This window comes from Sphingomonas gellani, assembly GCF_900110035.1.
Classification (GTDB): domain Bacteria; phylum Pseudomonadota; class Alphaproteobacteria; order Sphingomonadales; family Sphingomonadaceae; genus Sphingomonas; species Sphingomonas gellani.
In genome coordinates this window covers 1-110272 of the sequence record NZ_FOCF01000001.1, presented here as the reverse complement: position 1 = coordinate 110272, position 110272 = coordinate 1, and the positions used below count along the sequence as shown (strand labels likewise).

The window sequence follows — 110272 nt, the reverse complement described above, 5'->3', positions numbered from 1 at the left end:
CGCCGTTCGCGCCGAACTGGACGAAGCCGAAGTTGGTCTGGACCTTCACGTCCCTGTAAAAGGTCAGGCCATCGAGCCGCTTCTGGTCGACATAGCGCAGGAAATTTCCGGCGCTGATCGGTGCATGAACCGTGTCCGCCTCGATAACGATCCGCCCCGCGCTGGTGTCGAGAGCCACACGCGGCAACGGCGAAGGAGGCGGTACCGGCGTCACAGCAGGTTGCGGCGGCACAGCCGGCTGCGGCGCGTCCTGCTGAGCGACCACCGGCGATGCGACGACACCACATGCCAGCATGACTGCCCACATCTTGGTCATGGTGATTCTCTCCTTGGCTGGCCTGTGACCGTCTGCGCCGACCGCGCGCGAACGTGCCGTGAGGACAACGGCGACGGACTCGCCGATGCCAGATCATCGCACCCTCAAGGACCATCATCAAAGGTCCCCACCTGTAAAGACGATGATCCGAAACCGTTCGGCCGCGGTCTCCTGACCTTCTTACATCGTTCGGGCGCACAACCCCACAACGACCATTGGCCCCGCTCCGATCAGCCCAGCGCCTTCTTCAGCAGGTCGTTGACCACCGCCGGGTTCGCCTTGCCGCCCATCGCCTTCATCGTCTGGCCTACGAAGAAGCCGAACAGCGCCTGCTTGCCGCCGCGATACTGGTCCAGCTGGCCGGGGTTCTTAGCCAGCACATCGGCGATCACCGCCTCGATCGCGCCGGTGTCGCTGGTCTGCTTCAGCCCGCGCTCCTCGACGATGGCGGCGGGGCTCTGGCCGGTGTCCAGCATCACCTCGAACACCTGCTTGGCGAGACTGCCCGACAGGGTTCCGTCGGCCACCAGCGACAGCAGTTCCGCCGCCTGAGCCGGCGCAACGGGGCTATCCTCGATCCCCTTGCCCATGCGGTTGAGTGCCCCGAACAGTTCGGACGACACCCAGTTCGCCGCCTGCGCCGGCGCCGCACCTGCTTCGAGCAACGCGTCGAACCAGCGCGCCGTCTCCACCTCGGCGGTCAGAACGCCGGCATTGTACGGGGTGATGCCCATGCCCTCGTACCGCGCGCGCTTCGCATCGGGCAATTCGGGCAGGCTGGCCCGGCAATCCTCCAGGAATGCCTCGTCCAATTCGAGCGGCAGCAGGTCGGGATCGGGAAAGTAGCGATAATCGTGCGCATCCTCCTTGGACCGCATCGAGCGGGTCACGCCCTTGTCCGGATCGAACAAGCGGGTTTCCTGCACAACCCGGCCACCGCCCTCGATCACGTCGACCTGACGATTGGCCTCATGCTCGATCGCCGCCATCACGAAGCGCACGGAATTGACGTTCTTGGTCTCCGTCCGCGTGCCGAGTTCCTCGCCGGCGCGACGCACGCTGACGTTGACGTCGGCACGCATCGACCCTTCCTCCATGTTGCCGTCGCACGACCCGACATAACGGAGAATGGCGCGCAACTTGCGTAGGTAAGCCCCTGCTTCGGCAGGAGAAGCCATGTCCGGCCGCGACACGATTTCCATCAGAGCGACGCCGGACCGGTTCAGGTCGACATAGGAGCGTGTCGGATGCTGGTCGTGCATCAGCTTGCCCGCGTCTTGTTCGACATGGATGCGCTCCACCCCGATCCGCTTGGTCGCATCGGGGTTCTTCTCGTCCGGGCTGATGTCCAGATGCCCCTCGCCCACCAACGGGTGGTAGAGCTGGCTGATCTGATATCCCTGCGGCAGGTCGGCGTAGAAATAGTTCTTGCGATCGAAGCGCGACCAGCGGTTGATCGCGGCGTCGATCGCCATGCCGGTACGCACCGCCTGGCGGATGCATTCGCGGTTCGGCACCGGCAGCATGCCGGGCATCGCGGCGTCGACCAGCGAAACCTGCGTGTTCGGCTCCGCCCCGAACGCGGTCGCCGCGCCGGAGAACAGCTTCGCCTCGCTGGTGACCTGCGCGTGGACTTCCAGGCCGATCACGACCTCCCACTCGCCCGTCGCGCCCTGGATGCGATATTCGCTCATGTCCGTTTCCGATGATGAAGATAGGTGATCGCGGTCAGCAGGACATTGCTGCCGACCAGCGCGACGATCCAGCACCCGGCCAGAACGCGAAGAATGATGACCTCGAACCCCAGGATCGCGCCTTCATGATGCGCCGCGGTAGCGCCCCCGGCCGCCAGCACGGCGAAGATCAGCCCCAGCCGATACTCGCCGCGCAGGATCGCGCTGTTCGCGACGCACAGGCCCAGGATGAACACCGCCACCGCGATGAAGAACCGCGCCAGGGCATGATGATCGAACGGCCGGTTGTCGATCTCCGCCAGCGAGTTGCCCACATAGGCGCTGAGGATCGCGCCGAACGCGATGTTGAGCGCGTTCTGCGCCTCGCGCAGCACCTGGACGTTGCGCGTGCGGAAGCGGCCGTCCCCTACCACCACGCCTCCGGCCGGGCGGTGAAGCCGGCGCGCTCCTCGATGGCCAGACCGGCATCCAGCACGCCCTGCTCGTCCAGCGCGCGACCGATGATCTGCAGCCCGAGCGGCAGCCCCTGCGCGTCCAGCCCGCCCGGCACGCTCATCGCCGGCAGCCCGGCGAGCGACGACGGCACGGTGAACACGTCGTTGAGGTACATGGCGATCGGGTCCGCCGACTTCTCTCCCAACGCGAACGCCGCGGAGGGCGCGGTTGGGGCGAGCAGCAGGTCGCACGCCTCCCACGCCCGGTCGAAGTCGCGCGCGATCAGCGCGCGGACCTTCTGCGCCTGCGTGTAATAGGCGTCGTAGAAGCCGGCCGACAGCACATAGGTGCCGATCATGATCCGCCGCTTCACCTCGTCGCCGAAACCGTCCGCCCGCGTCGCGGCATACATGTCCTGAAGGTTCGCACCATCCGGCAGGTCGCGCAGGCCGTACCGGACGCCGTCATAGCGGGCGAGGTTGGACGACGCCTCCGCCGGCGCAATGATGTAATAGGCCGGCAGCGCATATTTGGTGTGCGGCAGCGACACTTCGACGATCTCCGCCCCGGCGTCGCGCAGCCAGTCGACACCTTGCTGCCACAACGCCTCAATTTCCTGCGGCATGCCGTCGACCCGATATTCCTTGGGAATACCGACCCGCTTCCCCTTCAGATCGCTGGAAAGTTCGCGATCCCAGGCCGGCACATCCAAGTCGAGGGACGTCGCATCCTTCGGGTCGAAGCCGGCCATCGCGCCCAGCATGATCGCACAATCGGTCACGTCGCGCGCCATCGGCCCTGCCTGATCCAGGCTGGACGCGAAGGCGATCGTGCCCCAGCGCGAACACCGGCCATATGTCGGCTTGATGCCGCTGATCCCGGTGAACGCCGCCGGCTGGCGGATCGAGCCGCCCGTGTCGGTTCCTGTCGCGCCGGGGCACAGCCGCGCGGCCACGGCCGAAGACGACCCGCCCGACGAGCCGCCGGGCGCGAGCGGCGCATGGCCGCCGTCGTTCCGGCGCCAGGGCGAGATCACGTTGCCGAAGAAGCTGGTCTCGTTCGACGAGCCCATCGCGAACTGGTCCATGTTGAGCTTCCCCAACATGCCTGCGCCCGCATTCCACAGGTTCTGCGACACGGTGGATTCGTACGGCGGCACGAACCCCTCGAGGATGTGGCTGGACGCAGTGGTCGCGACATCCTTGGTGCAGAACAGGTCCTTCATGCCGATCGGCACACCGGCCAGCGGCCCGAGCGTTTTGCCAGCGGCGCGCGCGGCGTCGGCGGCATCGGCGGCGGCCAGCGCATGCTCCGGCGTTTCCACAAGAAACGCGTTTAACGCCTTAGCCGCGCTGACTTTCTCGTTGAAGGCGGTAGCCACGTCGCGGGCGGAAAAGGTGCCGTCACGCACGCCGTCGCGGATCGCGGCGATGCCCAGGTCGGTCAGTTCGGTCATTCGGGTGTTCCCGCAGCAGCGGGAGCAGATGGTCCCGAATGGCTCTTGTCCTGAATCCCCGCTTGCGCGGGAATGATCGCATAATGCCGGTACGTCATTATTCGATCACCTTCGGCACGGCGAAGAAGCCATGCTCCCCCTGCGGGGCGTTCGTCATCAGCGCGTCGCGGATGCCACCGCCGGTCAGCGGATCGGCGTTCACCACGTCGTCGCGCAGGCGAAGATGGTTGGGGATCACGGCGGTCATCGGCTCGACCCCGCTGGTGTCGACCTCACCCAGTTGCTCAATCCAGCCAAGGATGTTGCCGAGTTCGGGCGCCAGCCGGCCCGCCTCGTCATCGGTGATCGCGATGCGCGCCAGGCTCGCGATCCGCTTCACGGTGTTGGTGTCTACGGACATGGAGATGCGGCTAGCCCGTGCCCGCGCGCCACGCAACCCGGCCGCGCCATCCGGCAGCGCAAGCCGATTGCCTCACGCGGTCGCATGCGGCACGAAGCGCGGCGATGGCCCGCAAATTCCTTTACGTGATCGCCGCCCTGCTGGTCCTGGTGATTGCAGCGGCGATAGCATACCGCCTGTACGGAAATCAGCTGATCCGCCTGTCGCTGGTCCCGCGCGAAGCATTCCGTAACGAGGCGGCGTTGGCCGCGGGACGGTACAAGGACCCGGCGATGTGGCTGGCGCGGCCGGGCCTGCCGAACGACCCCAGCCGCTGGACCCCGGCGGGCGAAGCGCCGGCGACGAAGCCCCAAGCCGCCGTGTTCTTCATACACCCGACGTCCTATATCGGCCGGGATCATTGGAACGCCGTGCTGGACGACGCGGAGACCAACGCGCGGGCCGCGATCTTCCTGCGGGGCCAGGCCAGCGCCTTCAACGCGGTGGGTGAGGTCTGGGCGCCGCGTTATCGTCAGGCGACGTTCGGCGCCTTCCTGACCAGCGCGGCCGACGCGAACCGCGCTCTGGCGCTCGCTTACCGCGACGTGGCGGCGGCGTTCGACGATTTCATCGCGGAGGTCGACCCGAAGCGGCCGATCATCCTGGCCGGACACAGCCAGGGCGCCCTGCACCTCACCCGACTGTTGCGGGAGAAGGTCGCGGGCACGCCGCTCGCGAACCGGGTAGTCGCGGCGTACGTGGTCGGCTGGCCCGTGTCGCGCACCACGGATCTGGCCGCGCTCGGATTGCCCGAATGCGGCGCGGCCGATCAGGCCCGGTGCCTGCTGTCCTGGGAAACCTTTGCGGAGCCCGCCGACCCGTCGCTGATCCTCGACACGTTCGATGCCACCACCGGGTTCGATGGACGCCCGCGCAAGAACACGCCGATGGTGTGCACCAACCCGCTGACCGGCACGCCGGACGCCGCCGCCCCGGCCGGCGCGAACCTGGGCACGCTGTTCCCCGACAAGGACCTGACCACCGCGACGCTGCGGCCCGGACAGGTGGCGGCGCGTTGCGGCGATCGGGGCCTGCTGCTGATCGGCGACGGGCCGGACGTCGGACCCTATGTGCTGCCGGGCAACAATTATCACGTGTACGACTACAGCCTGTTCTGGGCCAATGTCCGCGCCGATGCAGGCCGCCGGCTGAAGGCTTGGGAGGCGCTGCGGTGATCACGCTCGACCGAGCGGCGTTCCGGACCGCACTGCCGGATGGCGGTCGGCTGCTCGGGCTGGACGTCGGCACCAAGACGATCGGGACCGCGCTGTGCGACGCGGGCTGGAGTTTCGCCAGCCCTGCCCTGCTGGTGAAGCGTACGAAGTTCACCGCCGACAAGGCGCGGCTGGCGGAGATGATCGCGGCGCAGCACGTCGTCGGGGTGGTGATCGGCCTGCCGCTCAACCTGGATGGCAGCGAAAGCCCCCGATCGCAGTCGACCCGCGCCTTTGCCCGCAATGCCGCCGACCTGGGCCCGATCCTGTTGTGGGACGAGCGCTGGTCCACGGTCGCCGCCGAACGCGCGCTGATCGCGCAGGACATGAGCCGGGCGAAGCGCGCCGAGCGGATCGACAATCATGCCGCCGCCGTGATCCTGCAGGGCGCGATCGACGCGCTGGTGTCCGCCTGACGCTGGACGGGGGGCCGCCACGCCGTTACCCGGCGATTTCGATGCAACGATCGGATCACCGCCCGTCCACCCTTATCGAGGGTGGCGCCGTCTTCCCGCACCGGCACCTGACCGGGATCGAGGGACTTCAACCACACGAGATCAGCTTTCTGCTCGACGAGGCGGAACATTGGGTGGAGGCGAACCGCACCCATGCCGCGCCCGACAAGCGCATGGCCGGGCTGACGCAGATCAACGCGTTTTTCGAGAATTCGACCCGCACGCTGCTCAGCTTCGAGATCGCGGGAAAGCGGCTGGGCGCCGACGTGGTCAATATGCATGCCGCGCAGTCGAGCGTGAAGAAGGGCGAAACGCTGATCGATACCGCCCAGACGCTGAACGCGATGCGAGCCGACGTGCTGGTCATCCGGCACATGAGTTCGGGCGCGGTGCAGCTGATCGCGGACAAGGTCGCCTGCCCTGTGCTGAACGCCGGTGACGGCTGGCACGAGCATCCGACGCAGGCGCTGCTCGACGCGCTGACCATAAGGCGGCGGCGCGGGTCGGTCGCGGGGCAGCGGGTGGTGATCTGCGGCGACGTGCTGCACAGCCGGGTCGCGCGGTCCAACATCCTGGCGCTGACCGCCTTGGCCGCGGATGTGCGGGTTTGCGCGCCGTCCACGCTGATGCCGCCGGCGATCGAGCGGATGTTCGTCACCCCCTTCACCGATTTCGACCAGGCGATAGAGGGCGCGGACGTGGTGATGATGCTGCGCGTCCAGAACGAGCGGATGGACGGCGGCTACATCCCCTCCAGCCGCGAATATCGCATGCGTTACGGCTTGACCGCGGAACGGCTGGCGCGCGTGCCGAATGCACTGGTGATGCATCCGGGACCGATGAACCGGGGCGTGGAGATCGACTCGGTGGTGGCCGACGGGACGCAATCCGCGATCACCGAACAGGTGGAGATGGGCGTGGCGGTGCGGATGGCATGCATGGACGTGCTGACCCGGCGCGCGCGTGGCGTGGAGGGCTGGGCATGAGCCGGATCGCCTTCATCAACGCCCGGCTGGTCTGCCCGACCGCCGGCGTGTCGCATGGCACGCTGATGGTCGAGGACGGTGTGATCCGCGCATCCGGTGCGGTTGAGGTGCCGGGCGATGCGGTGCAGGTCGACTGCGGGGGCCGGCTGCTTGCACCCGCTCTGGTCGATCTGGGCGTGTTCGCAATCGATCGCGCGGCGTTTCGTGCCGGCGGTATCGCGCGCGTGGCGCTGATGCCGGACACGACCCCGGTGCTGGACGAGCCCGGCATCGTCCAGCGTTCGGCGCTTATCGGCAAGCCGGACCTGTGGATCCATCCCATCTCCGCCGCCACGAGAGGGTTGGCGGGTAAGGAACTGGCGGAAATGGCGATCTGCCGATCCGCCGGTGCGCGCGCGGTCGGCACCGGACGCGGCTGGATCGCCGATTCGTCGGTCATGCGGCGGGTCCTGCTTTACGCGCGCGATCTGGATTGCGCGGTGATCGCGCATGCGGAGGACGGTGGCCTGGCACGCGGCGCCGTCGCGACGTCGGGGGAAACGGCGACCCGGCTCGGCCTGCCCGCGGCACCGGCCTTGGCGGAGGCGCTGGCGGTGGCGCGCGACCTGATGCTGGCGGAGGAAACGGGCGCGCGGCTTCACCTGCGACAGGTGACGACGGCGGCGGCGTTCGACCTGATCCGTGCGGCCAAGCAACGCGGCGTTCGCGTCACCTGCGGCATCACGCCCGCGCACCTGCACCTGTCGGACATCGCGACCAGCGGCTTTCGCACCTTCGCCCATCTGTCGCCGCCACTGCGGGACGAGGCGGACCGTCAGGCCGCGCTAGCGGCGGTGCGGGACGGCACGATCGACGTGATCGCATCGGGTCACGATCCGCATGGTGCGGAGTCGAAGCGGCTGCCCTTCACCGACTCGTCGGCGGGCATGGCCGGGGCGGAGACGCTGTTGGCGCTGTCGCTGGGGCTTGTCCGGGATGAGGTGATCGGGCTGGACCGGCTCTGGTCGCTGCTCGCCGCGAATCCTGCCCGGGTGCTGGGTGTGGACGCGGGAACGCTGGAGTCGGGCATGGCCGCCGATCTGGTCCTGGCGGATGCGGACGCGCCGTGGCGAATCGGCACCGACACGCTGGTCGCGCGCGCCGGCAACACGCCGTTCGACGGCATGCCCGTTCAGGGGCGCGTGCTGCGTCTGTGGAAGGGTGGCCGGGAAATCGGCTGAGCTGTGCCCGCGCGGCCGGCTTAACCGCGCGAGGCGAGTTGGGTCTCTGTCGGCCGCGCCCATTGCGCGACGCGGTCGCCGGCGTTGCCGCGTACGAAGCACACGCCACCGCTTGCCCGATACCGGCGGCACAGCTCGTCCGCGTCGGCACGGTCGAAGCCGCCGACGGACAGGCGATAGAACTGGTCGCCTCGCGCGCGGAACGTCATGGCGCTGGGGCCATGCTGTGCCAGCACGGGCAGGCGCCGGGTCGCGCGGGCCCAGGCGTCGCGGGCGACATCGGCCGATCCGAACGCCCCGATCTGCACCACCCAGGCGCCACCCGTGGTCGCTGCCGGCCGTCGCTCCGCGCCCCGCACCGGCGCGGCGGCAAGGGCGACCTTCGTCGGACCGGCGTCGGACCGGATCAGAGCGGGGGCCAGCGATTGCACGACCTCGCGGCGGGGGCCGAATGCGACACCGGCGACCTCCACGGGCCGCGCGGCGGCGGCCGGCGTGACCGTCGCGACGGGCTGAGGCGGTATGGCCGTCACTGCCGTATCGGCAGCGGCGACCGCCACGGCTGGCGAGACCACGGCGTTCAGCGCCAGCGCAACCGGCTGGCCCGCGTCGCCAATGGCGTGCACGCCCAACAGGCTGGCGACCTGATCCGACGCGTTGCTCGGCTGCGCAAAGGCGGCCCATTGCTCGATACGCTGATCGACCTCGGCCGGGGCCATGTCGGCCGACGCGACCACGCGCGCCGCCGCCCATTGGCCTGCCAGTGCCAGCGCCAGCGCCAGGTTCTGCCGGGCCTTGGGCGATGTCTGCGGCGATCGCACCACATCGGTCAGGATGGTCACGCCGCCGGCAGGGTCACCCGCCAGCGCCAGCGCCAGGCCACGATCGCTCGCGGGCACCGTCGCCTGATTTGCCGTCAGAGTCGCACGCGCGGCAGCCCAGTCGCCCGTCGCGATCTGCGCCAGCGCCAGGTTCAGCGCGACGCGGCCGTTGGCCGGATCAAGCGCCAGCGCGTCCGTCAGCGCGGTGCGAGCGGACACGAAGCGTCCCGCCTCCAGATAGCTCTGGCCGAGCAGCAGGCGATATCCCGCATTGCGCGGCACCAGCGCGACAGCGCTCTCGGCCAGCGGCACCGCCGCCGCTCCGTCATGCCGGGCCAGCGCACGGGTCGCACGCGTCGCATTGTCCGCCGCTGCACGGGCATCGACCGTTGCCGAACGGGTGTTGGCAGAGGCGATGCCGCCCCTCCCCCCTTCGGCGGTGCAGCCGACCACCGATCCGCCCATCACCAGTGCGGACAGGCCACCGACCAGAAGCATGCGGGTCTTCATTGCCAGTTCTTCCTTCCTATCGACCGGCTTTGCGCGCCGGTGGCAATTGCGCCACGAGCAGCTCCACTTCCGGCAGGGTCTTGAGCAGCCCGTCGACCGCGTGCGTGACCAGTTGCTGCGCCGACTTGCCCGCCAGCGCGCTGGCCAGGCGAAGGCGAAGGTGACGCTCGCCATCCAGGCGCAGGGTGAAGGCCGCCTTTCCGGTCTTCTTCGTCTGCTGCGCCGACTCGCGCGCAAGGCGGGCGGCGGTGGCGACCGACACGTTGCGGTCCACGCGGGGCTCTTCAGGTTGGGGCTCTTCGGGTTGCGGCTCCTCGGCCGCCGGCGTCACGACGCCACCCAGCACCTCGCCCAACGCCTCGCGCTGGGTCAGCACGGCGGGCATCGGCACGGGTACGTCGGCGTTCTCGGCTGTGACAGGTGCGGGCGCAGGTGCGGGCGCGATGTGGACGTCGGGCACGGCTGCCCCCTCCCCGCTGCCCATGTCGTTCCAGCCCAGATCCTCCAACCCGCCGCCCACGCCGGCAAGAGAAGCATAACCCTGCGGCCGCATCGCGGGCCGCGCCTGTCCCTTGCGCGCGAGCAGCCCCGACGACAGGGAGGCGCGCGGTTTCGACGCGCCGAACATCAGCCCACCACCCGCCGGCCGAAACCGGCCGCCGACGCGCGCTGTCCGAAGCCTGCGCCGCTGGAGGGAACACTGAACACCGTGCGACGGAAATTCTTTTCCAGCCGATCCGAGATATAGGTCCAGAGCGCCGCGACCTCCGCCGCCGACTTGCCGTTCGGATCGACCTCCATCACCGTGCGCCCGTCGATCATCGACGCGGCGAAATCGACGCGGTGGTGCAGCGTGATCGGCGCCACCGTGCCGTGCTGCGACAGCGCCACCGCCGCTTCGGACGTGATCCGCGCCTTGGGCGTCGCGGCGTTGACCACGAAGATCAGTGGCTTGCCCGCCCGCTCGCAAAGGTCCACCGTCGCGCCCACCGCGCGCAGGTCGTGCGGCGAGGGCCGGGTGGGCACCACGACCAGTTCCGCCACCTGGATTACGCTCTGGATCGCCATGGTGATCGCAGGAGGCGTATCGATCATCGCCAGCTTGAACCCCTGCTGACGCAACACCTCCAGATCGGCGGCGAGGCGCGCGACCGTAGTCTGGGCGAAGGCAGGGAACTCCGCCTCGCGCTCGTTCCACCAGTCGGCCAGGCTGCCCTGCGGATCGATGTCGATCAGCACCACCGGCCCCTGCCCGGCCAATTGCGCCTGCACGGCCAAATGCCCGGACAAGGTCGTCTTGCCCGAACCGCCCTTTTGCGACGCCATTGCGAGAACGCGCATAAGCCCCCTGATCCCGTTAATCACGAAGGCGGATGGCACGCCGGGCGATAAGAAGCCGTTAACGCGCCGCCCGCCTGTCTCGCGGCGGGTCCGCATCGGCGGCGCTGGCCCGCACTCTTTGCCGGGCGCGCGTTTTGCGGCATGATCCGGCGCGACAGGCGGCGGGGCCGGGCAGATCGGGGTGTGGCATGAAGGCGGGATTGATGATGTCGGCACTGACCGGCGTGCTGCTGACGCTGGCAACGGCGGCCGGTGCCGACGTCAAGGCGGGCTGGGACGCCTGGCAACGCGGCGACTATCGTGCCGCGGTCGAGGAATGGCGCGCGCCCGCCGTCGCCGGCGATGCGGACGCCCAGTTCAATCTGGGCCAGGCGTACAAGCTGGGTCGCGGCGTCCCCGTCGATCCGGCCCTGGCGGAAAGCTGGTTCCGCAAGGCCGCGCTTCAGAAGCATCCGCTGGCCGAGGACAATTACGGGCTGGCGCTGTACCAATCGGGTCGCAAGACCGACGCCGTGCCGTGGCTGGAAAAGTCGATCGCCCGTGGTGAGCCGCGCGCGGAACTGGTGCTGGGTACGATGCTGTTCAACGGCGACGGCGTCGCGCGCGACGTGCCCCGTGCTTACGCCCTGATGACGCTGGCGTCGCAGTCCGGGCTGAAGTCGGCATCGGAGACGCTGGCGCAGATGGACGGCTATGTCTCGCCGGCGGACCGACAGAAGGGTACGGCGCTCGTCACCTCCATCGCCGCGCAGCAGCAACCGGCGAAGGTCGCGCCGGACGGCCGCATGCTGGTCGATGCCACACCCGCGCGCCCCTCGACCCCTTCACCGGCACCGGCACCGGCAAAGGCGAGCACGCCTCCCGCCCCAACGCCGAGCCGCACGGCGACACCCACCGTCCAACCGACAAAGGTGGCTGCGGTGAAAGCGGAGTCGACAGCGCCTGCCAAGGCAAAGCCCGTGACCAAGCCAACACCGGCCAAGGAACAGAAGCCCGCCGCCAAGCCCGAACGCCCCGGTCGCTACCGCGTCCAGCTCGGCGCGTTCCGGGACGAGGGTAATGCCCGCGCCTTGTGGGCGCGGGTAGGCAAGCGGATCGGCGGCAGCCCGTCCTATGCCAAGAGCGGCGGCCTGACCCGGCTGGTCGGCGGCGCCTTTGCGAGCGAGGCGGATGCGCAGCGCGCCTGTCGCTCCGCCGGCGTCACCTGCGTGGTGGTTCGCTAGGTCTCGCTCCGCGCCGTGACTGGGTGCGAGGTCACCGCATCCAGTCGTGGCGCGCTATGCCTTGCGCGTAGAGTAGCGCGGACAGGTCGCCATGATCGATGCGAGCGGCCGCCGCCGCCGCGACGATCGGTTTGGCGTGGTAAGCGACGCCCAGTCCGGCATGGCGGATCATGGCCAGGTCGTTGGCCCCGTCGCCCACCGCCAGGCTCTGTTCGGCCGCTATGCCCCGTTCGACCAGCGCGTCGAGCAGGGTCGACTCTTTCGTGTCGGAATCGACGGTCGGCTTCCGGACCTGACCGGTCAGCGCGCCGTCCGCGATCTCCAGCACGTTGGCGATGGCGCGGTCGAAGCCGATCTCCGCCGCCACCGGTTCGGCGAAGCGGGTGAAGCCACCCGACACCAGGATCGTCGCCGCGCCCCGCGCGCGCATCGTCCGCACCAGTTCTCGCGCGCCTGGCATTATGCGCACCCGCTCCGCTAGGCAGCGGTCGATCGCACCCGCGTCCAACCCCTTCAGCAAGGCGACGCGCGCGTCCAACGCGCCGCCGAAATCCAGTTCCCCGCGCATCGCCCGCTCGGTGATTGCGGCGATCTGGGGCTTAAGCCCGGCAAAATCGGCCAGTTCGTCGATGCATTCCACCGTGATCATGGTGGAGTCCATGTCGGCAATGAGCAGACGCTTCTCGCGCGTCGCCGCGGGCTGCACCACCACATCGGTCCGGGCTATCGCGCCTTCCAGCGCCAGCCGGGCAGCCTCGGGGGCAGAGGCGAAGCGCAGATCGCATGCGACGCCCGCCTCTATCCATTCCGTGCCGGACGGGCCGCAACCTGCCTGTGCCAGCCGATCGGTGGCATCAGAAATGTCACCCTCCGCCAGCCGATCCGCTGCTATCAGCGTCGCGATGAACATGGCCGCCCCTTTTCCCTGCCTTGTCGCGGACGCCGCATGAACGGCCCGCTGCCTCGGGTCGCGCTCATCGCAGGGCCGACCGCCAGCGGCAAGTCGGCGCTGGCGTTGATGGTGGCCGAACGGTTCGGCGGCACGATCATCAACGCCGATTCCGCCCAGGTGTACCGCGACCTGCGCATCCTGACCGCGCGCCCTTCGGACGAGGAGGAGGCGCGCGTCCCTCACCGGCTGTTCGGCCATGTCGACGGTGCCGAGCCCGGCTATTCCGCCGCGCGCTGGGCCGAGGAGGCACGCGGAGCGATCGCCGCGACCTTGAGCGAGGGGCGTTTGCCGATCCTGGTCGGCGGCACCGGCATGTACCTGCGCACCCTGCTCGACGGCATCGCTCCGGTGCCGGAGATCGATCCTACGGTCCGCGCTTCGGTGCGCGCCATGCCCGTCTACGCCGCATACGCAGCGTTGCGGAGAGAGGATCCAGACGCAGCAGCGCGCCTGGCCCCCGCCGACAGCCAGCGGATCGCCCGCGCTTTGGAGGTGGTGCGCTCCTCCGGGCGCCCCTTGGCCGCATGGCAGGCGGAGCGTGTTGGGGGGATCGGCGACACGATCGACCTGAGAGCAACCGTGCTGCTGCCGCCACGCGAGTGGCTGATCGCGCGTATCGACAGCCGGTTCGCGGACATGGCGGACGCAGGCAGTGAAGAGGTGGCTACCCTGCTCGCGCGCGACGACATCCCTGTCGATGCCCCGATCCGCCGCGCGATCGGGGTGCCCGAGGTTGCGAACTGGGTGCGCAGCGTCTGGTCGCGCGATGAGGCCGTGGCGGCTGGCGCGCTCGCCACCCGTCGGTACGCGAAACGCCAATATACTTGGCTGAGGCATCAAACGCCGGCGACATGGCTGCGACTGACAGACATCGCCGGCGAGGAGCGTGCGAGCCACCTAGAAACATTATTGCGTTAGTTTGGCTTGACGTATCATTTTCGTGCGAGTAGCCGGGCGCCGCGGTTCAGGTGCCGCTTTGAATGGAGAACATGATCATGGCGGGTCCCGAAACCGCTACGCACGGAGCCGAAATGGGCGGCGCAGAGATTCTGGTGCAGGCCCTGATCGATCTGGGCGTGGAGGTCGTGTTCGGATATCCCGGCGGCGCGGTGCTGCCGATCTATGACGCGCTGTTCCGCCACAATGCGGAGGCCGGCGAAGGTGCCCCGCGCATCCGCCACATCCTGGTTCGCCACGAACAGGCCGCTACCCACGCGGCGGAGGGCTATGCCCGCTCCACCGGCAGGCCCGGCGTGGTGCTGGTCACATCCGGCCCCGGCGCGACCAACGCGGTGACGGGCATCACCGACGCGCTGCTCGATTCCATCCCGATGGTGGTCATAACCGGCCAGGTTCCGACCGGCCTGATCGGCACCGATGCCTTTCAGGAGGCGGACACCGTTGGCATCACGCGCCACTGTTCCAAGCACAATTATCTGGTCAAGGACCCCGCCCGGCTCGCGGAGGTGGTGCATGAGGCGTTCCACATCGCCACGTCGGGTCGTCCTGGCCCGGTGGTGATCGACGTACCGAAGGACGTGCAGGTCGCGACCGCCCGCTACGCACTGCCCGGCCCGATCAGCCACCCGACCTATCGTCCGCAGATCGAGCCCGATCCGGCGCTGATCGAACAGGTCGTGGACATGCTGGCGGCGGCGGAGCGCCCCGTCTTCTACACCGGCGGCGGCATCATCAATGCGGGGCCGGCCGCGTCGGCTGCCTTGCGCGAGCTTGTGGCGCTGACCGGCGCGCCCGTCACCTCGACGCTGATGGGGCTGGGCGCCCTGCCCGCCTCGTCGCCGCACTGGCTCGGCATGCTCGGCATGCACGGCACCTATGAGGCGAACCACGCCATGAACCGCGCCGATCTGGTGATCGCGGTGGGCGCGCGGTTCGACGACCGCGTGACGGGCCGGCTCGACGCGTTCAGCCCGCACAGCCGCAAGGTGCACGTCGACATCGACCGGTCCTCGATCAACAAGACGGTGCGGATCGACTTGGCGGTCGTCGCCGATGCAGGCCGCGCGCTGGAGGCGATGGTCGAGATCTGGAACCGGCGCGGCCATCCCCGCCCCGACCTGTCCGACTGGGACGCGCAGATCGAGGGCTGGCGCGCCAAGCGCTGCCTCGACTTCCCGGAGGACAGCGAGACGGAGATCATGCCACAGCGCGCGATCCGGGCGCTGCACGCCGCGACCCGCGATCGTCAGCCGATCATCACGACCGAGGTTGGCCAGCATCAGATGTGGGCCGCGCAGCACATCGGTTTCGAGGAGCCGAACAAGTGGCTGACCTCCGGCGGGCTCGGCACGATGGGCTATGGCCTGCCCGCCGCGATTGGTGCGCAGCTGGGTGATCCCGATGCGCTGGTGATCGACGTCGCCGGTGAAGCATCGATCCAGATGAACATCCAGGAACTGGCGACAGCGACTCAATACCGGCTGCCGGTCAAGATCTTCATCCTCAACAACGAATATATGGGCATGGTACGGCAGTGGCAGGAGCTGACCTACCAGTCGCGCTACGCCGAGAGCTATTCGGACAGCCTGCCCGACTTCGTTGCCTTGGCAGAAGCCTATGGCTGGAAGGGCATCCGCATCGAGACGCTGGGCGAGCTGGACGACGGCATCCGCGCGATGATCGATCATCCGGGTCCCGTGATGGTCGACTGCCGCGTGTCGAAGCTTGCCAATTGCCTGCCCATGATCCCCAGCGGCGCGGCGCACACGGACATGATCCTGTGGGCCAACGAAGTGTCCGGGGAAATGGACGACGAGGCGCGCGCGCTGGTCTGATCGCGATCACGGCATAGCAAGAACAAGGGAGCCCCCGGCCGGCGTCGGGGTGAAGGCACAGTGCACATCAAGCAGGAAGCGGCCGAGCGGCATACGCTGGCGGTGATCGTCGACAACCAGCCGGGCATCCTCGCCCGGATCGCGGGGCTGTTTACCGCGCGCGGCTACAACATCGAGAGCCTGACCGTGTCGGAGATCACGGAGGACAAGGCGGTCAGCCGCCTGACCATCGTCACCAGCGCGTCGCCGCCGGTGATGGAACAGATCATCGCCCAGCTGGAACGGCTGGTGCCGGTGCACAAGGTCACCGACCTGACCGTGCAGGGCGCGCATGTCGAACGCGAACTGGCGCTGGTCAAGGTCGCGGGAACCGGCGACCACCGCATCGAGGCGCTTCGCCTGGCGGAGGTGTACCGTGCCCGCGTCGTCGACGCGACCACCGCCTCCTTCGTGTTCGAGGTGACGGGCGGCCGCGAAAAGATCGACAGCTTCGTCGAGTTGATGGCGGAGGTCGGGCTGGTCGAGGTGGCGCGTACCGGCATCGTCGCCATCGGCAGAGGCGCGGCCCGAACTTTTCATGCTTCCGCGGACGGCGGGAGCACCGGCCGGGGCCGCCGCCCCTGCCGCAACACTCAAGGGGACCAACGCAATGCGTGTGTATTACGACCGTGACGCCGACCTGAACCTCATCACCGACAAGAAGATCGCGATCGTCGGCTATGGTTCGCAGGGCCACGCCCATGCCCAGAACCTGCGCGATTCCGGGGTGAAGCAGGTCGCGATCGCGCTGCGTGAGGGCTCCGCCTCCGCCGCCAAGGCCAGCGACGCCGGATTCCAGGTGATGACGAATGCGGAGGCGGCGAAGTGGGCCGACATCGTCATGATCCTCGCGCCCGACGAGCATCAGGCCGCGATCTGGGATGCCGACCTGAAAGACAATATCCGCCCCGGCGCCGCGCTCGCCTTTGCGCACGGCCTGAACGTTCATTTCGGCCTGATCGAGCCATCGGCGGAGATCGACGTCATCATGATCGCGCCGAAGGGGCCGGGCCACACCGTGCGGTCCGAATATGTGCGCGGCGGCGGCGTTCCCTGCCTGATCGCGGTGCACCAGGACGCCAGCGGCAACGCCCATGACGTGGCGCTCGCCTATGCCAGCGGAGTCGGCGGCGGCCGGTCGGGCATCATCGAGACCAACTTCCGCGAGGAATGCGAAACCGACCTGTTCGGCGAGCAGGTGGTGCTGTGCGGCGGCCTGACCCACCTGATCCAGGCCGGGTTCGAGACGCTGGTGGAGGCCGGCTACGCCCCCGAAATGGCATATTTCGAGTGCCTGCACGAGACCAAGCTGATCGTCGACCTGTTGTATGAGGGCGGTATCGCCAACATGCGCTATTCGATCAGCAACACCGCCGAATATGGCGACATCACCATCGGCCCGCGCATCATCACCGACGAGACAAAGGCGGAGATGAAGCGGGTGCTGGCCGACATCCAGGGCGGTCGGTTCGTGAAGAACTTCGTGCTCGACAACCGCGCGGGCCAGCCCGAGTTGAAGGCTGCGCGCAAGGCGGCGGCGGCGCACCCGATCGAAAAGACCGGCGAGGAACTGCGCGCGATGATGCCGTGGATCGCGAAGAACAAGCTGGTCGACAAGGCCCGCAACTGAGCCTCATCCGGGCCGGCGCGCGATCGCGCCGGCCCGGAACCGGTTCGTTTCCCGAAACGCGCTTTTCGGGACGGCGTTCGTATGATCTACCCTGTCGGCTTCACCACAGGGGAATCCCATGCGCCTGCTCTTCGCCTCCGCCCTTGCCCTCGCGGCGGTTCCTGCCCTCGCCCAGATCCCGAACAGCCCGGCCCAGCCCGGCGCTGCACAGGCGACCCGCGTTCCCGCCGGCACCTATCAGGTCGATCCGGCCCACACCCAAGTGGCGTGGGAGGTCAACCATATGGGCTTTTCCATCCTTGAAGGGTTGTTCGGCGCGTCCGGTGGTTCCATCACCGTCGATCCGGCCAAGCCGGCAGCGGCAAAGGTCGACGTGACGTTCAACGTGGCGGACCTGTCCGTGACCAGCGGCGCCTTCGCCAACCATCTGAAGTCTGACCAGATCTTCGACGCGGCGAAGTACCCGACGGCGCGCTTCGTTTCGACTTCCGTGACGTCGCGCGGCGGAAACCGGGCGACCATCGCGGGCAACCTGACGATCAAGAACATCACCAAGCCGGTGACGCTGGACGCGACCTTCATCGGTGCGGGCACGAACCCGATGAGCAAGAAGCTGAACTTCGGCTTCACCGCCACCACCACGGTGAAGCGCAGCGATTTCGGCGTCGGCCTGGCTGCGCCGGTCGTGTCGGACGAGGTGAAGCTGCACATCCACGCGGCCTTCACCGCCGCCTGATCGCGTGAATCCCTGCCCGGATCAAACCCAGCGCTTGATCCGGGCAAATCCCTCGAACGTCGCGCGCACATTGGGGTCGACGCGACTGACCAGAGCATCGACATGGTCGAGGAACGCCTCGCCATCCTGCCCTGGCGTGCGGGCCGCCATCGCCCACTCCCCGAACTCACGCCCTTCGACCTCTCGGCGTGACAGGGTGACCAGCGCGCGATGCCCCGGATCGCGACTGATCCGCGCGAATGCGGCGGTCACCATGGCCTCGGGACCTTCCAGTGCCTGGAGGAAGCGTTTGTCATCGGCGTACAACAGGCCGGTGATGCCGTCGCGCCGGTTGTTCCGGCGGGAGACGGCGAGGATCGCGGACACGTCGATCCTGCCGACCGCGGAACTGATATAAACAAGCTGAAGCATCGCAAAATTCCCGTTGTCGCAGTGCGCTAACGGGAAAGCCGTTGACGCCCGGTAAAGTCGATCGCCCCGGCGCGGTATTCGCAGGCTGGACAAAGCGGCGCCCAGCCGGCAAGCCCTCCGCCGCATGACTTTGCTGGTCCCCGCGCTACGACTTATCCGCCCTTAGGCCGGATGGCGGGCGTGCATGCCCGGTTTGGCCTAAGGGGATCCCGATACGCCGCAACCGCCGACCGCCCGTAATCCAGGACAGCCGATCATGCTTCGCGACCCTTCGACCAAGTACCGCCCGTTCCCGACCGTCGACTTGCCCGATCGGCGCTGGCCCTCCCGCACCATCACCCGCGCGCCGCGCTGGCTGTCCACCGACCTGCGCGACGGCAACCAGGCGCTGATCGATCCGATGGATGCGGAAAAGAAGGGGCGGCTCTTCGACCTGCTGGTCCGCGTCGGATTGAAGGAGATCGAGGTCGGCTTTCCAAGCGCCGGCGCGACCGAATTCGACTTCATCAGCGGCCTGGTCAGGAACGGCCGCATCCCGGACGACGTGACGATCCAGGTGCTGACCCAGTCGCGTCGCGACCTGATCGAAACCAGCTTCGCCAGCCTGGAGGGTGCGCGCACCGCGATCGTCCACCTGTACAATGCGGTTTCGCCGGCATGGCGGCGGATCGTGTTCGGCATGACCCGCGACGAGGTGAAGGCGATCGCGACCGACGGCGCCCGGATGCTGCGCGACGAGGCGGCGAAACGACCCGGCACCGATTGGCAATTCGAGTACAGCCCGGAAACCTTTTCCACCGCCGAACTCGATTTCTCCGTGGAGGTCTGCGCGGCGGTGATGGATGTGCTGCGCCCCACGCCCGACAAGCCGCTGATCCTCAACCTGCCCGCCACGGTCGAGGCAGCGACGCCCAACGTCTATGCCGATCAGATCGAATGGTTCTGCCGCAACGTGCCGAACCGCGAGAGCGTGGTGGTATCGCTGCACACCCATAACGATCGCGGCACGGGCGTCGCCGCCGCCGAGCTGGGCATCATGGCCGGCGCCGACCGGGTCGAGGGTTGCCTGCTGGGCAACGGCGAACGCACCGGCAATTGCGACCTCGTGACGGTTGCGCTGAACATGTACACGCAGGGTGTCGATCCGCAGCTGGACCTGTCGGACATCGACGCGTTGGTGAACACCGTCACCTATTGCACCAACCTGCCCGTCCACCCGCGCACGCCCTATGCCGGCGACCTGGTGTTCACCGCCTTCTCGGGCAGCCATCAGGACGCGATCAAGAAGGGCTTTGCCGCGCGCGAGCAGCAGAATGACGAGGCGTGGCAGATTCCCTACCTGCCCATCGACCCGGCCGATCTGGGCCGCAGCTACGAGGCCGTGATCCGCGTAAACTCGCAATCGGGCAAGGGGGGCATCGCGTGGATCCTGGAACAGGATCGCGGGCTGAAGCTGCCCAAGCGGCTCCAGGCCGACTTCAGCCGCCACGTTCAGGCGCTGGCCGATGCGACCAGCCGCGAACTGAACGCCGACGACATCTGGCAGTTGTTCCAGAGCACCTATCTGCCCGGCGAGCACGACCGCTTCTCCTTGCGCGATTATCAGGAAAGTGGCGCGGCGGGCGACCGCCTGTTCGTCGGGCGCGTGTCAGTTGCAGGGGAGGATCGATCGATCAGCGGACGCGGCAACGGCCTGATCTCCGGCGTGATCGCCGCGATGAGCGAAGCGGGCGCGCCGGCGCTCGACGTGGCGGATTATTCCGAACATGCGATCGGGAAGGGGGCGGACGCGCAGGCGGCGACCTATCTGGAATGCCGCCTGGACGATGGCCGGACGGTGTGGGGCGTGGGCATCGACGCCGATATCGCCACGGCTGGCGTGCGCGCGGTGCTGTCGGCGGCGAACCGCGCCTGATGGCGGCGGGCCGGCTGCATGTCTGCGGTCGGCGCGACCCGCTGGTTGGGGAGCATTACCGAATCTAGACGGCCGCCAACCTGCTCGCGAAGGTCGTTGAAGTGACGCGGCTGCCGCTCTCGCGGATCAGCTGGCGTGGCGATTCTGGCCGGGTGCTGTGATCGATCGCTCGCGCAGCCGAGAAGCAGCGAGCGGCGCTATGCGATGTGAGGAGCGGATCCGGCTCGACGTACAGCCTCTGGTCGGACAGGCGCGGGTGTCCGGCCGTTGGCAGCCCGTGTGCATGAGCCGAAGTCAGTTCACCGCGCCGTGTTGTGGCCGGGATACGGCGTGCTGCCGCAGGCGGAAGGCCCGGCCGTGCCACTTCCGCCTCCGCCCCTCGAGGCGCTCAGCCCTCCCAACGCCCCTAGCGTGTCCGAACAACCTCGCATCCGACGGTCGCATCCGGATAAATATTCATCTTCTCCGACCGCACCCGCACCGACCGCACGCGCGGATCGCCGAGGCACAGCGAAGCCACCGCATCGACCAGCGTTTCCTGAAGCGCAAAGCCCTCCCCTGCCGCGATCCGGTGGACGCCTGCCCGAACGAAGTCGTAATCCAGCACCTCCTCGATCCGGTCGCCGGACGGCTGTCGCGAGTAGGACACGGTCATCCAGACCGACAGGCGCACGCGTTGCGGCGCCGCTTCATGCGGATGGATGCCCAACCGCATCGTCACCTCCAGCCCGTCCAGGATCGTGGTGTATTCAGGCATCGCGTCCCTCGAACATGACGTCGCCGTCCCGCTTCATGAAGCGCTGGCCGCAATCCACGAACACCGTCTGCCCGGTGACGCTACGCGCGCCCAGCAGCCAGACCACGGCGTCCGCCACCGCATCCGCACCGACGGGGCGTTGCAGCAGATTCCGGCGACTGACCCGGTCGAACTCGGCCGCGCTCTGGTCGCCGCTCGGCAGGGTCAGGCCGGGAGAGACCGCGTTGACCCGGACGCGGGGCGCGAAGGCCTGCGCCATCAGCGTCGTCGCCCCCTCCAGCGCCGTTTTCGCGAGTGTGTAGGAGAAGAAGTCCGGGTTCGGATTGGCGAGCTTCTGATCCAGGATGTTCACCACTGCGCCGTCAGTGATGGATTGCGCCGCCAAAGCGGAGGCCAGCAGGGTCGGCGCCGTGCAGTTCACGGCAAAGAGCCGCGCGGCAAGCGTCGGATCGATCCGCTCCGGCCGATCGAAGCTGAATTCGGACGCGGAATTGACCAGCGCATCGATGGGTCCACCGGCCAGCGCGACCGCGCGCGCGAACAGTTCCGCTGTCCCTGCAGTATCCGACAGGTCACCGGACACGACGCCGACAGCGCCGACCTCCTTCGCCAGGCTGGCCGCTTCGTCGGCGGACGCGTGGTGGTGGATGATCGTGTGATATCCCGCCGCCGCCAGCTGTCGGACGATCGCCGCCCCGATCCGTTTCGCGCCGCCCGTCACCAGGACGGTGCGGCTCACCCGCCCAGCCCCATCAGGGCGAGCACTTCCTTGCGGCTGCGGTCATCGTCGCGGAACACGCCCATCATCCGGCTGGTCGTCATCGCGACACCCGGCGTGCGCACGCCGCGCGCGGTCATGCACGCGTGGCTCGCCTCGATCACCACCGCGACGCCCAGCGGCTTCAGGTGGTTCCAGATGCAATCCGCGACTTCTGCCGTCAGCCGCTCCTGCACCTGCAATCGCCTGGCGAAACCGTGCAGCACCCGCGCCAGCTTCGATATGCCGACCACATGGTCGCAGGGCAGATAGGCGATATGCGCACGGCCGATGATCGGCGCCATGTGATGTTCGCAGTGCGACTGGAACGGAATGTCCTTCAGCAGCACGATCTCGTCATAGCCGCCGACCTCCTCGAACACCCGTTCGAGATGGCGCGAGGGATCGTCGGCATAGCCGGAGCAATATTCCTTCCACGCCTTCGCCACGCGGCGGGGCGTGTCGATCAGCCCTTCGCGCGTGGGGTCGTCCCCGGCCCAGCGGATCAGGGTGCGGATCGCCTCCGCCACATCGTCCGGCACCTCGGCGCCGGCCGGCGCCGCGATCAGGTCGCCGTCCTCCGGCGATGCCTCAGCCACGGGCGGACGTCCTTGGAAGGGCGCGGTCGATTTGGCGAACGATCATTGCTTCACTTCTCCCCGCCGCCGGATCGAACGGCCGCACCGCCCAAGTCAACAGCGTTCTGCAACCAACGACCGATGCGCCGGGTTTGATGCAGCACCACAATCGGGAGAGCGGACATGGCGGACGTGAAGACAGGCGACAAGGTCACGTGGAAGTCGCACGGCGGCGAGGCGCATGGCACGGTCGAGAAGAAGCAGACCAGCGACACCAAGATCAAGGGCCACACCGTGCGCGCGTCCAAGGACGACCCGCAGTTCATCGTTAAAAGCGACAATGGCGGAAAGGCCGCGCACAAACCGGACGCGCTGAAAAAGGCGTAGGTCTCGGACCGGGAGATCGATCAGCCCCCGGTGACACGCTCCACGGAGCTGTCACCGGTGCCGTTCGCGAGATGTGGTGCCCCTGGCCGGACTCGAACCAGCATGCCTTTCGGCGTTCGATTTTGAGTCGAATGCGTCTACCAATTTCGCCACAGGGGCCTGCGACGCCCGCTCGCTAGCCCAGCACGCACGCCCCTGCAAGCGGTGGATCAGCCAAACACCTCCGTCAGGTTTGCGCCCTTCGGATCCTGGCCAAAGCGATTGGGCCCACGCGTCCCTTCCTGGCAGTAGAATACCAAGAGCGCGATCCACCCCAGGATTGGGATAAAGATCAGCAACAGCCACCATGCGCTGCGGTCCGTATCGTGCAGGCGCCGAAACGCGACCGAGATGCTGGGAATGATGAGGCCGAGCGAGACCAGGCCGGAGATCGGCCCGCTGCTGGTCGCACTGGCGCCGATGCGGCCGGGTTCCGCATAGGTGGCGGCGGAACCGAAGCCGAGCAACACGTCGATGATACCCGCGATGATGCCCAGGATGATCGTGAAAAGGAAATACATCCAATATTCCTTGCGCCGCGAACGACCGCCGAAATGGAAGTATCGTTTGATCGGCAGGATCATCCAGCCCACTGCCTCGCCCCAATCCATCGCACTGCTCCCTGTTCATGCGTGAGGGGTGAACCTGCCGCGACTGGGCGTGGCAGGCAAGCCATGCGCAAGCGTCAGTTGGTCGGCGCACGCCGGCGGTAGCTGAGCGCCTCCGCAACATGCAGTCGGCCAACCTCTTCGGCGCCCGCCAAGTCGGCGATGGTCCGGCTCGTCCGGAGAACACGGGTGTAACCGCGGGCGGTCAACCGCATCGCCGCGGCAGCCTGAGCGAGCAATGCGCGCCCAGCCTCGTCCGGTGTCGCCGTGCGTTCGAGCAACGGACCATCGGCCTCCGCGTTGGTCCGCACCGGTTCATCCCGATACCGCTCCGTCTGGATGGCGCGGGCCGCCGCGACCCGCGCCGCGACCTCCGCCGATCCTTCGGCCGCCGGCGGCAACACCAGATCCGCCGCCGTGACCGCCGCTACATCGACATGCAGGTCGATTCGGTCGAGCAGCGGGCCGGACACCTTTGCCTGGTAGTCGGCCGCGCATTTCGGTGCCCTGGCACAGGCCAGGCTCGCATCGCCCAGATGACCGCACCGGCACGGGTTCATCGCCGCGATCAGCTGAACCCGGTTTGCGCGACACGTAAACTGACCGGCAACGCCATGTATGCGAGGGCCGGGCAATGCCTCAAACTGCGATCATCTATTCACGTTTCTCCAGTGCCGAGCAGAGCAAGGGATACTCCCTAGAACGTCAACAAACGCTAGGTGGGCAGTTCGCTTCGGAGAATGGCTGGACGGTCGAAGCAACGATCAGTGACGAGGGCCGCAGCGCGTTCCACGGCAGCAATCGCTTGGAAGGGTCAGCCCTCCACCAATTTGAGCTAGAAGCGCGTAACCAGCTTCATCGGGGCAAAGTGTTGGTAGTCGAGAATATCGACCGACTGAGCCGCCAGGGAGCCAAGGCCGCCGCGCAGCTAATCTGGGCGCTGAACGAAGCCGGTGTGGATGTGGCGACCTTCCACGACGCGCATATCTACCGGGCCGGCAATGAAGGCGAGATGATCGACCTGTTCAAGGTCATCATCCTAGCGCAGCAGGCACACGACGAGAGCGAGAAGAAGAGCCGCCGTACCAGCGCATCATGGCAAAAGCGGTTCGAGCGAATGGCCGATGGCACCCAGACCGCTCCAATTCCTCACCGGCCACATTGGGTCGATATGCTCGACGGAAAGATGGTGCTGAACGCCAAGCGTACCGCTCTCCTGAACGAAATCTACAACCTCTACATCAATGGCGTTGGCATCCATCGCATCGTGACGCTCCTCAATGCGCGCGATGAACCACGCTGGACCCCTGAGAAGAGTGAGCGCGCCAAGAACGGCTGGTTCTACAGCTACATCTATCGGCTGCTGACCAAGCGTACAGTCCTTGGCGAATATGTGACGATGGACGGCAAAACGGTCTCGGCCGACTTCTACCCCCAAGCGATCAGCGCCAGCAAGTTCAACCAAGCACAAGCCGCGCTGGCAATGCGTAAGGGAAACCAGAAGACCGAGAAGGAGAACTTCAATCGCAATCTGCTACAGGGCATGGTGTTCTGCGAGCAGTGCGGCGGCGGCGCTCATTTCCGGCACCAGATCGACAAGGGGCAGACCTATACCCGTAAGAACGGGGTGGTCGTGACCTACAAGCGCAACGACAACCGGCGTATGCGCTGTGATCGTGCGCGACGAAAGCACCACTGCGATAACGGGACGATCCTCAGCTACGACGTGATAGAAGCCACAGTGCTGAACGAGATGCTGCCGCAACTTGTTGACCGCCAGCTTGAGGACAAGCACCACGCCGCTGCCAGGGAGCGAGTTGCCGAAGCAGAGCGGCAGAAGGATGTCACGCAAGCCAGACTCAACAATCTGATTGAGGCGCTTGAGGAAGGTGGCTCCAAAACCGTGATGGCTCGCATCGCGACCCTGGAGGCGGAAGTCGAGCAGCAGACCGCACTTGTGGAGGAGGCGCAGCGCGCCATTGCCATTCAGCAGTCTCTCCCCTCCTACTATGACGATGCCACGCTGATCGAGTTAGTCAAAGACGAGTTGAACAGCGAGTGGGACGAGGTACGCTCCTATGCGCGCGGCAAGGCCAACATGGCCCTGCGCCGCCTTATCAAGCGCATTCTGATTACCAACACCGGATGTTTCCGCATCGAGCCTGACGATCATTCCTGGTGGCTGTTTGATGCGACGGGCAAGATGCTTGAGGGTCAGACCACCTACCAGCAAGCGACGGAATAAGCCCCTGTGAGGGGCAGACAGGAAGAGCGGGGTGCTGGTCCCCGCTCCTTCTCTCTGACCCTGTACGGGCTTTTGTGGGGATCAGCGGGGCAGTTGGAACGCCTCGCCAGCAACCTCTAGCTTGAAGCAGTTGCGGTGGCGTTCGCAATAGATGCGCGCACCGCGGAAGTCGAAGCAGAAGCAATCCTCTTCATAGTCGGCGCTGTAATCGAGCGTGGTGTCCACAAATTGGGCCAGTGCGTTGAGGTCGATCTGAGCGTGTACCATGTTGGGCAACTCCTTTGTACCCAATCCATCTGTAGCCAGAAGCCTGCCAGTGCGACCATAAAATCACCAGAGTTGAATTCTTCTTCCAGAACCAGAAAACTGGTTGTCCTCCCTACCCTGTGATGTCTTCTGTTCCTGTGGCCCGACAAATAGGAGCGCCACATGAAAGAAGTCACGGACACAATGCGGCTGGAAGCTGCCGCAGCACTCTGGGAGGCAGTGTTTGAACTGCTCAACAATCGCGGTGGGGTAAAGGGCAAGCGCGCCCAGGTACAAGCCGCTCGCGAACGACTGGGCACCAGCCACTTGCGGCTGACGGTGATCGGCTGGGTTGATGCCGCCTGTCAGGACTGGAACGAGGTACGCGAGGACCAGTGGGACAGGTGCTGGGATTGGGACTGGATACCGGAATGGTTGAGCCACAACGTGGTGTGGTCGGATCACAACCCCACGCTTATGCCCAAGCGCATCATTCCGGGGAAGGACGCATGATGAATCTCATTCGTCTGCTCGGCACCGATGCTGCTCAGCAACTCCTTGCCAATTACCGGGAGCAAGAGCCGCTAAAGGGGACGCGCAAGGAGCGTGACTTCCAGCCAGTCTGTAAGCTCTTTTTGCCGTGGACGAGCGGCACATGGCTGCTCTCGGAGATGGACGACGACTACCTGGCGTTCGGGCTGGCCGACCTGGGCATGGGCACGCCAGAATTGGGATACGTCGATCTCAACGAGATTTGGGAGGTGGTCGGACCGGGCGGCTTGCGAGTGGAGCGTGACATTCACTGGGCGGCCACGAAGACCCTGAGCGCCTACGCCACCGAGAGCCGACAACTGGGCTACATCAAAGCGTAACCGAGAAGCCCCGGAGCATCACTCCGGGGCTTCGCCATGTCAGCCGTGTCGCGCAGTAGCGGCCCGTTGACCACGAGCAGCGTTTGCGGCGCTGACCCACTTGGTTCCCTTGCTGTTGGGCACGTAGCCCTCGCCAGGAGCCTCACCATACTTCTCGATGAACTTGGCCATCCAGTCCGCATTGTCGGGCTGCGAACGCGACCCCAGACCGGTGCTGCTACGTGGCGCGCGGGTGGTAGAGCCAGTAGTCACCGGCTTCTTGCCATCGAGTGCGGCCTTGATTTCCTTGTCCAACTCACCGGCTTCGACCGCCGTTTTCAGGTGCTTGAGAAAATCCTGGAAGCGAGAGGCAGGAACGTAGACGGTGGCATCGCCATCGAGCAGCACGGGCTTACCATCTACCTTGGCGCTGTAGCGCACCGCTGGATCAGCCTCCGTACCACCAGCTTTCCAGCTACGTGACGGAGGGGTCTTGCCCTCGCTATGCTGCGATGCCGCTGTTTCGATCTGCTTGACCAGCTTGGCGCGGCCCTTCTTGGGATCGTACTGAGGGGCATCGAAGTTCGTTCCCAGCTTTTTGTCGATCAGGCTCAACCAGCTCATGCTCACCTCCATTTGATGCCGCGCAGTTAGGCAACAGCCCTTACCACTCTGTCAACAAAAAGGCCCCGGAGGTAATGCCGGGGCCGTGGTGTTGGGGGAGATGCCCCTGTTACGAGGGCTGCGCCTCCTTCTTGCCCTTGCGCGTCTCACGCATCTTGGCGGTACGCAGTGCCTTCTTGTCGGCTAGTCCGGTCAACTGGGCATCATATTCACCGGCCTTGATGCGATCGCCGTAGAAGTCGAGTGCTTCGATGAAGTTGGCCTTGGGGACGGTCATCTCCTTGACATCAACGTCGGTGTCCTGGACCTTCGTACGCTCCAACGTAAGCGCCGTGTTGCTGACGCGGATCGTGAACGCCACCCGATCCCCTGCGACCTTGAAGTTGACCTTGCCCTCGGCGGCATCGCCTGCGCCAAACTGCTCCTTCATCTTAGCGATGTTATCCAGGGCGACCTGCTGGACGGTGCGCGCTGCGCCCTGCTTGCTGAACTCCGCAACCTGCGAGGCCGGGATCAGCATCGAGGGGTTGAACTTGGCCATGTCGTAGTCTCCGATCTAGCAGTGCGCCTAGTTGCGCCCTGTTCCAATCGTCTGCTGCCGCATGACGCCAGTTGCGACCACAGATTGCCAGTTTTTCAACGGTTCGTCGCAAAGGCCCCTCTCCCAGAGTCTTTGCTAGAAAGGATGAACCGCTGACCGTACTGCCGTCTACACAAAGCGACCACAGGGACCGACCACATGACGGCTACTATTCTCACTTTCCCAATCCGACCACGCATTCAGCTAGAGTGTGCCGCTGATGCGCTGACCGAAGCCATCACTTTGCCAACTAGGAATGAGCAGTTGGCGCAGTTGTTCAGCGATATAGACGCGCTAACGCAGGGCTATGAGGAACAGCGGCTATATGACTTTCTGGCACGACTGGATGCCTGGGATGCGAGCAGTCATTGACCGTTCACTCCGGCTTCTGCCTGAACCCTCGCATAACCCACCGGAGTACCAAGAACCCCGCTACTAAGAGGCCAGTCAGGACCAGATCTACCAAAAAGAATAGTCCCAAGCCCTTTGCCCACCACGATACAGCCGTCTCGTTCTCATGCTGGTAGACGTTCTTGTACCCGCCGCGTGAGTGGATACAGTCGCCATGAGGATTGTAGTCACCAACAGCCTCGGCATCGCGCGCACATTGATCGTAGATCGACTGATTGATATCACCCCACAGGCGGCTGGCTTTGCTATAGTCCCGGATCGTCATCGCAGGGACGCCAATTAACGTCACCACCAGCCAAAGCCTTATCAACCCCTTCAAAGCCATTACATCCCCCGTGGTATTACGCGCTGTCTGGCATACCGCGCTGTCGGCGACAATGCCCACAGCCATATTCGGTGAATCGGTTGCCGCCCTATTCTACGCTCCGTCTAGCAAGAGCATGGGCTGCTAAGTAGAATGTGCCCACAAGAACGCCTCGTTTTAACATCGCGCCACAGAGCCAGCCAGCCAAAGTCAACTTGCTTATCGGTTATGGCAAGGAGTGGAAGGCGCTCCGCAATCGCCGCATCAATGCTGAACCCCTGTGCCGACACTGCGCGGTCAAGGGACTGGTCACGCCTGCCGTGGAAGTCGATCACATCAAGCCCAGGGCGTTAGGTGGGTTGGATCACTGGGACAACACGCAGAGCCTTTGTAAGCCCTGCCACCAAGACAAGACGCGGCAAGACATTCGGCGCATCAGGCGGGGGTACTAGGCCGCCATGCCGACAACAAAGGTTCGCCACCTCGTCAACATCAGCCGCATCACTCGCCTAACTTATAGCTGGCTGATCCAGCACGCTTGCCCAGCAGTGATCGAGCGGGAGGTCCGCAACCAACTGGCCCCACTCCGTCTACGGTTGCTCGATCATGGTCGCTCCACTTTACGCGACCATCTACGGCGCGATCCCCAGCACCTCCAGAACGTCTACCTGACATGGGATGGTCAGAGTGAAATGGCGGCGGCCACCTACGTCTTTGGCGACAAGACCACTGCCCTGCTGTTCCGGCTCAGCCTGCCCTAAGACGCCCTGTGAGGGGCAACACGGCTCCTCAGCAACCAGGACGCACTCTGGTTGCCCCTGCCCTGAATGAACCCGGTTTGGGCGTCCTGGTCGGTTCAGTTGAGGAGCGGTGACGAGGGGGCGTCATAATCTGCCAGATGCCCGTTCTGTGCCACAACCACCCCCTCAGGAAGGCGCGAATCTGAGATAAAATACCTCCTCATCTCAAGCCTGGCAGCGAACCATCAAACGACGTAAGAAGCTGTTCGTGTTGGGCGATTAGAACGCGAGCGCACAAATCCGACAAAAAAGCTACGTCGACAAATCTGCGCCACGTATCATGGGCGCTCACGTTCAGTGGATGGCGCCCCTTGAGATTGAAGTGAGCCATCGCATCTCGAAACTCCTTCTGTAAGAAATTGTCGAAGACGTCCTTGATTGGCTTACCAACGTAACCCTTAAGCCCGCTAGGCAAGTCCGGATGATCTGGTACAAAAGACTTAACTTTGTTGAGTTCCACCCCAGCACTTCTGGCACGCTTTCTCATCTCTGATCGTAGCGAAAGAAGTAGTCCTTCCATAATCTTGAATAGGCACAAGACCCTATAGTATGGACTGACTGAGTTTTGCGCCTCTCTGTACAAGGCATATACCGGAGCCATTTCTACGTGGAGTGTCTCACCTCCAGCGTTAATCTGCGACGATCGCGGCGGCGACACAAAGTACATCGACTGACGGTCAGTTGCCGGCTCGGCAACCACCACTAGGTCAACAAACAATGGTATTGACGCGAGGTAACTTAATCTGTCCAGAAAGGCCGTTAGCTGAGTTACAAAGAGGTTATGCGCTTCCTGTGACGATTCGGCTAACAAGTCAGCGTTTACTGTCGATAGTTCACCCAGCGAGTTCCGATGAAACTTGAGAAGACCGCCGAAGCCACCAACTTCCAGCCTAGCCACCTCGTTAGATACCGTGAGATAGGACTCCCCGTCGCCGAGTCCGAAGTCCCCCTTTAGGGTCAACTGACCCGGCGACTTAGCCAAGCGGGCTTTCACCTTAAACTCGTGAACCCCTTTCGGGCATTGTTTCGGCTCGGGTGCTTTCCCATGCTCATCTGTGAACAGTGGGACAATTTCAATGATACCGTGAACCCCCGGCGCGCCAAGCTGGTCGAGCGAAATGCTCATGTTGTTATCAGGAGTCTGGCCTAGCTGCCGCGAATTGCCATCACGTTCTTCCATTTAGCCAACGTATCGCCGTCTGTGGCAGGCGCAATAGCTGCGTCGCTAAGTAAAAGCGTAAGGGCAAGCGACGTTGCTTCATGGGGGTCGGTGGTCACGATCCCAGTAACGCCCATCCTGCTCGCTGCCGTGCCCCCGCCCGCGATTTGAAGTGAGAAGGCGCGCCAGCAATGAGTGAACGTCCCGCAACGTAGGCCATGGGTATTCTGGGACCAAGGATGGGAATAACTGATGGGGCGGCGTTTGCCGCCCCATGTCATCTAGCCCGCCGCTCGCCCACTACCGCCGCAACGCGACGGCTCAAACGAACGCGCAAATCGTCGGCGTCCGTCCACGCGATATGGTTGAACTGACGGGTGTCAAAGTGGACAAGGCCAATCTGGTCTTGGCGCACCGTCCAAATTACCGGCATACCGAGGCCCTGAGCGAAGCCCGCTTCATAATACACACCACCGCGCGGTACCCCAACAGCGCCTCCCTCTCCAGGAACAGTACCGCATGTGAAGTCCGCGACGACAAAGCGGGATCGTCTAATCTCCGCGATTATTTCATCATCGATCTTGTTGGCATGTTCCTTTTGATCGATGCGAAATGCCTTGTAGCCCACCTCGGCCAACGCCGGCACGATGCCTTTCTCGTACACCTCGCTCATCTCATCGCCAAACCACATCGCAACGAACACCTGATCCGTCTCCGCGCCGGTCGCATCAAGATCATCCATTCGGCTTAGGCCACGTCCAGTGAGCCGCAAACCATGTTGGTTCTCCATCAGCCCTTCGGAGACGAGAGTGCTGAACAGACCTCTCAATTCCCGCTCTGTCGCAGCCTCCGTCCAGCGCATGATCGCATGTTCGGCCGGATGATTGTCCGTGGAGTTCTCAACCTGGCTAGGCAGTATGTAATCACCGGGCCTGTAGCCAATGGATTGTAGATACCGAAAGAATTGGTCGACTTTTTCCCTAAACCGTTTGGGCTTGGCACTCCAAGCCTCTTCAAGCGCTTGGGGTAGCAACTTCGGAAAAGGTTCGCCGAGGCGGTTTTGTTCGTTGATCCACGATGTCAGATTGGCCTTCTTTTCCGGCGACCAATGCTGGATACTCTCGCGTAATCCGGGAGCGCACATGTACGTGCCGGACCTGTCGCTAAGCACAACCCATCCGCCTTGGACAGAGTTATACACTCGCGCAGGCTGCCCCCAGATCGGGTCCGCCTCATCAAGCTCTTTGTTGATGAGCAGATTCCGCTTCGTCCATTCATCCAAATCGCGCATGCCGTTCCACCTCCCGATCCTCGCATAAGTAGTAGGTGAAGCGAGGACCAAAACCAAAGCAACCCCATGATACTGGCCCTGCCAGTAAGCCCGTGATGCCCGATTACCTGACGGCAGCGGCCAAGGACGTGTGGTTCGAGGAGATCGAACACGTCGTCGCCAATGGCGTCAACAATAGCCACGCCAGCACGTTCGCGCGCTATTGCTCCCTGGAAGCGCAGTGCCGCGCCATCTTTGCCAGCGGTGATGTTCCCCGTGGCGCATACCTCAGCGAGGTCCGCAAGCTGGCTGAACTGCTGGGCATTAGCGGTCTAGCGGCTCGCACCACCACCGGCACGATCGCCAACCCCCTATCGGCAGAAGCTAACCCCTACGGCGCTCTGCCCGACGCCTAACCGTGCGCCAGGGCAAAGGGCATTTCGCCACCGTAGCAGTCCACTACGCGCAGCAGGTCGTCGCTGGCCTGATCCCTGCCTGCTGGCAAATCCGCACCTCCTGCCAACGCTTCCTCGATGACGTGAATGGCGACACCTGGACGCTCAACGCGGCCAAGGTGGAGCGCGTCTGCCAATTCGCGGAGACATTCCCATACTTGGAAGGCCCGCTGGCGGCCAAGAAGCTCAAACTCAAGCTGGAGCCGTGGCAGGTATGGATACTCACGGCGCTATTCGGCCTCGTGGATGCTCAGGGCCATCGCAAGCATCGCGAAGCCTTTATCTTCATCCCCAGGAAGAACGGCAAAAGCACGTTCGCTGCCGTGATCGCCCTCTACATGCTGGTCGCGGATTACGAGCAGCGAGCGCAGGTTTACATCGGCGCAACGGCCCTCAAGCAGGCCGACTATTGCTTCCAGCCTTGTCGAGACATGGCGCAGAAGGCTCCTGCGTTCGTCACCCACTGGGGCGCCAGGGTCACCAAGAAAAAGATCGAGACGCACGACGGCAGCTTCCTCGAACCCATGATCGGCAATCCGCCCGACGGATCGAACCCCCACCTCGCCATCCTGGATGAGGCGCACGAAAACGACAACTTCGCCCGTCAGCGCGAGACGATGCGAACCGGCATGGGAGCCAGAACCCAGCCGCTGCTCATTACGATCACGACGGCAGGGTTCAACGAGGCCGGTGACTGCCGATTGCTCCAGGCGCAGTGCGAGCAGGTGCTATCCGGTGAGTTGACCGATATTCGCCGTTTCAGCGCCATCTACACCATCGACAAAGACGACGACTGGCGGGATTTCGAGGTCTGGAAGAAGGCCAATCCCAACGTGGGCGTCAGCTTCACGGAAGCGCGCCTTCGCGAACTCCACCAAACCGCCCTTGATGTGCCCAGCGAGAAGCCCGGCCTACTGACCAAGCACCTCAACGTCTGGCAGTCCAGCAGCACCGCTTGGGTCAACATGAAGGATTGGGACGCCAATGGCGACGCGATCCCATTCGCAGACGCGGTTGGGCAGAACTATCGCGCCTGGATCGGTGCCGACCTTAGCCGCCTCCTCGATACCACGGCAATCGTGCTGCTCGTGGAGGTGCCCAGCGCCACGGGTGGCGAGCCAACCTACCACCTGTATCCCACGATCATGCTGCCAGAGATGGCCGTCCAGCGATCCCCCAAGAACGCCGTGGCATACCGGGAATGGTCCGCTGGCGAACGTCCGGACCTAATCCTCACACCCAACGACGAAACGGACTTCGCGGCCGTGGAAGCCAAGATCCTGGAGTTGTGCGGCCAGTTTCGTGTCGAGGGCGTAGCCGTTGACCAGTGGCAAGCCGCCAACCTCAGCCAGCGGCTTCGCGAACAGCACGACGTGCCAGTGCTGACCTATCCACAGAACTTCCAGAACATGAGTCCACCAATGGGGCGTTTCGAGAAGCTGATCGCACTGGGTCAACTCAAGCATACTGGCAATCGCATGATGCGCTGGATGGTGGGCAACGTGGTAGCCAAGCATCATGGAGAATTTATCAAGCCCATCAAGCCAGTGCGTCAGGATCACCTCAAGATCGATGGCTTCGTATCGCTGCTAATGGCGCTAGGTCTGGCATCTGTTGCCGCTCCCGCTCCGCAAGAAGTGTGGATCGATATCCTGGACTAGCCTATTTTCCCGTCGCATAGCCCGAGTTGTTCAACATCTGTGATGGCGAAGGCATGTTCCCTGTCTGGATAAAGCTATCCAACATTGCTGCGAGGAGAGGCATAAGTGGCCCTAGGGCGAGCAAGGCGGCGAGAAGGAGGAGCAGCTTGTAACCGATCTCGCCAGCGCGAACGCGCTCCCACTCTCCTTTTAGCTTGATTCGCGCAAGCCTGATTAGCTCGTTCTGTTGGTCGCCCAAGTTGTTGGATGAGGTTCCGAGAACGATGCCTCTGATGTCGTCGATTACGGCAATCGGTAGCGCCCATTCTGGCCCAACCGATCTGAAGGTAATTTTTCGGATCAGCCATCGTACACCTGTCTGAGGCGGCTTTTCACGAAGCTTGATGCGTGCGCTGGCCAGATCGAAGGCGCTCATGCTCCCCACCGAGACTGGCGACGTACCAGCCAACTTCGAGGATTCAGATATTACAACGGCTATGTCGCCACGCTGATCGTCAATCCACTTTTGTCTGAATTCCGAGACTTTGGTTCCGCGCACAACCACTAGAGCGAAGATAGCCATTAAAGTCGCAATCGATGGACCCACCAGTGACGCAAACTGGGCTAGGTTCATTCTTCCGTCCTTGCTAAGTAATGGATGGGCAAACTACTCCAGTATTTCGGGCTTGAACGCAAGAGCGATCAGGTCATTACCACGACAGTTGATCTACTCCGCGCCATGGGCAACGCCCGTGTTGCTGGCGAGGATGTCAGCGTATCGACGGCCATTGAAGTCGGAGCGGTCATCTGCTGCGCTCGTGTCATTGCGGAGGGCCTGGCACAGGTCCCTTGTAAGGTCTTCAAGGAGGACAGCGCGGGTTCGCCCGTTGAAGCCAAAGAGCACCCGCTGTTCTTCCTGCTAAACCGCAAGCCTAACGACTGGCAGACCAGCTTTGAACTACGCGAGCAGATCGGTTTTCACCTCGCACTGACCAACAATGCCTATGTGTTCAAGAACCGGGTTGGTGGCAAGGTAGTAGAGCTTTACGCGCTCCTGCCCAACAGTGTGTCGGTCAAGCAGGCCGATGACTTGTCTGTCAGTTACGACGTGACGTTCCAGGGTGGAAAGACCCTCAACGTCCCTGCTGACGACATCTGGCACATTCGCGGTCCATCTTGGGATGGCGTTCGCGGCATGGATGCGATCCGTCTGGCCAGTAAGGCAATCGGACTTAGCCAAGCCACTGAGCGGTTTGGCACCAGCTTCTTTGAAAACAATGGTCGTCCGGGTGGTCTACTAACCACTCGTCCCGGCACTCAGCCACTGACCAAAGAGCAGCGCGACGAGATCAAGACGCTGTGGGCTGCTCAGCATCAGGGTTCGGGCAACAGCCACAAGACTGTGATGTTGCCGTTCGACTTGGAGTTCACGGCTGTCACGTCCACGGCCAACGAAGCGCAGTGGATCGAGACGCGCAAGTTCCTCATCAAAGAAATCTGCCGTTTTATGCGTGTCCTGCCCATCATGGTCATGGAGGGCGAGGACAGCACCAGCTACAACAGCGTTGAGCAGTTGTTTCTTGCTCACCTCACCCACACACTGATGCCGTGGTACGAGCGGTTTGAGCAGAGCGCCGAAGTGGCGCTTCTTACCCGCGACGAACTGTTGGCTGGCTACAGCATCAAGCTCAACGCCAACGCACTCCTGCGCGCCAGCCACACCGAGCGAGCCACCTACTACCAGACGATGCGAACCATTGGCGCGATTACGGCCAATGAGGTTCGCGCCAAGGAAGACATGTCGCGCAGTCTTGATCCTGCTGCGGACGAACTGGCTCCAGCGGCCAACCTATTCGGCGGAGCCAACAAGGCCCCCAATCCCACCTCCCAGAACAACAACAATAACGAGGTAGCAGAGTGAACCCCATTGAGCAGAAGGCCATCGCGCGCCTGGAATGTAAGATCGACGGCGTAGACGAGGCTGACGGCAAGATGACGTTCAGCGGCTATGGCAGCGTCTTTGGTAACGTGGACAGCTACGGCGATGTCATTGCCGCTGGTGCGTTCGCGGAGAGCCTAGCAGAGCATAAGGCGGCTGGAACGCTGCCACTGATGCTGTTGAACCACGATGCCTGGGATAGCCTCCCCATCGGCGTGTGGACTGGCATGGAAGAGGACAGTCACGGCCTCAAGGTCACTGGTCAGCTTCTCGATACCTCGATGGGTCGGGACACCTACACGGCATTGAAGAGCGGCGCGATCAGCGGACTGAGTATCGGCTTCCGCGCCAAGTCCTTTGACTTACGCGCCACGCAGGATGACCCACTTCGCACCCTAACGGCAGTTGACCTCATTGAGGTCAGTGTCGTCACCCTACCAGCAAACGTCAAGGCCCGCGTCCAGGCGGTCAAGTCCGCAGGTGTGGATATGAGTGTCCGCGATCTGGAACAGCTACTTCGCGATTGTGGACTGTCAAAGAGCGAGAGCATCGCGGTCGCCAGCCAGTTCGAGAGCAAGAAGGAACTGGCGGACAAGAAGGCGGTCAGTGACGCAATTAGCAGCCTGATCGGTAAGATGCGCGCCGCATGATCGCTGTTTGATAAGTAGATTAGCAAACGAGGAACGGAGGGATTCTGGCGTCTCAGTTGCGTGAAAACAACCGAGACAAAGGAGCCCATAATGGCCGATCTCAATGACATTGCCTCGCTGGCCAGCGCCTTCGAGGAGTTCAAGAACACCAACGACAGCCGCATTGCTCAAATTGAAAGCAAGGGCAGCGCAGACGTACTGACCACCGAGAAGCTGGAACGCCTTAACGAAGTGGTTGCCGGTCTTCAGTCCACCGTCACTGACGTTGCGAAGAAGTCCAACCGTCCAGGCGCAACCGTCAACGCTGACGAGGACGCACACGCCAAGGCTTTCAACGGCTTCATGCGTAAGGGCATCGACAGCAACCTGGAGGCACTGGAGCAGAAGGCAATCACCAACACCGGCGGCACCCCAGAGGGCGCTAACGGCGGTTATCTGCTGCCCAAGCAGGTAGAGGCTGGTCTGTTTACCCAGCTTGAGTACCTCAGCCCGATCCGTGCGCTGGCAAGCGTCGTCCAAGTTTCCACCGACGATTACCGCTTCCTCAGCAATCTCCACGGCACCGAGGCTGGCTGGGTTGGTGAGACCGATGCGCGTCCTGAGACCGCAACGCCAACTCTGAGCGAGACCCGCGTCCCAATGGGCGAGATTTACGCCAACCCCGGCGTATCGCAGCGCGCTCTTGATGACCTTTCGGTCAACGTGGAAGCGCTGCTCACCGAGGAAGTGGCTCGTGTTTTCGCTATTAAGGAGAACGCAGCGTTCATCGCAGGCGATGGCGTCAACAAGCCCAAGGGCATTCTTGCCACCGACGGCATCGCACAGGTCAAGACTGGCGTGGCAGCTAACCTGCCCGCAAACGCGGACTTCCTGTTCAGCATGATCTACGGTCTGGCATCGCCTTACCGCCAAAACGCCCGCTTTGCTTGTGCGTCCAGTACCATGGCATCGGTTCGCACCCTCAAGGACAGCACCGGCAACTACCTGTGGCAGCCTTCGCTTGTCGCTGGTCAGCCTTCGACCCTGGCCGGTTACGCAGTGACCGAATTGGGCGAAATGGACGCTGTTGCTGCTGGCAAGCTGCCGATGATCTTCGGTGACTTCAAGCAGGGCTACCTGATCGCTGATCGCATCGGCGTTCGCGTCCTCCGCGATCCATTCACTAAGAAGCCCTTCGTGCTGTTCTACAGCACCAAGCGCCTGGGTGGCATGGTCAAGGACAAGCAGGCCTTCATCACGCTCAAGGTGTCGGCATAAGCTGAACCCCTAGAGAGAGGGGCAGAAATCCGCCCCTCTCTCTACGCTACTCTCGACGTTTCTATCAGTCTTCCTTCGCCGCGTGTTCACGCAGTTCCGCTGCTAGTTTTGACAGGTTTAGCTCGCGGCCATCCTCAGCGTAGAACTCCATCTTCGCACCAGGTTTGTCCATGACAGTATCCTCGTTGCGTCCTTCACGGATCAAGCGATCCATCTCAGTGAAGGCAAGTCGCAGTGTACCTTCCAGGGCTTCCAGGTCGTCGGCAATCTGAGTGACAGGGCGAGCCATAGGGCATCCTCATAAAGCTACAGGCTTGTGCCTGCGTCAAGGTAACGCGCGGTGAGGCTTGTCGCTCCTGGCAATTAGCGCGTTTGACTAAGTAGTGGATGGAAACCATCCCCGTCATTACCGCTGAGGAAGTCAAACTCTGGTGCCGCGTCGAGACTGACGATGAGGATAGCACCTTTGATCTTCTAATCCGCAGCGCCCAGGAACAGGCGGAAGCCTATACCGGCCTGATCCTCATCCCTGAGACATGCCCACAGGGCATCAAAGCGGCCATCGCCGTGTTCGTCGCTGACCTCTATCGCAACCGCGAGGGTCAGACCGTCGGTGAGAAGACCTTTCACCGCCTCCTGAACCCCTATCGCCTGGGTGTGCTGTGATCGACGCAGGGGCGCTCAATCGCCGCCTGACCCTCTACCGCCCCGTCGAGACGGTAAGCGACACCGGCACGACCAAAATAGGCTGGCGCAGCGGTGGAACGGTCTGGGCGGCACAGGAAAGCCTCAATCTGCGAGAGGCCACCCGCGCAGCGGGCATGACCGACGCCATTGAGGCCAAGTTCCGCATCCGATGGCGCCAAGACGTGACGGCCAGCATGGAGGTGGCGTGCGGTGATCGTCGCTACTCCGTCGTCCAGGTGGAAGAACTAGGTAATCGCGAGGGCTTGGCGCTGCTCGTGAGGGCGATCTGATGGCCAGCCGTCAGGACTTCCGCATGGACGGCTTCAAGGAGTTGGAAAAGGCTCTCAAAGAGCTTGGACCACCCGTGGCGACCAAGGCTGGCACAGAGGGCCTGCGTAAAGCTACCAACGTGATGCGGGATGCCGTTAAGGCCAAGGCTCCCAAGGGCGATCAACCCACCAAACGCACTTGGCGCAACAAGGACGGCACTCAGAACAGCGCCGACTATGGACGGCTCAAGCAGAACATCAAGACGCGCAAGGTCCGCAGCCGCAGGCAACACACAGTCAGCTACAAGGTCACAACTGGTAGCGCGTTCTGGGGTCGGTTCAGCGAGTTTGGCACTGAGCATGAACCCGCAAGGCCGTGGTTCAAGCCCGCTATCGATGAAGTGGCGGGTCGTGTCGTCCAGGCACTACAGGATGAACTCAAGAAGGCCATCGACAAAGCGGCCAGAAAGGCCCGCACATGATCGAGGCCAAGCTAACCTCTCTTCTACGTACTGTCTGTCCCAGCGTCTTCCCCGTGAATGCGCCACAGGGCGTGAAAGCGCCATTCGTCATCTACAGCCGCGTCAGCACTACCAGATTGCGCGACTTCGATGGCCCCACTGGCAACGCGATGCCCACGTTCAGGGTGGACGTGTACGCACTGGACTTCGACCTCGCCCGATCACTGGCCAGCAGCATCAGAAAGAAGCTGGATGGCTACAGCGATGACACATTGGATGATTGCCAACTGGTCAACGAGCAGGACTTGAGCGACCTCACCAACAATGTCGCACTCACCCGGATCAACTTGGAGTTCAAGGTCAGCCACAAGGAATAAGTAGATGGCAGTGCCCGTTTGTTGGCCTGCCCCATAAGGAGAAGCCAACAATGGCCACAGGAATCAATACAGCTAAGACCAAGCTGGAAATCAACACCTCGGGAAGCACCTACGTTCAGGTCAAAGGCTTCACCGACTTCAGCGGCATGGGCGGCGGCAGCGCGGCTGTCATCGACACCACGGACTTCGACAGCGATGCCAAGGAAAAGGCAATGGGCCTGCCCGATGAGGGTCAGGTCAGTGTCTCGCTGATCTTCCTCCCCAAGGATGCTGGTCAGGCCGCTATGCGCGCCGCTCGCAATACCCGCGCAGCTACCAAGTTCCGCGTCACCCTTAGCGACGGCACCAAGTACGAGTTCACTGCCTACGTGCTGACCTTTGAGCGTGGCGGCAATCAGGACGAGGTGGTCAAGGCCACCAGCAACCTGGAAGTCACCGGCGCGATGACCGAAACCGTAGCAGCAGGCGTCTAATGGCCCTATTGCTCAGCCGCTCTGCGCTTCTATCGGCTAAGCTGCCCACTCGTGACGTTCCGGTTCCAGAAATGGGACCGGACGCCGAGGTCCGCATCCAGCAGATGAGCGTCAACACCCGCACGGCGTACTTTGAACGCATCTGGGCATACCAGGACGCGGTACGTGACTGGGAGTTTGACCAAGCCCTGCCAGCCGATGAGCGGAAGGGCCTTACCGAACCAGCACCGCTGGATATGGCGATCCTCGCTATCGTCCACAGCATCATTGATGAGAACGGCCAGACCATCTTCACGGAGCAGGACATTCCCATCTTTGGTCAGTGGTCCAAATTGGCAGTCACGCGCATCTATGAAGCGGTCAACGAGATCAACCACTACGACAAGAATCCCAACGCGCTCATCGAGGCCGAAAAAAAAGACTGAGGTCTAATCCTCGAAAGCTGTTCCAATACCGCTTGGCTATGGGTCTGGGTAAGACCCTAGCCGAGTTGGAGAGCATGACAGCCGAAGAGCTTACCGGCTGGTATGCGTTCTATCAGCTAGAACCCTGGGGTTGTCTGGTCGAAGATCATCGCACCGAACTGGGTCTCAACCTCCTCTTCAACATAAACGCCAAGAAGGGCAGCAAAGCCCCGCGCTTTATCGAACGCGATCCACAACGCCACCAGACCATTGATCCCACGCCTGAGGAACTGGACGAAAACATCAAAGACTTCTTCATGGGCAAGACAGTCAGGTTGGAAGCCGATGAGGTGATTGGTGAGGAGGTCGTGGAAGTGGCCACACTGCCCGCGCCAGGGAAGACGCCACGCAAGCCCAGAACACCAAAGAAGGCCAAGCCAACTAAGTAGTTGGCGGCACGTCAACAGGACTCTCCCGCGTCAACATCACGACTCCGGGAGGGTCCATGGCTCAGAAGATCGGCGAACTATACGCCAATATGTCCCTTAACAGCGCCGCTTTTATCAGTGGGCTAGAGCGCGCTACCAAAAGCACAGATCGAGCAAGCCGCGCCATCGAGCAGGGCATGAACCGCGCATCGACGGCGGTCAAAGGCTTCGCCGCCGTGTTCGTTGCGGACAAAGCCATCGATGGTGCGAAGAAGTATCTGGAACTGGCCGACGCCTCCAAGAAGATGGAGGCGCAGACCCGGTTGGCAACTGCCACGTTTGGCAACCAGGGCATCGCAATGCGCGATGTCCGCGATATCGCCAAGGAGACGCGCAGCGGCATCAGCGACATCAGCGACCTCTACGCCAAGTTCATGCCCACCAGCAAGGAACTGGGTCGCAGTCAGGCTGACAATGCCCGCGCCGTCGAGACGTTCAGCAAGGCACTAAAGGTAGGTGGCGCTGACACCAACGCCGTCCAGTCTGCCACGCTCCAGATGGGTCAGGCTCTCAGCAGCACCAACGTCCAGTGGGAAGAACTGGGTCAGATTCTGGATGCCTCTCCCCGACTGGTTCGCGTGTTCACAGACAGCCTTGGTGTCAGTCGCGCAGAACTCAAGAAGATGGCTAGCGAAGGCAAGCTGACGAGCAAGATGCTCTATGACTCGCTCGTTGATACCAAAATGACCTCCCAAGTAGATAGCGAGTTTAAGGAACTGCCCGTTACCTTTGAGCAGTCCAAGACTCTCATGGAGAACAGCCTGATCGACCTCGTTAGCGCATTTGATCGCGGATCGGGCATCAGCAACGGCATCGTGGAGGGCCTGACTGAGGGCAACGACATGATGGAGTCGCTTACTCACGTCGCAGAAGAGGTTGGTGTCGATATCCGCGCCAATTTCGAGGGCCTGAACAACGTATTCAATCCTCTGGGTGACCATGCCGCCAACGTGTTCGATTTCATCCGCAGGGATGCCGCTAACACTCGCCAGACCATTGGCAACCTACTCCGCTTCATCGACAACGCCCACAACCTATATGCCGACGCCGACAATTTCGGCACTCGCATCGAGAATGGCATCAAGCGCGTCATCAATCGCGCCCAGGATCGCGCTGGCGGCAAGAACATGCCCCACTTCCACGAAACGCCACTCATCCAGCAGTGGCACATGGGCGATGATTACGAGGCGGGTTACAACCGCTCCAAGGTCCAGTCCGGTCGTGACAAGCTGATCCGCGCCATCCGCACTCACGGCGGCAAGGACTACAGGAACTTCACCGGCAAGGGTCTGACCGATGCCCAGCTACAGGGCGTGGGCAGTAAGGTACAAGCAGATATCAAGGCCGGTCGCAATATCGAGCGTGGCACTGGCAAGGCTCCGCCCAAGCCCAAGGACGAGAAGGCCGCAAAGTCAGCAGAGCGTGAGCGCAACAAGAAGCAGCGTGAAGCCGAGCGAGCACAGAAGCAGGCTGATCGCGAGGCAGAAGAGCAACGCCGCAACAACGAAGCGTTCAAGGCTGATAAGAACCGCAGTGAACGGGAAGAACTAGACACCAAAGCCGCTCTGGCCACCGTGGGCAAAGAGCGGTTCGACTTTGAGCGTCAGCAGCTTGAGCAGGACCGCAAGAGCCGCATCGACCAGATTGACAAGGACGGCCCACAAGGCAGCAAAAAGTACAGTCAGTCACAGGCCGATGAACTCAAGGCAATTGAGGAGCGCATCACCGCCAATCGCCGCCAGAAGATCACACTGGATGAAGCGGAGTTCAATCAGCAGGAGGCGTTGAAGCTAAAGAACGCCGACCTCTCCAACGCTGAGGAGTTGGCGCAACTTGAGAGCGGCATGGCTCGCACGGCGAAAGATCGTCGTGCTGTTGAGTACCGTTTGCTCGACCTCCGCATGGCGCAAGAAAAGCTGGCACTGGAAGCCATCATCGCCAGCCGTGACAGCACGGAAGCCGAGAAGAAGATCGCGCAAGCACGTCTGGACCTCCTCCCCAAGCTGCGAGCCGGTGAGGCCAAGTCGATTGATCGCCAGAACATGGGGCCGATGGCCGGTTATCTGGATAGCATTCCTCAGGGTGCCGACGAGATCAACGAGGCGTTGGAGAACGTCGAGGTTCAGGGCCTACAGGGTCTACAAAGCGGTTTGCTCGACGCCATCAAGGGCGTTCACAGCCTGGGCGATGCCTTCTCCAGCATGGCCGACACCGTGATCGATGGCCTGCTTCAAATCGCTCTCCAGCAGATGCTCATCAAGCCGCTGGGCAACCTCCTGTTCGGTGGCGGTACGAGCGGCGGCGGTGGCGGGCTGTTTGGCGCGTTGGTCAGCGGCATCACGGGCGCAGTCACCGGCAAGCCCGGTGTCACGGGCAAGGCCAACGGCGGCATGGGTAATCGTGGCCGCTACCTCGTTGGTGAGCATGGACCGGAAGAGGTCGATATTGGCGGTCCCTTCCACGTTACGCCCAACCATAAGCTGGATAGCGTTCGCGGTGGCGGTCAGCCTGCCATGAACGTGACCTTCGGTGCCATCACCAGCAACGATCCAGCGGCAGTCAAAGCCATGGCCACCGCTGCCATTGCGGAGATGATGCCCCTGATTAATCAGAACGCGGCCAATCACACCCTGAGCAAGCTACAGCGGCCGAGGATGTAAGCCACGGATTACAACCCGTCCACGTGTTCCACGGAGGAGGTGGTGGGGAGCCGATACGTCAGGTTCCATTTCCGGCCACCGATCTGAGACTTGAAAACAACAAACAGTTTTTCAGTCTGCCAGACATAGGTATCGTAGTCCTCGGATGCCATCAAGCTATTTCCCGGCTCGGTGATTACGTCTCGAGTAGGCGTTCCGTACTTCTGCTGGAGACTTGCTAGGATTGGAGCCGAGCAGTCGTTCTTGGCCAGTATCCATTTGGGACGCAAAACGACTGCCGACAGGCGGTTTCCGGCAAAGTCTTTTATGACCGAAGCGCGGCAATTTGATAGAAGATCAACTTCCTTCTGGGGCATGATCTCGTCGGCTTGCCCCTTTGTCATGCCGTAGGTCAGCCCCCTCCACAACTCAGGTCCGCCCATGCCGGATTGAGCTTGAAGGAGAATCGCCAGCGCCGCAGTCAACATAGCAGTGGAACCCCCCAAGTCTGTTGAGCAACTGTGCGGGGCGAAACGGTGTGGGTCAAGCTGAAAGCCAACGTACCGTACTGCTAAGTAATGGATGGCAACATATCCGCTATCCTTCCCCACGAAAGCCCCCGCACGCGAAAAGCTACAACTAAACCATCGTCAAGCGGTGATGGAGAGTCCTCACACCTATGCCACACAGGTGGTTCATACCGCGTCGCAGTGGAACCTGGATTTCACGTGGCCTCGGATGAACCTCGCTCAGGCCACTGTCATCCAGGCATGGCTTGATAGTCTGAGGGGACAAGCAGGCACGTTCCGCTACACACCCCGCGCTCGCACCAGAAACGCTCTTACAGGGCGGGTTCTAGCTGCGGCTGCCTACGCCTATGGCAACAACGTCAAGCTATCAGGCTGGGCAGCTAATGCGGCCAGCGGGCTATCTGTGGGGCACTTCTTTCAGCTTGGCGACCAGTTGCTCCGGGTCACGGCTGCGCCGGTCAACGCAGATGCCAATGGTCAGCTTCTTGTGGAGTTTGAACCCATGTTGCGCGCGAACTACGCCAACGGCGCAGCGGTCAACTTCGCCAATCCAAGCGGGCTGTTTCGTCTAACAACGTCGGACACCCCGGCGTTTGATTGCGACACAGACGGCTATCCCACATTTCCTTCCATCATTGCCAAGGAGGCCATCTAATGCGCTCTGGTACAAACGCTGAATTAGTCGCGCTACTTGAAGCGGCGGGTATCACCACGGCACTCATGGCCTCGCTGGAGTTCAAGAGCGAGACAATCAATATCTGGACTGGCTCGCACAGGCTGGAAGTTCAGGGCAGCACCGACAGTGTACTCAACGGCAAGGAGTTTGATCCGCTTGTTCACGGCGTCGTCCTCAACATCGGTGACAACAGCTTTTCGATGAGCGGCAGTGACGCACTGGAAATCAGCTTGGCCATTCCCAGCGCACCCAGCACCGCCATCAGCGCAGCATCGGTCTATCCCGATGAGTATCAGGGTCGCAACGCGACCCTGTGGCGCGCGCTGATGATCGCTCCATCGGTTCCTGGCACACCAGCGACTTGGGCATTCCGTCGCGTTCGTGTTGGCGCGATGGATACCATCAAGATCACCAACGATGGCCTGAGCCACCAATTCACCCTGGCCATTGAAGGTCACGCATCGCTCATCAGCAATGCCACGGGCAGCAACTACCTCGACCAGAGGCGCTTTGATGCCAACGACGCCAGTCAGGACTATACCACAAGCTGTGCCAACGGCGATCCCGCACCCACCAAGCAGAACTTGACCGGATGGGCAGTAGTACAGGCTCGCCTTGACGCAGGCGGCACGATGATTAATGGCGTGAACATCTACTGAGGAGTCACCACGCTTCGCTAAGTAGTGGATGGAAACATCTACACTTGCCCGCGCTCCAGATTGGGAAGAGCGTCTAGCCGTCCTACTTGATCGCAAGTCCGAGGAACCATTCAAGTGGGGTTCCAACGATTGTGCGCTCTTTGCCTGCGACGCCATCAAGGCGATGACTGGCAGCGATCCGGCTGAGGCATTTCGCGGCACCTACAATGATCGCGCTGGTTCGGCAGTTGCTCTTCGCGAGCATGGCGCAGGAACGCTGCTCAAGACGGCTACGGCCTGGCTAGGTCAGAGCAAGCATCCGGCATTCGCCCAGCGCGGCGATATCGTGATGAAGGACCGCAACACACTTGGTGTCTGCGTTGGCCTTCATAGCTGGTTCGTCGGTGAAGAGCATGGGCAGAACGGCCTAGTCGCACTGCCGACCGCCGACTGTAGCAAGGCGTTCACGCTGCCCTTCGCGGCCTCCACTGGTGAGGTGCGCTAATGGCGAAGGTACTCAAAACCGTAGCCGTCATCGCAATCGCCGTCGCGGTTGTAGTCTTCGCCCCGCAGATCGCAGGCGTCCTCGCCAGTGTCGCCGGCCCCCTGGGTGTGACGGTAGCGACGGCGGCAATCTCGTCCGCGCTGATCGGCATGGGTCTGACAATGGCCCTCACAGCCGCCGCCTCGATGTTCCGCAAAGCGCCCAGCATGTCGCAATCGCTGGTGGACAGGCTCAACACCAGCGTCGTTCCCACCGCCGCCCGCAAGATCGTCTTTGGTACGACAGCAGCCGGTCAGGACGTTCGTTTCTTCGAGGGCGACATCGATCTGCCGTCCACCAAGAAGGACGGATACGTCCAGGTCATCGCCCTGGCGTCCCACCGCATCAACGCGCTTCGCAGCTTCTACACCGAAAATGATCTGGTCTGGCAGGACGGTTCGTTCGTCAGCAAGCGCGACGGCTTCGCACCCAACAACCCCTTCCGTGTCGTAACCGAGGGCAAGCCCGGCAATGGCTTCTCCGTTGGTTCGGGTCGCTACTGGAACAGCGCCAGCACCTTCACGGGCTGCGCCTACTACGTGCCGTTCTGGAAGCTGGACGAGAAGGTCTGGGAAAGCGGCGTTCCCCAGCGCCTCACCGCGATCGTCGAGGGCTGTCCGCTCTATGATCCTCGCCGCGACAGCACGCGCGGCGGCAGCGGTTCGCATCGTGCCAGCGATCAGGCCACCTACGTATTCCGCGACGGCTCGGTTGAGCTTGGCCGCAATCCCGCGCTCGCCTTGCTCACATACCTCCTGGGTTGGAGGATCAACGGCAAGCTGGTGTGGGGCATGGGCATCCCCGCTCACCGCATCGACTTCGACAATTTCCGCACCTACGCCAACCTCTGCGAAGAGCGCGTGGCCACGCAGGCTGGCAGCACGGTCCAGCGTTACACCGTGGACGGCATCTTCTCGACCGCGGACAGCCACGAGACGGTCATCAACGGCATCACGGCTACGATGGGTAGCTGTAAGCTGACCGATCGCGGCGGCACCTACTGCCTCGTCGGCGGCTACGACGACACCGCAGGTCCCAAGATCAGCTTCACGGCTGACGACCTCGTTGCCCCTGCCAACGGCAGCAGCCCTTACGTTTGGAACCCCGCTCCCCCATCGCGCGAACGCTACAACATCGTTCGCGGTCGCTACGCCAAGCCCGAAGAACTCTACCAGCTCGCCGATTGGGGCGACCCCATTGAGCAGCCGCCGCTTGCCGATGGCATCCCCCGCACGCTCAGCCTGGACCTGGGCGCGGTATCCAGGGCGGAAACCTGCCAGCGCATCGCCAAGCAATTCCTGCTTCGCGAATACCTCTGCCCCGGCATGTTCAGTGCCACCTTTGGCCCAAAGGCGTTCGCCGTGGAGATCGGCAGTGTCATCACGTTGTCCCTTCCTGCCGAGGGTTGGAACAACAAGCTGTTCCGCGTCATGGAGCAGGCCGAGACGCACGACCTGTTCTTCCAGATGACGCTCCGCGAGGAAGACCCAGCGATCTACGCATGGGATCGCGAGGAGAAGCCGCTACCCGCTTCGATCCGTCCGCAGGGCTATGACGCCAGCACGACGATCAGCCCTTCCGGTCTGACACTGACCAGCGACAGCTACAGTGGTGCCAATGCCGTCAACGTCTCGGAGGTCCACGTCAACTGGACGCCTGAACTCAGCGGTCGCGTCTCGGGCATCCAGATTCAGAGCCGCCCTCAGGGCACCGACGCCTGGACTGAACAAGCTGCGCTCTTTGATCCCAAGCTTGGCATGTTCACTTTCACCTCGAACGCTCCCGGCATCACCGTGGAGGTTCAGGCACGCTTCCGCATGAGCAGCGCCGTCTACTCGCCCTGGGTCATGGCCAGCGTGAAGACTGCCGAGGTCATCACGGTCACCGACTGGAAGAACGTCACCGACACTGATGGCAAGCGCCCGCAGGACAACGCCACTGTTGGTGCCCAGCTTGGCAATAACCTCACCAACGAAAACGGCAACGCGCTTGGCCGCGATGAGGTGCTGAACGCCAGCGGTGCCTACAGCGCCACCGTTACCTACGGCTTCGATGACAACACGGTCCAGGGTTTCACTGGCTACACAGCGAACCTTAGCGTGTCGAATGGGGTTCTGAGTGTTACCGCCACCTCTAACGATCCCATTCTTTCGATTGCGCTTAGTCAGCCCGGTAAAAGCATCTCAGTCATTCGCGCAAGGGTGCGCTCCACCGCCGCCAAGCCCAGTTGGCAAGGACAGGTCTATTACGGCACCTCTAGCCATTCTGACAGTGAGGGTTACACCAAGCGCATTGTCAATCCCGGCTTCGTTCAAAACGAGTGGAGGATTGTTGAGTGGGACATGAACAGCCTGACGGCTGGCGGCACTGACTACATCAACAACACAATCACTCGTCTGCGTTTCGATCTTGGCCAGACGAACGGCGAGACGTGGGAAGTTGACTGGGTTCAGCTAGGCGCGCGTCTCAACGCCACCTACGGCGCTCCAGCGGGTTCCAGCGTGGGAAGCGTGGCCGTCAACGATCTGGTTGCCAAGCTGGGCACCCTCGATGCTTCGGGTTTCACGGATACCACCGCTCCAGCCGTTCCCACAGGCTTGGCCCTGAGCAGCACGCTCAGCGATGCGGGTGTGACGTTCAACGCCGCTTGGAATGCGGTCAGCGCCACCGATCTGGCGGGCTACATCATCGCGATCCGCGAGGGCAGCGGCAACTACGTGGAGTTTACCACTACCTCGGCCAGCTACAGCCGCACGGCTCTGGCCCGCAATACCAACTACACGGCCAAGGTAGCGGCCTTCGACAAAGCAGGTAACCGCAGCGGGTTCAGCGCAGAAGTGGCAATTACCACGGCCAAGGATACGATCGCTCCCGGTCTGGCCACGGCTGTGTCGGCCAAGGACATAACCTATGCCGGTGCGACCATCGAGTTCACTGCTCCCGCTGATAACGACCTAGCTGGTGCGCGCGTCCGCCTGCTCCTGAACGGCACGGTCATCAGCGACAGCAACGTCAACCTAACGGCTAACCGTGTGTCGCGTGTTCAGTTGAGCGGGCTGACCAAAGCGACCGCATACAGTGTCACTGTCTCGACCTATGACACCAGTGGCAACAGTTCGGCAGAAACAGCCGCAATCAGCTTTACGACCGCTGGTGGTATCGTGGTCAGCGACTTCGCACCCAACGTGTCGCCCATCCAGACCGTCACCAGTCTTCCAACTCCGTCGACTTGGACGGGGGGCAGCGTGGTTATGTTCGGCGGTGAACTATACCGCTTGAGCAATGGCGCATGGACCAAGGCAGTTGGTTACAGCGATGTATCCGGTAAGCCTACCAGCCTCAGCGGTATCAACTCCACGGAAGCGGCCAAGCTGAGTGGTATCAAAGAAGGCGCTGGTTCGATTGCTGACACCCGCGATGCCAACGAACTGCCCAGCTACTACTACGCCAAGGGTCGAGGCGAATATCAGGAGTTCAAGTCCTCCAGCTTCGCAGCCTCCGGGTCGTCGGGTTACGGCCACCTCGTCACGGTGGTCCAGTGGGGTGATACCAGCGGCGGTCCAGTCAAGCAGACGCTGACTGACAGCCTCAACAACATCTACGAGCGCTACGCAATCACGATGTCTGGGTGGAGTGCTTGGGGTAAGAACTTCAACTCGTCGTCTAAGCCCAAGCTGGGTGGCGACATTCTGGATAGTGCGGGGGCGACGTTGAAGGATAGCGACGTTCGCAACAACAGCGACGGCAATATCCGCCAACCAGATGGCGGCATCTACCAGACCACTGACAGTTCCAAGACCGGCGCTCTCAAGATCACACTCCCGCAGGGCTTCATCAATACGATGATGAAGTTCACCGTGGACATCTACGAATACCAGCAGGGCCTAAGCTGTACCCTCGACATCGCTGGTTACACCTACAGCACGAACACTTGGTATAACGTGTCGGCCAAAGTCGTCGGCGGTAGCAACGTGGAGTACCCGGTCCGCTTTGGCATGACCACTGACGGCAAAGCGGCTATCTGGATTGGCGAGGCCAACGAAAGCTGGTCCTATCCACAGGTGCGTGTCCGGGACTTTCTGGGTGGTTACAGCGGTTACAGTCGCGCCAATTACGAGAAGGGCTGGAGCATCAGCTTTGATACCGCCGCGCCCACCAACGTCACGCAGACGGTCCTAGACACCTACCCCGCCGCCGATTGGCGCAAGGTCACAGGTACTGGTCGTCCTGCTGATAACGCAGGTACGAGTGTCACCTTCTACGACGCGCAGAGCGGCTTTAAGACGCTTGGCAACAGCATCACCAAGTCGGCATTCAATAATAGTTGGCAGGTCAACATCTGGACCCGTGAGAGCTACACGGGCAGCGCCATCGTTTCCGGCGAGTTCGTCGGAGGAGACACCTTCATCGGTTTGTCCTACAACGGCCAGAACATCGACAGCTATGGCCAACTTGAATACTCCGCCTACCAACGCGGTGACGGACAGGTTGACATCTATGAGAGTGGTGCGCGGATCGCTGGTCCATTTGCGGGCGGTGCTGGCGTCTACTCCATCGCCTACGATGGCGTGAACGTCCGCTACTTGAAAAATGGTGTGGCGTTCTACACCTCGACTTCTCTGCCATTGGCGGGCTGGACGATGTACGCAGGCTTCAATGCCTACGCCGTCGGCAACGGCGTCAAGAATATCCAGTTCCTGCCCTACATGGACAACTCGCTGAGCAACACTGATCCAGCAAAGCAGATCAATCGCAACACCACAACGATTGACGGCGGCAAGCTGACTACCGGAACCGTTGATGCGATCAAGCTGGTTGCCAAGTCAATCGGCACTGCTCAACTGGCAGCGAGTTCAGTAACAGCCAACGAAATCCTCGCGGGCACGATTGGGGCAGCGCAGATTGCTGCTGGTGCCATCGGGGCGACGAAGCTGGCTGTTGGTAACACGGACAACGTGTGCGCTGATCCGTTCTTCCGTGACGTGAAGTATTGGAGGAACATCGGCGTCTATACCGGTGACCTATCCCCTGGCTCTGGTGGCGGTGGTTGGTATCAGGAGTCCACGGACTACCAGCCTGCCATGAACGAGGTTGGCTCTAGCCAGAGTATCTGTTTGTGGAGTGGTTCAACAGCCGCTCCCGGCGCGGCACGCCAGCACGCTTGGACGAATAGGATCAACAGCATCAAGGGTGGCACGAACTACTCCCTGAGCGTCGACTGCTTCAATGCCAGCAACCAAGGCATCAATCTATACGCTCGTTGCTACAACTCAGACGGTGGTATTTCCGGAGACGCCGCACTGGGCTTTCCTGCTCAGTCGGGCCTAACGCGCGGCACCACGTCATTCACCACAGGCCCCAACGTCGTCGGTGTGGAGTTCATCGTCTTCAACAACGCCGATAGCACCTACAATGGCTATGCGCGCGTCTCGGGTCTGCGCTTGCTCCAGCAGGCCGGTGCTACGTCTATCGAGAATGGTGCGGTCACCACGGATAAGCTGACCGCCGAGGCCGTCACCGCTGACAAGATCAAGGGCGGCACGATCACCGGCGACAAGTTCAACACCGCGACCAGCCTTCCCGGCACGATCACCGTAGGCCAGAGCGGTGTCAGCATCGCGACACTGAACGGCAACTTGGACCTCAAGCCTTACGGCACCCTGCGACCAGCGGAGTTCGCGATCACCGGTAGCAGCGTGGCGCGCATCGCGGGTGGAGAAAACTGGAGTTCCGCCTACTACAGTGCGGAAGCCTTCACGGGCGGCGCTTCCATCAGTGGTCGTCTGGTCACTCCAAGGACCACCTTTGGCTTGGGTGTTCCCGGCAGCGCAGGCAGCAACGCGGACGATTGGAATTATGGCGTAGCGTTCCGTGTCCACTGGAGCGGTGACGGTGGCTGGTATGTGGGTGAGGACGGCAGTTGGATCAGCATTGGCAGCAGTCAGGCTGGCGTCAGCTTCTCTGCTAGCACCGTTTGGGCGATCACCTACGATGGCCGCTACGTTCGCTGGTATGCTGATAGCAAGCTGTTCCGCACCACCGCTACCACGGCCAACAGGCCGTTTCAGGCTCGCGTGCTAGCAGGACTTGCTGGCGCGAGGGTCACCAACCTGGACTTCACCAGCTACGCGGACAACAGCCTTAGCCAGACCGATCCGGCAGCGCGCATCAACGAAGCTGCCACCACGATCAATCCCGGTCGCATCCTCATCCAGGGCGGCACGACCCTTGATAGCTGGAGGGACAGCACGGAGATCAAGGGCAGCGCGATCAAGACCGGCTCGATTACCGCCAACAAGCTGACCCTCAACAACCGCATCGACGGCACCATTGGTCTGAATTTCGAGTGGAATCCCACCAACAACTGGATCTACTGGGATCAGGGCTATATCTACTGGTTCGATGACAACAACAACCGCGTCGTCACCTACATCAACCAGGGCAATACCGGCGGCGCAGGCGCTCACCAGTTCTTCTACTGGTTCCCAGGCCAGAACAACATCTCGTTTGGTCAGGTTGACCCCGGCTTGCCAGACCGCGTTCATATCGGTTCCTGGTGGGGCGGTAGTAACCTGAACATCCACTACGGTGGAACGATCATGAACGGCAACAGGATCACGACTGGCACTGTCACCGCCGACAAGATGAACGTGGGGTCGCTGAGTGCGATCAGCGGCAACATCGGAACCGTCACGGCTGGGCTGGTGCGGAGCACTAGTGGCAAAGCCTACTTCGACCTCGACAACGCCCGCATCGTGTTCAACAACGGCTCGGTAATGAAGGTTCAGGGCGTGGGGTTCGGGTCCAGCAACCAGTTCATCGAATGGTTTGGCCCCGTCCAGAATAGCTTCTCCAACTGCTCTGAAAGCAATGCCACTTACTACCTCAAGACCGATGGTTCCGCCTACTTTGGCGGCTCGCTGAGTGCGGGTGTGTTGAAGAACTCCGTTCAGACTACCGCAACGGCAGGCAACGCAAGCGTAACGACCGGGACCTTTGGCAGCAATGGTCGCAGTCGCGTGGTCACAGTTGGTTACAGCTTCAATGGCAACACGCGCATCACTGGCGGCTGTCCTACACCCTATACCCCTTATGCGACAGTTCGCTTGTATCGCGGCACCGATGCCAACGGCACGTTGCTGGCGGAGCAGAGGATCAACGGTAGCAATAGCTGTAGCCCTGGTGCTGGCCAATACGAACCGGGCAGCAACAGCGACAACATCGGCGGCAGCTTTACCTATACCGACAATACAGGTGGTAGTCAGAGTGCCTACTACGTGGTCTTGGTTGACCGCTACATAGGTACGAACATCCAGGGGCAATCGCTGGGTGTAACATCGGTGGAGCAGTGACGCTCCACCGCTAATTAAATGGAGATCATAACAGAAGGGAAACACCTCACATGGCAAAGACCATTGATATCAACGAAGCAGCGACGGTAGTTAAGGAGAGCGAAAAAGCAGCTCTCAAGGCTGTCCAGGATAAAATCTCTCAATTTGACGCCGACTTGGCTGAGATTGAGTCCACGTTGGCAGCGGACCTGCCATTGGATGCCCAGCGCATCATCAACAGCATCCGCAACAATCTGAGCAGCGCACGGTATGAGCTTCCTCAGTTGATGAGTCGATACACGCCAGCAACGACCATCAACTACAATCCGATGCCAACTCCTGTGACGGACAGCACCAATGCTGGATAAGCTGCTCAAGGCGGCGAAGAGCCTCATCAGCAATCCCGTGGTCAAGTCAGCCGTCGCAACCGTCATCGCTGATGCCGTGACGGAGAAGCTGCCCCGGAGGCGCGATGCCTGACACCAGCGCGATCATCGAGCATATGGTGACATCACCATACCCGCCCAGCTTCCAGGGGTCGGGTTGGTGGTACGCCGCCGCGCTGTTCAGCCTCATGCTCATCAGCATGATCGGCGGAGGGACGGTTTTCACGGCGCTTCGAAATCTAGTGCGCCAGCGGCTTTTCAGTATCGATTGGTGGCTCCACCTCGCGTTCACGCTGGCCGGTATTGGTGCCAGCGTTCGATGCGCCGCCGATGCCGCCTACATGATGGCCTGGGGCGAGACATCCACCGAGACACTGGAAATGCTGCTGGCGCTCAAGAACGGCGTCAACAGCGTCATCGCTCTCCCGGTTATCGCCTGGATGACCATCTACACGCTGAAAATCAGCACCCTCAACAAGAACAAGCACCGCGTCCTACGCTTCTGCTCCTCGGCAGGCATCCTTGCTGCGATCAGCGCGATTATCGCGTTCCACAAGGTCTGAGGCCAATGAGCCTCCGCGCGCTACGCAACCTCGCCACCTTCCTCGTCGTGGCCACCGCCAGTAGTGCGGCATACGCGGCAGAAACCGCAGCCAAACCCGAGACTATCGCAGGCAGCGGCATCCCCTGGACCGTAGTGGTGGCGGCGCTGGCATGCCTGCTTGTCCGCATCGTCGTGTTCACGGAAAGCAAGAACAAGCTACTGGTCTACAACATCGCTATCAGCGGCATCGCGGTCCTGGGCAGTGTCGTCTACACGATCGAATACGTCACGGGCCTTGCGGCCGCTTTTGGTGTCGGGCTGAGCATGGGTGCCGGTGCCGTGGGCTTGGTGGAGTTCGCCAAGAGCAAGCTGCTCACGTCGATCAAGGACGGCATTGTAAAGGGGCTGACCGCCAGCACGCCGGATAGGGCCTAACCGGGCCGCGACGACGCACGATCGGTCACGGATAGCCTAGGCTTGCCGACACGGCGAACCTCGACCATGCTGCGAGACATGCCTGACGCACCTGAATTCCCACTCGATCTCAAAAGCATCATCCGCGACTGTATCCTCGCCTTGTTCTGGCGGAAGGCGGATATCATCAAGTTCATGGATCAATCTGGCTGCCAAGCAACTGACCTGTCCATCGTGCGAGCGCCCAATTCTGAGTTAAAGCGGCACGAGATTGTTGCCGAGGTCTTTGACCGGCTGGGAAGGCGTTCGGATCGAGGTTACACCACATTCCAGACGATGCTTAGCCGCCTCAATGAGTGGACGTACTTCGATCCCTACTGGTTCGACCAGCAAGCTAAACTCGATCGCAGTCATGCGGAAGAGAGATTGGCTGAACTCCGCCGTATGCTGGCCGCGCGCAACGCGGCCACTCGCGCACAGCGTCATGCGGCCGACAAGGCATCCAAGGTCCATGAGGCCGCGCAACAGCGTAGCGCCCTGCTCGCTGAGTTTCAGCAATTAGCACTCGGCAAGATCAAACCACAAAAGCGCGGATATGAGTTCGAGAAGCTCTTGAAGAAGCTGTTTGATGAGCAGGGCGTCGCGATGAGCGAAGGCTTTCGCCTAGTCGGTGAGCAGATCGATGGCGCGTTCAAGTTCGAGGGTGAAAACTATATCACTGAGGCCAAGTGGCAGGATGCTTCGATCAGCACTGAGGCTTTATACAAGTTTGCCATGAAGGCCGAAGGCAAGATGTACGGCCGTGGAGTGTTCATTTCGGTTAACTCATACTCCAACGAGGGCATACGCGCGATCGTCACGGGCAAGATGATCCGCACGATCCTGGTGGATGGTGAAGACCTCACCATAGTCATGGAAGGGCGACTGCCGCTGGCCAAGATGCTCGACGCTAAGATACGCGCGGCCCAGCTACGAGGTGATGTCTACGTTCACCCCATCACGCACGCCAACAAGCTGTCGTAGAAGATGGATCAGCTATCCCACCGGGACATCCTAGGGATGATGGAACCCGTGGGCTATCTTACCGCCACGTCTATCGGCTCCCCTCGCACGCCTTGGTTCGCGTTCCATCATGGTCGCCCCAAATGGGCAAGCGAAGACAAGGTGCCTGCCGTTTACGCCTGGGTGGTCAGGGCTGATACTACCAGCCCAGAGATTATCTACCTGGGCAAGGCGGGCAAAGGTCTGGTTGCTCGCTGTCGGCAGCACGAGCAAGGCTTCAAGGGCAAAGACGGCAAAGGCAAATCGAATGGCGACAAGCTGATGGCTTACATGGCCGTCGGCAGGGTGGATGTCTACGCCATGTGGCCGGAACCGGCGCTGTTCAGGGCTATCCCCATCCCCAGCCATTCGGCGGTCGAAGACTGGCTGCTCAGTGCCATTGATCGGCCGCCTGCGCTGAATAGAGAGGCTGCGGCAAAGGCACGAGCTGAGGCGCTTGCGGCCGGCACCCACGTTCCCAAGCGACGCAAGTCCGCCCCCGCCCCGTAGCGCCCCGTACAGGGCCAGAGAGGGTTGCCACATACAGCGAGGCTCCGGAGATGCCTTCGGGGCTTCCTGCGCTTCTACGGGGCTATTGCGAACCGCCAAACGTGAGCTTGAACAGCATAGCTGGAGATTGATCCTCAAGGTACACGTTGAGGATATACCCGTAGGTGACGCAGTGACCTCCGATCAGCCGAGAGGCAAAGCTATCACCTGCCTCCTTCCACTTCCATTGCGCTTCGATGCGAAACGGGTGCCACTGGTTCTTGAGCCACTGATAGCCCCCCTCAGGAAGCCGTGCGAGTAGGTCAGATGCGTACTGCGAAGCGTCGGGATTAGAACTGTACGTGGCGGTGGCGATTAGGTCTGGGATAGTTGGACAAGTGAGCTTCACCAGACCTATTTCGTTAAAAATCTGGGTCCCGATTACGTTACCGTAGGAAGCGGCGTCTCGCCCCAGTTCGATTTTATAGGTCATTGGTTTTCTCCTTCGCGGCATTGTTGGCAGCGCGGGTGGAACGGAGTTTGGCTTTCGCCTCTTCCGACATTGGACCGCGCTTCTTGCCGATCTGCCCCGCTGTGCGCTTCTTCACATGCTCTTCGCTCTGAGGTTTGCCGCGCTTGGCGTCACCAATGCTGGCGCGAGCCGAAGCACCATGCTTGTCACCAACCTGGAACTGGAACATGCGCTTGCTGTCCTCGGCCTTCATGATCTTGGCATCAGCCACCGTCATTGTGCCGCCTAGAATGCGCGCCTCACGGCTGACCCATCCGCAGACTGGTCCGTACAGCTTGTTCTTCATGTAGTAGTCGATGGACTTCTGACCCATCTCTATCTTCTTCGCCATCGTGTTGATGCGCGTCATAGACCAGAGGCTCAGGTACTCGTCGAAGTTCATCGTGACCTTGATGCTGTTCTTCTCGCGCTGGTACTTGATGGTCGAGCAGTACTCGTTCCAGAGCAGTTCCAGCACGGGTTCGGGGATGTTGGTGCGAGTAGCCATTACGCCGCACCTCCAAAGGTCAGCTTGAAGAGCAGGAACTTGTTCAGGTCCATGTTCCAGAACTCCATGCTGTGAAGCACCGCTGGGCTGTTTCGCATGTACTCCACGCTCGTTGCCGCCGATCCAGGGCGCAGCCATTCAAGGCGATCAGAGATGAAGTCGGCATCGTCAGTGCGAACATCGAACGTAAGTCGAAGTACACGCTCCTCTTTGTTGTAGGCGATCCTCATGCCGCACCTCCGAACGCAAGGATGTTCCAAGCAACGAAGCACGTAAAAGACGCAGCTAGAAGCAGACCGCAGATGAGGTTTGCGTGTCGCGTACCGGGTGTGACGGGCTTGCCGATTAGAATGAGGTACTTGTAGGCGGCGAGCGCGATGAGTGCTGCCAACAGCGAACCGCTGATATGGTCGTTCATGTGATGCTCCAATCAAAAAGAAACCCCGAGGGAGCATCACCAACCTCGGGGTTCCCACAGAGACCTCCCATTAGGAGGAGCGCGAAAACTGGTTCAGGACACTTGTGTGATGCTCTGCGTCCGATCTATTTATCAATAAGTGCGAAAAACGGCTTCAAACGCCGCCTACAGAACCACTATGCTGCCTGAGCGAGTGACCTGTCATTATTTATCGGGCCTACCTTGGTAAGACCCATATAGAGTAAGAAGCGCAGCGGCGGCAGCTTACTTCCTCCCCTACCTTGGTAAGAGCCATATCTACGATAGTAGATATGTTTCCCTTCCCAAAGCAGGAGACTAACTAAACTACCACCACTACTCAGACGCTTCACGTTCGCTCGCCCTTCGTGCCTTCAGCACTCCAGGCGGCTCACGCTCGCGTCAGGCAGTTCCAGGGAACTTCGTTCGTCCTGGCCTTTGGCCCAGGAGTAGTCGTCTGCGACAGCCACTCGTCCTGCGGACAGCCAGGCGCTTCGCTTGTTGGGTCATTGGTCTGCGACGCCAGTCGAGGGAAATGGAGCGCACGGCCCACAAGTGTGGTGCGAGGCTCCCCAGGTGCTTAGACACCACTCAGGCACCCAGGGAACCCCGCTCAGGGCCATCCAGGAAGGTAGTGAACCGGACAGCCCTGATCCCGTCATGGCCCTGGTTCACACACCTGTGGGCCGAACCGATCTGTACAAGCCTGAACCGCCCACTCGAACATGGTAATCTGCCTGACTTTGTGCGGCGGCAGATTGGGTGCCCACTGATTAAACGGATAAGGGGCCTCAAGTGGTAGATCACAGGCCCATCGAATGACCGGCGGCACCTCGCCCAGCCAGACCCACTGCTCATCAGGAACCGAGTTCAGGCCCTTAACTCCGCTTTCCCGGTACTCCCACAACATCTCGCGGTGAAACCGGCCCATCCGCAGCACTTCACGTTCCTCCGCACTTAACGGTGGATCGAACGTGCCGCGCGCAGCATCCCTGGCCAGCAAATCCTTCTCTCGTTCGAGCATGTTCCGCAGACGGTTGTTGTGGCTGGCACTCTCCCGCTGGTACATCCGCACCCAGTCCAGGTAGGACGAAACCTCTGCGGGCATTCTCGGTGTCTGAATGGGTGTCAGCGGGTTCTTGGCGATCTCGATCAGCATCCAATCCTTGGTGGACTTTCGCCACTCGTAGGGGAGGCCAGCGTCGATCAACTCCTGCTCGCTGAATAGCAGGAACCTCTCTTCCCGCAGTCGGGCCAGCATCGCGCTGGCCCGAACACAGTTTGGCGTCCACATTATGCCGCATCCGAAGGGACGTTCTGCGCCTTCTTGGCCGCCCAGGCATTAGCCGTGCGCTCCGTCAGGGCATCGACCTTCTCCAGCTTCTCCAGCAGGTCCAGCCCCTTGGGCGTGACCTTGGCCAGCACCAGCACGTAATCGCCAGTCTTGCCCCACTCCTGGCTATTCGCCTCGACCCTGGTCAGCGGTGCGATCGTGGCGGCCAGCGTGTGGTTTTCAGCAATCTCCTCCTTGCTGACCTGAACCGCCTTGGGCTTGGCGTCCTCCAGAATACCCCCGGTGCGCCCCGGATAGTTGAGGATGGCCTGACGCATCCCATCGACGTTCCACTTCTGGTCGAAGAAGATGCCGTAGAAGCGACCCTGACGCTCATTGCGACGACCCGGAACGCTCCAGACGGCCTTGCCCTCCTCCTTTTCCTTCCAGTTACCCAGCTGGAGGCGGGCGATCTGCGCCAGTAGCTTGCGATCCTCACTTTCCGGCTTGAGGCCGATCTTAGTGAGGTTGTCGTACAGCAACGGCTTGTTCTGGAGCCACGCCAGGGCATTACTGTACCCCAGGCTCAACAGAGCAGCGTGGCGTTCCTCGGCGGAATTGTAGGCGTCCGCTTCATCCACCAAGTTCTGGCGGAATTGGTCACGGACTAGCAGAAGACCTGCCTCAAGCATCTCCTGCGTGTAGATGTTGCCATCTTCCATACTTGCGGGCGCCTCGACTGCCGGTGCGATGGTGAGGTCGGCGGCGTTGTTGGCGATTGCTGCGTCGATCATTGTGTAGTCTCCTCATTTCCAGGAAAGCGTCAGTGCGTCCTGGTGAGGATTTGGTAGGCTTGGGTCGTGTAGGAGCGTGATTAGCTAGATGCCAAAACGTAACGAGACACCCTTTTGACCGATTTCAAGCGGCGTTCGACCGTCACGCAAACCGATGATTTTTGGGCCTCGCCAGAGCAGGCTACGTTCGCGCAACTTTGCTTCGCCTATCTGCTCATCAGCCCCAGCTACGACCTCGCGCGCAGGCACCGGCTGGGACTGCTCAGTAATGCCGATATAGCCGCCCTGCCCGCTGACATGGACGTGGTGCTTGGTGTGTACGACACGCTGGGCGATCTAAAGCAGACGAGTTTTGAGCAGTGGTGGCCGGCCCTGGGTATCGCCGCGTTTGGCAACGAGGGCGCAAAACCCATCGTCCATCCCATCGACGCGATATGGCCGACAAAAGCCAATTTGGCGGATGGCTTGGAGAAACGCATGGTGGGCTATCTGGATGGCCGGTTCAGGCAACAAGACCCTCAACCCTGCCTCGTCATTTCGGTGCCGCTGTCGTTGACCAAAGCGGACATAGCTGACCAAATCAAAGAGTTTATTGATGCCGTACCAGAGGGCTTCAAAAGCACCCAGCGCCGGGAACCCGTTTATCCCCTATATGGCCAGAAGCGTGACCTGAGCGGACTGATCCGTTATATAAAATGCGCGATGTGTAGAGCAGACGATCCCAGCCTAAAGCTGTGGGAGATAGGCGTGATCGCAGAACTCAGCAGCACCTACAGTACCAGAATTGCGCTGGGCAAAGGCACACCAGAGGATCAGCAATCTTTAAAGATGCTGGCCAGTCGCGCCCTTAATCGTGCCGCTATGATTGCTGAGAACGCTGCTCGCGGCCTGTTCCCCACCTATGACAAGTGCGAACACGCGATCACGCCTGATTGGAAGGCCATGGGTAACGTGTTCAACGACTTCGAGGGATGGTCGAGCGGGCTGGAGGAGACCGACGATTAGCTTTAATAGAAAAGCACCGCCCCACAAGTGCGGAGCCGACGCCTCTGTTATGACCAGGGATTGAGCAGCCCTTTGCGGGGCACAATCCTCATCTTGCGGTGAGACAGCACAACTCAGTGTTGTCCGGGTAGATCTCTGTACCGAGTTTCCGGCCGTACCGTCATGGCGTTATGCTCCGACCATCCTAGGACGTGAAGGCGGAAGCTGATGAGGCGCGGCGTGATCCTCGTCTTCGCTGTCCAGTCTGCCATGGTCCACACCTTGCCCTCGTGAACGATCCATCCCGGCTTCCAAGTGTCCTGATGCTTGTAGGCATGTCGCCTACCGGTCACTGCTCTTGTCCTTTACGCACTACGATGCCCTCTCCGTTGTTGTTGTTTATGCCAGTAGTTATCTGGCCGCGAGCCCATAACGTAGCAGTTAACTCCTCGAACTATCGGGTAAGTAGTTATGTAGAAAACATAACAACCAGGTGAGGAGAATGACTCTTACGTTCAAGCAAAGGTACAAAGCGGAATACGACGCACTCAAGAATGCGATTGATCGCTGTTATCGTCCCAGCCACCCGCAGTATGACGATTATGGCGGCCGGGGGATTACGGTAGCAGATGAATGGCTAGACCCGCAAACTGGCTTCCAATGCTTCTTCGACCACATAGGTCCAAAGCCAACACCACAGCATACCCTAGATCGCATCGATAATGACAATGGCTACGTTCCGGGTGAACCATCTAACGTCCGCTGGGCCACAAGAAGCGAACAGTCAGCCAACCGCCGTCCACAGCGACTCAAAGGTGACCTCGGCTGGGGCATGGGCAGGTACAGCTATCTGGACAAGCACGGTTATCGTAGAACTCAGTCCAGTCCGCTGATCACACTAGAAGATCGTACCCAGACGCTGATGGCCTGGGCGCAGGAGTTGGGACTGGACACAGCGACACTACGCCAGCGGTTTGAACGCGGATGGTCAGCAGATCGGGCACTCGTAGCAACGCTCTACAATCCGCACGGCAACCCACGCATCAACTAAAACAGAGGGGGACAACCCACATGGAATACCAGGACAACAACAAGCCACTGGACGAGCTATCCACGCTCAAGCTGATGATTGAGACACTGACCAATCGCCAGAACGAGCAGAGCCTGACCATTGCGGCACTCCGCGCAGAAATCGCCGTGGTAGGGCAGGCCATGGACGAGGCCACGCACATGACCAGCGATCAGTATGGCCAGCAGGTCATCGAGCAGATCATGGCCGCACTACCTAGCATCCAGGCAGCGGCGATGAAGAAGGCCAAGGGTGGCCGTCGATGAACGACACCCTCAAGAGGATCAAAATGGCCACCGAGTTGGCCATCGAAGCCATCACCCTTCTCCATTCGGAACTGGAGAAGCAACAGGCTGAAGTTCAGGCGATGCGCGATGAACTGGTAAAGCGGGACAAGGCTCGCATCACCCGTCGCTATCCTTGGATCAAGTGGCGTCCATAATGGATCACGCCACTGACCTCCATAACGTGCTGACCGAGGACGAGCAGCGGCTCGTGCTCCGCGATACCGTCATCCACTTCCTCAGCCTCGACCCCCATCACCCTCTTGCCAGCTTCTTTGGACAGGCACTGGCAGACCTAGACTGAAGTAACCGGCCACAAGAAGCCGGAGAAAGCGATCAACAATGACCATTCCAACTATCCAGATTACCGTTGACACCAAGGATGCCGTCCAAGCCGTCAACGACCTTCATCAGGCCATCGAACGTGTCAATCTAGCGCTTCGCAACCTGAACGTCACCGTCAGTAACCGGATCGACAACTCCGTCGTTGCTCGGGAGAAGTGGAGTGACGGTCCGGTCGTGGCATCGCGCAACACATATGCGACCAGTTCGCATTCTGGGCTGCGCTGAAAAACTCATGGCCGGGATCGCCCCGGCCATGCTTTGGTCACCTCATAACGCGGTTCCAATCGATCTCATATCCTGCCGCCTGTAACTCGCGAGCCAACTCCTGCCGCCAGCCCCCTCCCTCATCGAACTTGGTGTAAGCAACACCCATATAGTCCGAGGGAATTTCCAGGCTTCCACGGACAAGAGCGCAAACCCGCTCCCTGCCAAGCGCGCCGACGAAGTAGCCAAGCTCAAGAATGACGTTCTGGCGCGCCCTAGGATTATCGACCGTCTCGCTCTTTTCACGGCCAACATCATCGGGTGTAAGCAGGACAACAGCGAACCCCACGTTCCCGTTGGCAATCAGCTTTTCAGTTATCGTCATCCCACGATTTGCCTGCTCGTGAAGGATCACCGGCTCCAGGCCAATGTTAGTGATGAAGCGAGCTACCGTTTCGCGCGGGGCTTCATCACGACCATGTACGATAAAGACCCTGTTGAAATCTGACGGCTGGGCACGATTGAGGGCGGTTTTTGAGGCGTGCTGATTAACATAGGCTGCGTAGTCGCGGGCAAAGGGAATTATGACTTGCGAAGTCATCTTCCGAATACCAGCAATCAGCTTGCTGCCACTGTAGTAATAATGGTGCCCAAAGTTCATGAACCAGTCTGGATCACCTGCGCCTCGCTCAATTAGAGCGATAGTTAGGCCCAATTCTTCCTGTTGGTCAGATGGCCAGTTCAGGCTAGCGCTGCCCATCATACTGCCGCCTTGATTCGCGGCCTCCACGAATTTGTCGAAGTCAGCTGTCGAGCGCAGCTTGTCGGTAAACTCTTTTAGATCCTCCGACTCCAGCACTGCCGCTAAGCGCTTCAGCGGGCGCTCGTATGTATTGTAGTCGGCATTCTGAAGATCAAGAACGGCATTGTTCAGGTCAGTGAGAGCGGACTTGATCGTCATTCGCTTTGATCCCCTTCAAGCCGAGCAGCCGCGGCACGTTCCAAAATCGTCTCGCGCCCTTGCTCCTTCACCCCCTCGGCTATCTCGGCAACGAGATCATTGTGGGCATAGGCTGCCACACGCTCATCTACCGCTGCGTTAAGCTGCTGAATGGCCTGTTCGATGCTCGCCGGATCATGCGGGTCGAAGTTCAAGCTAGCGATATCGCCGTCCAACTCCGCCATCGCCTTTTCCAATTCGGACATTTTCTTTGTCAGCGCATCTAGCCCAGTGATTTTTATCATCTGCTTTCTCTCCCCTTATAAGGTGGTTGTTCACGGCTCTAGAATATGCCCCGCAAGCGGAACCATTCAATTACGAACCCTCCAAACCGCTTGCCGAATCGTTCCCCGTATGTTCCACTGCGTACATGAACCATGTCGACCCCCAGCAGATCGCAGCCGCCCTCCTCAACGATTGCGCGGGCTGGGCGCGAGTGGGCCTTACGGCTCCAGTTCAGCGCATTCGCGAACAAGCGGCAGACGAGTTAGCTGCGACGATCTGCCACCGGCTGAACGCATCACCTCCCTTGGACCGGAACCAGCTACCCCTGCCCCTGTGACGTGGGCCACCTGGGCAATCTCAAATGGGATGATCTTGGCCGGTTCACCTCGCGAGGGGCGAATATCTACGCCCGTTGCCTGCGATGCCGACGACGGACCACGCTGGATGCTGCGCGGCTACATCGTTACTTTCTGGCCAAGCGGTGGCGCACCAACACTGAGACGGTGTGGCGGCATCTCTATTGCGTCAAATGCCGCCGCCGACCGGACAAAATCGGACCCTCGCGTGATCCCCACAACGCTCCACCCTTTTTGCCCCCTGATGAGGCGGACTGGAAACGCCTCGTTCGACGATTGCGAGGCTAGGAACCCCAGAAAAGCGAGGGTCAGGCCCCCGGCACTTCAGTTTACGTGCCTTACAGGCTTGACGCGGGCGGGGAACGTGACGTGCGCGTTCGCCCGCGCCACGCTGACCGTGCCGGTTTCGAGCGGCTGGCGCAGCGAGTCGAGCACGGTGCGCCCGAATTCCGGCAGCTCGTCCAGGAACAGCACGCCGAGATGCGCCATGCTCACTTCGCCAGGCTTCACCTTCAACCCCCCACCGGTCAGAGCGGCCATGGAGGCGGAATGGTGCGGGCTGCGAAAAGGCCGCACCCGCGTCAACCGGCCGCCGGCCAGCGTTCCCGCAACCGACTGCACCATCGACACCTCCAGCGCCTCGGTCGCGTCGAGCGGCGGCAGGATGCCGGGAAGACAGCTGGCCATCAGCGACTTGCCGGATCCCGGGGGTCCGCACATCAGCAGATTGTGCCCGCCAGCCGCCGCGATCTCCAGCGCACGTTTGGCCACTTCCTGTCCGCGCACCTGGCGAAGGTCGGGCCCATGACCACCCTCCTCCACGTCGCCGGGTTCGGGCGCGCGGAGCAGTTGCTGCCCTTTCAGATGATTGAGCAAGGACAGCAGGTCGGGCGCGGCGAGCACCTCGACGCCACTCGCCCATGCCGCCTCGGGCCCTTGCGCTGCGGGGCAGATCAGCCCCTTGCCGAGCCCGGCGGCGTGCAGTGCGGCGAGCAGCACGCCCGGCGACGGCGCGATCCGCGCGTCCAGCCCGAGTTCGCCGACGATGACATATTCGGACAAGGCCTCGGCATCGACGACGCCCATCGCGGCCAACAGGCCGAGGGCGATCGGCAGGTCGAAATGCGCGCCCTCCTTGGGCAGGTCGGCGGGACTCATGTTCACGACGATGCGCTTGGGCGGCAGCGCAAGCCCCATTGCCGCGATGGCACCGCGCACCCGCTCGCGGCTCTCCCCCACCGCCTTGTCCGCCAGCCCGACCACGTTGAACGCGGGCAGTCCGGCGATCAGTTGCACCTGCACCTCGACGGTGCGCGCTTCCAATCCCAGATACGCCACCGTGGCTACGATCGCCGTCATTACGCCCCCAGAAAGCGGGACGGCACGCGCTCACCCCGAAACATTCACCCCTGTCAGCCGATGTTCATAGCCGCTTTCCCATGCGAGGGAACCGGCAGCGATACCCGCAACCATCCGGAACAGCACAGGAGTCCATGCCAGCATGGCGGTCCCCCGCCCTCCCCACCCCGCGAAGCGGATCGCGATGCTGTCGCTCGGCATCGTGCTGATCGTCGTGTCGCCGGTCCTAGGCGCGTTGCCGGGGCCGGGCGGCATCTTCGTCTTTGCGGGCGGGTTGATCCTGGTGCTGCGATCGTCGCGCTGGGCCCGGACGCGCTGGGTGCGGATCAAGCGACGCTGGCCACGAATGGGCCATCTGGTCGATCGGGCCATGCGTCGGGGCAGCACGCAGCGACGGCTGGCGCGGGCACGGGAGGAGGCATCGGGCGAATTGACTTGAGCGGGACGCTCGCTTATGCGCCCAGCCATGTTGTGGCCGTCCGCTGGGCGGCCCATTTCGTTTGAACTGAGGTATGGATCATGAAGCGGACCTTTCAGCCGAGCAACCTGGTGCGCGCCCGTCGCCACGGCTTCCGCTCGCGCATGGCGACCGTCGGCGGTCGTGCGGTGATCCGCGCGCGCCGGGCACGCGGCCGCAAGAAGCTGTCGGCGTAATCGGTGCGGGCGCGGATGCGCGCCCGGTGATTCGCACGCTGACCCAGCGGCGGGACTTCCTTGCCGCCAATGCGGGAAAGCGGGCACCGATGCCCGGGTTCGTGCTGCTGGTACGGGAACGGGAGGATGGTGAGGCGACCATGCGGATCGGCTTCACCGTTACCAAGAAGATCGGCAACGCCGTGGTCCGTAACCGGATGAAACGCCGGTTGCGGGCCTTGTCGCGTGAGCTGCTGCCGACCCTCGGCATTGTCGGCGCGGACCATGTGCTGATCGGTCGCGAAGGCGGGATCGAGCGGCCCTATGGCGACCTGCATGCCGAACTGGGTAAGGCGTTGCGCCGGATCGCGGCGGGCCACTCCGCCCCGCCTCGGCCGCCCCGTTCCAAGCCATCCGGATCGCGTGGAAGCGGGTCGGGACGCGGCAAGTGATCGCGCGACTGCTCATCCTGCTGGTGCGCGGCTGGCAACTGGGGCCGTCGGCGGTGATGCCGCCCACCTGCCGTTACCAGCCATCCTGTTCGGCCTATGCAATCACCGCGCTTCGCCGCTATGGCGCGCTGAAGGGTGGCTGGCTGTCGGTGAAGCGTATCGCGCGATGTCATCCCTGGGGCGGGTATGGTCCCGACCCGGTTCCCTGACCGGAACCAGAATGTTTGGGGCAGATAGACTTTGACCGACGACCGTCGCAATTTTGTCGTGTTCGCGGTGATCGCGGCATTGATCCTGTTCGGCTATCCGCTGGTGCAGCAGCGTTTCTTCCCAACGGCGAACCCGCCAGTCACGAAGATCGAGGGCGGCAAGACCAAGGTGGTGAACAACCACGCCGCCGATCCGACCGCCGACACCCCCGGCGCGATCCGCGACCGCAAGGTGGTATTGGGCCAGACCCCGCGGGTCCGTATCGAGACGCCCCGCCTGAAGGGTTCAATCAACCTGAAGGGTGCTCGCATCGACGATCTGGTGCTCGCGCAATATAGCGAGACCATCGCGAAGAACTCCCCGCCGATCCGGCTGTTGTCGCCGGGCGGCGCGCCGGAGGCGTACTTCGCCGGGTTCGGCTGGCAGGACAACGGTTTGAAGCCGCCGGCCAGTGACGCGGTCTGGACCGCCTCCGCCCCCGTGCTGCGGCCCGGACAGCCGGTGCATCTGGACGCGGCCAACGCGCAGGGCCAGCGATTCCGCATCGAGATCGCGGTCGACGACGGCTACATGTTCACCGTGCGCCAGACCGTACTGAACGCCGGCGCGGGTGCGGTACCGGTCGCCGCCAATGCGCTTGTCAGCCGTGTCGGCGTGTCCAAGGACCCGTCGAGCTGGACCATCCACACCGGTCCGATGTCGGTGCATGAAGGCAAGGCCGACTACGACACGAAGTTCAAGGACATCGACGCTGCCGCGCAACGGTTCACTTCGACCGGCGGCTGGCTCGGCTTCACCGACAAATATTGGCTGACGGCGCTTGTGCCGGATCCGGCGCGTCCGTTCGACGGGCAGTTCCATTCGGGCAACGGCGTGGGCACGGACCGGCTGTATCAGGCCGACTACGCCACCCAGCCGCAACTGGTGCAGCCCGGTCAGTCCGTCACGCAAACCAGCCGCTTCTTCGCCGGCGCCAAGGAGGTGAAGACCCTTCAGCGCTACGAGGATCAGGGTGTCACCCGGCTGGACAATGCGATCGACTGGGGCTGGTTCTCCTTCTTCGAGCGGCCGATCTTCACCTATCTCGATTGGCTGTTCCGCATGGTCGGCAATTTCGGCGTGGCGATCATCCTGCTGACCGTGACGATCAAGCTGCTGACCTTCCCCATCGCGCAGCGGCAGTTCGCGTCCATGGCGGCGGTGCGTGCGATCCAGCCGAAGATGAAGGCGATCCAGGAACGCTACAAGGACGACAAGGCGCGCCAGCAGCAGGAGATCATGGCCCTGTACAAGCAGGAGAAGGTCAACCCCGTCGCCGGCTGCCTGCCGACGCTGATTCAGGTTCCGATCTTCTACGCGCTGTACAAGGTGTTGCTGCTGACCATCGAGATGCGGCACCAAGAATTCGTGCTGTGGATCAAGGATTTGTCCGCGCCTGACCCGCTGACTCCGGTCAACCTGTTCGGCTTGCTCGCCTTCACGCCGCCGCACTTCATTGCGATCGGCGTCGTGCCGATCCTGCTCGGCATTTCCATGTTCTTCCAGTTCCGGCTGAACCCGGCACCGATGGACGACGCACAGAAGCAGGTATTCGCACTGATGCCGTGGGTCTTGATGTTCATCATGGCGCCGTTTGCGGTCGGCCTGCAGGTGTACTGGATCACCAACAACTGCCTGACCATCCTGCAGCAGCGCGTCCTGTATGCGCGCCACCCGCAGCTGAAGAACGCGCCCGCCAAGTGAGCGAGGACACGATCTTCGCTCCGGAGCGTATCGAGGCGGCGCGAAAGATCTTCGCGGGGCCGGTGACGTTCCTGAAGTCCGCGCCGGCACTGAAATTCCTGCCCGACGCGGATGTGCCGGAGGTGGCGTTCGCCGGGCGGTCGAATGTCGGCAAGTCGTCGCTGTTGAACGCGTTGACCAACCGTAATGGGCTGGCGCGGACGTCCAACACGCCGGGCCGGACGCAGGAGCTGAACTTCTTCGACGTCGGGGAGCCGGTCGGCTTTCGCCTGGTGGACATGCCCGGCTACGGCTTTGCCAAGGCGCCGAAGGACATGGTCAAGCAGTGGCGCTTTCTGGTCAACGACTTCCTGCGCGGGCGGCAGGCGTTAAAACGCGGGCTGGTCCTGATCGACGCGCGTCACGGCATCAAGGATGTCGACCGCGAGATCCTCGACATGCTCGACAAGGCGGCGGTGGGATACCATCTGGTCCTGACCAAAGCAGACAAGGTCAAGGCGACCGAACTGGCCGACGTGATCGGCCGCACGACGGAGGAAGGGCGCAAACGCCCCGCCGCGCATCCGGAAATCCTCGCCACGTCCTCCGAAGGCGGCATGGGCATCGCGGAACTCCGTGCGGCCGTGCTGGACGCGGTCGTCGCCTGAGCCCATCCGGTTGGGCGGGGACGATCGGGTCGGAGCCATTCGGTAACGAATGATGCGCTATGGGGAGGTACCCCCATCGGATCGTCCACGCTGCATGAACCACGTCACCCTGGCCATCGGTCCGTCACGCACGCGCGACGCGGTCAGCGGCGACGTACCGCCGTCGCGGTACATCCACCATCTGCACCTGTTGCGCGGCATCGCCATCATGCTGGTGGTGGGCGCGCATTGCTGGCCCGACTTCGCATGGAGCGCGACCGGTCACGCCCTTGCGCTCACGATGTTCGACAATGTCACGGTGGTGTTCGTCTTCATCTCCGGGCTGTTGTTCCAGCACCTGTCCGGTCGGTTCCGCTATCGCCGCTACGTCGCGCATCGGTATACCACGGTGATCCTGCCTTATGCGGTGGTGTCGATCCCGGCGATCGTCATGGTGGTCTTCGTTCACCATCGCGGTGACATCTGGCCATGGGTGTACCAGTTGCCCGTGTGGCAGCAGGTCGGGTTCTTCCTGGTTACCGGAAAGCATCTGGCGCCGTTCTGGTTCATTCCGATGCTGGCGCTGTACATCCTGATCTCTCCCGCCTTTGTCGCGATCGACCGACGCAACTGGTATCCCGTGGCGCTGCCGGTCCTGTTCACGCTGGCGGTCCTGCTTGGCCGGGACAGCGTGAACGGCATGGCCAATGTCTTCGGCAAGGCACTGTTCATGGCCCCCGCTTATGTCGCCGGCATGGCCTTCAGCCGGTATCGGCAGGCCTGTGAGGCGTGGTGCGTCGCGCACCGCGGGCTATTGGGTGCAGCCTTCCTGCTGCTGTCCGCACTGATCTTCGCCGGCCACATACCAGGCGACATGGCGCTGCCGCAGAAACTGGCACTCGCCTGCTGGCTGGTCGGCATGCTGGCGGATGCGCGGTTGCCGAACCGGGCCGACCAGGTGTTGGCCGAACTGGCGCGGCTGAGCTTCGCGATCTATTTTGTCCACGGCTATGTGATCGCCAGCATCCGAATGATTGGTCAGCGGGTGGAGGGCACCGCGTCGGACGAGATCTTCACCGGCTCCCTGCCCGGTCTGTTGCTGGAAATCGCGGTGGTGCTCGCGATCTCGGTCGCCATCATCAGGGTCGCGCAGATGCTGTTGGGCCGGTGGAGCCGCTACCTCATCGGTGCGTGATGCGATTGCCCGGTTCGCCCGGCACGTCTAGGCGTCGGGCATGAAGCTCATCATCGGCAACAAGGCCTATTCCTCCTGGTCGCTGCGCGGCTGGCTCGCGTGCAAGCAGTCCGGCCTGCCTTTCGAGGAGGTCGTGGTCCCCCTGTACGACGCCGACTGGGATCGTCGTCGCGAAGGGGCGGAGTTCGCGCCCTCCTCCGGCAAGGTGCCGATCCTGTGGGATGGGGAGGCGGTCGTCTGGGACAGCCTGGCCATCATCGACTATCTGGCGGACAAGGTGGGGCGGGATCGTTTCTGGCCAGCCGACGACGCCGCGCGCGCGATGGCGCGGTCGATGGCGGCGGAAATGCATTCCAGCTTCACCGCCCTGCGTCGCAAGCATGCGATGAACGTGCGTCAGGTCTTCCCCGCCCGCCGTCCCGACGATGATGTCGTGGCCGAACTGGCGCGGATCATGGAATTGTGGGCGCAGGCGCGCGCGCGCTTCGGCGGCGATGGCGATTTCCTGTTCGGGCAGTTCGGCGCGGCCGACATCATGTTCGCACCGGTGGTAACGCGCATCTTCACCTATCAGCTGCCGATCGCCCGCTTCGCCGCGCCCTATCTGGACGCGGTCGTGCAGCACCCGTGGATGCAGGACTGGATCGCCTCCTCCCAGGAAGAGGACTGGGTTATCCAGCAGTACGAACAACCGGTAGGCTAGATCCGGCGGGCGGCGTAATCGACACCGTCCTTGGTCTCGTATCGGCCATCGGCGGTAAAGCGCATGTCGATGTCGGAATATTCGCCGCCCATCTGCCTGCCGCCGCCGACCACCACAAAGACGCACGGCACGCTGCCCCGGTTCTGCAGGTGATGGCCGTTGCCGTCGTTCTTCGGGAACGCCGCACAGTCGCCGGCCCGCAACAGCGTGTCGCCATCGTCATCGACCAGAACCGCCTCGCCGGACAGCATCACCAGGAACTCGTCCTCGCCGGCGTGCCAGTGCCGCTGGGACGACCACGCCCCCGGCTCCAGCGTCACATGGCTGGCGCCAAAGTCGGTCAGGCCGCTGACCGGGCCAAGACGCCGATACCAGCGTCCCTGCACCGGCTCATCGAAGGGCGCCGGGTATCCGGTCCGGTTTGTCGGTGTCAGCGCGTCCAGATCGACCTTGGGCACTTTGCTCTTCTCCCCTTCCCCGCTAGCGCTACGGCACCATGGATGTCGTCGAGCTAACCCGCGCCCTGATCGCCTGCAACAGCGTGACGCCCGCGCGTGGCGCCGTGTTCGACGTGTTGGAGGCGGCACTGGTGCCGCTCGGCTTTTCGATCGACCGCTTCGTCAGCGGGGAGGCGCCGGACGGGCCGGTCGAGAACCTGATCGCCGTGCGCGATCGCGGCGGCACCCACCTCGCCTTTGCCGGACATGTCGATGTGGTGCCGGCGGGCGAGGGCTGGAGCGCGTCGCCATGGGGCGGAACCGTTCGCGACGGCGCGGTGATCGGGCGCGGAGCGGTGGACATGAAGGGGGCGGTCGCCGCCTTCGTCGCCGCCTGCGCCGACGTGCCGGAACATGGTACGCTCAGCCTGCTCATCACCGGCGACGAGGAGGGGCCGGCGACATACGGCACCCCTGCCCTGATCGATCGGATGGCCGCCACCGGCGTACGCCCGAACCTGTGTCTGGTGGGCGAGCCGACCTGTGTGTCGCGGATCGGGGACACCGTGAAGATCGGCCGGCGCGGATCGGTCAACATCTGGGTGGAGGTTGCCGGGCGCCAGGGTCATGTCGCCTATCCTCATCTCGCCGACAATCCCGTGACACGGCTGGTCGCCATCCTGGCGGAGGTGGACGCGCTGGTGCTCGACCGGGGCAATGCATGGTTCCAGCCGTCCAACATCGAGGCGACCGACCTGCACGTCGGCAATCCCGCGCACAACGTCATTCCCGGCCGGGCGAGCGCGCGGCTGTCGATCCGCTTCAACGACGAGCAGCGCGGCGACGATCTGATCGCGCTGATCCGCTCGGTCGCGCATCGCCATGCGCCGGATGCGGTGGTGACCGGCCGCGTATCCGGCGAAGCGTTCCTGACGGAGCCGGGGCGGCTGTCCGCATTGGTGTCCGGGGCCATTCACGACCGCACAGGCATCGTGCCCGAGCTGTCGACCACCGGCGGCACGTCGGACGCTCGCTTCCTGTCCCGGCTGTGCCCGACGGTCGAGTTCGGGTTGGTCAATGCGACCATGCATCAGGTGGACGAGGCGGCGTCGACCGGCGACCTGCGTCTGCTGACCGACATCTATGCCGGGATCGTCAGCCGCGCGCTCGCCTGAGGATGATGTAAAGCGCGCCCTGCCCGCCATGCCGAGGATGCGCGCCCCGGATCGCGGCGATCCGGTCGGCATGTCGCGATGCGCCCAGCCAGTCCGCTACCGCAGCCCTGATCGCGCCACGCGCATGCGGCCGCTCGCTTTCGGGACGCGGCGGACGTCCCGTGACCAACAAGATCACCCGGCACCCGCCCCGGATCGCGCGATCGATGCCGGTGTCGAGCAGGGCATGCGCCGACGCCAGCGTATGGCCGTGCAGGTCAAGCGTCATGTCCGGTTGCACCGTGCCCCGCGTCAGCCGCTTGTCCCACCCGCCGTCCAGCGTCTCGCCGGGCGCGGTGCGCACCTTCTGTAAAGGCTTTGGCGCGACGGGCGCGGGTGCCGGCGCGTCCAGACGAACCTTGCGCTGAAAGGTCGGAGCCGGCCCGATCGGAAGCGGTGCGGCGGCGCGCAACGGGCGCACGGACGCCATGACGCGGCCCCAGAGCTGCGCCTCCTCAGGGCTGAGCAGACGGCTCGTCATCGCGCGGATCGACATTGGGTGGGGCAAGGAGCGGGCGTGGTGCGGGCGGAATCGTCGCCGCCGGCCCGGCAGGCGAATAGCTGTATGGCGCAACCGACCTGCCACCCGTCAGACGGGTGAGCGTACCGCGTGGCAGCAGCAGGAATGCCGTACCCCGTGCCGCCATGCCACCAGCGGTCGCGGTCGCCTCCGGCCCGGCGCCCCAATAGGTGTCGAAACGGTTGGCACCCTTGATCGCGCCGCCGGTATCCTGCGCCACCCACAGGCCGGTCGCGTCCCGCCGATCGGCCGACAGGAAGAACGGCGCGCCGAGCGGTACGAACTTGGGATCGGCCGCCGCGCTGACGCCGCCGCTGACGACATAGCCCATCGCTCCGACCGGCGGCGTGTCCAGCCGGCGGAAGAAGACGAAGCTGCGGTTCTCGCGCATGATCGCCTCACCCTCGGTCGGGTGCGCGTGGATCCATGCGACGATCCCCTGCATGCTGGTCTGGCCGGGACCGAGCAGCCCCCGCGCCTTCATCAATGCGCCGATCCCGGTGTAATCGCGGCCGTTCTGGGTGTCGTATCCAACCCTGATGAAGTCGCCGCCCGGCAGGCGCAGTCGTCCGGAGCCCTGAACCTGAAGGAAGAAGACCGCCGCCGGGTCGGCACCCCATGCAAGCACGGGCGCGGTGGCGGTGATCGCCCCCGTCTCGATCGCGGTACGGTCGTAGTAGGGCACGAACTTGCTGCCCTGCACCCGGCCCCGGATCTTGCGGCCCTTCAGGCTGTCGGAGAATTGTCCGAGATCCACGTCGATCAGATCCGACGGACGCCCGTAGATCGGCACCTCATAGCCCGACCGGCGGTCGGGCGAGGCCGCGATCTCCGGCTCGTAATATCCGGTGGCGAACGCCCGGCCGTCGCCGACCTGGACAGCCTCGAAGTAACGCGCGAAGAAATCCCGTGCTCCGTTACGCCCGACGCTGGCGGCGGCAGAGCAGGCGGCGGACCAATCGGCGCCGCGCGTCAGTCCGCTCGCGTCGGTCCGACGCATCAGGCCGGGGCACGACTGGCGAAACGCGGCACGCGCCGCCTCTGCCTGACGCTCATCGACCAGCAGCGTCGACAGGTCCGGTCCCGCCGTGACTCCGGCGCCGGACGCCATGGCCGCCCCGGACGTGACCACCGATGGCACACCCGCGAGCGGCGTGGCGCCGACAATCGATCCGTTGAAAGCCCGGCCGCTCGGCACGGCATAGCCTGCCGCAGGCGTGCCGGCCGACGGTGGCGGAGTGGACGTGCTGGGCGCGGGATGAACCGGCACGCCGGTCGACGTCGAAGGAGGCGGCGTGACGCCTCCCACGCAGCCGGCTAGCATCGTTCCGGCCGCCAGTGCGACCAACCCCCGCCCCATCACGATGCGCATCAGGCTTCGTCGGTGTCCGACAAGGTCCAGTTCGGATCGGCACTCTTCAAGGTGCGGGAGAACGTCCAGACATCGTGCGTCTCGACCGCGTCCGTCATGGAGCCGGCGATCACCTGACCATCGGCATCGCGCGTGATCGCGACGATATCTGCATCGAACCGCACGGCGATCCAAGCATCGCGCCCGCTGACACCGGCATCGGCGATACGCGCGGACTCGATCGACACCAATCGGTTCTCCAGCGTCTCGCCAGCCTCCCGGCGTGCCGCGATGGCCTGACCGAACGCGTCGCGGACGTCGGGCGTGGCGAGTTCCGTCAGCGTCGCTTCGTCGCCACTCCAGAACGCTTCCAGCGTCATCCGATATGCGGATTGCGCACCGGCAACGAAGCGGGCGACATCGAAGCCCGGCTCACCAGCGATCACCGCGCGCAGGCCGGCCTCCGCCTTCGCATCGATCGGGCGCACCACGTCCTCGCGCGCCTCGGCCTTTGCCTCCACCACGCGCGGGACGGTTACCGCCACAGCGCGATCCTCCACTGGCCGCGCGATCGGCTGTTCATGCCCGGTCCGCTTGCCCAGAACGCTGTAAAGCCGCAGCGCCAGAAAGGCGGTCACCATGGCGAGAAGGACGATATATAACACGAGGCCTCCGATCCGTGGGCCAACATAGGCCTAAGCGGCTTCCACTTCAAATCATCGCGCGGGAAACGGGCACGATCCGCGCCCGTTGTGTCCCGGTCGACCCGCTGCTACGCGGCCGAGCGCCGTTTCCACGCGCCAACGCACCGACGTGGCGCTTCGCTCCTCGATTATTCCACAAGGATGAACGCTTCATGGCCGACGATTTCGATTTTGGCGCTTCCACCGGACAGACGCCGCTGGCGAACGGTGCGGACACCTCCCCGGCGGCGGGCCTGATCTCGCAGTACATCAAGGACCTGTCGTTCGAGAACCCGAACGCACCGGCCGTGTACCAGAACCAGAACGCACCCGCCGTGGACGTGCAGTTCAACATCGGCGGCTCCCAGGTCGGCGACGAGGTGCACGAGCTAATCCTGAAGATCGAGGTGCGCGCCGAGTCCGATGGCAAGGTCGCCTTCATCGTCGACCTGTCCTACGCCGGCCTTTTCGGGTTCCGCAATGTGCCCGCCGACCAGATCCAGCCGTTCCTGCTAACCGAAGGGCCACGCCTGCTCTTCCCGTTCGCCCGCCGGGTGCTGGCCGACGCGGTGCGCGATGGCGGCTTCCCGCCCCTGCTGCTGGAGCCGATCGACTTCAACGCGCTGTACATGCAGTCGCAGGATGCGCAGTCGGGCCAGACCTCCGGCACGATGGGCCAGGCCTGACCGACCGCGGGCGGGACGCGACACGATGAAGCTGGGCAAGGCGCTGGGATCGGTCGGCGGGCTGACGCTCGCCAGCCGCGTGCTGGCGCTTGTCCGCGACTCGCTGCAGGCGACGTTCGTCGGCGCGAGCTTCGCGTCCGACGCCTTCTTCGTGGCGTTCCGCCTGCCCAACATGTTCCGCGCGCTGTTCGCGGAAGGGGCGTTCGCGTCCGCGTTCATCCCGATGTTCAACCGCCACGTCAGCGAGGGCGGAGAGGTGCGCGCCGGCCTCCGCTTCGCCGAACAGGCGCTGGCAGTGCTGTTCCCGGTGCTGCTCGCGCTGACCGGACTGATGCTCGTCGCGGCGTGGCCGATCACACTCGGCCTGTCGGGCGGTTTTCACCGGCAGCAGCCGACGCCCGACCAGTTCGCGTTCGCCGTTGAGCTGTCGCGCTGGACCATTCCCTATTTGATGCTGATCTCGCTGGCGTCGCTGCTCGGCGGAATCCTCAACTCGCTGGACAAATACTGGGTCAACGCCGCGGCACCGATCCTGCTCAACGTGTCCATGGTCACGGCGCTGTTCTTCTTCCACGGCGCCGACGCGTTCCAGACGGCGCGCGTGCAGGCGATCTCCGTCACGGTCGGCGGCGCGCTGCAACTCGCCTGGCTGATGTTCGCCTGTCGCCGGGCGGGCGTCAGCCTGCGCCTTCAGCGTCCGCGCCTGACGCCGGAGGTGCGGCAGCTGATGCGCCTGATCCTGCCGGCCGCCACCGGGGCCGGCGCGTCGCAGATCAACCTGGCGATCTCCACCGCGCTCGCAGGCCGGCTGCTGGGCGAAGGGTCGCTGTCGTTCATCAATTATGCCGACCGGCTGAACCAGTTGCCGCTGGGCCTGATCGGGATCGGTCTCGGCACCATCCTGCTCCCCACCGTATCGCGGCAATTGTCCAGCGGACGCGATGCGGAGGCGATGGACACGCAGAACCGGGGCGTGGAACTGGCCCTGTTCCTGACCCTGCCGGCAACCGTCGCCTTCATCGTCGCGTCGGTGCCGATCATCCGCGGCCTGTTCCAGTTCGGCCATTTCTCCGACGCGGCTACCCATGGCAGCGCGCTGGCCCTTTCGGCATTCTCCATTGGCCTGCCGTCCTATGTGCTGGTCAAGGTGCTGACCCCCGGTTTCTACGCCCGCGCCGACACCCGTACGCCGGTCCGCTACGCCCTAATTTCCGTCGGCATCAACCTGGTTGGCAACCTGATCCTGATCCCGACGGTCGGCCATGTCGGGCCGCCGCTCGCCACCGCGTTGGCGTCCACGATCAATGTCGCCATGCTGTATGCGACATTGCGCAAGCGGGGCCACTTCGCACCCGATCGCCAGCTTGCCCGTCGCATCCCCCGCCTGGCGATTGCGGCGGTGATGATGGGTGTGGCGCTGTGGCTTGTCACACCGCTGGTCGACGCGCGCTTGTTCGGTGGTCGCATCGAGCGGTTCGCCTGGCTGGGCTTGCTGGTGTCGGGCGGCATCGCGACTTATGCGGTGGCGTGTTTCGTCACCGGGGCATTCCGCCCGTCCGACCTGAAGGCGCTGCTGCGCCGCCGGGACACCGCGCCTGCCGGAAAGCCCGTTCCTGCCCCCAACCCCGCAAAGGACTGACATGCGCGTCGTCTCGGGCATTCAGCCCACCGGAAATCTGCACCTCGGCAACTATCTCGGCGCGATCAAGAACTGGGTCGCGATGCAGGATGCGATGGCAGGGGGCGACACGTGCCTGTTCTTCCTGGCCGACCTCCATGCCCTGACCCAGCCCGTCGTCGCGGCCGACATGGCCGCGAACACGATTGAGATGGCGGCGACGCTGCTCGCATGCGGCATCGATCCCGATCGCTCGATCCTGTTCAACCAGGCGCGGGTTGCGGCGCATTCCGAACTCGCTTGGCTGCTCGGCGGTACCGCGCGGGTCGGCTGGCTGAACCGCATGACCCAGTGGAAGGACAAGGCCGGCAAGAATCGGGAGGGTCAGTCGATCGGGCTGTTCACCTATCCGGTGCTGCAGGCGGCCGACGTTCTGGTCTACCAGGCGACGCATGTGCCGGTCGGCGACGATCAGAAGCAGCATCTGGAATTGGCGCGCGACATCGCCGCCAAGTTCAACACTGATTTCGCGGTGGACCTCTTCACCCTGCCGGAGCCGTACATCTCGCCCGCCGCGCCGCGCATTATGTCGTTGCGCGACGGAACGGCGAAGATGTCGAAGTCCGACCCCTCCGACGCATCCAGGATCAACCTGGTCGATAGCGACGACCTGATCGCGCAGAAGCTGAAGCGGGCGAAGACCGATCCCGAGCCGCTGCCCGACACGCCAGCGGGTCTGGAGAACCGCCCGGAGGCCCGTAACCTCGTCACCATATTCGCTGCCCTGTCCGGACGAACGCCCGCCGACGTGCTGAGGGAACATGCCGGCCAGGGTTTCGGCGCGTTCAAGCCCGTGCTGACCGATCTTGCCGTCGCGACGTTGGCGCCGATCCGCGAACGGCTGACCGCGATGCTGACCGACCGCGAGTCGGTTGGCGTGGTGCTGCGGAACGGGGCCGAAAAGGCACGTTCGCTGGCGGCACCAACGCTGCTCGCCGCCCAGCAGGCGATCGGCCTGCAAGTGTGACGATCCCTCCGGAGGGATAAGGGCAAGCTTGCTGCGGCCCGATCATATTCGGCTGACTGCTGGGTAAGTTAGACGCGCCGCTTTATCGCCTACTCGAGCCATGTCCGTACGACCGGTAGATGGCACTGACCGCACGCCACGGCGGATCGGTCGGATCAGGCTTCCAGTTCGCGCAGCAGCACGCGGACGGCAGCATCGATCTCCCGGTCCGTGTCACGCAACTCCTCGACCTTGCGCACCGCATGGATCACGGTGGAATGGTCGCGACCGCCGAATTTGCGCCCGATTTCCGGCAGGGAGCGCGTAGTCAGCCGCTTGGCCAGATACATCGCGATCTGTCGAGGCCGTGCGACATTGCGCGAGCGGCGTGCGGATACAAGGTCCAGCGGCTTCAGGTCGAAATGGTCGGACACCAGCTTCTGGATCTCATCGATCGTCACGCGCCGCTGGCTGCCGCGCAGCACGTCGCCCAGCGTGCTGGTCGCAAAGCCCAGATCGACCCGGTCGCCGGTCAGCTGCGCATAGGCGACGACGCGGTTCAGCGCGCCCTCCAGCTCGCGGATGTTGGAATGGATGCGTCCCGCCAGCATGTCCAGCACATCGGCGGGCACCGGCGTGTCGGGCATGTCCGCCAGCTTGCGCGTCAGGATCGCACGACGCAGGTCCATGCCCGGCGCCTTGATATCCGCCACCAACCCGGCACTCAGCCGGGACACGATTCGCGCCTCGACGCCGTCCAGCGCCTGGGGGCAGCGATCCGCGGTGATGACCAGCCGTTTGCCGGCGGCCATGACCTCGTTGATCGTGTGGAAAAACTCCTCCTGTGTGGAGTCCTTGCCGGCGATGAACTGAAGATCGTCGATCAGCAGCAGATCGGCGGAACGCAACCGCGCCTTGAACGCGAAGGTGTCGCGCGCCCGCATCGCCGCCACAAATTCGAACATGAACCGCTCGGCCGACATGCACAACACCCGCGCCTGCGGTCGCATGTCCAGATAGGCATGGGCGATGGCATGCATCAGGTGAGTCTTGCCCTGCCCGGTGCCGGCATGAAGGAACAGCGGCGAGAAGCGGGCCGGCCCATCCTCCGCCATCAAGCGCGCGGCATTGAAGGCGACCCGGTTGGTCGCATCCACGACGAAGCGATCGAACGTGTAGCGCGAGTCGAGGGTCGGACGCTCCGCCGCGGCAACGGGCTCCGCCACGGCGGGACGTGCGGCGACAAGCGGGAGAGGAAGCGCCGAAGTGGCTGTCTCGACCGGCGCGGCGGCGACGGCTTCCGCTGGCGTGATCTGGCTTGGGGGTGCGCTGACCATGGCCAGAACCTGTCCCGGTGCCCGCGTCTCGATCGACACGCTGCGCACGGCCGGCAGGACCTGCCGGAATTCGAGCAGCAGCCGATCCTGATAATGATTGCGGACCCAATTCGTCATGAACGGCGACGGCAGTGCGAGCCGGACCGACTCCGCGTCACCGTCCTCGATCATCTCCATGGGTTTCAGCCATTGATCGAACAACCGGGCACCGGCCGACTCACGCAGGGAGGTGCGCACACGGGTCCAAGCCCGCTGCGCGTCGCTCCCCTGCAAGGCCGGCCCAAACGTCACGCACACTTCCCCCGTGCTCACGAAACCCTGTTCCGCGAGAGACAATGTTGACACAAACCATCACCGGACGCGGCCAGCCAAGGGCCACGCGGCATGCTCTTCTGTGATCGAACGCATCGCCGGCTGGCGTCTGCGGAGGTTGATTATGAAGCCTCGTCTGAGTCGATCAAGGCCGGGGACGGACGCATTTCTGAAATAAACCGGGTTGACAGGTGCAAGCCTCGGAAATCCGTCGATCTTTTTTATAAGTCACTGACTTCACACGATTTTAACCAACGCCGCTCGTATGGTCGATGCTCGAATCGCGGTAAGTCCTGCGTTTGCCAAACTTGCTTGCGGCCGCGGGATCGCGGGCACGAAAAAAGGCCCGCCGGTGGAACCGACGGGCCTTTCGGAATGCGTGTCGCGGGCGATCAGCCGAGCGTGGCGAGCCGCTTGGTCAGGCGCGAGAACTTGCGGCTGGCGGTGTTGCGGTGAAGCACACCCTTGGCCACGCCGCGCGCCAGTTCCGGCTGCGCCTCGGCGAGAGCGGTGGTCGCCGCCGCCTTGTCACCCGCGGCCAGAGCGGCCTCCACCTTCTTGATGAAGGTACGGATGCGGCCGACCCGGTTGCCGTTGACCACGGCGCGGGCCTGGTTGCGACGGATACGCTTCTTCGCTTGCGGCGTGTTCGCCATTCTTGCCTCTGATCCCAATGAAAAGCGGGGCGTGGGACCAGGCCCCTACCCTCGTGAAGCGGCGCCCCTACCCGTTCGGGCGGGAAAGGTCAACCGCACAGGCTCGATCACGGGAGCGTGTCCACGCTCGCGATCAGCCGCGCTGACACCGCGGACAGTAGAAGGTGGAGCGACCCGAATCGACTCGCCGACGCACCGGTCCGCCGCATGCGCATGCTTCTCCCTCGCGCCCATAGACGCGCCATTGCTTCGAGAAGTAGCCCAGCTCCCCGTCAGGCCGCACATAGTCGCGCAGACTGGAGCCCCCTGCCTCGATCGCGGCAAGCAGCACCGTCTTAATCGCGGCCGCCAGCCGATCGAGTCGCACGCGGGCGATCTGTCCCGCCGACCGCCCGGGTGCGATCCGCGCCATATGCAGCGCCTCGCACACATAGATGTTGCCCAGCCCGGCGACGATCCGCTGATCCAGCAGCATCGCCTTGATCGGCGCCGCGCGACCGTCCAGCGCCCGTTCCAGATAGGCTCCGTCGAAATCATCGCCCAGCGGTTCGGGCCCAATCGCGGCAAAGGGCGGATACGCGGCCAGTTCCGCCGTCGGCACGAGGTCGAGAAAGCCGAAGCGACGCGGGTCGTTGAGCGCCAGGCGGCGCCCTTCTTCCGTCTTCAGCAGCAGGTGATCGTGCGGCAATATCTCTGCCGGATCGACTCGCCAGCGACCCGACATGCCGAGGTGGAATACCAGCGTGTCGCCGCGATCGGTGTCGATCAGCCCGTATTTGGCGCGCCGGCCAAGCTCGACGACCGTGGCACCCGTCATTCGTTGTCGCAGGTCGGCGGGTATCGCCTTGCGCAGGTCGGCGCGGCGCGGCTCCACACTGGCAAGCCGCTGACCGGTAAGCACCGGCGCAAGGCCACGAACCGTGGTTTCGACTTCGGGAAGCTCTGGCATGAGCATCAAGAGCTAGGTTGCGTTTGCCCCTGCCACAAGCGGCGGCTAGGGCGGTCGCCATGACCGACACCGTATACTTCGGCTATCAAGACGTCGCCCCCGAGGAAAAGACCCGCCGTGTGGGTGGCGTCTTCACCTCCGTCGCATCCCGCTACGACCTGATGAACGACGCCATGTCGGGGGGCATGCACCGTTTGTGGAAGGACCGCTTCGTGCGCCGGGTCAAACCTCGCGCCGGCGAGCAGGTCCTGGACATGGCCGGCGGCACCGGCGACATCGCGTTCCGCCTGGCGCGTTCGGGCGCGTCGATCACGGTCGCCGACATCAACCCGGCGATGCTGGCCGTCGGCATGGAGCGGGCGCAGAAACGTGGCATCGACGGCCTTGTCTGGTCGGAGGCGAATGCGGAAACGCTGACCTATCCCGATCGCTTTTTCGATGCGTACACGATCGCGTTCGGCATCCGGAACGTGACCGACATCCCCAAGGCGCTGCGTGAGGCGCACCGGGTCCTGCGCCGGGGCGGCCGGTTCTTCTGCCTGGAATTCTCGACCAATCAATGGCCGGGCTTTTCGGACGTGTACGACGCCTATTCGCACAAGCTGGTGCCCAAGGTGGGGCAGTTGCTGGCCGGCGACGCCGACAGCTATCGCTACCTGATCGAATCGATCCGCCGCTTTCCCGACATGCCGACGTTTGAGGGCATGATCCGCGACGCAGGATTCGTGAACACGCGCGTGGAGCCGATCCTGGGCGGGCTGGTCGCGATCCATTCGGGCTGGAAGATCTGATCGGCCTGTGACGTCCTCCATCGTTCATAGCTGGCGCCTGCTCCGCTGGGGCCGGACGCTTGCCCGGCACGGCGCGCTGACCGGGCTGGAGCGCGATCCCAATACGCCGACGCCGGTGAAGCGCCTGGCGCGCATCGCACGCATCGGTGCGCGCGTGCCAAAGGTGCCGCGCTACGCCGACGCCCTGCAGGCGATCGGTCCTGCCGCGATCAAGCTCGGGCAGACGCTCGCCACCCGGCCCGACCTGGTTGGCGAAGCGGCGGCGCGCGATCTGTTGCGGTTGCAGGATCAACTGCCCGCCGTGCCGTTCGAAACGATCCGCGCCGCGGTGGAGGCGAGCCTGGGACGCCCGCTGGAACAGCTGTTCGCGTCCATCCAGGAGATGCCGGTCGGGGCGGCCTCCATCGCGCAGGTGCACCGCGCGGTGATGCCGGACGGCAGGCAGGTCGCGGTCAAGGTGCTGCGCCCCGGCGTCGAGGACGATTTCAAACGCGCCATCGACACCTATCAATGGGCCGCCGCACAGCTGGAGGGCATGGGCGGAGAGGCCGCCCGCCTGCGTCCCCGGCTGACGGTCGAGAACTTCCGCCGCTGGACGCTGCGCGAGTTGAACTTCATGCGAGAGGCCGCGTCGGCGTCGGAACTGGCGGAGGCGATGACCGCCGAACCCGATTTCGTGGTGCCGGCGATCGACTGGAGCCGCACCAGCGGCAAGGTGCTGACCATCGAATGGATCGATGGCATAAAGCTGTCGAACAGGGAGGCGCTGATCGCCGCCGGCTACGACCTGCCGCGGCTGGCGCGCACGTTGGTGCACGCGTTCCTGCGGCAGGCGATCGCGGAGGGCTTCTTCCACGCCGACATGCACCAGGGGAACCTGTTCGCCCTGCCCGGCAATCGGATCGCGGCGATCGATTTCGGCATCATGGGCCGCATCGACCGGCGTGCGCGGGTGTGGCTGGCGGAGATCCTGTACGGCCTGATCACCGGCAACTATCGCCGGGTCGCGGAAATCCATTTCGAGGCGGGCTATGTCCCCGCGCATCACAATGTCGCGGAATTCGCCACGGCACTGCGCGCGGTGGGAGAGCCGATGCGCGGCCTGCCGGTCAAGGACATGTCGATCGGCATGATGCTGGATGGCCTGTTCGCGATCACCCGCGATTTCGACATGGTGACGCAGCCTCACCTTCTGCTGCTGCAGAAGACCATGGTGATGGTGGAGGGTGTGGCGACCGGTCTGGACCCCGACATCAATCTGTGGGACGCGGCGGCGCCTTTCGTGCGCGAATGGATCCGGTCGGAGCTGGGGCCGGAGGCGGCGCTCGCCGACCGACTGGTGACGGATGTGCGGACGCTGGCTCGGTTGCCCGAGCTAGTGCGGCGGATCGAGGCGCGCTTTCCCGCACCCGGCGGAGAGCCCCCCGCCCCGCCGCTGCGCGATGTGACGCTGGTGCGGGTCGGCGGCGGCTGGCGCTATGCCGCGGTGGCCGCCGCGACCGCGCTGGCGAGCATCGCGGGCAGCTGGGCCGTGATGCACTAGGGCCGGCCAAAGGATGCGCCGTCCCGCCGACCCTTTCTGGCTTGCCGCTCCTACCCGCTTCGCCGGCATGTCCGTGCGTGCGGCACGGATGGCGCTGGCGCTTGCGGTGTTGCTGCTGCTGGCGAGTTGGGCGGGGCCGCCACAGGGGATCGCACGGGCTGCCGCCGATGCCGGCGCGGGTGACAATGCGCTTTATGGCGCGATCGTCGACGGGGTTCGCCATGGCGGTTCCTACTATCCCGTCGCCGCCGAGGCACTGCGGGCCGGCGATTACCCGTTGAAGCCGTTCGTCACCTTCCGCCTGCCGACGCTGGCGGTGGTGGAGGCGCACCTGCCCGGCTGGCTGGTGGGAGGATTGCTGGGAGTACTGGTCACGGCCACGCTGATCGCGTGGTTCGGCCGCCTGTCGCCCGCGCTGCCGCGTCTGGCGGCCCGTGTCGCCGCGGCCCTGCTGATCGCGGGTGGCCTGATCGTGTACGCGCAGGCTTCGCTGGCGACGTTCCACGAGATCTGGGCCGGGCTGTTCATCGCATTGTCGCTGGCCCTGCGGCGGCCGGGCCGCTGGGTCGAGGCGGTGGCGCTGGGGCTGTGCGCGATGCTGGTCCGCGAAACCGCAGCGTTGTTCGTCGCGATCATGGCGGTAGTGGCATTGTTAGAGGGAGAGCGGCGGGAGGCGGCGACCTGGTTCGCCTCGCTGGGTGTCCTGGCCCTGGCGGTGGCGCTGCACGCTCACGCCGTCGCACAGGTCGTGGGGCCACTCGATGCCGAGTCGCCCGGTTGGACGGGGATGCTCGGTTTCGGTCACTTCGCGCGTACCATGGCGCGTTCCACGGTGCTGGACATCTTCCCGCCGGCACTGGCCGCGCCGCTGGTGGTGCTGGCCATGCTCGGGTGGGCCGGATGGCGCGACCCGCTGGCGACGCGGATCGCCGCGATACTGGCTGCATATGCGGTACTGCTGTCCCTGTTCGGCAGGGCGGACACATTCTACTGGGGCCTGTTGGTGGCGGCGGTGCTCCTGCCCGGCCTGGTCATGGCACCGGACGCGCTGCGCGACCTGTTCGCGGCCGCGTTGGACAAGCGGCGCATCACTGTGCGACGGGTGGTGCGATGAAGCGGGTCCTGCTGATCGTCGGCGGCGGCATCGCGGCCTACAAGGCCTGCGAACTGATCCGCCTGCTCCGGAAGCGCGGGCATGCCGTGCGGTGTGTCCTGACGGAGAGCGGCAGCCACTTCGTCACCGCCATGACACTGGCCGCCCTGTCGGAGGACCAGGTGTTCACAACGCTGTGGGACCTGAAGGACGAGGCGGAGATGGGCCATATCCAGCTCAGCCGACAGGCGGACCTGATCGTGGTCGCGCCCGGCACTGCCGACCTGATGGCGCGGATGGCCGCCGGCATTGCGGACGATCTGGCGACGACGCTGCTGCTCGCCACCGACACGCCGGTCCTCGTCGCGCCGGCGATGAACGTCCGGATGTGGAACCACCCGGCCACCGCTCGCAACGTCGCGACACTGAGAGCCGACGGTGTGGAAGTGATGACACCGGACGACGGGGCGATGGCCTGCGGCGAATACGGGCCGGGCCGCCTGCCGGAACCGGAGGCGATCGCCCAGCGAGTCGACCGGCGTCTGGGCGCGCGTTCCGTATCGCAGAAACTGGCCGCGCGACACGTGCTGGTCACCGCCGGCCCCACGCATGAGCCGATCGATCCGGTACGCTACATCGCCAATCGATCGTCGGGCCAGCAGGGCTTTGCGATCGCCGGGGCGTTGGCGACGCTGGGGGCGCGGGTCACCCTGGTTGCCGGCCCCGTTCAGCTGGCCACGCCACCGGGCGTCGAGCGCATCGATGTGGAAACCGCCGCACAGATGGCGGCAGCCGTGGACGAGGCCTTGCCGGCCGATGCGGCGGTGCTGGTCGCCGCGGTCGCCGATTGGCGGGTCGATGTTGCCGCGCAAAAACTCAAAAAGGGCATGGGCGCGCCGGAACTGGCTTTGCTGCCCAATCCCGACATTCTCGCCGATCTGGCGCGCGATCCGCGCCGCCCGGCCCTACTGGTCGGCTTTGCCGCCGAAACCGAGCGGGTCGTGGAAAATGCGACCGACAAACGGCTGCGCAAGGGAGTCGACTGGATCGTGGCAAATGACGTATCGGGCAATGTAATGGGCGGAACGGCGAACACGGTACATCTGGTCACGGCTGCTGGGGTCGAAGATTGGCCCTTGATGTCCAAGCAGGACGTGGCCGCCCGGCTGGCCGAACGCATCGCCGATGCGCTGACACAGGATCCAGCGGCATGACCCCAGTTCGCATCGCGCTGCAGCGCCTGCCGCATGGCGACGGCCTGCCCCTGCCAGCCTATGCGAGCACCGGCGCGGCGGGGCTGGACATCGTCGCGGCGGAGGCAGTGACCCTGAACCCCGGCGAACGTCATGCCGTTGCCACCGGCTTTGCCATCGCCATCCCGGCCGGCTTCGAGGTTCAGGTACGGCCGCGTTCCGGCCTGGCACTGAAGTACGGCATCACCTGCCTCAACACGCCCGGTACGATCGACAGCGATTATCGCGGTGAGATCAAGGTCATCCTGATCAATCTGGGTCAGGAGCCGTTCGCCGTCGTCAGGGGTGAGCGGATCGCGCAGCTGGTACCTGCCGCCGTTCAGCCGGCCAGGTTCGAGGAAGTGGATCAGCTGGATGCCACGGATCGTGGCGCGGGCGGGTTCGGATCGACGGGCCGATGATGCTGGCGGCGCTGGCCCTGATGATCCAGGCGCCCGCGTCGGTCGCACCGCCGGTGCAGCCGGCGGAATGGGCACAATTGCCGCCGCTGCCTTGGCGCGTCCCACCCCGGTATGACGGGGAAATGGCGCGGTTCGTGATGGAGGAGGTGCGTGCGGGTCGATGCGTCGCCGCCGTGACCACGGCGACCGGCCAGGCCTTGCAAGTCGATGTCGCGCTGTTGATCGCATCCGATGGACGTCCCCGCGCGATCGTCCCGCGCGCGATCGGCTGCGCGACAGTGGAGCAGTACACCTCCGGCCTGATCTCCCGCGCCGTCCGCGAAAACCTGATTCCGGACGTGGAGCGCGACACCTGGTACCGCGCCAGCATAACATTCCACTGGCCATCATGACCGCCAAGCCATGGTAATGCTGTCCGACGAGGAGCTGGACCGCTATGCCCGCCATGTCGTCCTGAAGGAAATCGGTGGAGCGGGTCAGGTTCGCATGAAGGCCGCGCGCGTCGCTGTGATCGGTGCCGGCGGCATCGGCTCGCCCGCGATCCAGTATCTGGCGGCGGCGGGCATCGGTCGCCTCGACGTGATCGACGACGACCGTGTCGACCTGTCCAACCTGCAACGCCAGACGATCTTCGCCACCCACGACTCCGGCGAGCCAAAGGCGCAGGCCGCGGCGCGCAGGGCACGGGCGATCAACCCGCATTGCGACGTCCACGCGCACGTCGTGCGCATCGACGCGCACAACGTCACTGCCCTTTTGCAGGACGCGGACGTGATCCTGGACGGATGCGACAATTTCGCGACGCGGTTGCGCGTGGCGGACACCGCGCTCACGCTGCGGCGGCCGCTGGTATCCGCCGCGATCGGGCAGTTCGAAGGACAGCTGGCGGTCTATCGCGGATGGCAGGCGTCCCTCCCATGCTACCGCTGTCTGGTCGGCTCCCCGCAAGAGGTCGACGGCACCTGCGCGGCGGACGGCGTGCTGGGTCCGATGACCGGCATGGTGGGCAGCATGGCCGCGCTGGAGGTGCTGCGGGCCATCGTGCCGTTCGGCATCGATCCGGCCGGACTGCTGATGGTGCTGGATACGCTCGACTGGCGTTTTCGTACGATCCGGGTGCCCAAGGACCCCGGCTGCCCTGCATGTGGCGTTACCCACATGGCGAACGTCGCAGAGGTCGATTGAGGTAGAAGCTCCAGGACGATCGGGCCCGATCGTTGCGGATCAGGCCCGACCAAACTGTCCGTGTCGACCGGATCAGCGGCCGAGCTGCGCCTCCGCGAATGTCCGCACTGCCGGACCGATGTCGTCCCGCGCCAGCGCCAGCGCCAGGTTCGCCTGGATAAAGCCGGCCTTGTCGCCACAGTCGTAGCGCTCGCCATCGAAGGTGAAGCCATGGAACGGCTGCGTCCCGATCATTTGAGCCATCGCGTCGGTCAGCTGGATTTCCCCACCGGCACCCTTTTCGCCACGCTCCAGAATACCCATCACCTCCGGCTGGAGGATGTAGCGGCCGGGGATCATCAGGTTGGACGGTGCCTTGCCCTTCGGCTTCTCGACCAGGGCCTTCACCTCGGTCAGGCGGCCATCCACCGCACCGGGCGAGATGATGCCGTACTTGTCCGTCTCGCTGGCCGGCACTTCCAGCGCGCCGATGACGTTGCCACCGACGCGGTTATACGCCTCCACCATCTGACGCATGAAGCCGCCGACCATCAGTTCGTCCGGCAGCAGGACCGCGAACGGCTCGTCGCCGACGATCTCGCGCGCGCACCAGACCGCATGGCCGAGGCCCAGCGGCTCCTGCTGGCGAACATAGACGGGGCTGCCCGGCTTTTGCCGGATATTGTCGATCAGCGACAGGCTCTTGCCCCGCGCCTTCATCGTCGCTTCCAGCTCGTAGGAGATGTCGAAATGATCCTCCAGCGCGCCCTTGCCGCGTCCGGTGACGAAGATGATCTGCTCGATCCCCGCCTCCAGCGCCTCTTCGACCGCATACTGGATCAGCGGCTTGTCGACGACGGTCAGCATCTCCTTCGGCATCGCCTTGGTCGCGGGCAGGAAACGTGTGCCGAGACCCGCGACGGGGAAAACGGCCTTGCGGACGGGCTTGATCGACATCGTTCTTCGCGCTCCCAGCGTGGTGCGCCGCCGCATAGCAACCCGGCACATGCCCCGCAACGACGCCCCGATCTTAGCACGCCCTTAAATGGCACGCTGGCAGGACGCGGACATGACAAAGCCCCGCATCCTCGTCGTGTTCGGCACCCGGCCGGAGGCGATCAAGCTGTTTCCCGTCGTGCGCACCCTTACCGACCGGGGCGACGTGTCGGTGCGGACCTGCGTCACGGCGCAGCATCGCGGGTTGCTGGATCAGGTGCTGGAGATCGCGGGTCTGGTCCCCGACATCGACCTCGACCTGATGGAACCGGGCCAGACGCTGGACCGGCTGACCGCGCGGCTGCTGACCGGATTGGGCGCGGTGCTGGACGCGGAGCGGCCCGATATGGTGGTGGTTCAGGGCGACACGGCGACCGCGATGGCGGGCGCCATGGCGGCCTATTATCGCAAGGTGCCGGTCGCCCATGTCGAGGCCGGGCTGCGATCCGGCGACATCTACCACCCATGGCCGGAGGAGGTGAACCGGCGCATGATCGCACCCATCGCCGCGCTGCACTTCGCCCCGACGGACACCGCGGCAGAGGCGCTGCGGCGCGAGGCGATCGACCCGGCCAGGATCCATGTCACCGGCAACACCGTGATCGACGCGCTGCACTGGACACGCGACCGCATCGCACGGGAACCCGCGCTCGCCAGCGGCCTGCTGCCGATCGCCGATCGGGTCCGGGACAAGCGACTGGTCCTGGTGACCACGCACCGACGCGAGAATTTTGGCGACGGCATGACGGCCATCGCCCGCGCACTGGCCCGGATCGCGGCGCGGGAAGACGTCGCCGTGCTTTTCCCGATGCACCCAAACCCCAATGTGGGCGGCGTGATGGACGCCGTGCTGGGCGACAATCCCCGCATCCTCCGTATCGATCCGCTCGATTACCCGCACTTCGTCGCAGCGCTCGACCTGGCGCATCTGGTGCTGACCGATTCGGGCGGTGTGCAGGAGGAGGCTCCGGCGCTCGGCAAGCCGGTGCTGGTGATGCGGGAGACGACCGAGCGGCCGGAGGGCGTGGCCGCCGGAACCGCTCGGCTGGTCGGCACGGACGAGGACCGCATCGTTTCCGAAATCTTCACGCTGATCGACGATCATGCCGCCTACGCCGCCATGGCCCGCGCCCACAATCCGTTCGGCGACGGTCATGCCAGCAACAGGATTGCGGAGATCATCGCGGATGCATGCCGAGGCTGAACTGAAGGTCGCCGTATTGGGCCTGGGCTATATCGGCCTGCCCACCGCCGCGGTGATCGCGCGCACGGGTGCACGGGTGCTGGGCGTCGACGTCTCCGCCGACGTCGTGGAGACGGTCAATTCCGGCCGGGTCCATATCGAAGAGGTCGATCTAGACGGGCTGGTGTCCGGCGTGGTCACGCGCGGCGCCCTGCGTGCCTCGACCATCATCGAACAGGCCGACATCTTCGTCATCGCCGTGCCGACCCCGTTCGATGCCGATCACGCGCCGGACATCGGCTATGTGTTGCAGGCGGCGACCACCGTCGCGGCCGCGTTGAAGCCGGGCGATACCGTAATCCTCGAATCGACATCGCCTGTCGGCACGACGGAGAAGGTGCGCGACCTGCTCGCCCAACTGCGCCCCGACCTGAAGGTACCCGGCCGCACCGGCGACCAGGCGGATATCGCCATCGCCTATTGTCCGGAGCGTGTCCTGCCCGGCCGCATCCTGGTCGAACTGATCGACAACGACCGGGTGATCGGCGGCATCACGCCGCGTTGTGCGCGCAAGGCACTCGCTTTCTACCGCCGGTTCGTCCGCGGTGCCTGTGTCACCACCACGGCGCGCACGGCCGAGATGACGAAGCTGACGGAGAATGCATTCCGCGACGTCAACATCGCCTTCGCCAACGAACTCAGCCTGGTCGCGGACACGGTCGGCGTCGACGTGTGGGACGTGATTCGGCTGGCCAATCGCCATCCGCGCGTCAACATCCTGAACCCCGGCCCCGGCGTCGGCGGACATTGCATCGCGGTCGATCCGTGGTTCCTGGTATCCGCCGCGCCCGACCGCACCCCGCTGATCCGCACTGCGCGTGAGGTCAACGACGGCAAGACCGACCATGTCATCGCCGAAGCCGCCAAGCTGATCGAGGTGACGAGCGGGCCGGTGGCGTGCCTGGGTCTGGCGTTCAAGGCGAACATCGACGACTTCCGTGAAAGTCCCGCCTTGCGGGTGACGGACGCGCTGGCCGCCCGGTTCGGGGAACGCATCCGCGTAGTCGAGCCGCACATCGCCAGTCTGCCCGAGCCGCTGTCACGGTCGGGCGCGACCCTGATCGACATCGACACCGCGATCGAGACGTGTCCGGTGATGATCGTGCTGGTCGACCATGACGTGTTCCGGTCCGTGCCGCTGGAGGAACGTGCGGACAAGCGGGTGCTGGACACACGCGGCATCTGGTCGGATCAGCCATCGCCATCGAGCCGAACCTCGCTACGCCTCGCGAGTTGAGCAAAGGCGACGCTTTGCTCTTGTTGCAGCGCGGTACAGCGCCGATTAAGGGCGAGTGAGCGTTTGTTTCTTCCCATGATGGCACGGTTCTTCAAATCGCGGCAGCGTCCCGCTGTCGCCGGCCCCTTTCTGCCGGATGGCGAGCGCGTGTACGCGATCGGCGACGTCCATGGCTGCCTGGGCATGCTCGACGATCTGCTGGCGCGGATCGAGGCCGACGATGCTTCGCGCGACGACGCCGCCACCACCATCATCTTCCTGGGCGATCTGGTCGATCGCGGCCCCGATTCGGCAGGCGTGGTGGCGCGTGTGCGCGAACTGGCACGGACACGCCCCGTTCGCGTGCTGAAGGGCAATCACGAAGAGATCTTCCTGCGTGCGATGGAGGGTGAACGCGATGCGTTGCGACTGTTCTGCCGGGTCGGTGGACGTGAAACGGCGCTAAGCTACGGCATCGACGACGCGGCGTATGAGCGGTCGGACTTCGACGAGCTGGCGGACCTGCTGGCGGCGCATGTGTCGCCGGAGGATCGCGCCTTCATCGACGGCTTCGAGGATATGGTCGTCGCCGGCGATTATGTGTTCGTGCATGCCGGGGTCGATCCGCGCGTGCCGCTGGCGGAACAGACGCCTGCGCAGCTGCGGTGGATTCGGGATCGCTTCCTGGACCATGGCACGGCGCTGGAGAAGCATGTGGTGCATGGCCACACGATCAGCGAGACCGTCGAGTATCGCAGCCACCGCATCGGCATCGACACTGGCGCATTCTCGACCGGGCGGCTGACGGCCTTGGGTCTGCAAGGCTCTGACAGCTGGGAATTGACGACCTGAGACCTGCCGAAAGGTGGAACGTGCGAGGCGTTGCCAAGCTCAAGCCGGCTATTTGCGGCGTGGGGGGGGGGAAGTTGGTTGGGAAGCCGCTACGGACCGGGCGGCTCCACTGTTCTCTAGCAACCTACTGGAGACGTGCCCCGATCCCCGACGCTGACGCCGAAGATTCGGATCGATCAGCGCCCGGTCGGCGGAGCAGTCGGCGCGCCAGGACCGCCCGGCATGCCGCCAGGTCCTGCGCCACCCATCATGCTCTGCTGCATCTGGCGCAGTTGCGCCTCGGGCAGGAAGTCGAGCAGATCGACGTCGAACACCAGCGTGGAGTTGGCGGGGATCGGACCGGTCGCCTTTTCGCCATAACCGAGGCTTGGCTTGATCCAGAACCGGGCCTTTTCGCCCTTCTCCATCGTCTTCAGCGCCTCGGAGAAGCCGGGCACGACGGCCGCGACCGGCATCGGCGTCGGCTGCTGAGATTTGTCGAAGGTGGTGCCGTCGAGCAGCTTGCCCTCGTACATGACCAGCGCGACATCGGCGTCGGTCGGACGCTGTCCGCCCTTGCCGGGGGTCAGCACCTTGTACTGCAAACCAGACGGGGTGGTCACCACGCCCTTCGCCCGCGCATTGCGGCTCAGGAAGTCGTCACCCTGCGCCGCCAAGGCGACCGCCGCCAGCGCGGCGACGACGATGCCCAGCCACAGCCAGACCAGATAACCCCGCTTGACCGGCTGAAGCGGAACGGCGGTCACGGTCGACATGGGTTGGCCCCTAACGGCAAGGATGGAGCGCGCAGGCCCGGGATACCGACCCGCGCTCCCCCAAAGTTTACGAAGTTCACGGCATCGCGCCTAATTTTCGCGATGCCCGTCACGGTAAGCGAGTGCTTACCGGGCGCCGTCACGCTCTGCGCGCTTGCGCTCCAGCTTGCGAGCGCGGCGCACGGCGGCCGCACGCTCACGAGCACGCTTTTCCGACGGCTTCTCGTAATGCCGGCGCAGCTTCATTTCGCGATACACGCCCTCACGCTGCAGCTTCTTCTTGAGCGCGCGCAGGGCCTGGTCGACATTGTTTTCGCGAACGATGATCTGCATAAAACCGACGAACTCCGATCGAATAGCTTTGGCGGCCGCGAACACCCGGTTCCAGCCGACGAATGCGGCCCCTTACCAGCGCCCCGCCCGGATAGCAAGTCGTGCGACAGGCGTGCGAACCGCCCGGACCGGCCGCTGTCCGCGGGTTTGCGGCCCCGCCAGCGCCCGTCTAAGGCACGGTGATGCACGGCACCCCGCTCACCCTGTTCAATTCGCTGACACGCGCGCTTGAGCCGTTCCAGCCACTCGATGCGGCCAATGTGCGCCTCTACACCTGCGGGCCGACGGTCTATAACTACCAGCATATCGGCAACATGCGCGCGTTCCTGTTCGCGGACACGCTGGGCCGGGTGCTGCGGTGGAAGGGATGGCCGACCACGCACATCATCAACATCACCGATGTGGGCCACCTGACGTCCGACGCCGATCAGGGCGAGGACAAGATGGAACGCGCCGCCGCACGCGCCGGCCAGTCGATCTGGGACATCGCCGCGCACTATACCGAGGTGTTCAAGGCCGACGTCGTGGCCCTCAACATCGAAGCGCCCAGCCGCTGGTCGGTGGCGACGGACCATGTGGAAGAGATGATCGCCTTCGCTAGCGCGATCGAGGCGGAGCATTGCTACCGCCTTCCAGGTGGCCTGTATTTCGACGTGTCCACGGTGCCGGACTACGGCCGGCTGGCGCGCGGCAACGCCCCGGCGGAAGAGCCTGCATCCGTCGAAGGCCGCATCGACGAGGTCGAGGGCAAGCGTCACGCGGCAGACTTCGCGATCTGGCGCACCAGCCCGGCGGGCGAGCAGCGGCAGATGGAGTGGGACAGCCCCTGGGGTCGCGGCGCGCCCGGATGGCATCTGGAATGTTCGGTGATGAGCCGGAAATATCTGGGCAACCGCTTCGACATCCATACCGGTGGGATCGATCATCGCGAGATCCACCATCCCAACGAGATCGCCCAGAATCAGGCGCATAACCAGGCGCATTGCGGGTCGTGCGAGCCCGGCTACACCGGCGCCACCCTGTGGATGCACAACAACTTCCTGGTCGAACGCGCGGGGAAGATGTCGAAATCCTCCGGCGAATTCCTGCGGCTGAAGACCCTGGTCGATCGCGGGTATCACCCCCTCGCCTATCGGTTGATGTGCCTGCAAGCGCATTACCGTTCGGAGCTGGAATTCGGCTGGGAGAGCCTAGCCGCCGCCGCCACGCGGCTGAAGCGGCTGGCGCAGACGGTGGAGGCGCTGAAGGCCAGACCGGCGATGCCATCGTCGGGATCGGCATCGGCGTATCGCGAGCAGCTGGATGCCGCCGTGTCCGACGACCTGAACACCGCACGCGCGCTGACCGTGCTCGACACGATGCTGGCGGACAAGCGGATCGCACCGGCCGATCGCATCGCGGCACTGACGGACTATGACGCGGTGCTGGGGCTGTCGCTTGGCGAGATCGGCCGCGCCGACCTGCGCGTGCGTCCAGCCGACGCGACGCTGACCGAAGAGTCGATTGCGGAGCGGCTGGCGGAACGCCGCACGGCGCGTGCCGAGAAGGACTTCGCCCGATCCGACGCGATCCGCGACGAATTGCTGGCGGCTGGTGTGGAGGTGATGGACGGCGATCCGCTGGGCTGGGACTGGCGCCCGACGGCCTGATCGGAGCCGCCGCTCAATTCATCGGCTGGGTCCGGGTCGCGAGCACCGCGGGAGTGTAAGGCCGCGCTGCACCGGCGGGTATCGCCGCGACCTCCGCATCGATTGCCGCCGCGCGCGCCTTTGATGGCGGGTGTGTGCGGCTGCGGAACAGGCCGCCATCGACATCGCCGCCATGGTCCCGCCAGAAGCGCGCCGCCACGGCCGGATCGTAGCCGGCGTTGTATAGCAGCGCGACGCTCAGCCGATCCGCCTCGTCCTCCGCGCGCCGGTGCAGGCGCCCGCTGCGACCGACCTCTGCGAGCATGCCGTCCTTGACGCCTGCCGCCTCCAGTTGCTCGCGGTGATGCAGGACGACGTGCGCCAGTTCATGCGCGACGACGGCGGCGACCTCTGCGTCCGAATAGCGGGCCAGGAAGCGCACGCCGATCTGGACCCGGCGACCATCCGACGACGCGTCCATGCCGTTGCCAAGCAGCACCTCGAACGACGCGGCGCAACCGGGGGTCGCGGGCACGGTGACGCGACGCTTTTGCCCGCCGCGCGACAGCGCCACATCCAACGGTGCGTCGGCGGGCTGACGCATCACCAGCGCCTCCGCCGCATCGCGCTGAACGGTGTTGGCGGCATTGCCGGGTGGCGACTGGTCGATCGCCTGCCCGTTCACCGACAACAGCGCATCGCCGGCCACTATCCCGGCAACCGCAGCGGGCGATCCGGGAACCAGCGTCTCGATCGCCACCGGCCCGTCGAATCCGAACCGCGCGCGCGCCGCATCGCGCAAGCCGGGCTCATACTGGCCAAGTGCGTGTAGGACCCACCCCGGTGCCGGCCCGTGGCGGTCGCACAGCGCCACGTTCGCGGTCACCAGTCGCTGACCAATGGTGGACAATTGCGTGTCGACCGCCGCGAGCGCGGAGAAGGTCGCGGCGGGGTCGTCGGCCGCCGGCGGTGCGGCCGCGAGCAGCAGCGGAGGCAGCAGGCAGGCCATGATACGGGAAAAGCGCATGATTTCGTCCATAGTCTTGCCATCCGACGGCAACCATCCACCGGTTGCCGCGTAAAAGGGCTGCTATACCATTGTCATATTGCGCGGATCATTCGTCCCCTTAATTAGCCGATTCCGGTTCGACACGAGAGAGTTGAGTGGAGCTTCGTCTCGCCATTTCCTATGGATTGCTGGCCGGTCTGGCCGCGGGCATGTTGATCGGAATGCTGGTGTCTGGTGTATCGCAGCAAGCGGGCGAAGCGCTGCGCGCCGCCTGCGCGGCATCAAGACGGATGAAGTTGTGCAGATGCAGCGTCGCCGCGCCGCCTGACCAATCGCGAACCCTGGTCGTGCACGCAGCCGGGCTGTGCACGGACGAAGCGATCCTTGATTGCCTCGACAGCCGAACGGGGGCATGACGACGCCGCAATCGTCGCACAAGAACCGGAACCGAGCATCATGGCTGCCAGATGGGCCCCGGACAGCTGGACCAGGGCCGAGGCCCGCCAGCTTCCCCATTATCCCGACCCCGCCGCGCTGGACGCGGCCACGAACACGCTGCGCAACTTTCCGCCGCTGGTCTTTGCGGGAGAGGCGCGCAACCTGACCGCCACGCTGGGCGAGGTTGCGGAGGGTCGCGGGTTCCTGTTGCAGGGCGGCGACTGCGCCGAAAGCTTTGCGGAATTCCACCCGGACAATATCCGCGACACGTTTCGCGTGATCCTGCAGATGGCGGTGGTCCTGACCTTCGCCTCCAAGCAGCCGGTGGTGAAGCTGGGCCGCATGGCCGGCCAGTTCGCGAAGCCGCGCTCCGCCGACATGGAAACGGTCGGCGGCGTCGAATTGCCGTCCTATCGCGGTGACAACGTCAACGACATCGCGTTCACCGCCGAGTCGCGGGCGCCCGATCCGCAGCGGATGATCCGTGCCTATTCGCAATCGGCGGCGACGCTGAACCTGCTGCGCGCGTTCGCTCAGGGCGGCTATGCCAATCTTCATCAGGTCCATCGCTGGACGCTGGATTTCCTGGGGTCGAGCGCCTGGGCCCGGCGCTATCGCGAGATGGCCGACCGGATCGGCGAGGCGCTGGAATTCATGGCCGCGTGCGGCATCGACCCGCAAACCGTGCCGCAATTGGCGCAGACACAGTTCTACACCAGCCATGAGGCGCTGCTGCTGCCGTTCGAACAGGCGATGACACGGCAGGATTCGCTGACCGGCGACTGGTACGACACCTCCGCGCATTTCCTGTGGCTGGGCGACCGGACCCGCTTCGAGGGGTCGGCGCACATCGAATATCTGCGCGGCATCGGCAATCCGGTGGGGATCAAGTGCGGCCCGACGCTGGAGCCGGACGCGCTGCTCCGCTTCTGCGACACGCTCAATCCGGGGCGCGTTCCGGGACGACTGACGCTGATCACGCGGTTCGGGCACGACAGGATCGAGGCCGCCCTGCCCCGCCTCGTGCGCGCGGTGAAGCGGGAGGGGCATCCGGTGGTCTGGTCGTGCGACCCGATGCACGGCAACACCGTGAAGGCCGCGACCGGGTACAAGACGCGCCCGTTCGACCGCATCCTGGCCGAGGTGCGCGGCTTCTTCGCCGTTCACCGCGCGGAAGGTACGCATGCGGGCGGCATCCATGCGGAGATGACCGGGCAGAACGTCACGGAGTGCACTGGCGGCGCGGTGGACGTGACGGAACAGAGCCTGGCCGACCGGTACCACACCCATTGCGACCCGCGTCTCAACGCCAGCCAGAGCCTGGAGCTCGCCTTCCTGCTGGCAGAGATGCTGAACGAGGAGATGCGCCAGCGCCAGGCGGAGGCGGCCTGACCAACCGCGGCGGCCGGCTCTGCGCGGGCCGCCGCGGGTAACGTGGCTCGCGGGTAACAGTCGCCGGAACCGCTCGGCGAGAATGTGTGTCGAGAGGCCCTTGACGATCCCACCGGGGTCCCGTAGGTGCCCGCCTCCACCGCAAACGGCCCCTTCGTCTAGCGGTCTAGGACGTCGCCCTCTCACGGCGAAAACACGGGTTCGAGTCCCGTAGGGGTCACCATCGTCAAGCGGAAATCGGCGGATTACCGCGATTTTCAACGATGAGAGCGAATTCACCTCCACATTTCGTCCCACAGTTATTCCCGGCTTTAATGGAACGCGTGGCATGCCTTGCCGACTGCAATCGCTCCCTCGCCAAAATTTAGGTTGAATACACCACCCTTTGGTCGGTTATTGGGCCGTTAGCCGACTGTCTGCTTCCAGTCTCGCACCTTGCTTGAGCGGTCTTTAGTTCTCGTTGCCGCGGCATCGCGCTCCGATCATGCCCGCGATAGACTGGAGCACGCCTTTTCAAACGCTTCTTGGCAACCAAACGCGAGCTGCTTGAAATGCTCTTTTAGACTTCCGTTTTTGGTGCGCGCTTCCTTAATTAGCTGTTGCCGCTGAGCCTCGGCCGCGTGATAGCCCCGCTTACAGTGGGCGCTTGCTTTATTGGTTTGGGGCTACCGCGCTCACTTCGGAGTGGTTCGCAGAGCAATTTGGAAAAGCCCGCGAGGCCCTGGGCTCGCGCTATACACCCGACTCCAATGTCGAATTGCCGATCCGCAAGACTTTCATGGCATTTGCCCGTGACCCGTCGCTGGATGGAACGGTGCTAGAATGGTCGCTAGCCCTAGGCGATCGTGGCAGTAGGGCCCTCAAAGCTATCGCGCGCGCGCTTGGCGAGAATGACGAACCTCAAGAGATCACCGCGCTGGGCGAAGCCCTATCGTCGTTCACCCAAGCGCTGGATATCGAGCCCATTGGTCCCGAGAGCCAGTTTCCGCTCGCGGCTTGGCAGGTGGCGGCGCAAGCATGCTCTTCGGCCTGCTACGATGCGCTAAACTGGGTCTTCACTCTCCCCGCCAGCCAAGCCGAGCATGGCGTCACCAGAGAAGATTGGGCGCGAGAAGAGCTTTACCGCCTCATTGATGTCGTCCGGGACATTGAGGCAGAGTTAGAATCCGACGATTGGCGGCTGGCGAATGCCCATGCCGTATTGCTGCAGGGCAAGGCTGGAACGGGCAAGTCGCATCTACTCGCGGACGTCGTGGAACATCAGATCCACGCCAATCGGCCGGCATTGCTGGTGCTGGGTAGCGCGCTGGTTGAAGGGGAGCCCTGGAAGCAGATCATGGCGCAGCTGGATATGGCGCCGGACCTACAAGCCAAGCACTTCCTCGGAAGTTTGGATGCTGCCGGGCAAGCGGCCGGCGTCCGCGCCATCATCTGCATTGACGCCATCAATGAACGCCACGGTACGGATATTTGGCCGGATCGGCTGGCCGCGTTCCTCAAAATGGCCGAACCTTTCCCGCATGTGGGCATCGTGCTGTCCTGCCGATCGACCTATGTGCAGCATGTCGTGCCAGAATCCCTGAATGACGACCGTCTGGCGCGGATAACTCACCAAGGCTTCGCCGGCCGCGGCGGCGAAGCCGCCAATGTCTATCTGGCCAAGCGCAGCATCGTCCGCCCCGGCGCACCCAATCTGGTGCCAGAGTTTCAGAATCCGCTTTTCCTGAAAACCTGCTGCGACTTCCTCGAGAAGGAAGGCCAGAATGAGCTTCCACGCGGTTTGCGCGGCGTAAGCGCCATTTTTGGCTTCTACAACGAAGCGGTTGCTCGTGCCGTCACCCGGCGCATGAAGCTCGACCCGCATCTCGATCTGGTCGCGACTGCGCTGACCAGCTTCACCGATATTCTGGTCAACCGTGGCGAAGGTTATGCTACCAAAACCGAGGTGATCGCCGCATTCGAAGCGATTCTGCCCTCGGGTGGTTCTCTCGATAAGAGCCTGCTTTCTCAATTTGAGAGCGAGGGCGTTCTGGCGATCGAACTCATCCGTGACGATGATGACAAGATCGTGCCGATGGTCCGGTTCACTTTCGAGCGGTATAGCGATCACGCCATCGCGGCGCGCCTGCTGCGGGAGCATGCGAATTTTGGGGATGTGAAGGGTTCATTTGCTGACGGCACCGTGCTGGGCGGGTTGGTTTTCGGTGAAGAATATTACCGTGTCGCCGGCATCATCGAAGCGATTGCGATCCAGTTGCCCGAACGCTGCGGCGTGGAGATCGTAGATCTTCGGCCGGAGATTAACTGGGCGATCCGGCAGGCATTTCTCGACAGCCTGCTATGGCGCGAGCAGCGATTTTTTACCGACCGAACCTTTGAATGCCTTCGGCTTTTCGAGAACGACGATGGCGTTCGCGACCTGCTCATTTCGGTCGTCACCGAGCCCGACAACAAATTCAACGCGCTTTATATGCATGAACGCCTTTCCGCGCGCTCCATGCCCGAGCGGGATGCCAACTGGTCGGTGTTTCTGAATGATCGCGGCAGCGAAGATGATCCGGTTGAGGTCGTGATCAGCTGGGCCATGCAGAACGGTATGGGCGCGATTGACGATGATCGTGCCAAGCTAGCTGCGATCACCCTTTCCTGGTTTCTGACCACTTCGCACCGCACCGTTCGGGATAAGGCGACCAAAGCGCTGGCGTCGCTCTTTGCCACGCGCCTGACTCTTGCTGCGTCCACGCTCCGCCTGTTCGCCGAGGCGAATGACCTCTATCTCAGGGAGCGGTTATTTGCCGCCGCCTACGGTGCGGCATTGCAGGGTAAGACAGCCGATGGCCTGTCCGAACTCGCCGCCACGACCAACGCGTTGATATTTGCGGCCAGCGAGCCACCACTCAATGAGCTACTTCGCGACCATGCGCGCGGCATCATCGCCTATACGGAATTCCGTGAGCAGCTGCCGTCCACCATAGATCTAATGAGGGTGCGCCCGCCTTATAAGAGTCCGTGGCCAATCGAGTACGTGTCGAAGGCAACGATCGAAAGCTACAAGCAGAATTACAACGGCGCTTACTATGGCGACTCCACCGTCAGCTCGGTAGTCAATGACGGCGATTTCGCGCGCTATGTGATTGATCACACGATCGACAAATGGGCGCCGGTGCCCATCGACGCAGAAGATTGCCCAAGCGCCCATAGCTTGGCGCGCGACTGGCTCGAACAGTTTATTGCTCAGGCCAGCGAGGAGCAGCTTACCGCATTTGAGGCCGTAGCGGAGGCAGCCAAAGCCTGCGACGGCGACCTTAGCTATAAAGAGACGCCCGAGCGCACCGCGCTGAAGGCTGCCGAAAAGACATTCCAAGCGACGTTACCGTCCCAGAAATGGGAAGAATACCGGGTAACGGCGCAGACGTTCGTTCGGCATTCCCTATATTCGGAACAGCCACACGATTATTCTGCCCGCTTCAATCGAGGCTGGGGGCGGCGCTGGATTTGCATGCGCGCGCATGAACTCGGCTGGACCCAGGAGCGGTTTGCAAAGTTGGAGCGCGGTTACAGCGGCGATCGCCACGAGCATCGCGTTGAGCGGATCGGGAAGAAATATCAGTGGCTGGCCCTGCGCGAATTGGTCGCGCGGATGGCGGACAATCTGCTATTTATGGGTCAGGGCTATGGGGATGAGCGCCGTGCCTATGAAGGCGCGCGCGATGTGGGTCTGCGAGATTTGGACCCATCGCTGTTGGTCACGAAAACCCATTATGACGGTTGGAAGCAATGGGATCGGACCTGGTGGGTTCCGGTCCAGCCCCGGCTACGACAAGTTGAGCCGCTAGAGCGCCTCGCCTGGCTGGATAGTGACAGTGACCTACTTAATGATGCTTCGCTTATCGACCTGACCGACCCGAAGACCAAACGCCGTTGGTTGCCCTTGCATAGCTTTGCTTCGTGGCGGCAATCCGGTCTCGACGGCGATAACAAATCCATGCAGCGCGAGACCTGGTATCGCGTCACCTGCGTCGTCGTCGCCAAAGGCAATGTGGCCAAGGCAATAGAGGACTTTGGTAGCCAAACCCTCGTCAATCCGCACGCGCTGCCTGAATTCCATCTTGATAGTTCGTATTTCCTCGGCGAATATCCGTGGCATCCGATGCTGCAGGATCAGGATGACTGGGTAGAGGGTGACGGTTGGAACGGCTTGTCAGTCTCGGTCCGCCCGACCACTTCACATTACCTGTCCGAACGGGGTGGTTACGACTATTCTGTCGATGAGACGGTCAGGATCGAGTTGCCTGCGCCCTGGCTCGCCAAAGCGATGGGCCTGCGCTTGCAGGATGGTCAAAAACCAACCTTCGTGGATGCGGGTGGCGAAATCCGCTTTTTCGATCCGTCTGTGATCGAGCCGGGATACCAAGCGGCGCTGGTCGATCGGGATGCTTTCCTAGCCATGCTCGATCGTGAGGGATTGGCAGCCATCTGGGTGGTCGCTGGCGAGAAAGGTGTTTTCGGCGGCAAAGACGCCTACCGTGGATTCGGCGGTCGGGTCTTGCACACGGGCATCTACACGCTGGAAACGGAATGCTTTGTTCGCTCCATGCATTTTGATCGGGAGAAGCCGAGCGCGGAGCAGCTGGAGGGATTGCTCGGAGTTGCCCCAACCGAGGAGCTCCTCTCGCGGTACGCAAGGGGGTGATGTTGGCTTGACACCCGATGAATCTCTACACTCGGGGCGTTAGGGGATGTCGCTTTGCCACATGAACGAACGACGGCTTTCGGAATAGCTAGTCGCCGATTGGAATGACGGTAATTAGGGCGCAAAGCGGCCGCTACTCTCGTTTGACTGGCTGCTGCCGCCGTTCGTGGACGACAATCTGTTCCCAGCGCTCTGGGTTGGCCTTCGCCATCATCTGCTGACCTGCCTGCCACATATCGGCGCCCAGCATCCGTGCCGCGATCCGCTCGGGTACCGCCCAACTGACCGGCAACGATCGCGCGACAGCGCCGGGCAGAATCGCAAACGTCACCATACCAGCGACAGCGAAGGCGACGCGGTTGTGCAGCAACTCGCGGCTCTGCTCAGCAGCCGATCGCGCGCCCGCAAGCGCAGCGCTGAGATTAACGGCGGCCCCGTTCATGTTGGCGACCGCACTCTGCAACATCTCCCGGTCGCGTTCCCGGCTTGCGGTCGCCGCCGCCGTGATCTCCCGCGCCATAGCTTCGGGCGTAAGCTTCAGCGCCGGTCGCTCTGATAGCCGCTGCACCGACGCGCAAACATCCTCCAGCCGCTTGGCAATTGCCTCAAGGCTCGGTGCATAATCCGGCTGAGATATACGCTCGTCGGTCAGCCGCTCGACGGCGCGACGCAGCAGGCTGATCTCTGCACGCAGTTCGCCGAACGCATGGGCGGCAAGACTGGTATCGACTTCGCGGGTGGTGTCCTGATCCATTCGCGCAGGTCTATCGCTCTAGCCCGCGGCTACGCGAGAGGCCGAGCCATTCCTGCACGTTGTGGGATATCGAATTACCTCCGCTGGCCGGGATCCTCAGTTTCGGCAGGCGCTTTCTGACCAGCGACTCGACCTGGGCATCGCGTTCGAGGCTTTTGCCCCAAGCACCCATCTGCTGGCCGATGGCACGAGCCCCGGCGTCGTCGCCGGCGTGGCGGAATGTGCGATGCGCCTTGGCCAGCGTCTGCCAGTCCTCGACGAACCGATCTGCGCGCTTCTCCGGACTGGCGCGCAACTCCGCCTCCAACGCCATCGCGCGAAGGGCGGCGCTGGTGCGGCCCTGCGCGGCTTCGCTGATCATGCCGGGATCGCGCGCAAAGGCTGCGCGTAGGTCGCGCGACGCTTCCGGCCGCGCAGTGTCCAGAGCCTCGCGTGCCTTGTCATAGGCGATCCGATGGTGCGGCAATTCGGCATATCCGTCGTTGCGCATCCGCAGGATATCGGTCGCCGCTCGTGCGAAGCGCTGCACTGCGGTTTCAAGACCGATCGATAGGGGCGCACGCACCGGCTGAGGTACCGCAATCCGCACGCCATCGAACATTCCGCGCGTCGGCGGTGGCGCCATGGGCCGCAGGTCCAGCCCTGCGAACGGATCGCGCGTCGGCGTGGGTCTTGCTTCTATCACGACCGGCTCGGGCAACCGGATCTGCCGGCGATCGGCGAAGTCGCGCGTGTAATCCGGGGCCATGTCCTTGGCACAATCGCGCGACAACGCGCGGACCAGCTTCGAGGGCTCGGCGAAATCGTCGCGGCCATAATGCAGGCCCACAGTGTCGCGATGCCGGGACAGCGCGACATAGGCGGCATGCCGATCGAGGCCCGGTGTTGCCAGCACATGGGCACGATCGACCGTGACGCCCTGCGCCTTGTGAATGGTCGCGGCGTAGCCGTGATCGACATGCGCATAGTCCTTGAGGTCAAACGCGACCATGCGACCATCATCGAGCGTCACCGCCATGCGGGCGGCGGTCACGCTCTGGACGATACCGAGCGAACCGTTCTTCACGCCCATACTGCGTTCGTTCTTGAGGAACATGATCCGGTCACCCGAGGCGAAAGTCCGCTGCCCACGCTCGGCGCGGAGCGCGGTATCCTCACCGAGCTGCCTCGCGATACGCAGCCGGTCGCGCGCGGCATGGTTGAGCGCCTGCACCTCGTCATTGGTGTGGGTAAGGATGATGCGGGTGGCAGCCGGCATCGCCTGACGATCGCGATCCCAGCGATCGATCAGACCGGCACGCGCCTGCTCGCGAGTCTCGCCGACATGGACGCGACCGGCATCCGCAAGCGCATCAACTCGCACATCTGCGGCACTGCTTGGCTAGTCGCCTGCCTGAACAGAATGTCGACATCCGCGTGAGCCAAGCCCTACTTGGTCACAGCAAGCTGGAGACGGCGGCGCTTCACACCAAGGTCGCCGCGCGCACGATCCGCGCGGTCATCGGCCGGCTCGACCAGTTGCTCGCGCTGATGGAGCGGAAGACCTCGCCAAGGTGACGCAGCGTGCGTGCCTCTCTCGAGATCGCGGATATTTACGCAGCGCCGGTTAGCATAAGGGATCGCGAAGCCGGGCACCTCAGCCTCGCACAGCTCAAGGTCATGTCGGCGGTCGAGCAGTTGCTGGCCGTGGGCACTCGGCGGGCACGTCGTAGCCTGCACAAGACGCTGGATCAGCGTGACCTCCTGTGCACTCACTCGCAGACGTCAGGCCCCTCGCGACCGAAACTCAACAAAAAAGAGGGAGGCGTTATGCCCCCCTCTCGAAGTGTAGCGGATCAGAACTGGATGGTGGTGCTGATCGCGATGTTGCGGCCCAGGCTGTCATAGCGCTGGGGGATGGTGTTCGACCGCGCCAGGCTGATGTCGTAGGAGTTGGCGACGATCGGCGGGCTCTTGTCCAGCAGGTTGTTGGCGATCAGGCGCAGGCTGTAGCGCTGCGCGATGTTGAAGGTGAGTGCCAGGTCGAAATAGCTCTGCGGCGCAATGTGGTAGAAGGTGGTGCGCGCCGGGTTTGGGTTGTCCGTCGCCGAATAGCCGTTGATCGCCGGATCGCCCGAGTTGGTCGCGCTGGTCAGCGACCCGACATAGCGCCAATTCAGGGATGCGCTGAACACGTTGTCCGGCAGCGTGTAGGTGGTGCGCAGGGTGTGCGTCCACTTAGGCAGCAACTGGTTGCAGCCGTTACGGAAATAACCAACGCAATTTCGTTGCGGCTGCACCGGTGAGTCCTGGCTGCCGGCAAAGGTGGTCAGCGACCCGTTGAAGTCGAAGTCCATCCGGCCTGCTCCGCCGAGGCCGAGTGCATAGTTCGCCTGGAAGTCATACCCGCGTGCGATGGAGAAGTAATAGTTGCTCGTGCCCTGGCGGATATAGCCACTGGTCGGGTTGCTGGACGGCGGCGAGTACAGCGTCCCGTCGGGCGCACGCACGATGCCGGAGCAGAAGAAGGCGTCGCCGCCCGAGCGCAGGCACCCATCGGTGTAATAGGTGTAATCGTTATAGCCGAGCGAGTTGTTGATCTTGATCCGATAACGGTCGACCGAGAAGGTCAGGCCACGGATGAAGCGCGGCTTCACCACCAGGCCATAGGTCTGGGTATAGGCCGTCTCCGGATCCGCGGTGAAGCCCCCCGAACGCGTGGTGCACTGATTGTCCGGGCACAACAGGGTCCTGCTGCCGTACAGCGCGTCCGACAGGCCGGTGGCGCGACACACGTCACGCGATGCGATGGGCGCACCGTAAAGCTGCTGACCATTGCCATCGGTCTGCGGCAGCCCGGTCTTGGGATCGGTCAGGGCCGTCGGCGCGCAGAAGTCGTTCTGCGATCCCCCCTGACGACCATAGCTGATGTTGCTCGCCTGGAACGCCTCGACCACGGTTGGCGCGCGCTGGGCCTTGTTGAACGATGCGCGCAGGGTGAGGTCGGGCACCGGCGCGTACAGCCCCTCCGCCTTCCACGTGGTGAATGTTGACGGGTTGGAGCTGTATTTGGACAGGCGGCCGCCCAGATTGGCCTGCAGCAGATGCGCAAAGCGCTGCTCCTGCACCAGCGGCAGCTGAAGCTCCGCGTTCGATTCCCAGACATGCTGGCTGCGATCGGAATCGGTGCCGCCGTAATCTTCCCGGAATCCCGGCGTGGACGTGGAGAACTGGCGGTCCTTCCGGAACTCAGTTCCCAACGCGATCGCGACCCCGTCATGGGCGAAAGGCGAGGTGATCCCATACTTGCCCAGGTCACCGGTCATGTTCGCCTGAAAGTCGTACAGGATGCCAACCGTCGTCTGGATAGCCGGATCGACGCCACTGTAGAAATAGTCGACCAGTGCCTGGTTGTTGTTGCCTGCACTGAACGCGTCGAAGGGGATGCAGTTCGGATCGGTGCCGTTAACCTTGGATACGCAGGTCGGCGTGCCGTTGACGTTGACGACGTTCAGCGAGCGGTTGACGTTGGTGTAGTTGCTCAGGCGCGACGAGTTCCAGTCCTGCTGGTTGCGCGCGTACACGCCGCCCACGTCATAGGTCCAAACCTCGTCCACCTTGCCGCGAATGCCGCCGGTGGCACGGATGCCCTTGTTGAGATAGCTGTCGACCTGATACGGCAGACCGTTGAAGCGATAGCGTATGTCGAGCGGCACCAAGCCCGTCGTCTGCGCGCCGCAGAGCACCGTCCGCTGGCTGGCGGACAGGAACGGGTTGTCGCAATTCACCTGATACACGCCGGCATCGTAATTGGCGGCAGCGAACACACGGGTCGGGTACCGGTTGATGGATTTGTCACGGAACCACAGCGCGGACCCGTACACCTCATATTCCGGCGCGAGCTTCAGCGTGACGAAGCCGCCTGCGTTCAGGCGGTTCAGCTGCCTCTGGTAGGAATAGCCGTCATACGGGTTTGCCGCATTGCCTACGCCGACGCCATAAGGGACGAAAGTGCGCGCGCCGTTCGGATCGTTGATATAGGCGCGACCGCTGTTGGCGCCCGCGCGCGGCGAGATGTAGCCGCTGATCGAATAGGTGGACAGAGAGCAGGACAGCGGGCCGTCCTTTGACGTCTGTCCGATCTGGCAGGCGGAGGTCGATCGCGAGTCGTACGGGATCAGGTCCTGATGCTTGTAGTTGACGAAGCCGGACAGGTTCAGCTTGCCGTCGAACAGCCGCTTGCCGACCGTCAGCGTCACATCCGCGCGGCCGCCGTCATTCACCTTCCCCAGCAAAGGCGAGAAGCCGCTCGCCTGCGCCACCGGCGTGACGATGTTCGCCTTGTTGTCGTGGTTGTAGAAATTGTAATTGGCGTCGATCCGCACGCCGTCGAAATCAGGCTTCAGGATGAAGTTGACGACGCCGGCCACCGCGTCCGAGCCGTACACGGACGACGCACCACCGGTCAGGATGTCGACCCGCTCCAACAGTGAAACCGGGATGATGTTCGTATCCTGGCCGTTCTGCGTTCCGATCCGCTTGCCGTCGATCAGCACCAGCGTGCGCTCGAAACCCAGGCTGCGCAGCTTGATGCGCTGACGACCGTCCGAGTCCTGATAGGTCTGCTGGTTGTCGGGCGCGACCTGAGGCAGGCGGTTCAGAACCTCCTCGACGTTCACCGGTGCTTGCGCCTTGATGTCGGCGGACGTGACGGAAGTGATCGGCGCGGCGGAGGCGCTGTTCGGCCGCTGGATTCGCGTACCGGTGACCACCACGTCACCGACCGACGACTCGGTTGGTGTGTTCGCCACACCGGAGATAGCGTTGCGACGCGTGGCGGAGCTGTTGGGGACCTGCTGGCCAGGGGTCAGGCCATCGGGCGTCGGTGCGGTCTGATCGGTCGCCGCGCCGTCACGAGATGAGGCGGCCGCCGCCTGCCCGTCCCCAGCCGTGTCGACTGCCTGCTGGGCTGTCGCGGGAACAGCGATCCCCAAAGCCCCGCCCAACGCGATCAACGAAACCGAATGCCGCAACATCATGAAAGCCCCCACTGTGTCCTCCGCACGATCGTTATCGTCGCGCCGGTGAAATCATGGTTTACCAATGAAGGGCCTTCGTCAATACCCGAATAGGACCTTTCCGCCGCGATTTCACGTGTGCCATCGCTTTGGTGACACACATTGGGGAAGCACCTATGACCAATAGACGTTCTCTGCTCTCCGCCATGGGCCTGTTGGCCGCGACGCCTGCCGCCGCGTTGCAACGGCGCAAGCGCGCTGCGGGGCCTGGCGCGACGGTCCTGTCGACTTGGGATTTCGGCGCGGCGGCCAATGCGGCGGCGTTTGCGCGGCTGAGCGCGGGCGGTTCCCTGCTCGACGCGGTGGAGGCCGGCGGCATGGTGCCGGAGGCGGATCCCGCCAATCACTCGGTCGGCTATTCCGGCTATCCCGACCGCGACGGGCATGTGACGCTCGACGCGGTCATCATGGACGATACCGGTCAGGTGGGCGCAGTCGCGGCGCTGGAAGACACGGTGCATGCGGTCTCCGTCGCGCGGCGGGTGATGGAAAAGACGCCGCACACCATGCTGGTGGGAGACGGCGCGACCCGCTTCGCCCGCGACCAGGGCTTTCCACAGCGCGCGCTGCTCACCCCGGAGGCGGAAAAGGCGTGGCGCGACTGGCTGCGCACCGCGAACTACCGGCCGGAGGCGAATGTCGAGAACCGCGTGTCGCGAACGCCTGGCGGCGCGCTGGACCATGACACGATCGGCATCCTGGCGCGCGACGCGGCCGGGCGGCTCGCGGGCGCCTGCACGACCTCCGGCATGGCGTTCAAGATGCGCGGCCGGGTCGGCGATTCGCCACAGGTCGGCTGCGGCCTGTTCGTGGAGCGCGGTGTGGGTGCCGCGACCTCCACCGGCCTGGGCGAAGAGGTGACGCGCGTGGCCGGCACCGCACGCGTGGTCGCCTCCATGCGCGCCGGCCTGTCCCCGCAGGCCGCCTGCGAAGAGGTGGTGCGGCACATCGCCTCCCTGCGCGGCGACGCGATCCGGGGGGTTCAGGTCGGCTTCCTGGCGCTTGGCCCGCAAGGGGAAGTGGGCGCGTTCTGCCTGTTGCCGGGCTTCACCTATGCTGCGACAGACGCCGCCGGCCGCACGGTCGTCCACAAGGCCGGATCGCTGTTCCGGGCCTGAGGTGACACCGACGCCAGCAAAGCCCCCGCGCCGCCTGTTGGAGGTGTGCGTCGATTCGGTCGCGGGGCTCGTCGCGGCCACGCAGGGCGGCGCCGACCGGATCGAGCTGTGCGCCGCGCTGGGCATCGGCGGCCTGACCCCGCCGGAGTCGCTGATCCGCGCCGCCGCGGCGGGGACCCTGCCCGTCCACCTGCTCTGCCGCCCCCGCGAAGGGGACTTCATCGCCTCCACCGCCGAACGGGCGCTGGTCGCCGACGACATCCGCCTCGCGGCCGAGGCGGGTCTGGCCGGCGTGGTGATCGGCGCGAGCGAAGCCGACCGGCGGCTC

At 63.6% G+C, this 110272-nt stretch carries 120 protein-coding genes, 2 tRNA genes and 5 pseudogenes (1 of these 127 cut by a window edge); 79 read left to right on the top strand and 48 right to left on the bottom strand.

Annotation, left to right across the window (positions count from 1 at the left end; all coding sequences use genetic code 11):
* From BMX37_RS00595 to gatC, 5 genes are all read right to left on the bottom strand, one after another.
* A protein-coding gene (locus BMX37_RS00595; RefSeq protein ID WP_093663557.1) for a peptidylprolyl isomerase crosses the window boundary here: on the bottom strand, positions 1-316 show its 5' end (the start). It extends 347 nt beyond the left edge of the window; only the first 316 of its 663 coding nucleotides appear in the window; its start codon is at positions 314-316; the stop codon falls past the left edge of the window.
* A 230-nt stretch (positions 317-546) separates the two neighbouring features.
* Entirely contained in the window at positions 547-2010 is a 1464-nt protein-coding gene (gatB, locus tag BMX37_RS00590) for an Asp-tRNA(Asn)/Glu-tRNA(Gln) amidotransferase subunit GatB (RefSeq protein WP_093663556.1), read from the bottom strand.
* Complete coding sequence (locus tag BMX37_RS00585) at positions 2007-2426, bottom strand: hypothetical protein (protein WP_093663555.1); 420 nt, start codon at positions 2424-2426, stop codon at positions 2007-2009. The genes gatB and BMX37_RS00585 overlap by 4 nt, the downstream gene beginning before the upstream one ends.
* On the bottom strand, positions 2417-3901 hold the full coding sequence (gene gatA, locus BMX37_RS00580; RefSeq protein WP_093663554.1) for an Asp-tRNA(Asn)/Glu-tRNA(Gln) amidotransferase subunit GatA: 1485 nt from the start codon (positions 3899-3901) through the stop codon (positions 2417-2419). The genes BMX37_RS00585 and gatA overlap by 10 nt, the downstream gene beginning before the upstream one ends.
* Before the next feature lie 97 nt (positions 3902-3998).
* Positions 3999-4301, bottom strand: a complete 303-nt coding sequence (gene gatC / locus BMX37_RS00575; protein WP_093663553.1) for an Asp-tRNA(Asn)/Glu-tRNA(Gln) amidotransferase subunit GatC — start codon at positions 4299-4301, stop codon at positions 3999-4001.
* Positions 4302-4405: 104 nt separating this feature from the next.
* Here gatC and BMX37_RS00570 point away from each other — a divergent pair, with 104 nt between their 5' ends.
* The 4 genes from BMX37_RS00570 to BMX37_RS00555 are packed head-to-tail and all read left to right on the top strand — an operon-like array spanning position 4406 to position 8215.
* Positions 4406-5515 carry a DUF3089 domain-containing protein gene (locus BMX37_RS00570; RefSeq protein ID WP_093663552.1) on the top strand — a complete coding sequence of 370 codons (1110 nt, stop codon included), beginning with the start codon at positions 4406-4408 and terminating at the stop codon, positions 5513-5515.
* On the top strand, positions 5512-5970 hold the full coding sequence (gene ruvX, locus BMX37_RS00565; protein ID WP_093663551.1) for a Holliday junction resolvase RuvX: 459 nt from the start codon (positions 5512-5514) through the stop codon (positions 5968-5970). Before BMX37_RS00570 ends, ruvX begins: the two co-directional genes overlap by 4 nt.
* A gap of 41 nt (positions 5971-6011) precedes the next feature.
* A complete protein-coding gene (locus BMX37_RS00560) occupies positions 6012-6995 on the top strand; it encodes an aspartate carbamoyltransferase catalytic subunit (protein ID WP_093663550.1) in 984 nt (327 codons plus the stop codon).
* Entirely contained in the window at positions 6992-8215 is a 1224-nt protein-coding gene (locus BMX37_RS00555) for a dihydroorotase (RefSeq protein ID WP_093664191.1), read from the top strand. Before BMX37_RS00560 ends, BMX37_RS00555 begins: the two co-directional genes overlap by 4 nt.
* 20 nt (positions 8216-8235) lie before the next feature.
* Here the strand turns inward: BMX37_RS00555 and BMX37_RS00550 are convergent, their stop codons facing one another.
* Genes BMX37_RS00550 through BMX37_RS00540 form a run of 3 tightly spaced genes read right to left on the bottom strand, consistent with a single transcriptional unit; the run spans position 8236 to position 10887 of the window.
* Positions 8236-9546 (bottom strand): SPOR domain-containing protein, encoded by a 1311-nt coding sequence (locus tag BMX37_RS00550; protein ID WP_093663549.1) that lies wholly within the window; start codon positions 9544-9546, stop codon positions 8236-8238.
* A 16-nt stretch (positions 9547-9562) separates the two neighbouring features.
* Positions 9563-10174: a hypothetical protein gene (locus tag BMX37_RS00545; protein WP_093663548.1), complete on the bottom strand. Its 612-nt coding sequence runs from the start codon at positions 10172-10174 to the stop codon at positions 9563-9565.
* Positions 10174-10887: a ParA family protein gene (locus tag BMX37_RS00540; RefSeq protein WP_093663547.1), complete on the bottom strand. Its 714-nt coding sequence runs from the start codon at positions 10885-10887 to the stop codon at positions 10174-10176. Before BMX37_RS00540 ends, BMX37_RS00545 begins: the two co-directional genes overlap by 1 nt.
* Positions 10888-11090: 203 nt before the next feature.
* Here BMX37_RS00540 and BMX37_RS00535 point away from each other — a divergent pair, with 203 nt between their 5' ends.
* Positions 11091-12110, top strand: a complete 1020-nt coding sequence (locus BMX37_RS00535; RefSeq protein ID WP_244501319.1) for an SPOR domain-containing protein — start codon at positions 11091-11093, stop codon at positions 12108-12110.
* A 31-nt stretch (positions 12111-12141) separates the two neighbouring features.
* Here BMX37_RS00535 and serB read toward each other — a convergent pair whose 3' ends face one another.
* Complete coding sequence (serB, locus tag BMX37_RS00530) at positions 12142-13020, bottom strand: phosphoserine phosphatase SerB (protein ID WP_093663545.1); 879 nt, start codon at positions 13018-13020, stop codon at positions 12142-12144.
* A gap of 36 nt (positions 13021-13056) precedes the next feature.
* Here serB and miaA point away from each other — a divergent pair, with 36 nt between their 5' ends.
* The 5 genes and pseudogenes from miaA (at position 13057) to BMX37_RS00505 (ending at position 18262) form a co-directional block, all read left to right on the top strand.
* Positions 13057-13980, top strand: coding sequence for a tRNA (adenosine(37)-N6)-dimethylallyltransferase MiaA (gene miaA / locus BMX37_RS00525; protein WP_093663544.1), 924 nt, complete (start codon positions 13057-13059; stop codon positions 13978-13980).
* Between the two features lie 77 nt (positions 13981-14057).
* Complete coding sequence (gene ilvB / locus BMX37_RS00520; protein WP_425288419.1) at positions 14058-15857, top strand: biosynthetic-type acetolactate synthase large subunit; 1800 nt, start codon at positions 14058-14060, stop codon at positions 15855-15857.
* Positions 15858-15917: 60 nt separating this feature from the next.
* A pseudogene (gene ilvN, locus BMX37_RS00515) lies at positions 15918-16418 on the top strand (acetolactate synthase small subunit); the annotation flags it as partial.
* Between the two features lie 88 nt (positions 16419-16506).
* Positions 16507-17526: a ketol-acid reductoisomerase gene (gene ilvC, locus BMX37_RS00510; protein WP_093663542.1), complete on the top strand. Its 1020-nt coding sequence runs from the start codon at positions 16507-16509 to the stop codon at positions 17524-17526.
* 118 nt (positions 17527-17644) lie between these two features.
* Positions 17645-18262: a YceI family protein gene (locus BMX37_RS00505; protein ID WP_093663541.1), complete on the top strand. Its 618-nt coding sequence runs from the start codon at positions 17645-17647 to the stop codon at positions 18260-18262.
* A 21-nt stretch (positions 18263-18283) separates the two neighbouring features.
* Here the strand turns inward: BMX37_RS00505 and BMX37_RS00500 are convergent, their stop codons facing one another.
* Positions 18284-18673, bottom strand: a complete 390-nt coding sequence (locus BMX37_RS00500) for a BLUF domain-containing protein (RefSeq protein ID WP_093663540.1) — start codon at positions 18671-18673, stop codon at positions 18284-18286.
* A gap of 256 nt (positions 18674-18929) precedes the next feature.
* Between BMX37_RS00500 and leuA the strand changes: the two genes are divergently transcribed.
* The gene (leuA, locus tag BMX37_RS00495; RefSeq protein ID WP_093663539.1) at positions 18930-20588 is read left to right on the top strand and encodes a 2-isopropylmalate synthase; all 1659 of its coding nucleotides are present in this window, start codon (positions 18930-18932) and stop codon (positions 20586-20588) included.
* A 406-nt stretch (positions 20589-20994) separates the two neighbouring features.
* Here leuA and BMX37_RS00490 read toward each other — a convergent pair whose 3' ends face one another.
* The 3 genes from BMX37_RS00490 to folE are packed head-to-tail and all read right to left on the bottom strand — an operon-like array spanning position 20995 to position 22701.
* Positions 20995-21345: a dihydroneopterin aldolase gene (locus BMX37_RS00490; RefSeq protein ID WP_093663538.1), complete on the bottom strand. Its 351-nt coding sequence runs from the start codon at positions 21343-21345 to the stop codon at positions 20995-20997.
* Entirely contained in the window at positions 21338-22084 is a 747-nt protein-coding gene (locus BMX37_RS00485) for an SDR family oxidoreductase (protein WP_093663537.1), read from the bottom strand. Before BMX37_RS00485 ends, BMX37_RS00490 begins: the two co-directional genes overlap by 8 nt.
* Positions 22081-22701, bottom strand: a complete 621-nt coding sequence (gene folE / locus BMX37_RS00480) for a GTP cyclohydrolase I FolE (protein WP_093663536.1) — start codon at positions 22699-22701, stop codon at positions 22081-22083. The genes BMX37_RS00485 and folE overlap by 4 nt, the downstream gene beginning before the upstream one ends.
* Before the next feature lie 162 nt (positions 22702-22863).
* Between folE and BMX37_RS00475 the strand changes: the two genes are divergently transcribed.
* On the top strand, positions 22864-23067 hold the full coding sequence (locus BMX37_RS00475) for a hypervirulence associated TUDOR domain-containing protein (protein WP_093663535.1): 204 nt from the start codon (positions 22864-22866) through the stop codon (positions 23065-23067).
* 74 nt (positions 23068-23141) lie between these two features.
* Here the strand turns inward: BMX37_RS00475 and BMX37_RS00470 are convergent.
* The 3 genes and pseudogenes from BMX37_RS00470 to BMX37_RS00460 all read right to left on the bottom strand — a co-directional run.
* Positions 23142-23226: transfer RNA gene (locus BMX37_RS00470), tRNA-Leu, on the bottom strand.
* Between the two features lie 50 nt (positions 23227-23276).
* Positions 23277-23717, bottom strand: coding sequence for a DUF805 domain-containing protein (locus tag BMX37_RS00465; RefSeq protein ID WP_212611372.1), 441 nt, complete (start codon positions 23715-23717; stop codon positions 23277-23279).
* Positions 23718-23791: 74 nt separating this feature from the next.
* Positions 23792-24295 (bottom strand): annotated as a pseudogene (locus tag BMX37_RS00460) (magnesium chelatase subunit ChlI family protein); the annotation flags it as partial.
* A gap of 53 nt (positions 24296-24348) precedes the next feature.
* Here BMX37_RS00460 and BMX37_RS00455 point away from each other — a divergent pair.
* Positions 24349-25959, top strand: coding sequence for a recombinase family protein (locus BMX37_RS00455; RefSeq protein WP_093663534.1), 1611 nt, complete (start codon positions 24349-24351; stop codon positions 25957-25959).
* Between the two features lie 81 nt (positions 25960-26040).
* Here BMX37_RS00455 and BMX37_RS00450 read toward each other — a convergent pair whose 3' ends face one another.
* Complete coding sequence (locus tag BMX37_RS00450) at positions 26041-26226, bottom strand: hypothetical protein (protein WP_093663533.1); 186 nt, start codon at positions 26224-26226, stop codon at positions 26041-26043.
* 162 nt (positions 26227-26388) lie between these two features.
* Here BMX37_RS00450 and BMX37_RS00445 point away from each other — a divergent pair, with 162 nt between their 5' ends.
* Together BMX37_RS00445 and BMX37_RS00440 are read left to right on the top strand one after the other, a co-directional pair.
* Positions 26389-26718, top strand: a complete 330-nt coding sequence (locus BMX37_RS00445; protein ID WP_093663532.1) for a hypothetical protein — start codon at positions 26389-26391, stop codon at positions 26716-26718.
* Positions 26715-27077 carry a DUF2958 domain-containing protein gene (locus BMX37_RS00440; RefSeq protein WP_244501318.1) on the top strand — a complete coding sequence of 121 codons (363 nt, stop codon included), beginning with the start codon at positions 26715-26717 and terminating at the stop codon, positions 27075-27077. Before BMX37_RS00445 ends, BMX37_RS00440 begins: the two co-directional genes overlap by 4 nt.
* A gap of 39 nt (positions 27078-27116) precedes the next feature.
* On the opposite strand, the gene BMX37_RS00435 is transcribed toward BMX37_RS00440, so the two are convergent.
* The 3 genes from BMX37_RS00435 to BMX37_RS00425 form a co-directional block, all read right to left on the bottom strand.
* On the bottom strand, positions 27117-27680 hold the full coding sequence (locus BMX37_RS00435; protein WP_139197920.1) for a hypothetical protein: 564 nt from the start codon (positions 27678-27680) through the stop codon (positions 27117-27119).
* 109 nt (positions 27681-27789) lie between these two features.
* Positions 27790-28221: a hypothetical protein gene (locus BMX37_RS00430; protein WP_093663530.1), complete on the bottom strand. Its 432-nt coding sequence runs from the start codon at positions 28219-28221 to the stop codon at positions 27790-27792.
* A 415-nt stretch (positions 28222-28636) separates the two neighbouring features.
* Positions 28637-29062, bottom strand: coding sequence for a hypothetical protein (locus tag BMX37_RS00425; RefSeq protein WP_093663529.1), 426 nt, complete (start codon positions 29060-29062; stop codon positions 28637-28639).
* A 68-nt stretch (positions 29063-29130) separates the two neighbouring features.
* Here BMX37_RS00425 and BMX37_RS19400 point away from each other — a divergent pair, with 68 nt between their 5' ends.
* Both BMX37_RS19400 and BMX37_RS00415 read left to right on the top strand, forming a co-directional pair.
* On the top strand, positions 29131-29427 hold the full coding sequence (locus BMX37_RS19400) for an HNH endonuclease (RefSeq protein WP_093663528.1): 297 nt from the start codon (positions 29131-29133) through the stop codon (positions 29425-29427).
* Positions 29428-29433: 6 nt separating this feature from the next.
* A complete protein-coding gene (locus tag BMX37_RS00415; RefSeq protein WP_093663527.1) occupies positions 29434-29736 on the top strand; it encodes a hypothetical protein in 303 nt (100 codons plus the stop codon).
* 199 nt (positions 29737-29935) lie between these two features.
* On the opposite strand, the gene mauJ is transcribed toward BMX37_RS00415, so the two are convergent.
* Together mauJ and BMX37_RS00410 are read right to left on the bottom strand one after the other, a co-directional pair.
* On the bottom strand, positions 29936-30901 hold the full coding sequence (mauJ, locus tag BMX37_RS18365) for a methylamine utilization protein MauJ (RefSeq protein WP_139197916.1): 966 nt from the start codon (positions 30899-30901) through the stop codon (positions 29936-29938).
* Positions 30902-31211: 310 nt separating this feature from the next.
* The gene (locus BMX37_RS00410; protein WP_093663526.1) at positions 31212-32225 is read right to left on the bottom strand and encodes a hypothetical protein; all 1014 of its coding nucleotides are present in this window, start codon (positions 32223-32225) and stop codon (positions 31212-31214) included.
* Positions 32226-32320: 95 nt separating this feature from the next.
* Here BMX37_RS00410 and BMX37_RS00405 point away from each other — a divergent pair, with 95 nt between their 5' ends.
* Both BMX37_RS00405 and BMX37_RS00400 read left to right on the top strand, forming a co-directional pair.
* A complete protein-coding gene (locus BMX37_RS00405) occupies positions 32321-32620 on the top strand; it encodes a hypothetical protein (RefSeq protein WP_093663525.1) in 300 nt (99 codons plus the stop codon).
* Between the two features lie 2 nt (positions 32621-32622).
* A complete protein-coding gene (locus BMX37_RS00400; RefSeq protein WP_093663524.1) occupies positions 32623-34320 on the top strand; it encodes a terminase large subunit in 1698 nt (565 codons plus the stop codon).
* Position 34321: 1 nt separating this feature from the next.
* On the opposite strand, the gene BMX37_RS00395 is transcribed toward BMX37_RS00400, so the two are convergent.
* Complete coding sequence (locus BMX37_RS00395; protein ID WP_139197914.1) at positions 34322-34933, bottom strand: hypothetical protein; 612 nt, start codon at positions 34931-34933, stop codon at positions 34322-34324.
* Positions 34934-34957: 24 nt separating this feature from the next.
* On the opposite strand from BMX37_RS00395, the gene BMX37_RS00390 reads away from it, so the two are divergent.
* The 3 genes from BMX37_RS00390 (at position 34958) to BMX37_RS00380 (ending at position 38145) form a co-directional block, all read left to right on the top strand.
* Positions 34958-36220, top strand: a complete 1263-nt coding sequence (locus BMX37_RS00390; RefSeq protein ID WP_093663522.1) for a phage portal protein — start codon at positions 34958-34960, stop codon at positions 36218-36220.
* A complete protein-coding gene (locus tag BMX37_RS00385) occupies positions 36217-36888 on the top strand; it encodes an HK97 family phage prohead protease (protein ID WP_093663521.1) in 672 nt (223 codons plus the stop codon). Before BMX37_RS00390 ends, BMX37_RS00385 begins: the two co-directional genes overlap by 4 nt.
* 90 nt (positions 36889-36978) lie before the next feature.
* Entirely contained in the window at positions 36979-38145 is a 1167-nt protein-coding gene (locus tag BMX37_RS00380) for a phage major capsid protein (RefSeq protein ID WP_093663520.1), read from the top strand.
* Between the two features lie 64 nt (positions 38146-38209).
* Here the strand turns inward: BMX37_RS00380 and BMX37_RS00375 are convergent, their stop codons facing one another.
* On the bottom strand, positions 38210-38434 hold the full coding sequence (locus BMX37_RS00375; protein ID WP_093663519.1) for a hypothetical protein: 225 nt from the start codon (positions 38432-38434) through the stop codon (positions 38210-38212).
* A 98-nt stretch (positions 38435-38532) separates the two neighbouring features.
* On the opposite strand from BMX37_RS00375, the gene BMX37_RS00370 reads away from it, so the two are divergent.
* The 8 genes from BMX37_RS00370 to BMX37_RS00335 are packed head-to-tail and all read left to right on the top strand — an operon-like array spanning position 38533 to position 43964.
* Positions 38533-38811, top strand: a complete 279-nt coding sequence (locus BMX37_RS00370; protein WP_093663518.1) for a head-tail connector protein — start codon at positions 38533-38535, stop codon at positions 38809-38811.
* Positions 38808-39122 (top strand): phage head closure protein, encoded by a 315-nt coding sequence (locus tag BMX37_RS00365; RefSeq protein ID WP_093663517.1) that lies wholly within the window; start codon positions 38808-38810, stop codon positions 39120-39122. The genes BMX37_RS00370 and BMX37_RS00365 overlap by 4 nt, the downstream gene beginning before the upstream one ends.
* Complete coding sequence (locus tag BMX37_RS00360) at positions 39122-39583, top strand: HK97-gp10 family putative phage morphogenesis protein (RefSeq protein WP_093663516.1); 462 nt, start codon at positions 39122-39124, stop codon at positions 39581-39583. Before BMX37_RS00365 ends, BMX37_RS00360 begins: the two co-directional genes overlap by 1 nt.
* Positions 39580-39939: a tail completion protein gp17 gene (gene gp17 / locus BMX37_RS00355; protein ID WP_093663515.1), complete on the top strand. Its 360-nt coding sequence runs from the start codon at positions 39580-39582 to the stop codon at positions 39937-39939. The genes BMX37_RS00360 and gp17 overlap by 4 nt, the downstream gene beginning before the upstream one ends.
* A gap of 50 nt (positions 39940-39989) precedes the next feature.
* Positions 39990-40412: a phage tail tube protein gene (locus BMX37_RS00350; protein ID WP_093663514.1), complete on the top strand. Its 423-nt coding sequence runs from the start codon at positions 39990-39992 to the stop codon at positions 40410-40412.
* Positions 40412-40837 carry a hypothetical protein gene (locus BMX37_RS00345; RefSeq protein WP_139197912.1) on the top strand — a complete coding sequence of 142 codons (426 nt, stop codon included), beginning with the start codon at positions 40412-40414 and terminating at the stop codon, positions 40835-40837. The genes BMX37_RS00350 and BMX37_RS00345 overlap by 1 nt, the downstream gene beginning before the upstream one ends.
* 38 nt (positions 40838-40875) lie before the next feature.
* The gene (locus BMX37_RS00340) at positions 40876-41265 is read left to right on the top strand and encodes a phage tail assembly protein T (RefSeq protein ID WP_093663512.1); all 390 of its coding nucleotides are present in this window, start codon (positions 40876-40878) and stop codon (positions 41263-41265) included.
* Between the two features lie 56 nt (positions 41266-41321).
* Complete coding sequence (locus BMX37_RS00335) at positions 41322-43964, top strand: tape measure protein (RefSeq protein ID WP_093663511.1); 2643 nt, start codon at positions 41322-41324, stop codon at positions 43962-43964.
* Between the two features lie 8 nt (positions 43965-43972).
* Here the strand turns inward: BMX37_RS00335 and BMX37_RS00330 are convergent, their stop codons facing one another.
* Positions 43973-44431, bottom strand: coding sequence for a hypothetical protein (locus BMX37_RS00330; RefSeq protein WP_093663510.1), 459 nt, complete (start codon positions 44429-44431; stop codon positions 43973-43975).
* A gap of 94 nt (positions 44432-44525) precedes the next feature.
* Between BMX37_RS00330 and BMX37_RS18360 the strand changes: the two genes are divergently transcribed.
* The 10 genes from BMX37_RS18360 (at position 44526) to BMX37_RS00285 (ending at position 56557) form a co-directional block, all read left to right on the top strand.
* On the top strand, positions 44526-45128 hold the full coding sequence (locus tag BMX37_RS18360; RefSeq protein ID WP_139197908.1) for a hypothetical protein: 603 nt from the start codon (positions 44526-44528) through the stop codon (positions 45126-45128).
* Positions 45128-45808, top strand: coding sequence for a hypothetical protein (locus tag BMX37_RS00320; RefSeq protein WP_139197906.1), 681 nt, complete (start codon positions 45128-45130; stop codon positions 45806-45808). Before BMX37_RS18360 ends, BMX37_RS00320 begins: the two co-directional genes overlap by 1 nt.
* A gap of 28 nt (positions 45809-45836) precedes the next feature.
* The gene (locus BMX37_RS00315) at positions 45837-46292 is read left to right on the top strand and encodes a DUF6950 family protein (RefSeq protein WP_093663507.1); all 456 of its coding nucleotides are present in this window, start codon (positions 45837-45839) and stop codon (positions 46290-46292) included.
* The gene (locus BMX37_RS00310; protein ID WP_093663506.1) at positions 46292-53683 is read left to right on the top strand and encodes a hypothetical protein; all 7392 of its coding nucleotides are present in this window, start codon (positions 46292-46294) and stop codon (positions 53681-53683) included. The genes BMX37_RS00315 and BMX37_RS00310 overlap by 1 nt, the downstream gene beginning before the upstream one ends.
* 50 nt (positions 53684-53733) lie before the next feature.
* Complete coding sequence (locus tag BMX37_RS00305; RefSeq protein WP_093663505.1) at positions 53734-54030, top strand: hypothetical protein; 297 nt, start codon at positions 53734-53736, stop codon at positions 54028-54030.
* Entirely contained in the window at positions 54020-54142 is a 123-nt protein-coding gene (locus BMX37_RS19265) for a hypothetical protein (protein WP_280139197.1), read from the top strand. The genes BMX37_RS00305 and BMX37_RS19265 overlap by 11 nt, the downstream gene beginning before the upstream one ends.
* Positions 54135-54611, top strand: a complete 477-nt coding sequence (locus BMX37_RS00300) for a hypothetical protein (protein ID WP_093663504.1) — start codon at positions 54135-54137, stop codon at positions 54609-54611. Before BMX37_RS19265 ends, BMX37_RS00300 begins: the two co-directional genes overlap by 8 nt.
* A gap of 5 nt (positions 54612-54616) precedes the next feature.
* The gene (locus BMX37_RS00295; RefSeq protein ID WP_093663503.1) at positions 54617-55027 is read left to right on the top strand and encodes a hypothetical protein; all 411 of its coding nucleotides are present in this window, start codon (positions 54617-54619) and stop codon (positions 55025-55027) included.
* A gap of 78 nt (positions 55028-55105) precedes the next feature.
* A complete protein-coding gene (locus BMX37_RS00290) occupies positions 55106-56029 on the top strand; it encodes a restriction endonuclease (RefSeq protein ID WP_170841778.1) in 924 nt (307 codons plus the stop codon).
* 36 nt (positions 56030-56065) lie between these two features.
* Entirely contained in the window at positions 56066-56557 is a 492-nt protein-coding gene (locus tag BMX37_RS00285; protein ID WP_139197904.1) for a hypothetical protein, read from the top strand.
* An 82-nt stretch (positions 56558-56639) separates the two neighbouring features.
* Here BMX37_RS00285 and BMX37_RS00280 read toward each other — a convergent pair whose 3' ends face one another.
* The 6 genes from BMX37_RS00280 to BMX37_RS00260 all read right to left on the bottom strand — a co-directional run bounded on the left by BMX37_RS00280 (position 56640) and on the right by BMX37_RS00260 (position 60058).
* The gene (locus tag BMX37_RS00280; RefSeq protein ID WP_093663500.1) at positions 56640-57029 is read right to left on the bottom strand and encodes a hypothetical protein; all 390 of its coding nucleotides are present in this window, start codon (positions 57027-57029) and stop codon (positions 56640-56642) included.
* Positions 57019-57555, bottom strand: coding sequence for a hypothetical protein (locus tag BMX37_RS00275; RefSeq protein WP_093663499.1), 537 nt, complete (start codon positions 57553-57555; stop codon positions 57019-57021). Before BMX37_RS00275 ends, BMX37_RS00280 begins: the two co-directional genes overlap by 11 nt.
* Positions 57555-57785, bottom strand: a complete 231-nt coding sequence (locus tag BMX37_RS00270; RefSeq protein ID WP_093663498.1) for a hypothetical protein — start codon at positions 57783-57785, stop codon at positions 57555-57557. The genes BMX37_RS00275 and BMX37_RS00270 overlap by 1 nt, the downstream gene beginning before the upstream one ends.
* Entirely contained in the window at positions 57782-57973 is a 192-nt protein-coding gene (locus BMX37_RS18355) for a hypothetical protein (protein ID WP_139197902.1), read from the bottom strand. Before BMX37_RS18355 ends, BMX37_RS00270 begins: the two co-directional genes overlap by 4 nt.
* A gap of 676 nt (positions 57974-58649) precedes the next feature.
* On the bottom strand, positions 58650-59252 hold the full coding sequence (locus tag BMX37_RS00265) for a hypothetical protein (RefSeq protein ID WP_093663497.1): 603 nt from the start codon (positions 59250-59252) through the stop codon (positions 58650-58652).
* A gap of 32 nt (positions 59253-59284) precedes the next feature.
* Positions 59285-60058 carry a hypothetical protein gene (locus BMX37_RS00260; RefSeq protein WP_093663496.1) on the bottom strand — a complete coding sequence of 258 codons (774 nt, stop codon included), beginning with the start codon at positions 60056-60058 and terminating at the stop codon, positions 59285-59287.
* A 114-nt stretch (positions 60059-60172) separates the two neighbouring features.
* Here BMX37_RS00260 and BMX37_RS00255 point away from each other — a divergent pair, with 114 nt between their 5' ends.
* From BMX37_RS00255 to BMX37_RS00240, 6 genes are all read left to right on the top strand, one after another.
* Complete coding sequence (locus tag BMX37_RS00255; RefSeq protein ID WP_093663495.1) at positions 60173-61063, top strand: hypothetical protein; 891 nt, start codon at positions 60173-60175, stop codon at positions 61061-61063.
* A 481-nt stretch (positions 61064-61544) separates the two neighbouring features.
* A complete protein-coding gene (locus BMX37_RS18350; protein ID WP_139197900.1) occupies positions 61545-62093 on the top strand; it encodes a hypothetical protein in 549 nt (182 codons plus the stop codon).
* 20 nt (positions 62094-62113) lie between these two features.
* Complete coding sequence (locus BMX37_RS00250) at positions 62114-62377, top strand: hypothetical protein (protein WP_093663494.1); 264 nt, start codon at positions 62114-62116, stop codon at positions 62375-62377.
* Positions 62374-62553: a hypothetical protein gene (locus BMX37_RS00245; RefSeq protein WP_093663493.1), complete on the top strand. Its 180-nt coding sequence runs from the start codon at positions 62374-62376 to the stop codon at positions 62551-62553. Before BMX37_RS00250 ends, BMX37_RS00245 begins: the two co-directional genes overlap by 4 nt.
* Complete coding sequence (locus BMX37_RS18605; protein WP_170841777.1) at positions 62553-62699, top strand: hypothetical protein; 147 nt, start codon at positions 62553-62555, stop codon at positions 62697-62699. The genes BMX37_RS00245 and BMX37_RS18605 overlap by 1 nt, the downstream gene beginning before the upstream one ends.
* 38 nt (positions 62700-62737) lie before the next feature.
* Positions 62738-62965: a hypothetical protein gene (locus BMX37_RS00240; protein WP_093663492.1), complete on the top strand. Its 228-nt coding sequence runs from the start codon at positions 62738-62740 to the stop codon at positions 62963-62965.
* Positions 62966-63002: 37 nt separating this feature from the next.
* On the opposite strand, the gene BMX37_RS00235 is transcribed toward BMX37_RS00240, so the two are convergent.
* On the bottom strand, positions 63003-63905 hold the full coding sequence (locus tag BMX37_RS00235) for a TIR domain-containing protein (RefSeq protein ID WP_093663491.1): 903 nt from the start codon (positions 63903-63905) through the stop codon (positions 63003-63005).
* On the bottom strand, positions 63902-64189 hold the full coding sequence (locus BMX37_RS00230) for a hypothetical protein (protein ID WP_093663490.1): 288 nt from the start codon (positions 64187-64189) through the stop codon (positions 63902-63904). The genes BMX37_RS00235 and BMX37_RS00230 overlap by 4 nt, the downstream gene beginning before the upstream one ends.
* A gap of 125 nt (positions 64190-64314) precedes the next feature.
* On the opposite strand from BMX37_RS00230, the gene BMX37_RS19365 reads away from it, so the two are divergent.
* Positions 64315-64506 carry a DUF6771 family protein gene (locus tag BMX37_RS19365; protein WP_093663489.1) on the top strand — a complete coding sequence of 64 codons (192 nt, stop codon included), beginning with the start codon at positions 64315-64317 and terminating at the stop codon, positions 64504-64506.
* Positions 64507-64852: 346 nt separating this feature from the next.
* Here the strand turns inward: BMX37_RS19365 and BMX37_RS00220 are convergent.
* Positions 64853-65884, bottom strand: a pseudogene (locus tag BMX37_RS00220) (YifB family Mg chelatase-like AAA ATPase); the annotation flags it as partial.
* A 142-nt stretch (positions 65885-66026) separates the two neighbouring features.
* Here BMX37_RS00220 and BMX37_RS00215 point away from each other — a divergent pair.
* From BMX37_RS00215 to BMX37_RS00180, 8 genes are all read left to right on the top strand, one after another.
* On the top strand, positions 66027-66323 hold the full coding sequence (locus BMX37_RS00215) for a hypothetical protein (RefSeq protein WP_093663488.1): 297 nt from the start codon (positions 66027-66029) through the stop codon (positions 66321-66323).
* A gap of 80 nt (positions 66324-66403) precedes the next feature.
* Positions 66404-66538, top strand: a complete 135-nt coding sequence (rpmH, locus tag BMX37_RS00210) for a 50S ribosomal protein L34 (protein ID WP_017978410.1) — start codon at positions 66404-66406, stop codon at positions 66536-66538.
* 38 nt (positions 66539-66576) lie between these two features.
* A complete protein-coding gene (gene rnpA, locus BMX37_RS00205) occupies positions 66577-66969 on the top strand; it encodes a ribonuclease P protein component (RefSeq protein ID WP_093664187.1) in 393 nt (130 codons plus the stop codon).
* The gene (gene yidD / locus BMX37_RS00200; protein ID WP_093663487.1) at positions 66966-67178 is read left to right on the top strand and encodes a membrane protein insertion efficiency factor YidD; all 213 of its coding nucleotides are present in this window, start codon (positions 66966-66968) and stop codon (positions 67176-67178) included. The genes rnpA and yidD overlap by 4 nt, the downstream gene beginning before the upstream one ends.
* A gap of 31 nt (positions 67179-67209) precedes the next feature.
* Positions 67210-68922 carry a membrane protein insertase YidC gene (gene yidC, locus BMX37_RS00195; protein ID WP_093663486.1) on the top strand — a complete coding sequence of 571 codons (1713 nt, stop codon included), beginning with the start codon at positions 67210-67212 and terminating at the stop codon, positions 68920-68922.
* The gene (gene yihA, locus BMX37_RS00190; protein WP_280139195.1) at positions 68919-69569 is read left to right on the top strand and encodes a ribosome biogenesis GTP-binding protein YihA/YsxC; all 651 of its coding nucleotides are present in this window, start codon (positions 68919-68921) and stop codon (positions 69567-69569) included. The genes yidC and yihA overlap by 4 nt, the downstream gene beginning before the upstream one ends.
* Positions 69570-69663: 94 nt before the next feature.
* The gene (locus BMX37_RS00185) at positions 69664-70743 is read left to right on the top strand and encodes an acyltransferase family protein (RefSeq protein WP_170841776.1); all 1080 of its coding nucleotides are present in this window, start codon (positions 69664-69666) and stop codon (positions 70741-70743) included.
* Positions 70744-70783: 40 nt separating this feature from the next.
* Positions 70784-71446 (top strand): glutathione S-transferase family protein, encoded by a 663-nt coding sequence (locus BMX37_RS00180; protein ID WP_093663484.1) that lies wholly within the window; start codon positions 70784-70786, stop codon positions 71444-71446.
* Here BMX37_RS00180 and BMX37_RS00175 read toward each other — a convergent pair.
* Positions 71443-71904 carry a cupin domain-containing protein gene (locus BMX37_RS00175; protein WP_093663483.1) on the bottom strand — a complete coding sequence of 154 codons (462 nt, stop codon included), beginning with the start codon at positions 71902-71904 and terminating at the stop codon, positions 71443-71445. The two genes, BMX37_RS00180 and BMX37_RS00175, sit on opposite strands and share 4 nt — an antisense overlap.
* Before the next feature lie 38 nt (positions 71905-71942).
* On the opposite strand from BMX37_RS00175, the gene dapE reads away from it, so the two are divergent.
* Complete coding sequence (gene dapE, locus BMX37_RS00170; protein ID WP_093663482.1) at positions 71943-73058, top strand: succinyl-diaminopimelate desuccinylase; 1116 nt, start codon at positions 71943-71945, stop codon at positions 73056-73058.
* Here dapE and BMX37_RS00165 read toward each other — a convergent pair.
* From BMX37_RS00165 to BMX37_RS00155, 3 genes are read right to left on the bottom strand one after another with little or no spacing between them, the layout of a single operon-like run.
* Positions 73039-73578: a Smr/MutS family protein gene (locus BMX37_RS00165; protein WP_244501317.1), complete on the bottom strand. Its 540-nt coding sequence runs from the start codon at positions 73576-73578 to the stop codon at positions 73039-73041. The two genes, dapE and BMX37_RS00165, sit on opposite strands and share 20 nt — an antisense overlap.
* Positions 73553-74989: a murein transglycosylase A gene (gene mltA / locus BMX37_RS00160; RefSeq protein WP_244501316.1), complete on the bottom strand. Its 1437-nt coding sequence runs from the start codon at positions 74987-74989 to the stop codon at positions 73553-73555. The genes BMX37_RS00165 and mltA overlap by 26 nt, the downstream gene beginning before the upstream one ends.
* Complete coding sequence (locus tag BMX37_RS00155) at positions 74989-75633, bottom strand: Tim44/TimA family putative adaptor protein (RefSeq protein ID WP_139197898.1); 645 nt, start codon at positions 75631-75633, stop codon at positions 74989-74991. The genes mltA and BMX37_RS00155 overlap by 1 nt, the downstream gene beginning before the upstream one ends.
* A gap of 191 nt (positions 75634-75824) precedes the next feature.
* Here BMX37_RS00155 and secB point away from each other — a divergent pair, with 191 nt between their 5' ends.
* From secB to trpS, 3 genes are read left to right on the top strand one after another with little or no spacing between them, the layout of a single operon-like run.
* On the top strand, positions 75825-76337 hold the full coding sequence (gene secB / locus BMX37_RS00150) for a protein-export chaperone SecB (protein WP_093663480.1): 513 nt from the start codon (positions 75825-75827) through the stop codon (positions 76335-76337).
* A gap of 25 nt (positions 76338-76362) precedes the next feature.
* Positions 76363-77976 (top strand): murein biosynthesis integral membrane protein MurJ, encoded by a 1614-nt coding sequence (gene murJ, locus BMX37_RS00145; protein ID WP_093663479.1) that lies wholly within the window; start codon positions 76363-76365, stop codon positions 77974-77976.
* A 1-nt stretch (position 77977) separates the two neighbouring features.
* Positions 77978-78982, top strand: a complete 1005-nt coding sequence (gene trpS / locus BMX37_RS00140) for a tryptophan--tRNA ligase (RefSeq protein WP_093663478.1) — start codon at positions 77978-77980, stop codon at positions 78980-78982.
* Between the two features lie 155 nt (positions 78983-79137).
* Here the strand turns inward: trpS and dnaA are convergent, their stop codons facing one another.
* From dnaA to mutM, 3 genes are all read right to left on the bottom strand, one after another.
* Positions 79138-80589 carry a chromosomal replication initiator protein DnaA gene (dnaA, locus tag BMX37_RS00135; protein ID WP_244501315.1) on the bottom strand — a complete coding sequence of 484 codons (1452 nt, stop codon included), beginning with the start codon at positions 80587-80589 and terminating at the stop codon, positions 79138-79140.
* 413 nt (positions 80590-81002) lie between these two features.
* Positions 81003-81266: a 30S ribosomal protein S20 gene (rpsT, locus tag BMX37_RS00130; RefSeq protein ID WP_093663476.1), complete on the bottom strand. Its 264-nt coding sequence runs from the start codon at positions 81264-81266 to the stop codon at positions 81003-81005.
* Between the two features lie 133 nt (positions 81267-81399).
* Positions 81400-82215, bottom strand: a complete 816-nt coding sequence (gene mutM, locus BMX37_RS00125; RefSeq protein WP_093664183.1) for a bifunctional DNA-formamidopyrimidine glycosylase/DNA-(apurinic or apyrimidinic site) lyase — start codon at positions 82213-82215, stop codon at positions 81400-81402.
* A 59-nt stretch (positions 82216-82274) separates the two neighbouring features.
* On the opposite strand from mutM, the gene BMX37_RS00120 reads away from it, so the two are divergent.
* The 7 genes from BMX37_RS00120 to BMX37_RS00090 are packed head-to-tail and all read left to right on the top strand — an operon-like array spanning position 82275 to position 88481.
* Positions 82275-83006 (top strand): class I SAM-dependent methyltransferase, encoded by a 732-nt coding sequence (locus tag BMX37_RS00120; RefSeq protein WP_093663475.1) that lies wholly within the window; start codon positions 82275-82277, stop codon positions 83004-83006.
* Positions 83007-83013: 7 nt separating this feature from the next.
* Entirely contained in the window at positions 83014-84549 is a 1536-nt protein-coding gene (gene ubiB, locus BMX37_RS00115) for a 2-polyprenylphenol 6-hydroxylase (RefSeq protein ID WP_093663474.1), read from the top strand.
* 13 nt (positions 84550-84562) lie between these two features.
* Positions 84563-85663, top strand: coding sequence for a hypothetical protein (locus BMX37_RS00110; RefSeq protein WP_093663473.1), 1101 nt, complete (start codon positions 84563-84565; stop codon positions 85661-85663).
* On the top strand, positions 85660-86856 hold the full coding sequence (gene coaBC, locus BMX37_RS00105; RefSeq protein WP_093663472.1) for a bifunctional phosphopantothenoylcysteine decarboxylase/phosphopantothenate--cysteine ligase CoaBC: 1197 nt from the start codon (positions 85660-85662) through the stop codon (positions 86854-86856). Before BMX37_RS00110 ends, coaBC begins: the two co-directional genes overlap by 4 nt.
* On the top strand, positions 86853-87296 hold the full coding sequence (dut, locus tag BMX37_RS00100; protein WP_093663471.1) for a dUTP diphosphatase: 444 nt from the start codon (positions 86853-86855) through the stop codon (positions 87294-87296). Before coaBC ends, dut begins: the two co-directional genes overlap by 4 nt.
* Positions 87293-87688 (top strand): hypothetical protein, encoded by a 396-nt coding sequence (locus BMX37_RS00095; RefSeq protein WP_093663470.1) that lies wholly within the window; start codon positions 87293-87295, stop codon positions 87686-87688. The genes dut and BMX37_RS00095 overlap by 4 nt, the downstream gene beginning before the upstream one ends.
* 10 nt (positions 87689-87698) lie before the next feature.
* Positions 87699-88481, top strand: a complete 783-nt coding sequence (locus BMX37_RS00090; RefSeq protein WP_093663469.1) for a HesA/MoeB/ThiF family protein — start codon at positions 87699-87701, stop codon at positions 88479-88481.
* A gap of 72 nt (positions 88482-88553) precedes the next feature.
* On the opposite strand, the gene galU is transcribed toward BMX37_RS00090, so the two are convergent.
* Entirely contained in the window at positions 88554-89417 is an 864-nt protein-coding gene (gene galU / locus BMX37_RS00085) for a UTP--glucose-1-phosphate uridylyltransferase GalU (protein WP_093663468.1), read from the bottom strand.
* 112 nt (positions 89418-89529) lie between these two features.
* Here galU and wecB point away from each other — a divergent pair, with 112 nt between their 5' ends.
* The 3 genes from wecB (at position 89530) to BMX37_RS00070 (ending at position 92767) form a co-directional block, all read left to right on the top strand.
* Complete coding sequence (wecB, locus tag BMX37_RS00080; protein WP_093664182.1) at positions 89530-90660, top strand: non-hydrolyzing UDP-N-acetylglucosamine 2-epimerase; 1131 nt, start codon at positions 89530-89532, stop codon at positions 90658-90660.
* Positions 90644-91936 (top strand): UDP-N-acetyl-D-mannosamine dehydrogenase, encoded by a 1293-nt coding sequence (wecC, locus tag BMX37_RS00075; RefSeq protein WP_093663467.1) that lies wholly within the window; start codon positions 90644-90646, stop codon positions 91934-91936. The genes wecB and wecC overlap by 17 nt, the downstream gene beginning before the upstream one ends.
* Positions 91937-92011: 75 nt before the next feature.
* The gene (locus tag BMX37_RS00070) at positions 92012-92767 is read left to right on the top strand and encodes a metallophosphoesterase family protein (RefSeq protein ID WP_093663466.1); all 756 of its coding nucleotides are present in this window, start codon (positions 92012-92014) and stop codon (positions 92765-92767) included.
* A gap of 176 nt (positions 92768-92943) precedes the next feature.
* Here BMX37_RS00070 and BMX37_RS00065 read toward each other — a convergent pair whose 3' ends face one another.
* Both BMX37_RS00065 and rpsU read right to left on the bottom strand, forming a co-directional pair.
* A complete protein-coding gene (locus BMX37_RS00065) occupies positions 92944-93522 on the bottom strand; it encodes an FKBP-type peptidyl-prolyl cis-trans isomerase (RefSeq protein WP_093663465.1) in 579 nt (192 codons plus the stop codon).
* Positions 93523-93648: 126 nt separating this feature from the next.
* A complete protein-coding gene (gene rpsU, locus BMX37_RS00060; protein ID WP_093664181.1) occupies positions 93649-93855 on the bottom strand; it encodes a 30S ribosomal protein S21 in 207 nt (68 codons plus the stop codon).
* 182 nt (positions 93856-94037) lie between these two features.
* On the opposite strand from rpsU, the gene cysS reads away from it, so the two are divergent.
* On the top strand, positions 94038-95504 hold the full coding sequence (gene cysS / locus BMX37_RS00055; RefSeq protein ID WP_093663464.1) for a cysteine--tRNA ligase: 1467 nt from the start codon (positions 94038-94040) through the stop codon (positions 95502-95504).
* A 13-nt stretch (positions 95505-95517) separates the two neighbouring features.
* Here the strand turns inward: cysS and BMX37_RS00050 are convergent, their stop codons facing one another.
* Positions 95518-96510: a M48 family metallopeptidase gene (locus BMX37_RS00050; RefSeq protein ID WP_093664180.1), complete on the bottom strand. Its 993-nt coding sequence runs from the start codon at positions 96508-96510 to the stop codon at positions 95518-95520.
* Positions 96511-96647: 137 nt separating this feature from the next.
* On the opposite strand from BMX37_RS00050, the gene BMX37_RS18345 reads away from it, so the two are divergent.
* The 4 genes from BMX37_RS18345 (at position 96648) to BMX37_RS00035 (ending at position 103015) form a co-directional block, all read left to right on the top strand.
* Positions 96648-96908 (top strand): hypothetical protein, encoded by a 261-nt coding sequence (locus BMX37_RS18345; RefSeq protein WP_139197896.1) that lies wholly within the window; start codon positions 96648-96650, stop codon positions 96906-96908.
* 40 nt (positions 96909-96948) lie between these two features.
* Positions 96949-98322, top strand: a complete 1374-nt coding sequence (locus tag BMX37_RS00045) for a class II 3-deoxy-7-phosphoheptulonate synthase (protein ID WP_093663463.1) — start codon at positions 96949-96951, stop codon at positions 98320-98322.
* 147 nt (positions 98323-98469) lie between these two features.
* Positions 98470-98545, top strand: a tRNA-Glu gene (locus BMX37_RS00040).
* A 423-nt stretch (positions 98546-98968) separates the two neighbouring features.
* A complete protein-coding gene (locus BMX37_RS00035; protein WP_139197894.1) occupies positions 98969-103015 on the top strand; it encodes a hypothetical protein in 4047 nt (1348 codons plus the stop codon).
* A 133-nt stretch (positions 103016-103148) separates the two neighbouring features.
* Here BMX37_RS00035 and BMX37_RS00030 read toward each other — a convergent pair whose 3' ends face one another.
* Together BMX37_RS00030 and BMX37_RS19065 are read right to left on the bottom strand one after the other, a co-directional pair.
* A complete protein-coding gene (locus BMX37_RS00030; RefSeq protein ID WP_093663461.1) occupies positions 103149-103769 on the bottom strand; it encodes a DUF6118 family protein in 621 nt (206 codons plus the stop codon).
* 10 nt (positions 103770-103779) lie between these two features.
* A complete protein-coding gene (locus tag BMX37_RS19065; RefSeq protein ID WP_093663460.1) occupies positions 103780-105132 on the bottom strand; it encodes a hypothetical protein in 1353 nt (450 codons plus the stop codon).
* A 2-nt stretch (positions 105133-105134) separates the two neighbouring features.
* Between BMX37_RS19065 and BMX37_RS19395 the strand changes: the two are divergent.
* The 3 genes and pseudogenes from BMX37_RS19395 to BMX37_RS19390 form a co-directional block, all read left to right on the top strand.
* Positions 105135-105185, top strand: a pseudogene (locus BMX37_RS19395) (hypothetical protein); the annotation flags it as partial.
* Positions 105186-105326, top strand: a complete 141-nt coding sequence (locus BMX37_RS19060; RefSeq protein WP_425288418.1) for a hypothetical protein — start codon at positions 105186-105188, stop codon at positions 105324-105326.
* A 6-nt stretch (positions 105327-105332) separates the two neighbouring features.
* A pseudogene (locus BMX37_RS19390) lies at positions 105333-105489 on the top strand (IS91 family transposase); the annotation flags it as partial.
* A 115-nt stretch (positions 105490-105604) separates the two neighbouring features.
* On the opposite strand, the gene BMX37_RS00015 reads toward BMX37_RS19390, so the two are convergent.
* Positions 105605-108787, bottom strand: coding sequence for a TonB-dependent receptor domain-containing protein (locus tag BMX37_RS00015; RefSeq protein ID WP_093663459.1), 3183 nt, complete (start codon positions 108785-108787; stop codon positions 105605-105607).
* A gap of 155 nt (positions 108788-108942) precedes the next feature.
* Here BMX37_RS00015 and BMX37_RS00010 point away from each other — a divergent pair, with 155 nt between their 5' ends.
* A complete protein-coding gene (locus tag BMX37_RS00010; RefSeq protein WP_093663458.1) occupies positions 108943-109944 on the top strand; it encodes a glycosylasparaginase in 1002 nt (333 codons plus the stop codon).
* Position 109945: 1 nt separating this feature from the next.
* Positions 109946-110272, top strand: a 327-nt coding sequence (locus BMX37_RS00005; protein ID WP_280139194.1) for a copper homeostasis protein CutC, incomplete at its 3' end; no start/stop codon positions are given.

Coding starts and splice junctions, on each gene's coding strand:
- gatB (WP_093663556.1), bottom strand. CDS start 2,010: ATGAGCGAATATCGCATCCAGGGCGCGACGGGCGAGTGGGAGGTCGTG.
- gatA (WP_093663554.1), bottom strand. CDS start 3,901: ATGACCGAACTGACCGACCTGGGCATCGCCGCGATCCGCGACGGCGTG.
- gatC (WP_093663553.1), bottom strand. CDS start 4,301: ATGTCCGTAGACACCAACACCGTGAAGCGGATCGCGAGCCTGGCGCGC.
- BMX37_RS00570 (WP_093663552.1), top strand. CDS start 4,406: ATGGCCCGCAAATTCCTTTACGTGATCGCCGCCCTGCTGGTCCTGGTG.
- BMX37_RS00560 (WP_093663550.1), top strand. CDS start 6,012: ATGCAACGATCGGATCACCGCCCGTCCACCCTTATCGAGGGTGGCGCC.
- BMX37_RS00555 (WP_093664191.1), top strand. CDS start 6,992: ATGAGCCGGATCGCCTTCATCAACGCCCGGCTGGTCTGCCCGACCGCC.
- BMX37_RS00550 (WP_093663549.1), bottom strand. CDS start 9,546: ATGAAGACCCGCATGCTTCTGGTCGGTGGCCTGTCCGCACTGGTGATG.
- BMX37_RS00545 (WP_093663548.1), bottom strand. CDS start 10,174: ATGTTCGGCGCGTCGAAACCGCGCGCCTCCCTGTCGTCGGGGCTGCTC.
- BMX37_RS00540 (WP_093663547.1), bottom strand. CDS start 10,887: ATGCGCGTTCTCGCAATGGCGTCGCAAAAGGGCGGTTCGGGCAAGACG.
- BMX37_RS00535 (WP_244501319.1), top strand. CDS start 11,091: ATGATGTCGGCACTGACCGGCGTGCTGCTGACGCTGGCAACGGCGGCC.
- serB (WP_093663545.1), bottom strand. CDS start 13,020: ATGTTCATCGCGACGCTGATAGCAGCGGATCGGCTGGCGGAGGGTGAC.
- miaA (WP_093663544.1), top strand. CDS start 13,057: ATGAACGGCCCGCTGCCTCGGGTCGCGCTCATCGCAGGGCCGACCGCC.
- ilvB (WP_425288419.1), top strand. CDS start 14,058: ATGGCGGGTCCCGAAACCGCTACGCACGGAGCCGAAATGGGCGGCGCA.
- ilvC (WP_093663542.1), top strand. CDS start 16,507: ATGCGTGTGTATTACGACCGTGACGCCGACCTGAACCTCATCACCGAC.
- BMX37_RS00505 (WP_093663541.1), top strand. CDS start 17,645: ATGCGCCTGCTCTTCGCCTCCGCCCTTGCCCTCGCGGCGGTTCCTGCC.
- BMX37_RS00500 (WP_093663540.1), bottom strand. CDS start 18,673: ATGCTTCAGCTTGTTTATATCAGTTCCGCGGTCGGCAGGATCGACGTG.
- leuA (WP_093663539.1), top strand. CDS start 18,930: ATGCTTCGCGACCCTTCGACCAAGTACCGCCCGTTCCCGACCGTCGAC.
- BMX37_RS00490 (WP_093663538.1), bottom strand. CDS start 21,345: ATGCCTGAATACACCACGATCCTGGACGGGCTGGAGGTGACGATGCGG.
- BMX37_RS00475 (WP_093663535.1), top strand. CDS start 22,864: ATGGCGGACGTGAAGACAGGCGACAAGGTCACGTGGAAGTCGCACGGC.
- BMX37_RS00465 (WP_212611372.1), bottom strand. CDS start 23,717: ATGGATTGGGGCGAGGCAGTGGGCTGGATGATCCTGCCGATCAAACGA.
- BMX37_RS00455 (WP_093663534.1), top strand. CDS start 24,349: ATGCCTCAAACTGCGATCATCTATTCACGTTTCTCCAGTGCCGAGCAG.
- BMX37_RS00450 (WP_093663533.1), bottom strand. CDS start 26,226: ATGGTACACGCTCAGATCGACCTCAACGCACTGGCCCAATTTGTGGAC.
- BMX37_RS00445 (WP_093663532.1), top strand. CDS start 26,389: ATGAAAGAAGTCACGGACACAATGCGGCTGGAAGCTGCCGCAGCACTC.
- BMX37_RS00440 (WP_244501318.1), top strand. CDS start 26,715: ATGATGAATCTCATTCGTCTGCTCGGCACCGATGCTGCTCAGCAACTC.
- BMX37_RS00435 (WP_139197920.1), bottom strand. CDS start 27,680: ATGAGCTGGTTGAGCCTGATCGACAAAAAGCTGGGAACGAACTTCGAT.
- BMX37_RS00430 (WP_093663530.1), bottom strand. CDS start 28,221: ATGGCCAAGTTCAACCCCTCGATGCTGATCCCGGCCTCGCAGGTTGCG.
- BMX37_RS00425 (WP_093663529.1), bottom strand. CDS start 29,062: ATGGCTGTGGGCATTGTCGCCGACAGCGCGGTATGCCAGACAGCGCGT.
- BMX37_RS00415 (WP_093663527.1), top strand. CDS start 29,434: ATGCCGACAACAAAGGTTCGCCACCTCGTCAACATCAGCCGCATCACT.
- mauJ (WP_139197916.1), bottom strand. CDS start 30,901: ATGAGCATTTCGCTCGACCAGCTTGGCGCGCCGGGGGTTCACGGTATC.
- BMX37_RS00410 (WP_093663526.1), bottom strand. CDS start 32,225: ATGCGCGATTTGGATGAATGGACGAAGCGGAATCTGCTCATCAACAAA.
- BMX37_RS00405 (WP_093663525.1), top strand. CDS start 32,321: ATGCCCGATTACCTGACGGCAGCGGCCAAGGACGTGTGGTTCGAGGAG.
- BMX37_RS00395 (WP_139197914.1), bottom strand. CDS start 34,933: ATGAACCTAGCCCAGTTTGCGTCACTGGTGGGTCCATCGATTGCGACT.
- BMX37_RS00390 (WP_093663522.1), top strand. CDS start 34,958: ATGGGCAAACTACTCCAGTATTTCGGGCTTGAACGCAAGAGCGATCAG.
- BMX37_RS00380 (WP_093663520.1), top strand. CDS start 36,979: ATGGCCGATCTCAATGACATTGCCTCGCTGGCCAGCGCCTTCGAGGAG.
- BMX37_RS00375 (WP_093663519.1), bottom strand. CDS start 38,434: ATGGCTCGCCCTGTCACTCAGATTGCCGACGACCTGGAAGCCCTGGAA.
- BMX37_RS00370 (WP_093663518.1), top strand. CDS start 38,533: ATGGAAACCATCCCCGTCATTACCGCTGAGGAAGTCAAACTCTGGTGC.
- BMX37_RS00360 (WP_093663516.1), top strand. CDS start 39,122: ATGGCCAGCCGTCAGGACTTCCGCATGGACGGCTTCAAGGAGTTGGAA.
- gp17 (WP_093663515.1), top strand. CDS start 39,580: ATGATCGAGGCCAAGCTAACCTCTCTTCTACGTACTGTCTGTCCCAGC.
- BMX37_RS00350 (WP_093663514.1), top strand. CDS start 39,990: ATGGCCACAGGAATCAATACAGCTAAGACCAAGCTGGAAATCAACACC.
- BMX37_RS00345 (WP_139197912.1), top strand. CDS start 40,412: ATGGCCCTATTGCTCAGCCGCTCTGCGCTTCTATCGGCTAAGCTGCCC.
- BMX37_RS00340 (WP_093663512.1), top strand. CDS start 40,876: ATGGGTCTGGGTAAGACCCTAGCCGAGTTGGAGAGCATGACAGCCGAA.
- BMX37_RS00335 (WP_093663511.1), top strand. CDS start 41,322: ATGGCTCAGAAGATCGGCGAACTATACGCCAATATGTCCCTTAACAGC.
- BMX37_RS00330 (WP_093663510.1), bottom strand. CDS start 44,431: ATGTTGACTGCGGCGCTGGCGATTCTCCTTCAAGCTCAATCCGGCATG.
- BMX37_RS18360 (WP_139197908.1), top strand. CDS start 44,526: ATGGCAACATATCCGCTATCCTTCCCCACGAAAGCCCCCGCACGCGAA.
- BMX37_RS00320 (WP_139197906.1), top strand. CDS start 45,128: ATGCGCTCTGGTACAAACGCTGAATTAGTCGCGCTACTTGAAGCGGCG.
- BMX37_RS00315 (WP_093663507.1), top strand. CDS start 45,837: ATGGAAACATCTACACTTGCCCGCGCTCCAGATTGGGAAGAGCGTCTA.
- BMX37_RS00310 (WP_093663506.1), top strand. CDS start 46,292: ATGGCGAAGGTACTCAAAACCGTAGCCGTCATCGCAATCGCCGTCGCG.
- BMX37_RS00305 (WP_093663505.1), top strand. CDS start 53,734: ATGGCAAAGACCATTGATATCAACGAAGCAGCGACGGTAGTTAAGGAG.
- BMX37_RS19265 (WP_280139197.1), top strand. CDS start 54,020: ATGCTGGATAAGCTGCTCAAGGCGGCGAAGAGCCTCATCAGCAATCCC.
- BMX37_RS00300 (WP_093663504.1), top strand. CDS start 54,135: ATGCCTGACACCAGCGCGATCATCGAGCATATGGTGACATCACCATAC.
- BMX37_RS00295 (WP_093663503.1), top strand. CDS start 54,617: ATGAGCCTCCGCGCGCTACGCAACCTCGCCACCTTCCTCGTCGTGGCC.
- BMX37_RS00290 (WP_170841778.1), top strand. CDS start 55,106: ATGCCTGACGCACCTGAATTCCCACTCGATCTCAAAAGCATCATCCGC.
- BMX37_RS00285 (WP_139197904.1), top strand. CDS start 56,066: ATGATGGAACCCGTGGGCTATCTTACCGCCACGTCTATCGGCTCCCCT.
- BMX37_RS00280 (WP_093663500.1), bottom strand. CDS start 57,029: ATGACCTATAAAATCGAACTGGGGCGAGACGCCGCTTCCTACGGTAAC.
- BMX37_RS00275 (WP_093663499.1), bottom strand. CDS start 57,555: ATGGCTACTCGCACCAACATCCCCGAACCCGTGCTGGAACTGCTCTGG.
- BMX37_RS00270 (WP_093663498.1), bottom strand. CDS start 57,785: ATGAGGATCGCCTACAACAAAGAGGAGCGTGTACTTCGACTTACGTTC.
- BMX37_RS18355 (WP_139197902.1), bottom strand. CDS start 57,973: ATGAACGACCATATCAGCGGTTCGCTGTTGGCAGCACTCATCGCGCTC.
- BMX37_RS00265 (WP_093663497.1), bottom strand. CDS start 59,252: ATGCTGGCCCGACTGCGGGAAGAGAGGTTCCTGCTATTCAGCGAGCAG.
- BMX37_RS00260 (WP_093663496.1), bottom strand. CDS start 60,058: ATGATCGACGCAGCAATCGCCAACAACGCCGCCGACCTCACCATCGCA.
- BMX37_RS18350 (WP_139197900.1), top strand. CDS start 61,545: ATGACTCTTACGTTCAAGCAAAGGTACAAAGCGGAATACGACGCACTC.
- BMX37_RS00250 (WP_093663494.1), top strand. CDS start 62,114: ATGGAATACCAGGACAACAACAAGCCACTGGACGAGCTATCCACGCTC.
- BMX37_RS00245 (WP_093663493.1), top strand. CDS start 62,374: ATGAACGACACCCTCAAGAGGATCAAAATGGCCACCGAGTTGGCCATC.
- BMX37_RS18605 (WP_170841777.1), top strand. CDS start 62,553: ATGGATCACGCCACTGACCTCCATAACGTGCTGACCGAGGACGAGCAG.
- BMX37_RS00240 (WP_093663492.1), top strand. CDS start 62,738: ATGACCATTCCAACTATCCAGATTACCGTTGACACCAAGGATGCCGTC.
- BMX37_RS00235 (WP_093663491.1), bottom strand. CDS start 63,905: ATGACGATCAAGTCCGCTCTCACTGACCTGAACAATGCCGTTCTTGAT.
- BMX37_RS00230 (WP_093663490.1), bottom strand. CDS start 64,189: ATGATAAAAATCACTGGGCTAGATGCGCTGACAAAGAAAATGTCCGAA.
- BMX37_RS19365 (WP_093663489.1), top strand. CDS start 64,315: ATGAACCATGTCGACCCCCAGCAGATCGCAGCCGCCCTCCTCAACGAT.
- BMX37_RS00215 (WP_093663488.1), top strand. CDS start 66,027: ATGGCGGTCCCCCGCCCTCCCCACCCCGCGAAGCGGATCGCGATGCTG.
- rpmH (WP_017978410.1), top strand. CDS start 66,404: ATGAAGCGGACCTTTCAGCCGAGCAACCTGGTGCGCGCCCGTCGCCAC.
- BMX37_RS00185 (WP_170841776.1), top strand. CDS start 69,664: ATGAACCACGTCACCCTGGCCATCGGTCCGTCACGCACGCGCGACGCG.
- BMX37_RS00180 (WP_093663484.1), top strand. CDS start 70,784: ATGAAGCTCATCATCGGCAACAAGGCCTATTCCTCCTGGTCGCTGCGC.
- dapE (WP_093663482.1), top strand. CDS start 71,943: ATGGATGTCGTCGAGCTAACCCGCGCCCTGATCGCCTGCAACAGCGTG.
- BMX37_RS00165 (WP_244501317.1), bottom strand. CDS start 73,578: ATGACGAGCCGTCTGCTCAGCCCTGAGGAGGCGCAGCTCTGGGGCCGC.
- mltA (WP_244501316.1), bottom strand. CDS start 74,989: ATGCGCATCGTGATGGGGCGGGGGTTGGTCGCACTGGCGGCCGGAACG.
- secB (WP_093663480.1), top strand. CDS start 75,825: ATGGCCGACGATTTCGATTTTGGCGCTTCCACCGGACAGACGCCGCTG.
- murJ (WP_093663479.1), top strand. CDS start 76,363: ATGAAGCTGGGCAAGGCGCTGGGATCGGTCGGCGGGCTGACGCTCGCC.
- trpS (WP_093663478.1), top strand. CDS start 77,978: ATGCGCGTCGTCTCGGGCATTCAGCCCACCGGAAATCTGCACCTCGGC.
- rpsT (WP_093663476.1), bottom strand. CDS start 81,266: ATGGCGAACACGCCGCAAGCGAAGAAGCGTATCCGTCGCAACCAGGCC.
- mutM (WP_093664183.1), bottom strand. CDS start 82,215: ATGCCAGAGCTTCCCGAAGTCGAAACCACGGTTCGTGGCCTTGCGCCG.
- BMX37_RS00120 (WP_093663475.1), top strand. CDS start 82,275: ATGACCGACACCGTATACTTCGGCTATCAAGACGTCGCCCCCGAGGAA.
- BMX37_RS00110 (WP_093663473.1), top strand. CDS start 84,563: ATGCGCCGTCCCGCCGACCCTTTCTGGCTTGCCGCTCCTACCCGCTTC.
- coaBC (WP_093663472.1), top strand. CDS start 85,660: ATGAAGCGGGTCCTGCTGATCGTCGGCGGCGGCATCGCGGCCTACAAG.
- dut (WP_093663471.1), top strand. CDS start 86,853: ATGACCCCAGTTCGCATCGCGCTGCAGCGCCTGCCGCATGGCGACGGC.
- BMX37_RS00095 (WP_093663470.1), top strand. CDS start 87,293: ATGATGCTGGCGGCGCTGGCCCTGATGATCCAGGCGCCCGCGTCGGTC.
- BMX37_RS00090 (WP_093663469.1), top strand. CDS start 87,699: ATGGTAATGCTGTCCGACGAGGAGCTGGACCGCTATGCCCGCCATGTC.
- galU (WP_093663468.1), bottom strand. CDS start 89,417: ATGTCGATCAAGCCCGTCCGCAAGGCCGTTTTCCCCGTCGCGGGTCTC.
- wecB (WP_093664182.1), top strand. CDS start 89,530: ATGACAAAGCCCCGCATCCTCGTCGTGTTCGGCACCCGGCCGGAGGCG.
- wecC (WP_093663467.1), top strand. CDS start 90,644: ATGCATGCCGAGGCTGAACTGAAGGTCGCCGTATTGGGCCTGGGCTAT.
- BMX37_RS00070 (WP_093663466.1), top strand. CDS start 92,012: ATGATGGCACGGTTCTTCAAATCGCGGCAGCGTCCCGCTGTCGCCGGC.
- BMX37_RS00065 (WP_093663465.1), bottom strand. CDS start 93,522: ATGTCGACCGTGACCGCCGTTCCGCTTCAGCCGGTCAAGCGGGGTTAT.
- rpsU (WP_093664181.1), bottom strand. CDS start 93,855: ATGCAGATCATCGTTCGCGAAAACAATGTCGACCAGGCCCTGCGCGCG.
- cysS (WP_093663464.1), top strand. CDS start 94,038: ATGCACGGCACCCCGCTCACCCTGTTCAATTCGCTGACACGCGCGCTT.
- BMX37_RS00050 (WP_093664180.1), bottom strand. CDS start 96,510: ATGCGCTTTTCCCGTATCATGGCCTGCCTGCTGCCTCCGCTGCTGCTC.
- BMX37_RS00045 (WP_093663463.1), top strand. CDS start 96,949: ATGGCTGCCAGATGGGCCCCGGACAGCTGGACCAGGGCCGAGGCCCGC.
- BMX37_RS00030 (WP_093663461.1), bottom strand. CDS start 103,769: ATGGATCAGGACACCACCCGCGAAGTCGATACCAGTCTTGCCGCCCAT.
- BMX37_RS00015 (WP_093663459.1), bottom strand. CDS start 108,787: ATGATGTTGCGGCATTCGGTTTCGTTGATCGCGTTGGGCGGGGCTTTG.
- BMX37_RS00010 (WP_093663458.1), top strand. CDS start 108,943: ATGACCAATAGACGTTCTCTGCTCTCCGCCATGGGCCTGTTGGCCGCG.